The following is a 115,343-nucleotide window of genomic DNA, read 5'->3' as shown; positions in this document are numbered from 1 at the left end:
ATCACCATCGGGCAATTTGAAAAATATGTGAAGCGGGCCGGACTTAAAGTAATACACAAGCAGCATTACCTGATCAACCCGATCTATAAGTTCAAATTCGGACTGCAACCACGCAAACAGGCCGCCTTTGTAGGATATATACCTTTTCTGCGCAATTTCATTACTACCTGCGTTTATTACACAGTGGCACCTTTATAGAAAAAAGCCGGAGGATTTCCCTCCGGCTTTATTATGCATTTTCAAGATCAGCAATAATCAGTTTTTTCATTTTCATCAGTCGCTCTATAACCCGTACTGATTGCTCCGGACTGCTCATCAGCGATCCGAGACCGTCAAAAACAATCTGCCAGGATACCCCGAATTTATCTTTCAGCCAACCGCACATGCTTTCTGATCCACCGTTGTCCGTAAGCTTTTCCCAGTAATGATCTATCTCCTCCTGGTTGCGGCAGGAAACAACAAGCGAGATACCTTCGTTGAAGGAGAACGGATGCGGATGTCCGCTGTCGATCCCCATCATCACAAAACCATTGATCCTGAACTGCTCGTGCTTTACATGCCCGGGCGTATCTCCCTCTCCTTCCTGGTAGCGTGCGATTCCCATGGAGATGGAATCAGGGAAAATATCCGTGTACAGATTCAGCGCTTCTTCGGCTTTCCCGTTTTGTGCACCGGAGAAAAGCAATAAAGGCGCAAATTTCTGTCCGACATCGCTCATTTTTCCAAATGCTAATTGCCACGAAACGCCGTATTTATCCTGTATCCATCCATAGTGGCTGCTCCAGGGATAAGTTCCGAGCGGCATAAGCACCTGCCCGCCCTGCTCCAGTTTTTTCCAGGCTGCGTCCACTTCTTCTACAGTTTCACAAACCACGTAAAAAGATATGGACGGATTAGGCCGGAACATTGGCCCCCCGTTCAGCAGCATAAAAGGCTCGCCGGATAAGGTAATACTTGTGACTACAGGATTGTGGGCGGTAACTGCCCCTTTTCCGAATGTTTCTATATAAAAATCAGCGGCCTCGGCTGCATTGCCGTCAAACCAGATGCAGGGATAAACAGGATGGCTCATAGTAGGATTTGTTATGATGTCAGACGAAGATAAGTAATATGGAATGCCTTTCCGCTTAACCATTAATTGATCTATCCTTTTTGCGATAGCTTTAGTAGTTTTGCACCTTAAACAAAAACTTAAACACCCACGAAATGGAAAATCAGGATCAGCAACAATTGAACATAGAACTTACAGAAGAAGTTGCAGACGGGCAGTATGCGAACCTCGCGGTGATCACGCACTCCTTCGCAGAGTTTATTATCGACTTTGTGAATGTAATGCCCAACACACCCAAATCTAAAGTGAAATCCCGTATCGTGATGACACCGCAGCACGCCAAACGCCTGATGCTCGCGCTGATCGATAATGTTAAACAATTTGAAGCCGCTAACGGCCTCATTAAAGAGCAGGCACAGACACAGGTTCCGTTCACTCCGATCGGAAACCCCGGCCAAGCTTAATATTTACTTCTTTTATCAGCCTACAAGGTTCTTTTTAGATGCATAACAAAATCCTCATTCTCGATTTCGGATCTCAATACACCCAGCTCATTGCCCGTTGTGTGCGCGAGCTGAATGTTTACTGTGAGATACAGCCCTGTACCAAACCCGTAGCATACGATGCATCCCTGAAAGGGATCATTCTTTCCGGATCTCCGTTCTCCGTGAACGATCCGGCTGCACCGAAGCCTGACATTCACGAAATGGCGCAAAAGGTTCCGGTACTCGCAGTGTGCTATGGTGCCCAGTTGCTGGCACAGCAGACCGGCGGTGAAGTAGGGAAATCCGCACATCGCGAATACGGACGTGCGCATCTGAAAGGGATTATCGCAAATGCACTGATGAAAGGAGTTTCCGACGGTTCACAGGTATGGATGAGTCACAGTGACTCTATCAAACGCCTGGCCGACGGATTTGAAATAATTGCCACTACAGACAGCATTCCGGTTGCAGCCTTCCGTTCTAAAGAAGCATATGCCCCGAATCCTGTTTATGCAATCCAGTTCCATCCTGAAGTAACCCATAGCCTCGATGGCCGCAAAATGCTGCTCAATTTCCTCACCGATATCTGCGGTTGCGCGCAGGACTGGACACCGGCTGCGTTTGTTGCGGAAACAGTAGCGCAACTTAAAGAGCAGATCGGAGATCAGAAAGTAGTAATGGCTTTAAGCGGCGGCGTGGATTCCACAGTGGCTGCCATGCTCATCAATAAAGCCATCGGCGACCGCCTGTATTGCATTTTTGTAGACAACGGATTGCTGCGCAAAGATGAGTTCACACAGGTATTGGATGGTTATAAAACTTTAGGTCTGAATGTAAAAGGTGTAGACGCAAGCCATACCTTCTATAAAGAGATGGAAGGCGTCAGCGATCCGGAACAGAAGCGTAAGATCATCGGCAGGCTTTTCATCGATGTATTCGTTGAAGAGGCCAGGCTGCTCGACGGCGTCAGTTTCCTGGGTCAGGGAACCATCTACCCCGATGTGATTGAATCCATGTCGGTGCACGGACCATCCCAGACCATCAAATCGCACCACAATGTGGGCGGTCTGCCCGAAAAAATGCACATGAAGCTTGTAGAGCCTTTGCGTGCGTTGTTCAAAGATGAGGTACGCCGTATCGGAACCGAAATGGGTATCGCGCCTATCTTCATCGGCCGTCATCCGTTCCCGGGACCCGGTTTGGGTATCCGTGTGCTGGGTGCAGTGTCTGAAGAAAAAGTAAAAATGCTGCAGGAAGCAGATGCGATCTATATCAATCTGCTGCGCGAAAAAGGATTGTACGACCAGGTGTGGCAGGCCGGCGCTATGCTGCTGCCGGTGCAGAGTGTGGGCGTAATGGGCGATGAGCGTACTTACGAATACACGGTTGCGCTGAGAGCGGTTACTTCCGTTGACGGTATGACCGCAGACTGGGCGCAATTGCCCTACGATTTCCTGGCTCAGGTGTCTAATGATATTATCAATCGGGTAAGAGGAGTGAATCGTGTCGTATACGACATCAGCTCCAAGCCTCCTGCCACGATCGAATGGGAGTAATCCCCATTTCCATAAACCTAAAATGTAACGCAAAACTCGTGTACCGCAAAGTATTAGGGTGTTTTCTGAGCTTATCGCTGGTTGCTGCAACCGGCGTTCAGGCACAATCCCGGAAGTCTGTAAGAAAGACCGAGAAGGAAAGTGCGGCCGCTAAAAGAAACGCATCCGCCGAGCCCGCGAAAACAGAAAAAAAACGCCGTAAAAAGCGTTTAGACCTTCCCGATAGCCGGCAAAGGGACCGTTACCGGATCGATGTACTTGTTCCGCTTTACCTGGATGAACTGGTGAAAGAAAATAAAGTGCAGAAATCCCATATTCCCGAAAAAGCGATGGCCGGTCTTTATTTTTATGAAGGTGTGCGACTGGCGGTCGATACACTCGCAAGTATGGGTTACAGTACCGATATCTTCGTTCATGATATTGCTGAAGGGTCTGCTGCATTGCTGAACGAAGATAGTCTGGGTAAGACAGATCTCATCATCGGCTTTGTGCCAACAAATGAAGTGGCCCCTGTAGCAAAGTTTGCGCAGGAACATACCGTCAATTTCGTTTCCGCATTTTCCCCTTCAGATGCAGGTATCAGCAACAATCCTTATTTCTTTCTGATCAACCCGACCCTGGAGCACAATTGCGAAGCGCTCGCTAAAGCGATTGCAAAACGGCGCAGTAAAGAGTTTATGGTTGTGTATAAACGTCAGTCTCAGAACCTGGACAGCGCTGCTTTCTCTTTTTTGCTGGATAGCGGGCACCTGAAAAACTTCGCGGAACTTTCTGCTACAACACCACCCGACTCTGCAGCTATTGCTTCAGCAATAGATCTTTCCGGAAGCAACATGATCGTAATGCCGGTTATGGACCCTGGTTATGCGTTGAGCCTGCTGTCAGATCTGCATCATTATTTCCCGGAAGCACGCTTTGAAGTATTCGGGATGCCTACCTGGAAGTCTATCGTGAACGATCGCAGAGTACTTGCATTCGGAGATCATATTGCTATCAACATTACCCAGCCTTACTATTTCGATCCTACGGTGTCGGCAGGATCAATGCTTTCCGAACGATACCGGCAAACATATTCCGGAAAGGCCGGGGAACTTACCTACCGCGGATTTGAACTCAGCTACTGGATGGTAGACCTGCTGAATAAATACGGTACCCTGTTTAATGAAAAAACCGGTGATAACGGCATGGCCATTTTCACCAAATTTGATATCAAACCCAAGTGGGACGCCGACAACAATTTCTATTATTTTGAAAATACCAATCTCTATCTGTATCGCTACGTATCCGGCAGTGTATTGGTAGAATAGTACATAACACGAAACAAAAAACAATTATCCATATGAAAAATACCATAAGCAGATTGCTTACCGTGTCTTGCCTGGCACTGAGCATTGCAACCAGCACACAGGCCCAATCCCTGAAAATTCCAGCCGCAAGCCCTTCGCAAACGGTGAAGCAAAGTTTTGGTCTCGGAGATATTACAATTGAGTACTCAAGACCGCTCGTGCGTAACCGCGTTATTTTCGGCGAACTGGTGCCTTACGGCAAAGTATGGCGTACCGGAGCCAACAGCGCTACCAAACTGACTTTCTCCGAGGATGTCACTTTCGGAGGACAACCCGTAAAAGCTGGTACGTATGCATTATACACGATTCCCGGTAAGTCTTCCTGGAAAGTAATGCTGTACAGCGATCTTACACTCGCAGGAAACGTTGCGGATTATAATAAAGAGAAAGAAGTGTTGCGTATTGAAGTTGCTCCTAAAATGACCGATCATAAAGTAGAGTCTTTTACGATCAACCTTGACAAAGTGAAAGCCACAACGGCAACGCTGGAATTAAGCTGGGATGACGTACGCGTACCGGTGAAAATCGCAACGGAAATCGACGGCAAAGTAATGAAGAGCATTGATGCGGCGCTGGCTATGGATACACGTCCTTATTACCAGGCTGCTACCTACTATTACGATAACAACAAAGATCTGGATAAAGCTTCTGAGTGGATCGGTAAAGCGGTAGAGCAGAATCCGAAAGCATTCTGGGTACGCATGCAACAGGCGAAAATCCAGTTGAAAAAAGGAGAACGTAAAGCAGCACTGAACACCGCTGAAGAAGTGATCCGCCTGGCTACTGAAGCTAAGAACGACGATTACGTAAAAATGGCAAAAAAATTCATTGCTGAGAATAAGTAAACAACAGTCACGATAATTACACGATCGCCCTCTTTTCAGGAGGGCGATCGTTTTTTCAGGATGCTGCGATAAGCTCCAGCCGCCCGATCAGCTCTTTAAAGTTTTCGCTATCCCCTGCATCAGAATCAATACCAACCGAACGACGGTTAAATTCAGCAATAGTCATCATACACTGCTCCACTTTATATAAAGGCCAGCGTTTTGTTTTTGCCACCACATTTTTGGCAAACCAGGGACTGCCACCGATAGCTGTTGCCCAGTCTTTTTCCGGGAGCTGCGCAGCATAATTGGCACGGTACAAAGCCTGAAATTTATTCTGCAGAGATGCGGTGACCAGCACCATCGGACTGGATTTCATATTGCTGAGAAAATAGGAGAGCATACGGTAATATTTATCCTTATTGCCGTCGATAAATTCATCCACAAAATCGAACAGATTGTATTCGCGGCTGATCCCGATATATTTTTGAATCAGCGCACCTGTAAGCATTTTCTGTTCAGGTACGTTAATGCGTATCTTCTCTATTTCATTCACGATACGCTGCAGATGGCTGCCCAGGTATAATGTCAGCATCTCGGCCTCTTTTTCGGGAATCTCAAAGCCGATTTCTTTCCCCCATTGCATCAACCAGGCCGGCATTGCATCTTCCTTCACCTTTTCTGCGGTAAAATAGGCAGCTTTATCTTTAATAGCTTTTGCAATCCGTGTTTTTCCATCCACCTTTTTGTTGCGGTATTCAATTACCAGAATGGTAGTCGTACACGGTTGTTCAATATATTTTTCAAGCTCATTGAACTTGTCCATCGCTGCCGCGTCTTTCAGCAGCACCAATTGCTTATCTGCAAACATCGGAAAACGCATGCATGCATTCAGCAGATCCTGTTTGTTCGTCTCCCTGCCATACAATACACTGAGATTGAATTCCTTCTCGGATGGACTCAGCACATTTGCCTCAAACAAGTCCATCAGCTGGTCGAGAAAATAAGCTTCCTCTCCATCCAGCACATATACCGGTGCAAATTCTTTTTTGCGGATACTATCGGCAATTTGTTTGAAAGTCATTACAGCCATGACGCAAAGTTAAGCGTAATCAACGCGGAAATGGAAATCATTCATGCCTGTAAGATGCAGGTATACACGGGCTGCTGTGATTACGTCCTGCATACAGTAATCAGCGATCCGGCTGATATTTTTTTCTTCCCAGAATACCTTCCCAACCATGCTTCCGTCCATATCCTGCTTGGGCGACGGAATGCCCAGCACTTCTGCCAGCAAGGCCAGCGATGTAAAGTGTTTGATATCGCCGAAACGCCATAGCTCCATCGTGTCTGTATGCGGATGATCCCAGGGTTTCCGGTTTTGCAGTTGTAAAGATTCCGGCAGCGGAATTCCATTGATTATGCTGCGGCGGCAGATAAACGGGAGGTCGAACTCTTTTATATTATGTCCGCAGAAAAGGAGCTTTTTTTGTCGTTGCGCGTACCTCGAAATGATGGAAAAAAAGTTATTTAACAAAGTTTTCTCGGGCTCATCCGTGAATGATTTCAGACGTAAAACCCACTCATTTTCCAGCGCGTTCAGGCTACCGATACTGATGCAGATGATTTTCGAAAACTCGGAAAAAATGCCTGCTTTTTCGTCAAAAACCCTTGCTGGAGCTGCATTTTCCGTTTCCTTCATGCGAAACCATTGTGATTTTGCAATCCACAGTTTTTTCATGTTTTCGGAAAGAGATTCAAAGTCCGGTACCACCGGTGCTGTTTCGATGTCGATAAACAGGATCGACGAAAGTTGTTCTTTTGTCATAGTTTGGATTTTACATTTGCAAAAACCAGTCCAAAAACGATAATTATGAATCAGGAAATGAATCAAAGCACGGGAACCCCGTCTGCACAGGCGGCGCCGAAGAAGAATTACACAACGCTTTTGGTTGTGTTGCTGGCTATATCCGTTATTGCAAACATCTGGCTTATGTACAACAGAAAGCAGGTAGTGGAGCAGAACACTTTTCTCATTACTGAGAATACGGATCTGAATGCGGCAAAAGATACCCTCCAGGGACAATATGACGCGGCGCTCGCCCGTCTCGACGAACTGACCGGCAAAAATGCAGAGCTGGATCAGATGGTAAAGGATAAAGATGGTGAGATCACCAAGCTGAAAAGCGACATCAAATCTTTGCTTACTAAACGCAACGCAACCGTATCCGATCTGAAAAAAGCTCAGTCGCTCATTGCAACCCTGAATACGAAAGTAAAAACGTATGAAGAGCGTATTGCAGAACTGGAAAAAGAGAACACAGTACTTACGGAGGGAAACAACAGACTGAATCAGCAAAACGATTCCTTATCCGGAGAAGCCGAAAATCTCCGCAAATTAGGTTCCGTGCTTCATATTTCGAATATTCGTATGGAACCCATCAATCTTAAAAAGAACGGCGAGAAAGAAGTGGCTACCACGAAAGCCAAAAAAGTTGATATCCTGCGCGTTGTATTCGATATCGATGAAAACCGCGTAGTGAACGATGGCCCTGCGGAAATTTACGTGATCATCCAGGGTGTGGAAGGCAAGCTGCTCAGTAACGCGGCATACGGCTCCGGTGTTACTACCGATGCAGACGGAAATGCACTGAACTATACCGTTGTTAAACGCATCAACCTGGAAAAAGGCCAGCGTATGACCAATGTTACGGTTGACTGGAAACAGGAAAGCGCCTACCAGAAAGGCGATTACAACATCTCCTTCTACAATAACGGTTACAAGATCGGATCGGGAAGCGTTCAGTTGAAATAAATCGAATATATCTATATTTAAAGCACCCATTGCCCAACGCAATGGGTGCTTTTTTACGTCTGAGTGTAGGCGGCATTATAATTTGCATTTCCAAAAAAAAATTTTATCTTGCTGCTCCAAAGTCATGTTATAGTTTTCCTAAAGCAGGATTTGTGGATAAACTGTGATTAACCTTCAAGGAGGAAGCTGAAAATCCTACACAAGAGTAAGCGTCAAAACTGTTACCATAAGATAGTGGTTATGAAAAAACTTTTTACCCTATTCACTTTGTTCACTGCATTTACGATGTTCCAGGTGCAGAACAAAGTATCGGCACAAACGTTGGGCTGTAAGTCTAACCTGACGGCGTTTTCAAGAACATTTGAATACTTGTCTTCAGGTACTGAGGTTACTGATATCGAATCCGATTGTGCTTCTAAAACAGGTATTCCGCTTGGATTCAACTTCAAATTCGGTCCCTGTGGCAGTCAATCAACTCATAATACGGTTCAGGTAAGCTCTAACGGATGGATTAACCTCGGTGCGGCAGTTTCAGGTTGTCAGCCGGTTGCCGGATCCGGAGTTGCTCCGCAAACGATCTTCCCGGGTTTATGGCCGTTTTATGGCCAAAGTGCCCAGGTTTCCGGTGCTTATGGTGGCGTAGCGACTTACTCCACAGATGTATTATCCAGTGGTAACAAAGTATTTACCATGGAGTGGAAAAACTGGCGCATTACTGCGAACTCATCCACGAGCGGGGTTGGGTACTATGTTATCAGTTTCCAGGTAAAACTTTATGAAGGAAGTAACCTGATCGAATATTGTTACAAGATAGAAAGTACATCAAGTGGTTCAGGACCTGTCAATCTGTATCTGGTAGGAATGGGAAAACAAAAACCTAGTTCCTATACCTCACCTTATCCTGCAACACCATGTCCGGGCTACGATTATTTCATGATGAATAACCCTATTTCCACACCGACCATTAACAGAGGTGGATCCTGGGGTGCGGCTCAGGCAGGTTTGCCTAACGATAACCAGGTGCTGCAGTTTTATCAGGCCTGTTGTGGTAAGCCAGCTGCCGGTGTGATCAGTCAGCCGGATAGCGTATGTGCCTGTCAGCCTTTTGTTGCAAAGCTTTCGGGTGCAACACCTAATCCGTTTACAACCTACGGTGTTCACTACCAATGGCAAACGGCTTCGTCCTCTTCAGGACCATGGTCAGATATCACCGGCGGAACAGCCACATCACAATATTTCGCCGGAATATGTGCTTCTGCAGATACATTCGTACGCGTGATTGTAACCTGTGACTCTTCCGGATTAAGCGATACAACTCCGGTGAAACACATTACACTGATCACACAACCATACAACTGTTATTGTTATTCTGCTGCTTCCATTGATGACAACCTGAGCGGCGTGAATATCGGTAATGTAAAAATCATCAATAAAGGAAACGATACTTTGCTGAATAACGGTTCAGGAACACCCGGTTATCTGAACAAGCAATTTTTCCACAGCTATACACTGAATACCGGGGTTCGTCCTATTCCTGCATTAAACCGCGATTCGGTTTACAAATATTCGGTAATGGGTATCACACGGGATACATTCGCCTTTGCCGGCTCGGGTGTTGCTACTTATATCGACTGGAATAAAGACGGCGTTTATAACACCTCCACAGAGCTTGCCAACTTCAATATCATCAGCGGAACTTCTGCACAATTTATCTCCAGCATCTCAGTGCCATCATGGGCGATGAAAGACACACTTGGCATGCGTGTGGTAATGAAAAAAGGTGCTGCCACCGCTTCGGATGTACCTCCTTGTGGTGCTTACACAGAAGGGGAAACAGAAGATTACCTGGTAGTGGTACAGGATCCTATCTGTCCTGGTCCGCTTTATGCCGGAAAAGCTTACATCACCGATACATCCATGTGCGATGGCTACACCACCACCGTTTGGGATACGGCACATGCAAGAAGCATGTCTCAGATGCATTGGGAGTGGGAATATTCACTCGACAATACAAACTGGGCGAATGTAACTCCGTCTTCACGCATGAAAGATACGATCACTCCGGTAGTGCGCCAGAACACCTATTACCGTTTACGTATCGTGTGTGAAGCAACGCGCGACACTATTTACTCCAATAAATTATTCATTAAGCGTAAAGAACCATACAAATGTTACTGCCATAGCATTGCAAACGGAACAGGTGGTGCCGACAGTTCAGATATCGGTACGTTCAAGATCGGTACTTATACATTTAATACAGGTGGTGCACACGTTCGCAATCCGGAAGCAATCCGTTTGCGTACCGACCGTACCGACCTTACTCCAATGGATCTCTGGGCCGATACCAAGTATGACATTGCAGTGTACCATACGCTCGTAACACCAACACACGGTGACGCCAGAATTTCTGTATTCATCGACTATAACCACAACCTGATTTATGATGTGCCGGCGGAACTGGTATGGACCGCAACTTCCACATACGCTAACTTCTATCCGCACGATACAATCCGAATTCCTGCAGCTGTAATTCCAAATGTTGCAACGGGTCTGCGTGTGGTGCTGAACAACAATATGGGCGGAAGCAATCCTAACGACTTCGGTTGTGACGAGTTCACTTCAGGAGAGATCGAAGATTACCTGGTAATCCTGCATCGCCGTACCACAGGCATCGCTGATGTGACAAATGTGGACAATCTGCAGATTTATCCTAACCCTAATAACGGACAGTTCACAGTATCCTTCAACGCGCCGAATGCAATAGCTGACGTTTCTGTTTCTGTTACCTCTATTACAGGTCAGCAGATAATGCTGGAACAATATCAAAGCATTGGTTCTTCATTTAACCATAGCTACGATCTCAGTGGTAAAGTAGCCGGTGGAGTATACTTCATCACACTTACTACAGACGGTCAGAAATCAGTTCAGAAGCTCATTATCAAATAGCTGAATTTTTTTACAGCAAAGCCGCCTGCAACATTATAGTTGCAGGCGGCTTTGTTTTTAGGCAGACGGATAACAAATGCTTATAACGACATTTAAAATCACGTTTAGGTTTTAAAACCGTAGCGGGTACTTTTGTTTTACTAAAACGTCATCCATATGAGTACAGAAAAACTAACTACGGCAAGCGGTATTCCGTATACTCATCACGAAGATTCCATGAGTGCCGGCGCAAGGGGACCATTATTACTGCAAGACTATATCCTGCACGAAAAGCTTGCGCATTTCAACCGTGAGCGTATCCCCGAAAGAGTGGTGCACGCCAAGGGTACCGGTGCCTATGGTACATTTACCGTGACGCACGACGTAAGTAAATTTACCCGCGCAAAGATCTTCAATGCTGTGGGTAAACAAACGCGTGTTTTTCTGCGATTTTCTACTGTGGGTGGCGAAAAAGGAAGCGCCGATACCGAACGTGATCCGCGTGGTTTTGCTATCAAGTTTTATACAGAAGACGGGAATTGGGACCTGGTAGGGAACAATACGCCGATATTTTTCATTAAAGATCCCAAGAAGTTTCCCGATTTTATTCACACGCAGAAAAGAGATCCGCGCACCAACACGAAAAGTCCGACTATGATGTGGGATTTCTGGAGCCTGAACCCGGAAAGCCTGCACCAGGTGATGTTCCTGATGAGCGATCGCGGAACACCATACGGCTACCGGCATATGCACGGATTCGGAAGTCATACCTTCAGTATGATTAATGCGTCCAATGAAAGAGTGTATGTGAAATTTCATTTCCGCACAGCTCAGGGTATAAAAAACTTTACCAATGATGAAGCGGTAAAAATGAAAGGCGAAGATCCCGATTTCGCACAGAGAGATCTTGTACGCGCAATTGACGCAGGAAATTTTCCCAAATGGACCATGTACATCCAGGTAATGGATGAGCAGCAATCGAAAACATACCGTTTCAATCCGTTTGATCTTACAAAAACATGGAGTCAGAAAGAGTTTCCGTTGATCGAGGTGGGTACAATGGAACTGAACGAGATACCAGCCAATTATTTTGCCGATGTGGAACAAGCGGCATTTGCTCCCGCACACGTAGTGGACGGGATCGGATATTCGCCCGACAGGATGTTGCAGGGACGTATTCTCTCCTACCCGGATGCACATCGTCACCGTATCGGTGCGAATTTTGAGCAGCTTCCGGTGAACCGTTGTCCCTATATGGTCAATAACTATCAGCGTGACGGGGCAATGGCGCTCAACGGTAACGGAGGCAGTGCTCCCAACTATTTCCCTAACAGTTTTGATAATATCCGTCCGGACCTTTCATACAAAGAACCCGCATTGGAAATGGACAGCAATATAGCTGACTGGTACGACAGAAACGGTCCCGGAGAAGACGATCATTATTCCCAGCCCGGAATTTTTTACAGGGAAGTGCTCAGTGCTGAAGATAAGAAACACCTTGTCAGCAATATTGTGGGAGCAATGAGCGGAATTGAAGGACCGAAGCGCATGGAAATTATCAACCGGCAATTATGTCATTTCTTCAGAGCAGACATAGGATTGGGAATGGCAATAGCACAGGGATTAGGTGTAACCATTGATGAAAATGCAATGAAGCATTCATAATAAAGTTTAGTTTTTGTTTAAAGGGTAGGCGCGGTGCTCAGAGGCGGGCATCGCGTTTTTTTATGCTTTCCGGCGGATGAGTGAAGCAAACATATTATCTGCCTTGCGTGAAATGCCGTTCAGAATACCCGATTGCAACAGCTCATACCGGTTGTTATTTTCCAGGAAGGAGGCGAGCACCGACTCGTTTTCATCGCGGAAAACGGAACAGGTGATATAGGTGATATGACCACCCGGCTTCACATAGCGGCTGATATTATTCAGTATTTGCTTTTGCCGTTCGCTGAAAGCCCGTATCTGAGCGGTATCAAAGAAATAGAATTGCTCCGGCGTCCTAGCCCAGGTACCCGACCCGGTACAGGGTACATCGGCGATAATCTGATCGAATGTTCTGTTGCCGAGCGTTGTTTCCAACGCAGCAGCATCGGCCGCAGAAAGCAGCAATTGTTCCGGAAGCGTTTTTTTATAAAGTCTGAACCGCTCTTTAAGGTTGTGCAGTATGCTGCTTCTGATGTCGCTTACCGTAAGCCGGATGGAAGGTTCTGAATCGCTTGCCAGAAGCGATTTCCCTCCTGCACCGCTGCAACAGTCCCAAACGCTGCAGCCGGGGCTCAGCGCAAAGTATGCTGCAGTGTTCTGCGACGAAAAGTCCTGTACGCGATAATCTCCCGGAGCTAATATCTTTTCTATGGCAGTGTTTGCATTGCAGGAAAAGCAGTTGTTGCCTTCTTCCAGGAAAACGATCTCAGCCTGCTTCAGTAAGGTGATCACCTTTTGTTCTTTTCCTTTGGTTACGGAAAAGAACACCCTGGGTTTCTGCCACAGGGATCGATGCCATTCGCTTGCGGTAATGCCGTCTGACAACGATGGCGAAGCTTCAAGCCGTTTTATATTTCCGGCGCTCAGATAGCCCATCTGAAGCAGCGCTTCCGTTTTATTATCTGTGTCGGCAGATTGAAGTTGTTGCAGCGCTTCCGGCAACAGTTTCAGCGTATGCGGATTTCCGTTTTCGGCAAGTGTAAGCGAGACGAGTACTTGCTCCCAAAGCGTCAACGTATCATCCAGAAATAAAGCACAGCGGTAGTAGCTATAGACGGCATCCGCGATAATTTTCCTGTCCCGGCTGCCGAGAACAGGGTGGGCTTTGAAATAAGCTTTCAGAAAATGCGTCAGCGGAACATCGCCTTTGTACTGTTCCGCGATGAATTCTATATTTTTCTGAAGCGCACGCATTTGCCTGCGAAGGTACTGGCTTGCTGCATCAAAATACATTTTGTTTTTATCCGATGTTGTTTATTTTGCTGCTTTCATTGCATATATGAACCATAACAGAAAGATTGCCATGCTGATCCTGATCGCAGCATTGGGCTACTTCGTGGACGTCTACGATCTGATACTATTTATCATTGTGCGGCAACCGAGCCTTACGGCGCTTGGCTACACCGGAACAGATCTTACGCGTGAAGGTATTCTCCTGCTGAACCTGCAGATGATCGGGATGCTGAGCGGCGGCATTGTATGGGGCATTCTCGGAGATAAGAAAGGCAGGTTGTCGGTTTTGTTCGGCACGATCCTGCTCTATTCTCTCGCCAATATTCTCAATGGTATGATCCAGAATATCCAGCAGTATTACGTGCTGCGCTTTGTTGCAGGCTTTGGCCTGGCGGGAGAGCTGGGAGCAGGGGTTACGCTTGTTTCCGAAGTGATGAGCAAAGAAAAAAGAGGCCTGGGTACAACCATCGTTTCCGGTATAGGGATCGCGGGCGCAGTGGCCGGTTTCCTGGTAGCTGATAAGTTCGACTGGCGTACTGCTTACTATGTAGGTGGCGGAATGGGCCTGTTTCTTTTACTGTTGCGCGTGTCGGTTGCGGAATCCGGTATGTTTGCCAGGATACGAGAAGACAAAGTAGTACGCGGCGGATTTCTTCGTTTCCTCCTCGTTCGTAAAAATTTTGTGGCGTATGTCCGCTGCATTTTTATCGGTATCCCTATATGGTTCACGATCGGAATCATCGTGACGATGGCCACTGAGCTCGCCTCGGCGCTGCACATTTCAGGTGTTGTAAAAGGAAGCACGGCTGTTATGTATCACTATATTGGTGCCTCTGCCGGCGCATTTCTGTGCGGTATATTGAGCCAGACATTACGCTCGCGTAAGAAAGCATTGCTCATTGCATTGCTTGCGCTTGCAGCCACCATCGGAGTTCTGTTTGCCGCCACAGGAGCCAGCAGTTCCTTTTTTTACTGGATGCTGCTGATCATCGGCATTCCCAACGGCTACTGGTCCGTGTTTATGTCTACCGCATCGGAACAATTCGGTACGAATATCCGCGCAACAGTCACCACAACTATTCCGAATTTCGTGAGAGGTACTATTGTGGGTGTATCAGCCATTTTCGTTTACCTGAGCCAGGAACAATCCTGGGGCTTTGTGAAGGCAGCGATGGTTATTGGTTCTGTGCTGATCTCAACGGCACTTATAGCAACCATGAGATCGGAAGATACGTTTGGTAAAAACCTTGATTTTATTGAAGGATAAAAAAAACGCCGGAATAATCTTCGGGCGTTTTTTACATGATTTTTGAAGTATTATGCGATTGTGCCAACAAAAGCTTTGATAGCCTGTTCCGTTGCGTCGCTCACATTTACGAGCGGCAAACGCAGGGTATCGCCGCATACACCAAGCTGTTTCAGTGCGCACTTTACACCGGCAGGGTTTCCTTCTGCAAACAGCAGATCCATCCCTTTCAGCAATTGATAGTGTTTGGTACGTGCGTTACCGAGGTCGCCATCCAGAGCGGCATTCACCATTTCCGTAAATAGTTTCGGATAACTGTTTGCGGCAACAGAAATCACCCCGTGAAATCCGATCGCAATTTGCGGCAATACGAGGTTATCGTCTCCCGAAAGCAGTTGAAAGCCGTCCGGCATCACAGATACGTACTCCATGAACTGAACGATATTTCCGCTTGCTTCTTTTATGGCAACAATATTGCTGCAATCTTTAGCGAGGCGCAAAGCAGTGGCAGGGAGAATGTTTCCAGCGGTACGGCCGGGAACATTGTACAGGATAATCGGCAGCGGGGTTGCTTGCGCAATGGCCTTATAATGCTGATAAATGCCTTCCTGCGTAGGTTTATTATAATACGGCGAAACACTCAGCAGGGCAGATACACCAGTCAGATCATAGTCCTTCAGTTGTTCAAGGATTTCGGCAGTATTGTTACCACCCATTCCGCACACAACGGGCACACGGCCCGCATTATGCTGTACAACAAACTTCAGCACCTGTTTCTTCTCATCGGAAGAAAGCGTAGGTGTTTCGCCGGTGGTGCCCAATGCAACGAGGTAGTCTACACCATTGTTCACCACATGGTCAATCAGTTTGCCCAATGCATCATAGTCAATGCTATGATCATTGCGGAAAGGAGTTACCAATGCTACTCCCGTACCGCGGAATGAAATGTTCATTTTTTTATTTTAGTAGTTAAGAATGTCCACACTTAGCGCTCTTCGTAGAATCCCATATGCGAGAACTTCTCGATACGGTCGTCGATTCTTTTTTCAGCATCAATTTTTTGCAGTTCTGCAACGGCCTGAATGAGGTACTGCTTCATCGTGGCGGCCATTTCTTCAGGTTGTGTTTGTGCACCGCCCAGTGGCTCTTTTAATACATCATCCACGAGGTTAAAACCTTTCATGTCTTCCGAAGTAAGCTTAAGCTGCTCGGCAGCCTTCACTTTATAATCCCAGCTTCTCCAGAGGATGGTCGAGCAGTTTTCAGGAGAGATCACGGTGTACCATGTGTTTTCGAGCATAGCTACTTTATCGCCGATACCGATACCCAAAGCCCCGCCGGATGCGCCTTCGCCGATGATGATGCAGATAACCGGCACTTTCAGGTTGGTCATCTCAAACAGGTTGCGTGCAATAGCCTCGCCCTGGCCTCTTTCCTCTGCCTCCAGACCCGGGTAAGCGCCGGGAGTGTCGATAAAGGTGATGATGGGATGATTGAATTTTTCGGCCATTTTCATCAGGCGCAACGCTTTGCGGTAGCCTTCAGGGTTCGCCATACCGAAGTTGCGCAGCTGACGCATCTTGGTGTTTGTACCTTTCTGCTGTCCGATAACCATTACCGGAGTTCCGTCCAGCCTGGCCATTCCGCCTACCATGGCTTTGTCATCCTTTACCTGGCGGTCGCCGTATAATTCAATAAAGTCGGTAAAGATCTTATCGATATAATATAAGGTGTAAGGACGTTCCGGGTGGCGGCTCAGTTGTACACGTTGCCAGGGAGTAAGATTTGCGTATATTTTTTCGCGTGTTTGTCTAATAGAATTTTCGAGCTCGCCCAGGGTTGCACTCACATCCAAATGATTCTTCTCGGCGGTTTCCCTGAGCTTATCCATTTGGTGGTACAGTTCTTCAAGGGGTTTTTCGAAGTCCAGAAACTGCATAGTTTGCTTGTTTTGAGATTGGACACAAATGTAGGCTAAAAAATAATTTCGCTGAATTTTGGAATTTTGAAAGAAAAGGTTCTATATTTGCAACCCCAACGCAAACGGATTGGTAGTTCAGTTGGTTAGAATGCCGCCCTGTCACGGCGGAGGTCGCGGGTTCGAGTCCCGTCCAGTCCGCAAAAAGCTTCACAATCTGTGAAGCTTTTTTTGCTTTATGGCACATTATGTCTACATCATTGAAAGCCTTTCGGATGGTACCTTATACAAAGGGTATACAACCGATTATGCAAGACGGCTGGAAGAACATAATTCTGGTCTTTCAAAATACACAAGCACTAAACTTCCGTGGGCACTGCGCTATGTTGAAGCGCATGATGATAAAACAACAGCGCTCAAACGAGAGTTGATGTTTAAGAAGCAAAAGAGGAAATACTTTGAATGGCTATTTGACCAACCTTCCAATATTTTAAAGAAATAACGGAATGCCGCCCCGTCACGGTCCCGGCTGAGCCGGGACGGGTTCGAGTCCCGTCCAGTCCGCAAAAGGCTTCACAATCTGTGAAGCTTTTTTGCTTTATGGCACATTATGTTTACATCATTGAAAGCCTTTCGGATGGTACCTTATACAAGGGTATACAACCGACTATGCAAGACGGTTGGAAGAGCATAATTCTGGTCTTTCAAAATACACAAGCACTAAACTTCCATGGGTACTGCGCTATGTTGAAGCGCATGATGATAAAACAACAGCGCTCAAACGAGAGTTGATGTTTAAGAAGCAAAAGAGGAAATACTTTGAATGGCTATTTGACCAACCTTCCAATATTTTAAAGAAATAACGGAATGCCGCCCCGTCACGGTCCCGGCTGAGCCTGGACGGGTTCGAGTCCCGTCCAGTCCGCAAAAAGCTTCACAATCTGTGAAGCTTTTTTGCTTTATGGCACATTATGTCTACATCATTGAAAGCCTTTTGGATGGTACCTTATACAAAGGGTATACAACCGACTATGCAAGACGGTTGGAAGAACATAATTCTGGTCTTTCAAAGTACACAAGCACCAAACTTCCGTGGGTACTGCGCTATGTCGAAGTGCATGATGATAAAACAACAGCACTCAAACGAGAGTTGATGTTTAAGAAGCAAAAGAGGATATACTTTGAATGGCTATTTGAACAACCTTCCAATATTTTAAAGAAATAACGGCATGCCGCCCTGTCGCGGTCCCGGCTGAGCCTGGACGGGTTCGAGTCCCGTCCAGTCCGCAAAAAGCTTCACAATCTGTGAAGCTTTTTTGCTTTATGGCACATTATGTTTACATCATTGAAAGCCTTTTGGATGGTACCTTATACAAAGGGTATACAACCGACTATGCAAGACGGCTGGAAGAACATAATTCTGGTCTTTCAAAATACACAAGCACTAAACTTCCGTGGGCACTGCGCTATGTGGAAGCGCATGATGATAAAACAGCAGCGCTCAAACGAGAGTTGATGTTTAAGCAAAACAGGAAATACTTTGAATGGCTATTTGAACAACCTTCCAATATTTTAAAGAAATAACGGAATGCCGCCCCGTCACGGTCCCATCCAGTCCGCAAAAAGCTTCACTTCAAGTGAGACTTTTCTTGTTTTTAGCGTATCCCATGAAAATAAGTACTTAAATCCAAGAAAAATCTCCGCATCACATAGAGATTTTTTGCCATAAAAAGCATCCACATTTTTTATATATAGCCCTTTGAATATAAGATGGTAACCCACCTCGATCATTTGCAGATATTTTGTAATAATTTACGAAAATGCAAAGTTTTATCATTGATTTTCAGTAATATATAATTATATTATTTTCTTGGTTAATAGTTGAAGTATTAGGTTTGCCACATTATAGTTTTTTAAAGGCGAAGAAGGCTAACCAACTAATGACGAACAATAATAAAAACAGAATCATATGAAACATCACACGCCTGTTGACAGGCACTGTTCTTGGGGTAGCGGCGGTTTTATGTTGGTGCTGCTGTGGTTATTGAGCCTGCAGCCGCAGGCGGTGCATGCCCAGCAGACAGGTCTGGGCGTGGACCTGTCGCTGATCGACGGGGTGGAACTCACACCGGCAAATATCTTCAATTACCGGCTGGAGAACCGGGGTCAGCAGAGCCAGAACGTATTGGTCCGGGGCCGGGTGTACTACCGGCAGTCGGCACTGAACTTCACGTATGAGTACCATATCAGCCTGCAACCAGGGGTGACACAAGTCAGCCGCGATATGATCAGTGCTCCGACCTGGAACTTCTCCGGCCCGGCGTTAAAGGAATTGTTCCAGCAGTACAACAAGCTGCCTCAGGGTACGTATGAGTATTGCGTGAGCGTGTATCCTCCCGGTACAAGTCCTGAGTATACACCCGGAGACGAGCCACAGTCCTGCGTATACCAGACGGTAGACGACCTGTTCCTGATCAACCTGCTGAGTCCGGACAATGATGCGAAGATCTACGAGTACAACCCGATGCTGAGCTGGGTGGTGAATTACCCTTTTGCGAGCGAGCTCACGTACCGGCTGAGGGTGGCGGAGCTGAAGACAGGACAGAATCCGCAGAACGCGATCACGCGCAATAATGCGATGTACCAGGACAACAACGTGATGAGCACCTCGGCGGTGTACCCGGTTACGGCGCGTCCTTTACAGAAATGGCAACCCTATGTGTGGACAGTGGATGCTTATTACAAAGGCATCCTGCTGGGCGGAGCCGAAGTATGGAAGTTCACCATTATTGATGATAGTGTAATGCAGGCTTTACCGAAGGAAAGCTATTATGTGGATATACGCAATGAGGTACGCAATATTCAATATGATGCCGTAGGGAAAATCCGCATCAAATATCAGCAGGACGAAAAAGAAACCGATGTAATGTCTTTCCTGCTACGCGATGCTGACGGGAAGCAGATAAGCTTAAAGACCAAAAGCTATCCTGCAATACTGGGAGACAACCGTATTGATCTGGATCTTGAAACAGAAGTGCGCTTGAAACATTTGGGTAAATACGAATTACAGGTGACCAATAGTCTGGGAGAGCACTTTATGGTTCCGTTCCGCTACATCAATCCGGATTTTGTGAAATAGGTAAGCGAGGATGGCTATTCAGTATTTATTCAGAGTTGGGGTACAGGTAACGTTGGTTATACTGTCCGTTGTTTTACTGTCGTGCGGCGAAAGCAAAAACCTGCTGAAATCTCCCGCGCAGAACAGAAGGGTGAGCGGCTACGCAACCGATAGCTTTCGCTATGAAGTATATCAATTGCCGTCGGGTAAGGAGACGCTGGCTTTGAGTCTGCGGATAGTGAATGTAGCGGGAACGCAGAGTCCCCTGCGCATGTTATCGGGCAACATAGAGCAGTACAGCACGTATTACGAATACCTGCTCAATAGAGCTGCTGCGGATTTCAGGCTGGTGTGCGATAAGGAAGAGTTAGCGCCTGCGGCTTATTCGGTGGAAAACAACTATAACGCATTTCCTTTTGAGACAATCAATATTTCTTTCTATACAGGCCGGAAAGCCCGGAGCCGGAAACGTAAAGTGTTGCTTTTTGCAGACAACGTGTTTTCGCACCAGGTGATCTGGATGAAAATGATCAATGACTTTAAATAGCTTTTTATGCGAGTAACAAAAGTGCTGTCAATCAGATTTAAAAAGCCCATAGCGCTGAGCCTGTTGTTGATAATGGCAGGCCAGCTGCTGCTGCCGGTTTACGGTTATGCGCTCAGTTCCGGACCTGTGCAGCCGGAAATACAGAGTTTTGAGCCGGTTGGTACCACCGACATGGTAGACCTGTTCACCGGCGACTTTGTCTACAACATTCCGCTGATGGATGTGGAAGGGTATCCCGTGAATATATCTTATCATGGTGGCGTTACGATGGACCAGGAAGCGAGCTGGGTGGGACTGGGCTGGAATATCAATCCCGGTGCGGTGAACCGATCCGTACGAGGCCTTCCGGATGACTTTGCAGGAGAGCAGATCGAAAAGGAACTGAACGTAAAGCCCGAAGTAACATTAAAAGCAGGAACCGGGCTTTCGGCCGAAGTAGGTGGCCTTGGTCAGCCGGAGGTTAATCTATCGGCATCTCTGGGAGGGTATTTAAATATTAATAACTATCGCGGTATCAGCGTGGACCTGGTGTCTAAAGCAGGAGTCAATGCGAAACTGGGGCCGATTTCGGCAGGTATGAATATAGGTGCTTCTTTCGGCTCTCAGGCAGGTGCCAGCTTCGATTACAGTAAGACCTTCGGCATCGGGGTATCCGGTATTGTAGGTAAAGATATCGGTGTGTCGGGCGGCTTCAATATCAATAAGAGCGGCGTATACAGCCCCCGTTCCGGCTTAAGGCAGCAGGTGGGCATGGGATTCAGTGCGAGCGTAAGCAAAGGTGGCGCTTCCATGTCTATGTCATCTGGAACGAGTGTGCCGATCGGCTTGAATAATTATACGGCGGCATTATCCAATTCTTCTTACATGACCACCACTGCGGGTCAACTGAAGGCAGGAACAGAGGCCTTTTGGGTATTCGGTTCAGGTAAAATATCAGGCTCCCTGAATAAGATTACGTATGATCCGGATGGAACCCGTTCCGGATACGGATACTTCAATCTGCAGAATGCGACAGAGAATGATCAGCTGGATTTTTCCCGCGATAAAGACGTGATGTTTAATACTACCATGCAGTTGTTGCCACAGACAGCGTTGACCTATGATGTCTTCAACGTGAGCGGTCAGGGGACAGGAGGTTCTTTCCGTCCTTTCCGCAACGACTTTGGTTCTGTATACGATCCGGCAACGCAGTCGGAGCAGAAAAGCAACGAGTTTTTCGAGGAGGCAGGGTTTGGTGCCGGATGGGAAGCAGGTAGTGAAATCTCCACGGCCAAAACCATTTCCAGCTCAGGTCCCTGGAAAGAATCGGACCTGCATCGTCGGTTCCGCCCTTTGCGTAGCGGAACATATGAAGATATATACTTTAAAGAAGCCGGGGAATTAACACCGGGAAACGAAACTTTCCTGCGTCGGTTTGCAAATAATGAGCCCCTGTCTCCTAAAGATGTTATTGATCTGCCTGCCTATAAGCCGGGTTCCGACTGGCGTGTGCCGCGTGCCAATCATATTGTGGCGCTGACCGGTAAGGATAAAGACTCCGTTTTCCTGCTTGGTCAAAAGCAGATAGAATCCTATTCGGATACGACAGGTTTTAAAAATTACCCTTCAATCAACAAACAGACCATAGCGCGTGTAAGTACGGGAGGCAATCGTTTACGTCGCCTGCCCAACCAGGTAACCGAAGTTATTCAGACACAGAAAGAAGGTCGTAAATACGTGTACGGACTTCCTGTGCTTAACAATGTACAGCGGGAATCGGTGTTTTCGGTGGATGCCGGCGTGAATAATGTGGACGCGTACAGGAACCTGGCAGACTATACACCCGGACTGGAGGATTCAAAAAATAATCCACGCGGTGTGGATCATTACTACAATGGTACGGTTACGCCAACCTATGTAACAGCGCATTTGCTGACTGCCGTATTGTCTTCAGATTATATTGATGTAAGCGGAAACGGCCTGTCTGAAGACGATCTGGGAACATACACGAAATTCAACTATACCCGTAAGAGCGCCGATTATCGCTGGCGGGCTCCGATACAATCCGGAAAGGCACAGTACCAGGCGGGTTACGTAACGGATCCCCAGGACGACAAAGCCAGTTATATGATTGGCTCGCGTGAGCAATGGATGCTGCATTCAATAGAGACAAAAAACTATGTAGCTGAATTCTACGTTTCTCAGCGCAAAGATGCAATGGGCGTGCTGGATCGTATCCTGAACGGCGGACTTCCGAACGCATACAATGAAGCTCCGTATAACGCACAGTTATCTTCTTCCACCACAGATAACCGTTCCTACAAGCTGGATTCCATCGTGCTGTACAATAAGCATACCCGGTTTACTCAGGGCGCGGCAGCCGTTCCTGTGAAGACCGTTGTTTTTGACTATGATTACAGCCTTTGTAAAAATGTTCCTAATTCGGAAGCAGGCTCCGGCAAACTCACTTTGCGCAAAATATCATTCCGTTACGGTCGTTCGGCACTCAGCGCGCAATCTCCGTACAGCTTTAATTACAGCTCCGTAAATCCCGATTACGACGACGGCGCCAAAGATCGCTGGGGTAATTACAAGCCGAGACCGGCCCAGGACTTTACCAATTTTGAATTTCCATTTACAGACCAGAGTTCCTCGACCGACTCGTGGGCGAGCGCCTGGTCGCTTACGGAAATCAAACTGCCTTCCGGCGGGGTGATCAAAGTGGACTATGAGTCAGATGACTATGCATACGTGCAGACAGCACAGGCGATGGAAATGTTCCAGGTGGAAGGTTTTGGTGTGGATAACCATTACCGGCCTTTTGATCAGCTCTATAAGAATGAGTTTCTGCCGAACCTGTATGTTTATTTCAAACGCAGAAAGGACAAAGAAAATGCGCAGTTGAGTCCCAAAGAAAATTACCTGAACGAAACGAACCAGCTATATTATAACGTCAGTACAGAACTAAAACCCGGATTTTATGAGCCGGTAAAGGGATACGCAGAGGTGACGGAGGTGGGCTATTGCCCGGGTTCGAATGATGACTACGGTTATGTAAAGCTGGCACCGCGTGTGATGAAAGGTACGATTGCGATAGCCAACCCGATCACGTATACCGCGTTGAATATGGGTCGCTATTCACTGCCGCAGGTAATGTTCCCGGGCCGCGATCCGGAGAGTTCAGACCTGGACAATATTCTGGCCGGGTTGAAAACAGCGATCCAGGAAGCGTTCAAGGCAGCTGAAAATCCGCTGGAAACCTGGATGGACCAAAGTAAAGCGAAGCGTGCGAATTTTGTAAAATCCTTTATCCGGCTGGGTAGTCCGGGCCTGCGCAAACAGGGTGGCGGACACCGTGTCAAGTCCATACAGTATTACGACAGCTGGGATAAGATGGCGCAGGGCGCACAATCAGTATATGGTCGTGTATATGATTACACTGTAAAACGTGATGACAAGAAGGGCTCTATCAGCAGTGGTGTGGCCAGTTACGAACCAATGGTAGGCGGTGATGAGCTGCCGCAGCGTACTCCTGTAAATTACATTGCGCAGAAGGCGAACGACTTTCCTCCCAATGATCCGGTGGAACTATACCAGGAGCTGCCTATCGGGGAAAGTTTCTATCCTGCTCCCGTGGTAGGATACAGTCAGATTACTGTCAGCAGTATTCATAAAGACGTGGGACGGTCCTCCCAGACCGAAGATATTTACGGCTTTTACACGGCAAGGGATTTCCCGATACAGGCGAATGCCAGTCCGATCATGGCTCCCAAAGCAGCTCAAAGTATCAGTACCACGAACGCATTCAGCTTTCAGTTGGCTGCGCAGGGGTTTGCGCTGGTATTTAACGACATGCATGGCAAACAACGCAGCGCAGAGCACTGGATCCTGAAGCCTGTGGATACGGCACGGGGCCGCGAACTGGTCAGTTCGCAGAGCTACCAGTATTTTATGGAGTCCGGAAAGATCAGCAACGCAGTTCCGGTATTTGACTACAGCGGCAACCGGGGTATGTTATCCGTAGCCAATCATCCGATGGGAATTGAGGCTGAGCTGAACATGGATACCCGTTCGTTCCACGAGGAAATGAACTATCAGAGTATGAGTCTCAACCTGAATACCGCATACTTGATTCTGGCTTTCGTTTCGATACCGCTCGGTTATCCGTTTAAATTCAAGAACCAGACAGATTACCGTTCCGCTTCGACAATGAAGATCGTGCAGCAGCATGGAATTCTTTCCAAAGTGATCAGCACCAGCAATGGGGCCGTAACCGAGACCCGTAATGAGGTTTTCGATAAAGAGACCGGTAATGTTCTGGTTACTTCGGTGAATAATGAATATGGCGACCGTGAGTATTCCGTTTCATACCCGGCACACTGGGCGTACAAGGAGCTGGGGCCGATTTATGGCCGTTTCGGTGTCACCGGTAAGTTCGATAACGACCTCGTGATCGACACGATGGGTGCAGACTATGGTTCGCGCTTTATCAATTACAATCCCTATTACAGTTACCGGTATAGCCTGCCGAATAAAATGCCGGTAGGTAAGATACTGATAGATGAAGACATGGGTAAGTTTACGCTGGGGGATGAACTGATCCTGCAGCAAAGTCAGCTCGGGGCCCCCATAAGGGTTTGGGTAATGGGCTTCACTTCGGATCTGATGCACTGCTATATGATCGTAGCACCGAGGGAACCGTACAAAACATCTTCCACCTGGACGCTGAAGTCCTCTTACTCAAATGTAAACTACACTGTAGCTAAACCAGGCCTGAAGAACCGGCTGGGAGAGACTGTGCAGACTTATGTGACTACAGACAGAAGTAATATTTTTCCTTACCTGAAAGACTCTTTGGGTAGTCTTGTCTCACTGAATGCGCAGACCTACAAATACAATCTTAACGAGGTATTTGCCGCGAACAAAACATCTGATTCGCTCAATCCGTTTGTGACCGGAAAAGTAGGAGAGTACCGGCCTGAGCTGCAGGTGTTCAACCTGAAGAACCGCAATTATGCAGGCGGACTAGGCCGTACCGCGGGGCTCTTTGCCTCGAATGCTTACTGGAAAACAGAGACTGATCGTTATGCGCAGTACTGTCCGGATTCCAGCATTTGTGGCGATTGTCCGGTTTCTAAGGATTATAGCTGTCCGAATCCTCTGGATAGTTTACAAATTAAATTTCTCGGCGTCTCGGACAGAATATACTATAACGGATTGGATACCACTCACCCTCACTTCACCAATAAATTCCGTGTCATAGTATGGCCCAATAAAAGAAATGTCAATTGTAATACGCCTTATATCCAGGTGTTGGAGGATATTTCCCGGTCCAGAACCCTACTTGGAGCGACTGACAAATATCTTTCTACAACAGCAGTTAAGGACTCTATAGATTTTGAGTGGGATGACTATGTTACTAAATCCATAGGATATTCTAACGGTTGTTGCACAATTTATTTTTCCGTGAAATGCAATTACTCAGACTCTACGTTTACCATCATCAACCTGTATTATAAGAAGCCTGGTGCCAGCACACTCTACAGTTGCAAGAATATATACAGGGATACTACGCTCGTTTATTCTCCTCCCACACCACCCACCCCACGCACGTACCTGCCTTTCCGGATCAACAAAAAAGTGTTGTTGTCTAAAGTGGGTCATTACGAAGGTACCGATAATGAGAACTGGGTGAATGCTTCCCAGGTGACGCGTTATAACTGGTACGGGCAGGAGATAGAGAATAAGGAAGAAGGGCTGGGCTATAACGCTGCTATCTACGGATATAACCAGCAGCTGCCGATATGCGTTGCAAAAAATGCACGTCATTCAGAGGTACTGTATGAAGGTTTTGAGGATTATAAGATACTCAAACCGGTACCGGAGCAGTACCAATCGTACATGCCGCTCATCTATTCTCCTTTCGAGGAATTCTTTAAGACAAAAAATGCACTGGATGCTTTCTATGCCGTGACGAATACTGCTCCCGCAGGAGCCTCAGCTTCCGTTGTCAATGCAGATGCCCATACCGGATTTTATGCGCTGAATGCGAATGCCACTACCACCATTCCTTTAAATGGCGCGGGTACCGGCGCCAGCGACGGTTATACCTTCCTGATGAAAGGCAACCGCCGTTATTACGCCTCTGTATGGCTCAAGCCGAATACACCGGTTACGGATTCCCGTACCACTTATAATCCCAACGGGTTGACGATTACGATGGATACCACAATGTCTGCAACAGCATCTGCTGCACTTAAGACCAATACCTTCTTTGCGAAGACCAATCTGATAGAAGGCTGGCAGAAGTATGAAATCGAATTCAGTGCACCTGCCGGCTACCGCAACTTCAGGCTGAATCTTCCCGGTGGCTACCTGTATGATGACCTGCGCATCCACCCGTTTGAGTCCAATACCAAAGCGTTTGTGTACGATGAGAACACCCGCCGCCTGATGGCCACGCTGGATGAAAACAATTTCGCCAGTTTCTATGAATACGATGCAGAAGGGTCGCTGATCCGTACCAAAAAGGAAACAGAGAAAGGAGTGCTCACCATCACGGAGTCCCGCAGTAATCACCAAAAGAAGAATTAGAAGATGAGAAAGATATTATTGCTTCTGCTCACCGCACTTATGGGTTGCACCCTGCAATCAACGGCCGCCACGGACAAAGTCTTTACCGACCTGATAGCCCGGATGCGTCTGCTGGAAAGCTACAGCTATGACATGGAGCTGACCACATTTGTGGAGGATACAGCCGTAAGACCCGAAATCAGACATATGCGTGCCTATACGAGCGTGCAGGATTTTGTCAGGTGGATCAGCGGAGATTCCATGCTACAGTTTACCTGTGCCTATGGCAATTTCAGTGTCGATTCGTCCGCACGCAGGGTGTATTACCATGAATTTTCCGGAGCTAAGATGTCCGGGCAACAATTGCAGACCTACCGCGAACAGACACGCGCCTATGCCGACAGCCTGTTTTCCGACAAGCTCATCATAACGAAGAAGCAGCAACAAAAAGGAATAACCACCTATTACTGCAAGTATCCGCCGGGCGGACAGATGCTTTCCCTGGAGCTGAGCGTCAGCAGCAACTCCGCAATGGCCGAGCGTCTGAGCTGCGTCTTACGGGTACCGATAAACCCCGGCTTCTCGGTTTCCGATATGCTGCAGAGAATCACGCTCTCCCATTATTCCAGAAAGGTACCGGCTGAAGTAACAGCATTGCTGAATGAATGCGTGCATCTGGAACAATACCTGAAAAATGCCTATTCCTCTTTTGAGCTGATCAAAAACTGATCATAAACATATCCGAATATGAACAAGTTATTTACGCGCATTTTGCATTCCATCGTATGCAGCACCTTGTTGCTGATGACAGGATACGGTGATACCAAAGCTCAATCAGCCTCATTTCCGCTACGGGAGATGAGTAATAAGATTTATGCGACCGACCTGACAAGTACGCCGCTCAGTACCATTTCTGTTGCCAACGACCAGCGCAGCAATATGCTCGCGTCGCCGTCCTCATTTGCAGCAGCGGTAAAATATAAAAGCAACTTCACCACGGTGACCTTTGCGATAGATCACGGCGCCACGCTGGTACCCACCACCGAGTACCTGTATAAGCTGGTCTACAAACTGGAAGGTGATCCGACCATGTCCGCGGGTACCTATTCCTATACTGCCTATGATACGCTGGTTATCGGGTTCAACCCGGACTCCAGCTCCGCTTACCAGGATGTGCAGTTAAAGACCTACCCGAACCTGTATGCCGCAAAGCTCACGGTGCTGGGTGTGTATAATATGAGCTCCGGAGCACCCGTATCCATGACCCTGCCTCCGCCTAATGTGAACTTCTACGTGGAGCTGTCTATGAAGTACCAGCCTTACCTGAAGACGCATTACCTGCCTGCGGATATGGCGCTCAACACCACTCAATCCTATAATGCGACCAATAAAACACTTACCGTCAGCTGGTCTCCGTCAGTCTCCGTCCCCTTTCTGGGTAAAGTAACCCCGGCGCAGTATGAGCTGGAATGGACGTATGTAGACAACTACAGTTCTTCGGGAGGCCGCCTGGACCCCTCCCAGGTGGCTTATGATTTCCGTAACAACGCCACCCGTATTCTCACCGATACGCTGGCATATTCCATTCCGCTGGCGTATCCCAAAGGCTATATCGTGTACCGCGTACGCATGGTGCGTGTAGACCAGGATTTTTACAACAAACCTGTTTACGGTGTCTGGTCGCTACCGGCTGCCACGGCTAAGCTGAATACACTGGCCTATACCAGCTATTTTGAAAATACGCAGCCGCATACGGGCGACTCCGTCAACTGGAATTATACCATTCATTTTGCGGAAGGCGGCAAAACAAAGCATGTGGTGAACTATGCAGATGGTTTGCTGAAGCTGCGCCAGTCGCTGACCCGCTTCAACTCTTCACCGAACCTGATGCTCACTACCGAGCCTATCTACGATTTTGAAGGACGACAGTCTATTTTCACTATTCCGACCGTGATCAGCGCGCCTTATTTTTCTTACCAGAAAGGCGTCAGTGTGTCCAGCGTTACGGGGCAACCTTACGGTCCGCAGGATTTTGACCTCAAACCTGCACTCTGCCCGGACGAGGTGGTGATCCCGCCTTTTACAACCAGCTCACTGGCCAATCGTTATTATTCCACGCTGAACACCGATACCGCGGGTGCGCAGAAGTTTGTGCCTCAGGCAGAAGGTTATCCGTTTGTGTACACGCAACTGGCTACAGGTTACCAGGACCGCGCCGAGGCGATCGGCGGAGCCGGACCGGCGCTGCAGGTGAATGCAGGCCACGACATAAAGATACAGTACATGCAGGCCGATCAACCCGACCTGAATAACCTGTTCGGGGTGAATGCAGGCCGTGCGAGCTATTATACGAAGACCATGTCTAAAGACCAGAACGGCCAGCTGTCACTTTCAGTGAAGGATTCCAAAGGACGTCAGATCGTGAGCTCCCTGGTGGGCGCATCGGTGGATACGAGCCAGATCGCGATGATCTTCAACGACGAAGTGCCGCCGATTGGTAATTTCAGGGAAAACAAACTGGCCGATCCGACTACGAACGTAACGATCGGCAACCAGAAAAAATACTCAGGCAGCTTCTTTATGGATTTTGCCGCCATGAGCAATATCAAATATGAATATGATTTCAAACCCTATACCGTGTGCCCTGCACCCAATTACCTGGGCCTGTCGGTAAAATGCACCTATGAGTATGACGTACACGATGCCTGCGGGGTAGAGATATTGCATAAATACGGGGAGCTCGGTAAGACCGGCGTAAGCACCGTGGCCACTCCCCCTCCTTTCAGCGAAGACACCACGCTGGCCCTGGAAAAAGGAAAGTACACCGTCAACAAAACGCTTACGATTGCTAAAGAAGATATCGTTGCTGCGGTGGATTCCTTCTTTGTGCGCAGCCCCAAGCCCGACTGCCTGAAGACAGAAGACGACTTTATTCGTGAAGAGATCGAGAAGACGCAATATCCATGCCCTTATGAAGACGCGTGCTCGAAGCTGAAGAAGGAGCTGATGGATGAGCTGCATACGGATGCCAAATACGGTAAGTGGCGCCCGGGAGGAAGTATCTCCGTACTGGGAGGCAGCACCGACCCGAACATCAATTCTATCTACGACATCCCCCAGTTTATCCCGGGTGGTGAAATCCCGATCTACCGCTTCCAGAAACCCTGTGTGGTAAGCGCACTGAATGCCCTGGTGATCAACCGGGGAGGGAAGACCTACCGCAATATCGGCGGTCCGGTACTCTCCGTAACCGACAATGCTACCGGTGCGGTAACAGAATACACCGAGTCTAACGATATCGTAAACTTCTTTAAAGACGAGATCTATAAAGGCTCCGACATGGATAAGATTGCAGAGGCCTTGCTGCCGCTGCACCCGGAATACTGTAAACTGCAATTGTGCTTTGACGATACACTGGAAACGCGCCTGAAGAACCTGCCCAATGCAGCAGCAGCGGTTAAGTACGGCATGTTTGCGCTCGAAGACCTGATCAGTAAAGACCAGCAGCTGGTGCTGCGCATGAAAGCATCTCCCTTTTTCTTCGCCCATATCGAAGACTCACTGCGTACGATGTATAAAGGCACGGTACGGATCGATACCATGTGTGCGGCCTATGCATTTTGCATGATCGATGACGGTATGGCTTACAAGTATGCAAGTCAGTTCTTCCGTCCGCAGATACTGGCGCTGAACTTTCCCGAAGCCAGCGTGAAAGATTATTATTTTGATAAGCTGCGTACCGTGTACCTGTTCAACCGTAAGAAATATGTGTCTATGGCAAAGACCAGCGCTACACGCGATTGTCCTCCCTGTGATACCAATGTGCGGATGAAGCTGATACCGGATGCACGCATTAAAGTAGACTATGCAGCCGACGGCAGCCTTGCCGATGGTCCGGACGGGTTCCTTTCCGGATTTACCGACACTGCTGCACTGGGTGCCATCAGACGTTTTATGGAAGATGCGGCACGCTATGCTGCCGGGGATACTACAGGACTCGCAGCGAAAGGTGACAGTGCAAAGCGACTGGTAAAAAGAGTCGACAGCCTGCTGTGCAGCAATGCCGTAGACTCTATTATGAAACGGATGATCAACTGCTACCCGAACCCCACAGCAGGAGCACGGCTTAAAGACTCCCTGCTGTCGCTTGTGAGCCGCGGCATCGTGCACAACGGGATCTTCCTGCCCGAGCAGGTGCGTGCGTGTATCGTGGGTGCGGGACTGAGCCTGAACGACCTCTGTCATCCTTACCTCGCTTCTTACGATTATTACGATGAAGGCGCCGGCAACAAAGGGCACTGCCTGTCCTCCGGATTCTATAAAGCGATGACCGAGTTCTTCAACCAGTACGACATAGCCGTGATGTTTAATAATGCCAACAAGATCTTTAATCCGTTTACGCCCAGCTGGCCTTCCACCAACTTCTTTGCAATGAAGCTGGCATCTGCCATCACTGGCGGAAGCGGTCCGGTAAAGGCAGCGGTACAGTATTTTAATACGGATTCGCTGTATGTGTACTCCTTCTACCGTACGGGCAGCGACACCGTAACCTTCTCTTTCCGCTCACCCAACAAGATGCGTATCACCGGCGACACCACCGGCTATCCGTTCCTGGGCGTAGGCGTGAGCGATTCCGTATTCTTTAAAGAGGCCCGCTGTTTCTTTGACGGCTCGGCAGCTACGGTAGACGGGTATATCGGCCGCTTTATGTTCACGGCAGTAATGGAACGTTCGGTGCTGAGCGGCGGCGTGTATAAGCGCACCAGCGGTGGCTTTGTGAGCTGGACCAATGGTAAGCTGGCCATGAACGACAATGGTGCGAGCGATATTGCGGCCTGCATACCCTGCACCGAATTCCGCAGGAAGTACAACCAGTTTAAAGACTCCATGACGCTCTATGGCGGTTATGCCAAAGACCATCCGTACTTCTCGCGTGCAATGCGCAACTATATGAACTATACCCTGCGCCGGGTATATGCCGAGAACCAGTACAACCGTTTCCTGGTGAGTTGTGCGCTGGCCGACTCGCTGAATATCCCCGCTTACGGAGCTATGGCAGTGATGACCTTCCCGAGCACCGGAACACCTTCTTACCCCAACTTCGCCGCATGGAACGCCGCCATGGCTGCCAGTGCAGGCGTGGTAGGGGCAGCGCTGGTGGAATACTGGACCGGCACCACGCAGACCGTGTATCTGGATTACGACATTATAGACCCAAAAGACTATAAGAAATTCAACGGTCTGGTAACAGCAGCAGGCGGCACCATCAAACCTGTTGCTGCTTCCGGAGTGGCAGGTAAGCTGTTCGTCCCCTGGGGTACGCCACGCAGCCAGTTCCTGGCCAATACGCCGTTTATCGTGTCTGACAGCCTTTCGGTGAAACTGCGCCCGAATCCCTATCGTCCGGACCTGTTCGATTTTAAACTATACACGATCACCGATACCAGCGGTAAGGCCTGGAAGGTATCGCGCGGTACGGACAGCCTGGTGAAAAACCTGTATTACAACTATGTGACCAATTACTGGGTGCCGTTCCGTTTTGCCACTATCGGGGCAGACTACTACAAGGCCAAAAAACGCGCCTACCTGTCTTATGTGTACCGGTTCCAGGACTCCACGATGGGCAAAGTACTGGACACTCTACAGGACTACCTGATACCGACAAACGTAAGTCCCTTCGGCAGCACGCAGGTAACGTATAAAAACCCGCAGAACACCTACCGCTTCACCGACCTGTTCTATACCGACAGCAGCAGCCGTTTCCCGGGTTATGATACCGTGAAATATATACTGAATGTAACGCAGTCGGTACTGGGTTCCGGAAAGATATTCCTGCCCGTTGGCATGAACACACGTATAGCAATGGGTACTACCGGTTCCGGCGCGAGCCTGAACCTGTACCGCTGTGCCGACGACCTGTACTGGTACCGCTACTTCGGCCCGGCCAACAAATTGTTCAGCATGTTTATCCGTGTGCCGCAGTATATCTACAAGAGCACGCACCCGAGCTTTAAGCTGGTGGGCATACGCCCGGCCACGGGCGATACCGCAGCCTCTTCTTTCGATGCACTGATCACCATCCCGGGATCCAACGATACGATCACCGCGCACGGAACTACCAACTTTGATGTGGCATGGACCCTGCGCCTGCGCGATGTGCTGCTGGGCAATGAGACCAATTTCTCCAATGAGAAAGACCCGCCGCCATCCGGTGAAGAAGGCGCCGAGCTCAACTGTGAGCAGCAACTGCTGCGCGACAATATCTACCAGGCACGCATCAACTACTACAACTATATCAGAAAATACCGCGAAGACCTGCTGGCCGCCTTCACAGACCATGTGATGAGCCAGGTGTACGAGAAGCTGTGGATACAGTACATCAATATGCGCTTTGGTACGACGCTGTACAGCTACGACCGCAGCGGCAACCTCATACAGACCGTGCCTCCGGAAGGCGTGCACAAAGTAGACTCGCTGGTGTTCCCGAAAATAGATTCATTGCGCGAAGCCAATGCGTTTATACCCGGAGCATTGCCCGCACATACCAAGCGCACGCAGTATGAGTACAGCACGGCCAACCTGTGCTGGAAGGAAAGTACACCCGATGCCGGAGTACGCATCCGCTACTACGACAAGAAAGGCAATGTGCTGCTGAGCCAGACGGCCAGACAACGCCGGACATCGAGCTACACCTACTTCCTGTACGATCAGCAGAACCGCCTTACCGAAACGGGAGAGACCGTTTGGAGTATGAACTGCCCCTATTTTGACCCGATCCGGTCCTGGAACTATCAGCAGGGCAGCTGGATCCATGTGGCAAAACCATCGCCCTGCGCCTGCGAAAACCTCAGAGACAGTACCTGGGAGTACTGCGGCAGCTTTGAGCTGGATTTCTACGACGATGCCAGCTTCAATGCACAGATACGTACCAGGAGCCGTATCCAGGTAGTGTATACCGTGTACGACTCTGCCTACCGGGATATGTCCCTGCTGCCCAATATGGACAGGCAGGAGAACCTGCGCAGCCGTATTGCCGCCAGCATGTATTACGTGACGGTGAACCCCGGACTGCCGGGCAGCAACTACGACCATGCGATGCACTACAGCTACGATGCGGCAGGAAACGTGAAGACGCTGATGCGTGAATTTCCGCAGCTGGAAAGCTACGGGCACCGCTACAAACGCATCGACTATGATTACGACCTGTGGAGCGGCAAGGTGAACATGATCTCCTACAACCGCGGTAAGGCCGACCAGTTCTACCAGAAATATGACTACGATGCCGACAACCGCATCACAGCAGTATATACCGGCAAGGACGGACTGATCTGGACCCGCGATGCCGCGTACACCTATTACCAGCACGGACCGCTGGCACGTATCGACCTGGGTGCACAGAAAGTGCAGGGCGTGGACTATGCATACACGCTGCAGGGCTGGCTCAAATCCATCAACGGCGACCTGGCAGATACCCTCTCCGATATGGGCGGCGATGGTAAGCGCAGCACCATTACCCCTAAAGATGTATATGCTTCGGTGATCGATTACTTCAACGGGGATTATAAACCCATTGGCCGCACGGCAGTGTCGCGGCAGGCGCTGCCCAACAAGAGCCTGTACAACGGCAACATCGCACGGCAGAGCACCGACATCACACCGTTTGGCGGGCTCACCACAGCCTATACCTACGACCAGATGAACCGCATCAAACGCGCTGCGTATGCCAATACCAAACGCGACAGTGCGCTGGCTTACCTGAATAAATACGCGAGCTCGTATAAGTATGATATGGACGGCAACCTGAAGCTGCTGGTACGCCGTGACGGCGCAGGCGATCTGATGGACAGCATGAAGTACAGCTATACTTCCAATACGAACCGTATGACGGGACTGAACGACTATGCGGTATTTTCAAAGAAGGGCATAGAAGACATCCCGGCTTCTGCGGGCACACCGCTGGCCACGGGCCACGACGAAGACGGCTTTGTGATCAACGACGTATCAGGCAACCTGGAGTCTTCTTACTGGACGATCTACGGGAAGCCGTGGCGCTTTACGCGCAGGTTCCCGACCACGGGAGGCCGTGCGTTCGACATGGATTATGGTTATGACGCGGCAGGACAGCGGACGTATAAGACCGAATCGGTGCCCAACGATACGGGTCGCCGTGTGTACAGCACGTTCTATGTACGGGAAGCGTCCGGCAACATCCTTGCCGAGTACAATACGGAACGGCAGTATGACAAGGGAGCGGTGATCCGCGTGCTGCGGGATATACGCGATGTGTACCCGTTCCCCGCCACGGGCCTGAAGCACCTGTACCTGACTGCGCTGGACAGCCTGGGTATGTTGCAGAGCGCTCCTGTGAAAGCATTTATCACCGGGCGCTACAGCGATACGACGCTGGGCCTTCCGGCAAGCGGCTACCTGCGAGCCGATCCTGTGCTGCATTTCAACTTCTTCAGCAGCAGTACGGGCGCGCTCAGAAGACTTCCTGCCTATGCTGCAGCCACGGGCAAATACCCGCTTGGAGCAGCGCTGAGCCGCAGCCTGCAGGAAAATCCCTCACCGCAGGATGTGCTTACCGGCATGGTTCCGGAGCTGTTCTCGCAACCGGATATAGACCTGCGGAACCACTCGCTGGCGCAGCTGGCAGAGCAGGTGCCGGACCTGTGGGCCGACCTGTGTGCGGAGAACCAGATAACGGTAAGCAGCGCCGAAGACTCGGCGATGGTGATGAGCATGGCCGACCGCCTGGCGGGTAACCCGGTAGACCTGGGCCAACGCCTGAATAACTATTACATGCAGGACCCGACGATACTGGACGGCTGGCTGAATGCGGTGAGTGCGGACAGCGTGTATACCGACCCCTGGTACCGGCAGAGTGGCCTGGAGCAACGCTTCTATGATGCGCTGACCCAATACGGCCCGCGTAACGCAATGGACTCGGCAATGAACAAAGGCACTGATGTAGCCGATGAGGGCTTCTATGCGTATGCCGACTGGTGGAGCGGTTCTACGGGCGTGCTGCGCGAGCTGTTTGCCAACAGTCAGACCAATGTGGCGCTGGTGACCTATGCCGCCGACCCGGTTAAGTTCCTGGAAGGGATCAGCGGTTATGATGCGATCGACAGCGCAGTGGCCGACCTGGACTTCCTGGATATAGGCCGGCTGACGTCAGTGCTGGGTGATAAGGCGCATGGCTTCGATCCTACGGTATCGGTAACGCTCGAAGAGCGTGGTCCGGTGCAGACCAACCAGCAGATAAGCCTTTCGAGCCATCATATCTACGGCAGCAGCCGTGTGGGCCTGCACCACTACTGGCCGGCTCAGAGCCGCAGCTACTGGGACTTTGCGCACGGCCGTTACGATACGCTGCTGAACCGCCGTGCTGCCTGGTACAGCTACGCGGCCAACGAGGTAGTGGATACGAACTTCAGGGACCCCTGGGGCCACAGCCTGTCCCGCACGGTGAGTGCAGACCATGTGCTGGGCCTGCGGGAGTATGAGCTGACCAATCACCTGGGCAATGTGCAGAGCGTGGTGCTGGATAAGCGCTACATCAAGACTACGGGCAACGGGGTGAGAGACCGCTTTGTGGCCTCGCTGTCGGCAGTGTACGATTATTATCCATACGGGATGCTGATGCCGGGCCGCACCACGGCCGATACGAGTACGCACTGCATGACGGTGATGAAGGAATACAAGAGCACGGCAGCGTTCCCTGTAGCAGCCGACCTGAGCAAAGCAGTACCGATCATGGGTGGCAGTTTTACGTCCACGAGCGGAGCGGTATGGCCGGTGCTGGGAGTGTACGGAAAGAGCGGCGGAATGACACTGGACATCAATGTGGTGCCGGGAGATGCGATAGATGTACGGGTGGATGTGCAGTATGTGCATGGCTATGCGGTGATGATCCTTGTGGAGGAAACCACGTCATCCGGCGTGAAGAGATCGCTGGGAGGAATGAATGTGAACCGTCCGACGCTGGCAACGATATCTGTTCGTCCGTCGACGAAGAAGATCACGCTTTCGCTGCGCAATATGTCATCGTTCCTCACGCCACCTGCGAACGGCCTGTTTGCGATAGCAGGCATCAGCTACGACAGCCTGGGCACCTGGAGCCAGTGGGCACCGGTGCAGGTGTGCAACAAGAACACGGACAAGTACGAATTTGGCTTCAACGGGCAAATGAAATCCAATGACATTGCCGGTATCGGTAACTTTAATACGGCTGAATTCTGGGAGTATAATACGAGGACGGGAAGGAGGCAGAATCTGGATCCGGTGGTGCAAATTTCCATGAGTGACTATTCTGTATTTCGTGGAAACCCAATTTTAAATAGTGATATCAAGGGTAATACACCTGACCCATCTACTCACACTGCAAGTGATGGTAGTGTAATAGCTGTTTACAATGATGGAGATAAGGGTGTTTATAAGCATTCAAATAACAAAGACGGTTCAGTTCCAAATAAATCGCAAATAGATCGGAGACATGAAAGTTCGACCGATGCTGGTGGAAAAAAAATGGGCGAAACCGAGTACTGGGATGAATTTGCTGATCTTAAAACAAAAGACCCTGTGGGTGTTATTAATTATTCTGATAATCCAAAAGCTAGCTGGAATTATTTGATAGATTGGATGCATAAAGATGCGATGAAATATGAATTAGACGACATAGCCAAAATGTCTAAATTGCATCAAAAGTATGATATAAAAAATAACCAATCTTGGGCTGATGCAGGTGTTATGACTGGACGATTGCTTAATGGAAAATTTGCGACAGCCAGATCAGCGGGAAACTATCTTGCAGGCCTGAATGGTAGTACTGGAACATTATTTGGCGCAAAAATTAGCAATACCACCTACCTAAAACTTGCCGGTGCCTTGAACGTTGGTAAATATACTAAGATAAATGCCGTTAAAATCGTAACTCTTGGAACTGCATTTGGCCCCCCTCCTTATTATGGAGAAGATGAATATTCCGGGAGAAGAATTGTCGAAGGTTTAAAAGCTGGTAATGCAGAGAATGAACTAAATACTAAATAAATGTCTTTAAATGAATAATATTAATAGGTTTATCTTTTTTGTATTGGGCTTTGTATTTTCATCATGCAATGACGATAATGGTAGTTTTAAGTGTAAAGAGTTGATTTTCAAATCAGGCCGACTCTATATTCTCACTACAAATTGGGGTATTACAGGCGATAGACAAATGACAATAATTTCAACAAAAAAAAATGATAAAATAATTTCATACAATGATAGTGCTACATCTTATTTTTTCGAGGGGCTAGAGCCATTTGTTTACGAAGTTAGAGACGACTCATTGACTATATTTACTAGGCATAAAGCTACTGAACCGCTTACTTTTAGCACCAAAATTACCGTTGTACAGAAGTTGGTTGATAATTCAACATTCACGAAAATGATTAAGTCAATAAATCATGGAAATGCACGGTATAGCATTCCTTAATTGACAAGTATATGTTTGGCTTCAACGGACAGATGAATCCAATGATATTGCCGGGATCGGCAACTTTAATACGGCTGAGTTTTGGGAGTACAATACGAGGACGGGTAGGAGGTTGAATCCTGATCCGAAACCTCAAATTGGCATAAGTGATTATTCCTCTTTTAATGGAAATCCGATTTTCTTCAGTGATGTTTTAGGTGACTTAGTGCATGTTCATGTTGGTAATAGAGCAGTAGGTTACACAATGATTAATTTATATTCTGCACCGGAAGTAAAGCAAGGACATGAGCAAGTAAATATAAGAGTTCCAGTGTATCGAGTTACGGTATCAAACGAAAGCGGAAAATCAACTACTTTTTTATACGCTCGCTATAATGAAAGGGCTAACATTTATAAGCAAAACCAAATTGAGGATAGAACTTTTGATGTAAGTAAAGATGGTGATCATTTTCCTGCAGTTGTCAAACCGAGATGGGGCATTACTGTATTAGAATTGCGTAACCCTTCCAATGTTAACGATCAGCGTGGTGTTATTGGTATGAGAGGTGAAAAAGATAAAGAAGAAAGAGTTGCGATACAGTTTCACCCATTAGGTGCCTCTGATGGTTGTTTATTAGCTGTTGGAAACCAAAATTTGTTAAAGGGATCTCCCGCACGCTCCCGTCACTCAACTTCAGGAACTGCACATGCAGCATTTATGAACACAATTAAGGAATATCAGGCTGAGGATAAGGGTAATGGGTATTCTGACGGAATCGATGTGAATTTCGAACGTTTGCATAGTAATGCGTATTACGAAAAAGAGAAAAAAGGAAATGTGTACAATACCCCAACAACAACTCCAATACCTTTGGATTTCGAAATCAAAGGTGCTCCAAACAAATCCTGTGGTACAAAATAAATAATTATGAATAAAATAAAATTTATATCCATTTTAATTTTAGCAGGCTGTGGCTCGCTTCAGGATGATCCGAATATAGTTTCTAACGTAAAAGTTTCTGTTAAGCAAGATGCGTATCAAACAGATTCAACAATTAATTCCGAAGGTCTGTTTAGAATTAATGTAGCAGAACAAGATAAAATAGATAGTAAAACGGATAAAGAATATGGGATCGGGGATGATAACTTATTTGACGCTGACGAATTTAATGTTTACAAATTGACTAATGGATTCTACAAAAATGTTTCGAATGTATTAAACGATTATAATTTATCGACAGCGTTTTCTGGTAATCTATCTGCAGGTTATAATGACACATTATTAGCCATTATAGATTTTCCGGGATTACACGTGAAATATAATAATAATGTAGACACTAGTGTTGTAATAAATCAGATTGATTTTTTTAATGGCAATAGGAAAAGTGCAAAAGATTGGAAGAAGGGTGGGGCCTTAAAGAGTGTTCTGTTATATCGTAATTCTATTTTTTTAGGTAAAATAATACTGTATGATACATACAAAATGCAATCTGTACTTCTCCCTAAACCGATAGTTTGTTTAACGAATAGTGTGGATACATTAAAAATAATAGTTGAAGAAATTTATTCAAAAAATGGGAGTTTAAATTGTTATTATTTAAGTGAGCTAAAATTTGAAGGAACAAAAAAGTATTAGGTAGAAGGAAGACGGTAGTGTTCAAACGTGGGGCGTATATCCTTTATTTGTATTCATAAATTTGACTTTCATCAGATTGGTTAAGGTAACCGGGCGCTTGGCTTGTACGGAAAAGCGGTAGTATGACACTGGACATCAATGTGGATTCTACAAATGGGATACTAAGCCTGATGCACCATGTATTAAAATCCTAAAAGCGCCAGAATTAGGATTAGATCAAACTATTCAATCTGCATATTACAGTGCACCAAAGTGGGCGAAAAATCTGTTCTAGGTGCGCATATCTATTTTATCCTTACTGGGCGTGACCCTGGATTAATTAATAAAATAAAAAAATGATTATAAACTGTTATCCCAAAGTCTGTATTGTGGGTTTCTTTCTGCTTATTTCTCTGAGCTGGGTGAATACTAATAATGCTAAAATACAAATTGGTTACATAACTTATGAAGCAGATACCTCTGCTGAAAATGCAACTTTGGCAGGAGCCATATATGAAAATTGCGGTGTTTTCCTAAATGATTATTCAGGTTCTCTCAAATTTGATAGTACTATTAAGTTTAACACCAAAGTTTTTCAAATAAAGCTGAGTGTAGATAAAACAGATTCTTTTACGATACCCGATACTCTTCTGTTTGGCTGTAAAAAGCAGTTAGTATTTGGCACATTAATAAGCATATTTCAAAAAGATACACTCAATAAATCCATTGTTTTAGATCGCCATTCATTGGCGAAATATGTATCTGTCGACAGTCGAAATTTAACGGAATTAGGGGTACCCATAGAGGTGTCTATTGCAAAAATAAATTCTCAAATGGGCTTATTATATCTACACCTCAGTTACTCTATCCCTTATACAGATCTCGGCGAAGGTTTATTGATCAAAGTGGATTTAAAGAATATGTCTATTGCCGAGAGTAACGGCGATATTTTAAACTAATAACTCAGCATATACATCAGGAATAATTGTTTCCAAGCGGTGTAATATAAATATAAAAGAGCATAGAGATGATTTTATAGGACTTTAATTATAGTAAATAAGTAAATGAAAAATTACAGAAAATATCTCGCCGCAATATTACCTTTTCTCATTTTCCCCTGGTCTTGCCAAAAAGTAGTTGACCAGTCGAGAAGGCCCAACATTGACAATCGAATAGTAACAGCTATAAATAGAATGAATTGCGATAGTTTCGAACTACGGTCGTTTATTAGCAACTCATGTAAAGATCAGCACAGCTATGAATGCCTTTTAACTTTCATGAAAAATAATAGGAACAGTGAAACCGCGGAAAATGTAGAAGGTTATCTTGAAACTATTTTGGACTCAAATAAAAGTGAGCTTCAGATTTTGCTTCGGGCTGCAGAAGCTAAAAATGATCCTGTATATGTTACATTATTAACCGACTATTTCTGCAATATTTATTTTATGAGGAACGAGGACCTAAGTGAGTCTGAGATCCGACGTTCAATAATGACTGATTTTAGATTCCATAGCGTGACTGATTCATCGTTTAATGTATTTATTGATAACTTCGAGAATCGAATTGCGAAATGTTATTTGAAATAATATTGTCGCAATACCAAGAAGTATCTCTGGGCTTATGACCCTATTTATCCTAAATAGGTACAATCTCAGGTGGCCACATTGTATCAATGATATCGAACGCAAAAATCTTAAGGAGCGAACACATCTCAGGCGACTGAACAGGCGACGATTTGCAACAGCAAAAGTGCTGCGGTACTCGCAGCATGCGTGAAGGTTTATTTCTGCGTTTGAAGGCAATCCGTTTAAATTGGTATAATATTTGCGAGGTAGAACGGTCATAAGACTGAATCCCACTGCAACGAAGTCATGAAACTTCGCCAGGCAAATAAACGGGTATACTACTGCACGATAGAAAGTTAAAGAAGTGCAAGTCATTGGCGCATTCGGCGAAGTGCAAATGGTTCGGAGAATGGAAGACAATTACATCTAAACCAAGGCCGCCAAGGAGTAGACCCAGAAAATAGGTGATTGGATTCAACGGAACACTATTGAAGGGTCAGGTGGAAATGATATTGGTAAATGGTTGTCAAAATAATACATAATGAAAAGGTTAATCATTATATTAGTGGTATTAGTGGGTAATACTAGTTGTGCAGATAAAGCTCAAAACTTGGAACAGAAATTTTTCAAGGAAACAGATTTTATCGGTACTAAAGAGTTGGAAGACTTTGATAGTTTCTTAAATAGATTTAGTTCGGATTCAATTTTTCAAACGAGCAGAATTCTATTTCCTATTACTTCAAGTCTCTATGATATTGACAATGGACAGACAGATACAGAACGAATAACTCGAAATGAATGGACTTTTTCGAATCTTAAATCTACTGGTTTTGTATTGAAGGTCTACAAGTCTGAGAAAGTTGACACATTAAACATTCAAGGTAAAGAGACTGGTATATCGGTGAACTATATTTTTGAACTAATAGATGGGAAATGGATGCTTGTGAAATAGTTGATGAAAGTACCTAGTGGGATAGTGTTTCAGACTAGATGAATGTGCTCAAATCGATAGGGCGATGGAGAAAAGCTAAAAGTACCAGACCTTATTTTGGTGTCGGCAATAAGGAAACCGGAAAGCCGACCGGAGACAAAAGCACCACCTGCGTGCACCGCGCGAGGGATAGAACGGAAAGCCCGCACGGCAAAGTATGCAGCCGGAGGACTTGCAGTGATAGCCCGGCCCGCTCCCAACCATAACCAAATCCGAAGCAACCATACTGCCTTATATAAAATGTTCCGCATAGCGGATAAAGCGGGCGCGCCTCTTATAAAGCATTTTTGGTATGATGCATTGCAACAAAGGTTTACACCGGAAGTACAGCTATACAGCGTACACTACCAGGCAGCGGCTAAGCGCAACGATAAATTAATTATATTATTTAATTTTAATCTGGCTGTCGCTCCGGACAGCTGCAAATCCGATTACACCTAAAAACACCAACATGAAGAATCTATTACGGTTGCTGCTGTTGACGATACACTTGTCCGGCGTACTTTCCGCTTACGGTCAATCCGATACTTTACGGCCCCCGGTAAAATGCGATTGTGCAGAAGCTGTTACAATTGCAGTGAAAGGAAAGGCATCTTACGGCATCACGGATACACCAAGAGGATCTGGTGCGATACAGGAAATACGCGCATCCGCCTTTAAAGGCAGTAAGGTATTCAGTGAAGAGCACAACAGCGCCTGGTACCTGCTGGATATCTCACAGGGAGGCGAAATGGTCCTGGATATCATTCCGGCTCAGTTACAGGATGATTACGATTTTCTGGTCTTTCCCTACAGAGATTCCGCCACCTGCCGCGAAATCGCCGCCGGAAAATGCAAGCCTCTGCGTGGAAACCTGAGTAGAAATGATACCAGCAGCAAAGGCGTCACCGGGCTTTCCGGTAATGTTTCCCACGACTTTACAGCGGAAGGACCGGGAGCTCAGTTTTCGAGATCCATTGATGTAAAAAGCGGTGAACGATACCTGCTGGTGCTGGATAACGTTTACCCGGACGGAGGCGGTCACCGGATCGATATCAAAATGGTTCGTGGGGTAAATATCGAGGGTAAGATTGTGGATGAAGAGGGTAAACCGAAAGCCGGATCCGTGACCCTCTTTGATAACAAAGGAAGGGAACAACTGAGCACTACCAGTAACGCGCAGGGCTTTTACAGGATGTTTGCCAAAATAGAAGAAAACGTCAGCTATAACCTGGTGTTTGACGCAGACAATTCCTTTTTCGCCGTGCAGACGATCAATACCCGCGATCTGAAGAACGGGGACAGCGGTTTTGCCAATATCAGAACAATTTTGCCAGCTTTAAAGAAAGGCGCAAAATACCAGGTGGGCAACCTCAATTTCTATGGCGATGAAGCCCGGCTGATCCCCCGTTCGCTACCGTCTTTGAATGCATTGTATCATCTGATGAAGAAGAACAAGGATATGGTGATCCAGATAGAAGGACATGTAAATGGCGGTATGGGCCCGGGTGGTACTGTCCATTTCCAGGATCTGTCTGAAAGCAGGGCAAAGACCGTATATAATTTTCTCCTTCGTAAAGGCATCGGCGAAGAACGCATGAAGACAATCGGATATGGAGACCAGTATATGTTGTTCCCCAAGCCGGCAAATGAATTTGAACAACAGGCCAATCGCCGTGTGGAAATAAAAGTGGTATCAATAGACTGATGTTCACCTCTTCTGTTGTAATCACACTGTCAGGGCACGAATTCGTTTTTCTTTCAAACGCGACGTTAAACCGTCGGGAATAAATAAACCCCCATAGTTGATATGAAAAAAGTAAAACATGTACTAATGCTGTCTTCCTTGTTTTTTACTGTGCAATCCACTGCGCAGGTGCTGAAAACCGCAGACAGCCTGATGATGGAAGGGCTGGTTGAAGAAGCAAAGATGGCTTATAAAGAAGAATATCAGTCAGATACACTGAATCAAACATGCCTGTATAATCTCGCTTGCGTTATGGCTATATCCGGACAGTCAGACAGCGCTTTTCAGTATCTGTACCGGTTAATGAAAATAAACCCTACAGAAGCCCCTCTGGCGGACGCAGATCTCGCAAATCTCCGGAGTAAAAAGGAATGGCAGGTTTATGAGGATAAGCTTGTCAATACAATACAAACGAAGTATGATCACCCTATTGCCGATGAAGTATATGCGCGCAAACTATGGGAATTAAACGCGCGTGATCAGCGTTATTACAGAGAGATCGGCCTCATAGAGCGTAAAAAAGATCCGTCTGATACCTCAGCAAATCAACTCTGGAACATGAAGCGGCAGATCAACAGCGAAAACCTGCAGCAACTGGAACAGCTGGTGCGCAAAAAAGGATGGCCGATGAAAACAATGGTGGGAAGCACTGCCGCCAACGCTGCGTTCCTGGTGGTGCAGCATTCCGATCTCAAGACACAGAAAAAGTATTTGCCCACCATAAAAAAGCTTTGCGAAGAGAGAGAAGCAGAGTGGCAATCCTATGCACTTATGTACGACCGGATACAGGTAAGTGAAAATAAACCTCAGCGGTACGGCAGCCAGGTAAACTACAATTCCAAAACACAGCAATACGAATTGTTTCCGCTCGAAGATGATAAAAAGGTGGACGCCTGGCGAAAGGAAGCCGGAATGATACCCCTTGCCGACTACCTTGCCCACTGGGATATTCAATGGCCGGAAAAGAAGTAAAAGATGTCTGCAATAATCCCTGCCGGCGATAAGCGGGAATGATGAGTCGTTTCCTGCGGCTTCGTGGTAAACCGCAGCATTGCTCATTTACGAAACAGGTTTGCGGTGATGCAACCGTAGGTTTCTGTATATGTCAGGATAACAAAGGGTGCCGTTCCTGCCGGCACCCTTTGTTTCTTAAATGGCGTCCTCCACCGGAACAATAAATGCCCGTATGGGGAAATCCTTATTTGGCGAGTTGTTTAGTTCGCGCAATGCAATCAGCACTTTTTGCGCAGTCTGTTCGTCTGTAAAACTGAAAGACAATAGAGAGTCGCCAGCGATCTTTCCTTCCTTCCCAAACCAGTTGTCGGCAGAACTGATTTGTTTACCGGTGTTTTTAAAACCTGTAATGTCCGCCTTACTATACGCCAATATCCCGGACGACTCAAAAATATCGTCGATTTGCTCTGAATACTCCTGCAATGCAGTAACGATTAATAGTTGCATGATTCTTTATTTTCAGTGGTTGAATATTTTTTACGCAGCATTTTAAAGTAGAGTAGCGGCACCACAATCAGCGTAAGAAATGTTGAGGTAAGGGTGCCCCCGATAAGCGAGATGGCTAATCCCTGGAATACGGGATCGAAGAGGATGATCACCGCACCCAGTACCACTGCGCCCGCAGTAAGTAAGATAGGAGTGGTTCTCACTGCTCCGGCTTCTACGATTGCATGCTGCAGAGATGCCCCTTCCTTCAGGCGGATATCGATGAAGTCGATCAGTAATATGGAGTTGCGTACCATTACACCCGCAAGTGCTATAAACCCGATCATCGAGGTGGCGGTAAAGTAGGCATGCATCACCCAATGGCCGCCAATAATGCCGATCAGTGAAAGCGGGATCGCAGCAAGCATTACCAGCGGTACCCTGAAGTCCTGGAACCAGCCCACAATCAGCATGTAGATGATGAGCAGCACTGCGGCAAATGCCATACCCAGGTCGCGGAAAACTTCATAGGTAATCTGCCACTCGCCATCCCATTTAACGGTATAGTCGTCTTCTGTTTTGGGCGCCTGCGTGTACTCTTCGTTTAACCGGTAGCCCGTGGGCAGTTTTATTTCTTTCAATTGTTGTGAAGCCGCTGTAATGGCATATACCGGGCTTTCCAGTTCTCCGGCCATATCGGCAAGCACATACACCACCCGCTTCTGATCTTTATGCGAAATGCTTGCCTCCCGTACCTGTTTTTCCCAGTGGCCCAGTGTGCCGAGCTGCACCATTTCGCTGCGCTGGTTTTTAACCGGTATATTGTCCAGGGCGGCAAGGCGGTCTTTATCCGCATCGGCTAATTGCAGCATGATCGCCGGTGCATCGTGTGCCTCAGGCTGATGTAACACACCTGCGCTCATACCGGATAGCATACCATAGATCGTCGCGGGTATCTGGGCGGGCGCCACACCGAAGCGCATCGCTTTTTCTTTATCTACCACAAAAGTGTATTCCGTCTGTGCGTCTTCGATATTCCAGTCCATGTCCACCACATCTTTGTTACGGTTCAGTATTCGCTGCACCTCAGATGCTATATGCAGCTGCTCTTTATATTCCGGGCCATAAACCTCTGCCACCAGCGTCGACATTACCGGAGGGCCGGGTGATAATTCCACCAGCTTGATTTTAGCATGATACTTCCTGGCGATGGCATTGAGTGATGCGCGCATACGGGAAGTGATTTCATGGCTTTGCATGCTGCGCTCTTTTTTGTCCAGGATGTTCACCTGTATATCCGCTACATTGTCGCCGGTGCGGAGATCATAATGTCTCACGAGTCCGCTGAACGTGATGGGGGACGCAGTACCTGCATACGTCTGATAATTGACCACCATAGACTGGCCCGACAGGTAGGCGGCCATTTCCATAACGGCAGCCTGCGTTCTTTCCAGTGTGGACCCTTCCGGCAGATCGATCACTATCTGAAATTCATTCTTGTTATCAAACGGCAACATTTTCACACGTACCGATTTTGTATAGAACAGAATGAACGACAGCAACAGGATGAAGGTGGTTCCCAGCATGAAGGTCCATCTCTTCCTGCGCTGTGTCAGCATCGGATGGATCAGCCTGTAGTACAGTTTATAAATGCGGGACGATTCAAGTGCAGGAGCTGCATGCGCGTTGCCTTGTTTTCCTTTTTCTTTCTCACGAAGAAATACGTAACCGAGATAAGGTGTGAGCGTAAGCGCCACTACCAGCGAAAGCAACATGGCCACCGCCGCGCCTACCGGCATCGGACTCATATAAGGCCCCATCATTCCGCTTACAAATGCCATCGGCAGCACTGCCGCCATTACGGTAAATGTGGCAAGGATGGTTGGGTTCCCTACTTCGTTGATAGCGTAAATGGCTGCCTGCAAAAAGGGCAGCTTTTTCATCTTGAAGTGCCGGTGCATATTTTCTGCAATGATGATCGAGTCATCAACCACAATACCGACGATAAATACAAGTGCAAACAAAGTAATCCGGTTCAGGGTGTAGTGGAGGAAATAATATGCTACCAGCGTAAGCGCAAAGGTTACCGGCACGGAAAGAAACACGACAAGTCCGCCGCGCCAGCCCATAGCCATCATCACGAACAAGGTAACGGCAATGATAGCGATAGCCAGGTGCATCAGGAGTTCCGATACTTTTTCGGAAGCAGAGTCCCCTGTGTTCCGCGTAATGGTCAGCTGCATATCCGCCGGAACAATCGTTTGTTTCAGCGTCTCCATACGGGCATCTATTTCCCGGGTAAGCGCCATGGCATCCGTACCGCTCTTCTTGGCCACGGCAAGTGTGACGGCGGGGAAGTTGCCGGGAAAATTCCGGGCTGCGGTACCTGAAGCTTTTCCGTATCCGAAGTTTACGTATTGCGAAGGGCTCGATGCTGTTTCCTCTACCTTTGCTATCTGATGCAAATACACTGGTTGCTGTCCATTCACCCCTACGATCAGATTGCTTACATCTTCAGCGGTATTCAGAAAATTGCCCGTTGTTACGGATAAGGCACTGTCTGACGTTCGTAAGACGGCTCCCGGCATTTGTACATTCTGCGCCTGTATGTTTTGCACCAGCGAAAGGAGGTCCACATGCAGGCCGTTCATTCTTTCTTTGTCCAGCGTTACTTTCAGCTCCTTGCTGCGTCCGCCGATAATTCTGACGTCCGCCACACCCGGTATTTTCTTAAGCGCATCTGCGAGGTAATTGCCTGTCTGTTTCAGCTGCAGATCATCATAGTGATCGCTCCACAAAGACATCGAATACACAGGTACGTCATCGATACCGCGCGATTTGATAAGCGGCATGCTTGTACCTGCAGGCATCCTGTCCATATTTTTCAGGAGCTCGCTGTATAATTTCACCTGCGAAACTTCCACGTCTTCCCCCACAATAAACTGTACGATAAGCATCGCCTGACCGTTCATAGCGGTACTGTACACATGTTCCACACCTTTTATGTTGGTGATGATCTTCTCCAGGGGGACTACCAGTTTTGATTCAACTTCCGCCGGTTTGGCGCCGGGGTATCCCACAAATACATCGATCATCGGCACCTTGATCTGCGGTTCTTCTTCACGGGGTATCATGAGCACGCTGTACACACCGAGCAGCAACCCCGCGACCATCAATAATATTGTAAGCTTAGACCGGATAAAAGCCTGCGCGACTTTCCCGGCAAATCCGTTTTCCATAGTTTAAATTTTTTGGCGATAGATAATAATCAAAGCGCTTTTACCGATACTCCGTTATACAGCCTTCCGTGTGCTTCGCTGATGTATTGTTCCCCAGCCTGCAGACCACTCAGGATTTCGATCTGTGCTCCGGAAACTTTACCGGTACGCACCCATCTCAATACGGCTGTTTTTTTGTTGTCGATTGTATAGAGACCTGTAAGCTCGTGCTGATGTACCAGGGAACTCTGGGGGATCAGGATGTGCTCCTGCACACCGGTGAGATTACGGTTGCTGAATGCAACTGTGGCATACATTCCGGACCGTATGTCTTTATCTTCGGGAATGGCCACCTTCACAATATACCGGCCGCCGGTGGCGCTGGCGGACTGGCTGATACGGGCCACTTTACCGCTGATTTGTTTTCCAAGAGCGGAAATGTTCACGGATACCTGATCTCCCTCGTGTATACTTGTTACCGAAGCCTCGGTTACCGAAGCAGTAATCTGCAGTGCGCCGGGCTGTTCCATCATAAGCACCGGCATGCCCGGTGTTGCCATAGATCCTGCATCCATCATCTTCTGGGTGATCACTGCATCAAAGGGTGCTGTTACCACAGCGTAGCTCATATTTGCCTTCACTTCGTTATGCATCTGGCGGGCAGCTTCCAGCTGAGCCTGGGCGGCTTTGTACTGAAATGTTATGTTGTCCATTTCTTTCGCCGTGGCGCTGTTCTGCTGGTACAGAACGGTAAATCTTTCATAGTCTTTTTTTGCGTTTGCCAGGGCCGCTTCCGCCTGTGCAACGGATGCATTGGCCTGGCCGCTCTTGGCCCGGATGTCTGCGGCGTTAATGCTGAACAGTACCTGTCCCTGTTTCACCTTGTCTCCTATATCGACATATATTTTCTGAATGTAGCCCATCATACGGGTGCTGATCATCGCGGAGCGAACGGCCTCCACCTGTCCGGAAGCTTCCGTTTGCCCGTTTACAGAACCCGTACCGGCGGTAGATACAGTCACTTCTACAGGCGTGGTTTGGGATGTTTCTTCTTTTTCTCCGGAGTTGCCGCAGGCGGACAGCATGCTCAATGCAGCCAGGGAGTATAGCGTTGCTTGTGTATATTTTTTCATTACTTATTTTTTAGTTTGCTGTTAGGAAAGTGCAGTAGGCAATACTCATATTGAGCATCATGATCGCCTGCCGGTAACTGAGTTGCTGCTGGAAGAGCTGTGTTTGCGCCATCAGTACATCTGTACTTCCGGCAAGGCCCTGTTTGTACCTGTTGTGTATAATCTGCAGTGCCTCTGTAGCCTGCTCCACGGCAGTTTTTGTTTGTGCTATCTGGAAAGCGGCATCTGCAATCCTGCGTTTTGTCGTCTGAAGCTCTTTTTCAGATTCCTCTTTCATCTGTTGCAGTTGCAACTCTATAAGGGCCTTTTGCAACTGTTGCTTATTTACCTGGCTGTGCACAGCGTTGCCCTGGAAGAAATTCCAGCTTAGCTGCAATCCTAAAAGGTATGAGCCGTTTGAAAATCCGGTTGCTGTCCGGTCATTGAGTTGCATGTTCCCGAATCCGTTCAGCCGGGGTACTAATCCCAGGCCGGTACTTTTCACGATTAGTTCCTGTGCTTTTATTGCCTGGTGCATGGCCCTGAAATCCGGGCGGCTTTCCGGGATGTTTTCTTCCGTAACGATGCTTTCCGGAGTCAGCGTGTCTACTTCGTACACTTTGCCCGGTGCCGTGCGCATCAGTAAACTCAGATTATCGCTTTGGTCCTGTATTGCGCTTTGCGCATTGGCCAACTGACTTTGTACACTCCTGAGGTGCACTTCCGCGTTCAGCAGATCTGATTTTTGCAGGAATCCCTGTTGATACCTGGCTTTTGTGAACGCATACACAGAGTCTGATGTCCGGAAGGCCTGCTGGAGCACCTTCACCACCTCATAGGCAAGTTGCAGCTGCAGGTAAGCTCCCGCCGTGCGGAACCTGATATAATCCCGAAGGCGTTCCTGCTGCAACTCTGCTATTTCGATTGCTGTTCTGGCCGCTTTTCGCTGGTAAAATGCATCGAGGTTCAGAATGGGCTGCTGTATCGTGGCCTGCGTAGTAAAATTCGAGGTTCTGTCCGGACTGTTCAGCAGGGCAGGATTAAAATCATTCTGTGTGATGTTTTGCTGCTGCAGCTTAAACGCAAATGCATTGAGCGGGTTGTTGCTTGTGTACGCAGTGTAGGTAACTCCGAGCTGCGGGAGAAACGCCGCATCTGTCTGGTGGTATTGCGCTGCAGCCTGTAATGTGGTATTTCTGGCAATGGCCAGGTCGCTGTTGTTCTGAAGTGCCGTCGCCAGTGCTTCCGAACGATGGAGTGTCTGTGCGCCGGATCTGATACCTGCGGAAAGTATCAGTATGCTCAGGGTGAATTGCCGTAAAATCATTGTATCATCATTTTCGCCGGCAAAGCTATTTCCGCGCTCAGGCTTTTATTGTAACTATAGTTACATTGGACATCGGATTTTAATAAAGGAGTATTTTGTCTTTTATTAAGGCAGATTTGTTTACCTTTGTAAAAATCAAAGCAGCTTAATGTTTTCCAGAACATGCGAACATGCCATCCGGGCAGTGATATATGTGAGTTGCCAGTCGGCAAAGGGTAAACGTTGCGGCATTGCGGAAATTTCCGTGGCTGTGGATGCCCCCGAATCTTTTACTGCAAAAATCCTGCAGGACCTTGTAAAGAAAGGATTGATGGGTTCGGCCAAAGGACCGAAAGGCGGTTTTTATCTTACTCAGGAGATGAGCGAATGCAGCATGGCGGATGTGGTACGCGCTATTGACGGAGAACATCTTTTTGAAGGGTGCGCATTGGGGCTGCGTCAGTGTTCGGAGAAACGCCCCTGTCCCCTGCATCACGAATTTAAAAAGATACGCTCCGAGATCCGCACGATGCTGGAGCATTCCAGGCTGGGTGCTTTCAGCGATAATCTTACAAACAAAATTGCTTTTCTGAAACGCTAAACCGATTATTTATGCTGACGGACGCACCGAAAAATGACATACATTCCATAGAAGACATCCAATTACTGGTAAACACGTTCTATGAAAAGATCCGGACAGATGTTTTACTGGGTGGCATATTCAACGGGGTGATTGGAGACAGGTGGCCACAACACCTGGAAAAAATGTACCGCTTCTGGCAAACAGTGTTACTCGAAGAACATACCTATAACGGCAGACCTTTCCCGCCGCATGCAGAACTGCCCGTACGGGCAGAACACTTCGAAAGATGGCTTCAATTGTGGCATGAGACTGTTGACCGTTTTTTCACCGGCCCTCTTGCGCTGGACGCGAAAGAACGCGGCAATAAAATGGCTGCCCTTTTCTTCTCTAAAATTGAATACTACAGGAACAGCAACGCAAAGCCATTATTCTGAAAGCTGTTGCATCAGAATTTATTGATACGGTGGTTCTCAACACCGCTATTGTCCAGCGCAATCAGGTTCATAAAATACAGTCCGGTAGGCTGGGCGCTCAGATCAAGGGTGTATTTACCTTGTTGTAATTTCTGATGCATTACGAGCAATCCGTTGGCATTATAAATGAATACTTCTGATGGCTTTTGCAGATCAAGGTGAAGTGCACCGGTTGTAGGATTCGGATAAGGGAGCGATCCGCTTATAATATCCACAGCGTCTATAAATCCACCGCTGGAAGAATTGCTGTATTGAATCAGGTTTTGATCCTGGGCTTTTGCGAAAGTCGATAGATACAGGCTTGCAGCAAACAATATTATCTTTTTCATAGCCATGAAATTTTGTTCAATTCAAAGGTAGCACGGCTTCCGATCAGAGGACATCTGAGACTCTTAAGGAAAATAAAAATTGCATAAATATGTAAGACCTGCCCCTTTTGGTATAAATTATGTCTAGAGTCGCTGAAACTGCCATTCGGGTGCACCCTTTAATCCATTCTTATAAAATCCCGTGAAGCGCATTTTATAATAAGCGCCTGACTGAACCTTAATGAGGTAGTATTTCTTTGAATCGACGGTGTATAAACCAGCGTTTATATCGTACGATTTCCATTCGAACCCTATCGTGTTGATAAGCGATGAGAAGCTGACGTTTTCCGCCGATTGCAGGGTGATGGACGAAAAATCTGTGTGCATGGTATCAACTGCAGCGAAGGTGCTGTACCGGTTGAGCAGACAGCCGACTACGGCATAAGGCATATTCAGATCGGTATAAAAATGCGTGTATTTTGTAAACACGATATCCCAATCCTTTGCAGGCGGCTCGGCATGCAATACAGCGGCGCCGTTGCCGAGAGACACCTGGGTAAAAGTATAACGATCGTTTTTCTCCACAGTGAGCAGGGTATCATTACTGTTATCCAGTCCGGATACACGAACGGTGTAGGATGCCGCATCGCTTTCCAACACCTGTATCTTGCACGTACCGGTATTTTTACCGTCGGCATCGACACCGCGGTTTACAATGAATACAGGTTTATCGCTCCTCCAGTCTCCGATAGCCGTACTGTCGAGTAAGCCGGTGTACAGATCGGTACGCAATTTTATGCCACTGGAATCTTTGGCGGATACGGCGGAAAAGTCTTTGCCATAAACCGGGTATACACCCATGCGGAATTTTGCACTGTTCAGTGTGATGCGATATCCTGCCGTTCCGCATTCAAAAGCCAGGTCCCAATCCGTGATCAGGTTGCGGGCTATTTCCTTGTTGTTTTCAAGGCTGTAGTATACCTGCCATTTATAGTCTTCACCGAGCTCTACAGATGCGATCTGTTCCGCTCCCTGCGGCTTCACGGGAACAAGCTGCTCTTTCGACAGGCACGCTGCGTTGCTCCACAACAGCGCCAGTAACGCAACGCGGCTAATATTGCTGCTGGTCATGATTTTTAGTGTTAGCATGTGTAAACGTGTACCCCAATCCTACGAATAATGACCGGCCCGTTGCAATGGACAGCGGCCCGGAACTGCTGTGTGCGGTTCCGGAGGATACATTTGCATTGAGCCGGTTTACGTTACCGGTATTAAAGAGGTTTTTGCAGCCGAAGCTGATGCTGATCTTGTCCTGCGCCCATGTCTTCGTAAGGGATAGATCCGCAATAGTGTAAGCAGCAATAGTGGTCATCACAGCATTGCCGGCCGTGTCAAGTGCATAACCGGGATTTTTACTGGTGTATTTGCCGAACAGAGAAGCTGTGAAATGCCAGACAGGCACCTGGTAACTCAGATTCAGACGCGCTTCGGGCGTATAGCTGAACTTCGGTATACTAGTTTCCTCACCGCCGGAAAGTTGGTTGAATCTGCCAATATATGAAGCTCCGAAAGTCGCCACGAGATGTTTATAGCCGAGCGAAACGTTTGTCTGTACGCCTTTTGCCTTGTAGTGATCGATATTGATATAGCTGTACTGATTGCGTGCGCTGTCTGTCAGTGCAAGACTGATCATGTCTGATATGCTGTTGTAAAAGCTCGCGACTTCAACACTGAGCTGTACCTGCCGTATTTCCTTCCTGAAAGAAACGGAAGCATTCAGGTTGTTGGATTGTTCAGGCTTGAGTTTGTCGTTACCTATGATATCGTGGTTGCTGTCATTGAATTCAAAAAATAATTCCTTGACACCTGGTGCTCTGAACCCACGGCTGTAAGCTGCGCGGATGTCCAGGCCTTTATGCGGTGTGTACTTAATATTCAGAGAAGGGATAAGCGGAGCGCGGAATGCGGTATTACAGGCATAACGCAATCCTCCGTGGAGGATCAGCGAGTCGGTGGGGCGATACTCGGCGCTGCCATATGCCGCGTAATCACCTATGTTTTTTACACCACCGGCAATCCTTTTACCTGTACCTTTTTCCACATTAATATCGTAGCCAGCTTCATAAGCGAGTTTTTTCCCGGAAGCAGATTTCCCGAGGGTCGCCCGGGAATTGAATAATGCGTAATCCGAAGTGTCCTGGTCAGACGGACTTCCCGGCTGATCCGAGCCGGTGGTAAGATCGCGGCTGTACCGGTTCATTTTTCGTTGATAGCTGTTGTAAGCAGCAAGGAAGGAAATATTGTATCCTTTGCCCGCCGTGCCATTTACGAGTATCGCATTGTTGAGCCGGCAGGTACGGTAATAATCATCAAAGGCGGTGTAGCCGTAAAAGCCTTCCGGATTTCCCCTGTTGGTAATCAGGTCCTGAAAATAGTCGCCTTTATACCTGAGCTGAATGCGTTTCAGCCGGTAGCAATAATTAAAATTCAAATTGTATTCTTCTTTCGGATCCCATTGACGGGCACGGTTGCTGTCGGGCATTTTCGCTTTGAAGTCGGCATAGTCCCATCCTTCCTTCGGGTCCCATCCGTCGAAGAAGTTACGTGCGCCGGATAGAACAAAGCTGTGCCTGCCCCGGTTTACACCCACTCTGCCATTGATGTTATACTTTCCGATGCTTTCCGTGTAGGTGTTCACTCCCGCTTCGATTCCGCGGGAAAGACTGCTTTTCGTAATGATGTTTATTGTACCCGCTAATGCATCGGTTCCGTAGTTCACAGACATAGGGCCTTCGATGATCTCGATCCTTTCCACGTTGTATACGTTCAACTGCGAGATGTCGATATTGCCGTTCTGCCTTCCGATCACCGGAACGCCATCCACGAGTATTTTTACATTTTGTCCGGATATACCCTGCATCTGCACACTGCTTCCGAGCACGTTATCCTGGGCTATTGTAACATTCATTTCATTCGTGAGCACATCCCGCAGGTTCTGCGCACCCATTGCGGCAATTTTCTGCTGGTCGATCACACGAATGCGCTGCACAGCATTTTCCGCCTGCACAGGTTTATACTGGCCTGTCACCACCACGCTGTTCAAATGGTGGTAAGTACGGATGCTGTCCGTACTTACTTCCCCCTGAATGTGCTGCGCATAGCTTTGCTGCATATTTGCTGCAAGCATGGCGGATACTGCTACCGGCAGGTATTTCCTTTTCATTGCTTTTAGTATCTACGGTAAACACTCATTACAGCGCAGCTGCAATAGAACGCCAGCTTTCCAGTTCCGGAATACCTGGCTTGCGCGCGCCAAAAAACTGAACGACCATTTCCCCGTTTTCGTCAAACACTTCCAGGGAGGTGATCATGCCATCAGTACTTGGCTTTTGTACCACATATGTTCCGGCAATTGACTGTTCGTTCAGATGCAGGTTAAACATCGGGTCCAGTACATTAAACCAGGGCCCGGTTTCCAAGAGCTTGCTTACGGTACCGGAATGTATCTGGATGCATCCGCGGTTTCCCACAAACACCATGATCGGAACCTGCTGTTCGGCTGCCAGCTGCAGCAATTTGCGTGCTGCACCATTATCTGTACTGCGCACATATCCTTCAGGAGCGAGTCGCAGAGCTTGTGTACGGGTAAGCTTGTGGGTGCGTGTAAGTGCAAAGAACTCATGGGTATCTTTCAGCGCTTTCCAGCTTTCCTGAAATGCAGCAATGTCAATATCCGCATCCGGAAGTTCCGCCGGAGCATCAGGATACGCTTCAGTGATCAGTTCGCTACTTTGTTCGGCTGCAGCATATCTGTCAACCAGCGCATGATAGGCAGCTGCATCGCTCTCGGTGGTAAGGTATATCTTATGCACCGCTGTTCCGCTCTTATCAAAGAACTGGATGCTGTGGCGTTCTCCTTCAGTAACGGCAAATGCAAATTTCCAATGCATCAGGAATATGCGGAGATCTATGTCCGGATTAACAGCGAGTCCTACCGGTCCCTGGAACGAAACATTATCGTACACACCTTTGCGTTCATGCACGACGCTATCGTTGCGTGTAAGGGCCATCAGCTCACCAAGCGGAAGCAGTTCTTTGAGTATTTCCTGAAATTCCGGGCGCAGTACGGTTGTTGTGGATCCTGCGTTTAATGCTACGAGGTCAGCTTCGCTTACATGCAGCATTTCAGCTGCGTTGCGGATTCTGACAGAAGGCTGTTCCGCCTTAAGTTGTTCATACCGGCTTTTCAGGTCGGTTACGATAGTATGGGACATTGTTCCTGATTTTTAAAATGATTACATGAAAGTTGTTTCTGATGTTCCGTGTTTAAGCCTGCCAGTATTATGGGGTGCCTGCAGTGCGGCGTCCTGATAATGGAAAGCGGGAACCCGTATACTTCGCTCAGCAGATCATCACTGAGTATCGTTTCAGGATGCCCGGAGGCTTTGATGCTGCCCGATTGCAGCAACAGAATGTTATCTGCATATTGCAGCGCAAGATTCAGATCGTGCAATACAACGAGTACACAATTACCTTTCCTGGCGAAGCTTCCCGCTATATGCAGCAATGTATGCTGGTGTACTATATCCAGGTTGTTGCTCGGTTCATCCATAAAGAGAAACTTCGGTTCACCCGAAGATGGCCCGGATACCTGAGCGAGCACGCGTGCCAGATGAACTCTCTGTTGTTCGCCGCCGGATAACGTAAGGACGTTGCGCGCAGACAGATGATGTACACCTAATTGCTGCATTACTTCCTCCACGATCCGGTGATCTTTTTCCGTTTCCCTGGTTTTGAAATGCGGGTATCTTCCCATCATCACGATTTCCTTTACCGTAAAAGGCAGCTGTAGTGTATGCTGCTGATGGAGCACCGCGGCGATTTGGGCTAATCCATCGGTATTACGCCAGTAAGTCAAAGGCAAGTGATTCAGAAAGATATTGCCATCGTCAGCCTGCAACACACCCGTGATGAGTTTGATAAGCGTTGACTTGCCTGCGCCGTTGGGACCCAGTATTGCAGTGATCCCGCCCGGCCGGATATCAAAGCTGAGCCGCTTCAGGTTGAGTGCGGCAGAGACACGGTAAGAAAGATCTTTGACGGTGATCATCAGAAAGGAATACGGCTTTTAATTTCTTTAGTGACGATATACAGTAATACAGGAGCGCCTATGAGCGCGGTAACCACACCTATCGGCAGTTCCGCGGGACTGAATGCGGTTCTCGCAAAAAGGTCTGCGAATACCAGCAGGGCAGATCCGATAATCGGAGAAAGAATCAGGAGCGTTCTGTGATCGGGACCGGCGCTCATGCGGATGATGTGCGGCACTACCAGTCCGACGAAACTGATCACACCGCTTACGGAAACAGACGCGCCGACACAGCAGGCACTCAGAAGAATGATCTGACGCTTTACCCGCTCCACCGGCACTCCCAGATGTGCGGCGTTCGCTTCGTCCAGGGAAAGCGCGTTCAATTGCTTTGCCATCAGCGGAAAAGCGAATACAGGGATCAGCGTAAAAGGCAGGATGCCCGCGACCTGAGTCCAGGTGGCACCACCGAGGCTTCCCAGCATCCAGAATGTGATGCTTCTCAGCTGTGCGTCGTTTGCTGCGTAGGTGAACATGCCTGTTCCGGCGCCGGTGAGCGCATTGATGGCTACTCCTGCAAGCAACAGGGTGGATACGACCGTCTTACCTTTTACACGTGATATGCGATATACGATGACCGCGGTGATCAGTGCACCGGTAAAAGTGATGAGCGACAATGCAGACATACCGGCCACATTTGCAAAATGGGCACCGGACATGATTGCAACAACCGCCGCTAAAGAAGCGCCGGAAGAAACACCGATCAATCCCGGATCGGCCAGCGGATTGCGGAACAGACCCTGCATTGCGGCTCCGGCACTTGCCAGAGAGGCACCCACCAATACACCCAGTAATACCCTGGGCATACGTATAGCGAGCAGTACCGACTCCTGAACATCGCTATGTGCGGAGGCAACGCCGGCACCTGCATACTTGGCGAGAATGGAGAAGAGTGCACGCGGCGGTATGCGCACCGCACCAATTCCCATACCGCATGCAATGAGGAGCAGCAATAACAGCAGGGCAACTGCTATAAGGCGTTTGTTATTTTTGTGCGTCATTCAGTTCTTTGGATAGCGTAGCAACAGCCAGACCTAAACGAGGCCCGAATCCCGTGAGTAATTGGCCATCCATTTCAATTACCTTCCTGCGTTTACCGGCATTCGTTTGGGCAATACCGGGAATTTTCAGCAATCCTTCGATACCACCGAGGCTCTCCAGTCCGCTGTCGAACATCAGGATCACATCAGGATTGCTTTCCAATAAAGCTTCGGGAGTAAGCGGCTTGAAGTCTTCGAAGCTATTGGCAGCATTCGTTGCGCCGGCAAGCTCAATAATCGCAGATGCAGGAGTGTTTCTTCCGGCTACCATTAATGTTCCGGCTCCGCGCGCATAGATAAACAGCACTTTGGGATGTGACTTAAGTACTACACGCGTTGCAAGATCTTTGTCAATGCCATCTTTCACCTGTTGCGCTTTCGGCGAAACATTCAGACTGTCGGCAATGCTTTGCACCAGCGTTTTTGTTCCGGCCACGGAATACACAAGCGGTAAGGAAATCACCCTGATGTTGGCCGCCGCAAGTTGCTGCTGCAGATCAGGATTCAGACTTTGTTGTAAGCCTATCAGGAGGTCGGGGTGCAGCGCAATAATAGCTTCTGCAGATATATTACGGTTGTGGCCGATTTTCGGGAGTCCGGAGATCGCTTCCGGGTAAGTGCTCGTGACATCTGTACCCACAATATTTTTCTGAAATCCGAGTGCACAAAGGGTTTCGGTGATGCTTCCGTTGGCGGACACGATTTTTGCCGAATCGAAATTTTTTGTCGTGCTGTTTACAGCTCTCTGCCCCGAACCGCCGCAAGCCGCAACAGCGATTGCAGACAGCACATAAATAGAGAATTTGATACGTCTCATTTTCACTGCGTTTAAATTACCGTGCACGAACTGCAATGCAGACCGTGCACGGTTCATCGTTTATAGGAATTATTGAATTACGAGTTTCTGAACGGATTTTTCTGATCCTGTGTGTATCTGAACGAAATACGTTCCTGCTGAAAGCGGAGCATTGCAGCCATACACATGCAGCCCTGCCGTTTTTTCCAATGGAGTCTGATGAACGATACGACCGGTGATGTCGCTGATCAACAGTTGGGCGTTGTCGACGCCCGTTTCAAAATGATAAACTACCTGCACCATCTGACCACTTTGAGAAGGGTTCGGTGAAAGTGCGAGCGCGGTATTTGATTTTACCTGTTCGCTGATGGAAGTGCCGCTCAGCCGCTCTTTTGTGAAGATGATACTGCCGTTTCCGGACACACCGCTGATCCATCCTGTGAAATACAACTTCCAGATATCACCGTTATTTCTTCTGATAAAATAAACATTCGAATCTTTAACCACTCCGGAGGTTGATTTCCAGTTGTAGCCCAGACCATTGATATTTCCCGAAAAGGTAAGCGAAGAAAATGCGGTATAACTGCTGCGTGTTGCGGGGTCCACAACTGCTTTGGCGATTTTGAGTGTATCATTTGCGAGCACTCCCGTAACGGTATATCCTGCAATGCCCATCGATGAATAATCACCTGTTGCATATTGTCCGAAAACCAGATCCCAGTCGGTATTCAAAGGTTCGCGATCCAGGGCCGTTTTTGTATCGAGAGAAAAGTACCCGTACTTTTTACCTGTGTAGGACGATTTTGCGATAATGGATGTTGTTTCATCGGAGCCATTGAGGTTTGCATAGGTAAACGTATAGGTGCTGCTGGCAAGCTTTTCGATGATCAGCTTTTTAAAGTTTCCAGCCTGCGTTTTTATAATGTAGATAGAATCACCTACTACATTATGCGTTCCCATATCATAAATACCCCAACCCAGATCGTATGGATTGGAAGCATCTGTATAGCGGCCCATCGCACCCAGCCAGCTTGTTTCATTATTGTACAGACCGCTCCATGTACTCAGACCAGTCGTATCTACACTGCTCCATCCGCTGGTGCCGGATTTCGGGTATACCCAGAGTGCGCCGGAACCGCTGTTATTCACCATGATGTCGGAACTCATAGATCCGCTGATGCGAAAGGCGAGATCCCAGTTGTTTTTGGGTTGCGTGCCTGCTTCATCAGCAGGAAGGCGGTACCACACCTGGTTTGCGTAGCCGGAGCCAAGGATCACGGTATCGGAAACACTGGTCTGTGCCTGAGCGGAAAAAGTGGCCAGAAGGGCGGAAACAAGTATTGAAGGTTTCATAAACTGTTGCATTGTGGTTTTAAATATCTTTCAGTTAGATGGTGGCCACTCTGACAACAGTCGGAACCTTTCTTGCTCCCCGGCCCCTCCCGGTCAGAAGTGGCGCACCAGTAACGTTATGCGAAAGGCCTCCCAGGGGAAACCTATTACAAATTATTTTACAGTAAGGAGCAAGAAATCAGGTTGCAAAGAAAGGAAGGGAAAAGGCAAGTGGCTTATACAATCAGGAAAACTGCTTTACAGAATCCGGAAAAACTAATGCATATCCCTGCCGGGAATGAGTGCCGGACCGGCCTCTGTTGTCACATTTTTTTTGCAGATAAAAAAAGTGATTCCTGATATGCAATCCTTATTTTTGCAACCGTGCATCCGTGTACATTTTTTTGACTTCAAAACAGCCGACACGCGCTCAGGGCAACAACATATTTTATGGGTTTATTCAATTTTTTGACGCAGGAAATCGCGATAGATTTAGGTACTGCCAATACGCTCATCATTCATAATGATCAGGTTATAGTAGACGAACCATCCATTGTAGCTAAAGACAGAACTACAAATAAGGTGGTCGCAGTGGGGAAAAAGGCAATGATGATGCATGAAAAGACCCATGAAAATCTCAAAACCATCCGTCCGCTGAAAGACGGTGTGATCGCGGATTTCGACGCTGCAGAAAGCATGCTGCGCGAATTCATCAAAATGGTGTATCCGAAGAAACCGCTTTTCCCGCCAAGCTGGAGAATGGTGATCTGTATCCCTTCCAGCATTACGGAGGTGGAGAAGCGTGCGGTGCATGACTCTGCCGAGCGTGCAGGTGCAAAAGAGGTATATATGATCCACGAACCGATGGCTGCGGCACTTGGTATCGGAATCGATGTGGAAGAGCCTACCGGTAATATGATCATCGATATCGGCGGTGGCACTACCGGTATTTCCGTAATTGCGCTGGGCGGTATCGTATGTGACCAGTCCGTGCGTATTGCCGGAGACGAATTCACCAACGATATTATGGAAGCAATGCGCCGCTACCACTCGCTGCTGATCGGTGAACGCACTGCCGAGCAGATCAAAATCCACGTTGGTTCCGCATTGAAAGATCTCGATACTCCTCCGGAAGATATCGCAGTGAATGGACGTGACCTCGTAACCGGTATTCCGAAGCAAATCATGGTAAGCTACCAGGAAGTAGCGGAAGCACTGGACAAATCATTATTCAAAATCGAAGAGGCTATCCTGAAAGCACTGGAAAGCACGCCGCCGGAACTGGCTGCAGATATTTACCGCCGCGGCCTGTACCTCACAGGTGGAGGAGCCTTGCTGCGCGGCCTTGACCGCCGTATCTCGCATAAGATCAAATTGCCGGTACAGGTAGCGGAAGATCCGCTGCGCGCGGTTGTTCGCGGTACAGGTATCGCTTTGAAAAACATCTCCAAGATGTCTTTCCTGATGAAATAAGCGGTCGCCGCGGATTGATTTTCCTGATTGATGAACCCTTCCCGTCCGGCCAGTATATAATTGAATTTCTTTGCGCGTCCTCATTTCTTTCATACAGCGTTTCTTCAATCTCATACTTTTTCTGGGATTGGAGATTCTGTGTGTGATCATGATCGCAAGAACCAATAACCTGCAGGGTAATGATATCATGAACTCTGCAAATATTACAGTGGCTTACTGGTATCAGAAGCAAAGCGGGGTAAGTAATTATTTCGCACTGCGCCAGGTAAATGACAGCCTGCTCAGCGAAAACGCCCGTCTCCGCCAGGAGCTTGCGCGCATGGGTGAGGTGGACACACTGAAAGACAGCGCCGTGGTACACCCTGTAGTCGAGATAAAAGACTCGGTGAAACTGGTACAATACGCGCACTATTATTATTACAAAGCAAGAGTGGTTAATAATTCCATCGGGGCCGCATCCAACTTTATCACCATCAACCGCGGCTACAAGGATGGGATCGCACCTAATATGGCTCTGGTATCCGGAACCGGCGTGGTGGGACGGGTGGTCAATACCTCCGCACACTTTGCCACTGCTCTTTCCATACTCAATACCAAACAGAGGCTGAGCGCAAAGCTCAAAGATGGTACCACTTCCTTTGTCTACTGGGAACAGGCTTCCGGACCGGATGAGATGCTGATGAAAGTGGTACAGCCGGAAATCAAAATCCACAAGGGAGACAGTATCCTCACCACCAGCTATTCAACCGTTTTCCCGGCTGATATGCTGATCGGGACGGTAAAGCAGGTGTATATTCTCAAAAAGGATAATTCGCGCATACTGCATATCAGACCTGCGACAAACTTCCGCAACATACAATACGTATACGCGATCAAAAACGAATTCATTGAAGAGCGGCGCAGGCTGGAAGACAGTACCGTCAAAGCAGATAACAGGCAGAAGAAATGATCTACTATTTCAAATATGTATTGCAGTTTTTCCTGCTGCTGTTGTTCCAGGTGCTCATTCTGAACAATGTGCTGCTACATTGGTGGTCGCAGCCATCCGGCTTCCCCGTGTTCACGCCGTATATCTATCCGTTGTTCCTGCTGTTGCTTCCTTTCGAAACTCCAGTCTGGGCATTGTTGGTAATCGGCTTTCTGGCAGGCTGCGTTGTGGACTCTTTCATGAATACACCCGGGATGCATGCATGCAGTATGGTGCTGATCGCTTACCTGCGTACCAATGTGCTGCTGGCGCTGCTGCCCAAGCATCTGAAAGAATACAAACAATTGTCGCCTTCCGTAAAGACAATGGGCTGGCCTCCGTTTATCACGTACGCATCTTTCCTCATTCTCATCCATCACACCGTTTTCTTTATCATCGAACTGTGGAACCTGAGCAACATAGGATACCTGCTGCTGAAGATTCTTACCTCAACACTCACTACGATGATGCTGATCGCGGTTTACCTGCTTCTATTTTCACGCAGAGCACCGATGCAGCGCTGATGCATTCCTTTTTATTTAAAAAAACAGAGTTTCTTTAGCGGTAATTTTTTAGCTTTGATACTTTAATACATTTCGGAAGAACAGAAGAATGGCAACCACAAACAAATCCAAAGCATCGTATACTTTCTCGGTAATCGGCGTTTCGCTGGTTTTGTTTCTACTCGGAACTATGGGCTGGATCTTCATCAATGGTAAAAGCCTTACCAATGTGGTGAAGGAAAATATGGCGGTGCAGATAGATTTCCACGACAACACGCGCGAGGAAAATGTTGCTGCGATGAAGGCTATTCTCGATAAACAGCCGTTTACAAAGAAAACCCGCGTGATTACGAAAGAGGAGGCCCTGAAAATGCAGAGCGAACTGGAAGGAGAAGACATCCGTAATTTCCTGGGCTACAATCCGCTTTTTGCCAGCATCGAATTAAACCTGCACAACGAATACGTAAGTAAAGACAGCATTGAAAAGATCACGCTGTTTATTGAACAGAGTAACGTGGTTGCGCGTGTTACCTATCCGAAAACTATTGTGAGCCAGATGACCGCAAACCTGCGTAAAATCAGCATTGTACTTGCAATCATGTCTGTCATCCTCATCCTGGTGGTGATCGTTCTGATTGATAATACGGTGCGCCTGGCGATGTTCTCCAACCGTTTTCTGATCAAAACCATGCAAATGGTGGGTGCAACGCGCTGGTTTATCTCCAAACCTTTTGATCAGCGCGCTGTGGTTAACGGACTGATCAGCGGTATGGTAGCTTCTGCGGGTTTGCTGTTTATAAAATATGTTGCCGAATTAAGTGTGCCTGAGCTGAAAGCGCTCAGCAGCACTGCTTCTTTGTTTATACTGATTTTTAGTATGATCATCGGCGGTATCCTGATCTCGGTGATCAGCACGCACCGTTCTGTGGTCAAATACCTCAAACTCCCTATTGACGACCTTTATTAAAAAACATTTCAAAAATTTTAAAGAGATATTTATGAGCAGTACTTCCAACAAACAACCCGACTTCCTGTTCGACAAAAGCAATTATAAGTGGATGCTGATAGGCGTTGCTGTGATTCTTGTGGGACTTTTCCTGATGGCGGGTGGTAAAAGCCCCGATCCGCACACGTTTAATTACGATGAAATTTACAGCTTCCGCAGGATTACCCTCGCACCGATCCTCATTCTTGCAGGACTTGGTATAGAAGTTTTTGCAATTATTAAAAAGGATAAGCCTCAGGCATAAAGATATTTCTCCTTTTCAGAAAGAGCTGTTCGCATCCGACGGACAGCTCTTTTTTTGTGCCGGCATGGAAACAAATAAATTTTCTTCACTTGTTTCTCCTTATTAACGTAATAATTCTCGCTTATTTGCGTTAGTTTAGCTCAAATTTATCTCTTCTATGCGTTCACTAAAACAATTCGTGGCACTTCTGTGCCTCATGCTGCCGTTTCTTGCGTCGGCGCAAAATGAAAAAATCCCCCTGGACAGTAAAATAAAGACCGGGCAATTGCCAAACGGTCTTAAATATTACATCATCCAGAACAAAAAGCCGGAGAATAAGATCGAGCTGAGGATGGTTACCAATGCCGGTGCTATCCTGGAAGATAACGATCAGCTGGGTCTCGCTCACCTTATGGAGCACATGAACTTTAACGGTCTGAAACATTTCCCTAAAAATGAAGTGGTACACTACCTGCAAAGTATCGGAGTGGATTTCGGTGCCGACCTGAATGCTTACACCAGCTTCGACGAGACAGTTTATATCCTGCCTATTCCTGCAGACGATAAAAAGAAAATCGATCAGGGCTTTCAGGTAATTGCTGACTGGGCGGGCGGAGCATTGCTCGAGAATGAGGAGATCGACAAAGAACGTGGCGTTGTACTCGAGGAAAGCCGCCTCGGTAAAGGTGCCGACGACCGCATGATGAAAAAATGGTTGCCGGAATACCTGAATGGTTCTCTTTATGCAAAACGTTTGCCTATCGGTGACGACGAACTGCTGAAAACATTCAAATATGATGTGCTGAAACGTTTCCACAACGACTGGTACCGTCCGAATCTGCAGGCAGTAATGGTAGTGGGCGACATCGAGCCTTCTGAAGCTGAGCGTATCATCAAAGAAAAATTCAGTGGATTTAAAAATCCCGTAGGTCCGCGTCCGCGTCCTGAAATTATCGACGTTCCTGCACGTACCAGCAGCAAAGCTATGGTGCTGAGCGATAACGAAGCGCCTTATACCACTGTTCAGATCATCGGAAATTCTCATCGCAAATCTTCTGCCACTACTACGAAAGAATATGTGGATGATATGAAACAAAACCTGTTCAACTCCATGATCGGCGATCGCCTGGATGAACTGAAAAACTCTTCAAATCCTCCTTTCGTATTTGGCTTCGCCGGCATCTCCGGCGGATGGGCCCGCGGCTGGGAAAGCTTCCAGATGTTTGCTATTGCCGGTACAGACAAGATCAAAGATGCCACTACGGCACTCGTAAGCGAAGCACTCAAGATCAAAAAATTCGGATTTACGCAGGCAGAACTGGATCGTGCAAAAGCTTCTGTTCTCGCTTCCTATGAAAAATCTTACAACGAGCGTGACAAAACAGAATCCCGTACACGTGTGGATGAACTGGTACGTCATTTCCTGACTAACGAACCGGTTCCGGGTATCGCGTGGGAATATGAGATCGCAAAAGCAAATTTGCCCAAGATCACACTGGACGAAGTAAACAGCCTGAAAAGCCTGGTAGATATTGATCAGACTTACTTTGCACTGGTAACTACGAAAACAGCAGACAAACTTCCTTCGGATGCAGATCTGAAATCTTATGTGGATGCAGCGCTGAACAGCCAGGTAACTGCTTACGAAGAAAAAGAATTGCCTAAAACACTGCTCACTAAAGAACCTGTTGCCGGAAAAATCGTGAAAGAGGAAAAAGACTCTAAAATCGGTACTACTACCTGGACGCTGAGCAACGGTGCCAAAGTAACTTACAAGACAACTGACTTCAAAAACGACGAGATCCTCTTCTCTGCCTACCGTTTCGGTGGTTCCTCTATTTACAGCGGAGCCGACTACCAGAGTGCTGATTACAGCAATAACGTAGTGGATGAAATGGGTTACGGAGCATTCTCTAACACAGATCTGCAGAAATTCCTGAAAGGGAAAACGGTGACAGTAAATACCGTGGTTGATCTGAATTCAGAAATGGTACAGGGTCGCTCCACAGTAAAAGATTTTGAAACAGCTATGCAATTGCTGTACCTGAAATCCACAGCTCCGCGCATCGATGAGACTGCGTTCCAGTCTTTCAAAAACCGTCAGGTGCAAATGATCGCTCAGATGAAATCTGATCCGCAAAGCTTTTTTGCCGACAGTCTGAACAATTACATGTATCATAATAATCCCCGCAACAAGCAAATTCCTGATCCTGCCGATTATGAAGCGATCAATATGAATAACGCAGTTAATTTCTATTCACAGCGTTTCGGCTCTGCGAACGGATTTAACTACTTCTTCGTGGGAAGCCTCCCTGAAGCGCAATTCAAGGCGATGATCGAAAAATACATCGGTGGCCTGGGCGGCAATGCAGTAGAGGCGAAATATAAAGATCTGGGCATAGAGCCGATCTCCGGAGAAAATTCATTTACATTCCGCGTGGGTACAGAACCTAAAGCAATGGTAAATGAAATGAAATATTCCAACGCCGGTTATAATTCAAAAGATGAATTGCTGCTGAACCTGTTGTCTGAAGTGATCAACAACCGTATCACGGATATTATCCGCGAAAAAATGAGCGCTATCTACGGTGGTGGTGTTGGCATGCGTTTGCAACGTTTCCCTAAAGAGCGTTTCATGATGCAGAGCTACCTGCCTTGCGGTCCTGAGAATGCTGAAAAAGTAAAAGTTGCTTTCTGGGAGATCGTGAACGAATGTAAAAAGCCGGGAAACATTACTGCTGAAGAGTTGACAAAGGCAACAGAAACTTCGTTCCAGAAATATAAAGTGGGTATCAAAACCAACAATTACTGGTTGAGCATTCTGAGCAAATACCAGCAATACGGATTGCCTACCGAGAATATCATGAATTTTGAAGCACGCGTTAAAGCCGTTACTCCCGGCGACCTTACCGCTACCGCTAATAAATACCTCACGGGTGGCAACACGCTGCATGCGATGATGCTGCCTGAGCAAGCCAAATAAGGAACTGCTCTTAACAGAAACAGCCTCCGGATATCCGGAGGCTGTTTTTTTATGTAGTTACCCGTTGTTTACCGGGATAATGCGTTATCGATCGTATCGCTTATTTGCTGAATCATATCAGTTACGCCCACAGGAGCTTTAGGAGCAGGTTCGTCCATGCTGTTGGATGCGTACATCAGCAGGCACATAGCAAGAAAGTCCTGGTCGTCGCGGCCGGAATACTTCTGCTTCAACTCGAAAATTTTTTCATCTGCCAGCTTCACGGATTTCCGGATATTCTCCGCCTCGCTTCTTTTAACCTTGATGCGATAACTCCTTCCGGAAAGCCAAAGATTTACTGGTATCAGATCTTCATCCTGCATAGTGCGTTTGCAAATAGGTGAATGACTAGTATAAAATTAAGCGTTTGCCGAAGAGGAAACGCTCCCTGCTGTTTCGTGTTTCAGAATTTTCTTTTGGAATAGCAGCAAAGCAATCACACCGATACTGATGGCTGCGTCAGCAATATTGAATACCGGGTCGAAGAAGCTGAAGACCTTTCCGCCGACAACCGGCATCCAGTCGGGCAGCTTCGTTTCGATAATCGGGAAATACAGCATATCCACCACCTGACCATGCAGGAATCTTCCGTACCCTTTTCCGAAAGGGACAAATTGCGCAATATGGAAAGAGCTTTCGCTGAAAATAAGACCATAGAACATACTGTCGATGAGGTTGCCCATAGCGCCGGCCAATATCAGCGCTCCGCAGATCATAGCGCCGCGGCTGTATTTTTTGCGTTCCAGTTGTTTCAGAAAATAAAATCCAAAACCTACGGCGATGAGACGGAAGCTGGTCAGGATCAGTTTGCCGGCATCTCCCTGGCTGAACTTCATGCCAAACGCCATACCGTTATTTTCAATGAAATGAAGACGGAACCATTGTCCGAGCACCATTTCTTCCTGACCGTAATAAAAATGAGTCTTTATATAGATTTTCGAGAACTGATCTGCTATCAATACCAGAAAGATGATCAGCAATGCGTAACGATACTTCACTTGGTTTGCTTTTGTGTCGGTAAAATGCAAATATAACTCATAGCATTTAGGGTTGTGAATTACCTTTGCCCTCATTTCAATATTTAAAGGAAAACATTCCATATGGCAAGCAAACAGCATAAACTCGCTACGCGGCTCATCCACGCCGGCGTTGCACCGGATCCGTCTACCGGCGCAATCATGACTCCGATCTTTCAGACTTCCACATACGTACAGGCAGCTCCGGGCGATCATAAAGGTTATGAATATGCGCGCACCCAGAATCCTACGCGTCATGCGCTGCAGGCCGCACTGGCCAGTATCGAGAATGGCCGTTTCGGATTGTGTTTCGGAAGCGGAATGGCTGCCACAGACGCTGTTGCCAAACTCTTGTCTCCCGGTGACGAGGTGATCGTATCCAATGATCTTTACGGAGGTACTTACCGCATCTTTACCAAGGTATTTGCTCAATACGGCATCGTGTTCCATTTCGTGGATATGTCTGATGCAGCGAATATTGAAAAATATGTCAACAAGCAAACGAAAATGGTCTGGATAGAAACACCAACCAATCCCTTGCTGAACATCATCGATATAGAAAAAGCTGCCTCCATAACCAAAGCTCATAACCTGATATTGGTTGTGGACAATACTTTTGCTTCTCCCTATTTGCAGAATCCGTTGGACTGGGGGGCCGACATCGTGCTGCACTCAGCAACCAAATATCTGGGAGGTCACTCGGATGTGGTTCATGGTGCACTGATCATGAACAGCGAAGCGCTGGAAGAAAAGCTGCGTTTCATACAGAACAGCTGCGGTGCCGTTCCCGGGCCACAGGATTGCTTCCTGGTACTCCGGGGAATCAAAACACTGCATGTACGGATGCAGCGTCATTGCGAAAACGGTCGCAAAATAGCTGAATATCTGCGCAACCACCCTAAGGTAGGCCGCGTATTGTGGTGCGGATTTGAAGATCATCCCAACCATGATATCGCACGTCGCCAGATGCGCGATTTCGGAGGAATGATCTCCTTCACTCTCAAAGACGACAATATTGACGCAGCATTGGCTGTGCTGAAAAAGACGGAATTATTCTCACTCGCCGAATCCCTGGGCGGAGTGGAGTCGCTGATCGGTCACCCGGCTACGATGACACATGCTTCCATTCCGCAGGAAGATCGTATTGCGCGCGGGCTCAGCGATTCGCTGATACGCCTCAGCGTGGGCATAGAAGATGCCGATGATCTTATCGCAGATCTGGAACAGGCGATCGGCTGATCCTCCTGATAATATCGATTTTTCAAGGCACATCTGTAAAGCAGATGTGCCTTTTTAGTTTCCGTGGCGGCGCAGATGTTCCCAGAAAAGAGGATAGGACTTTGCCACCGCATCCGCGTTATGGTGCAGGCGGAAGTCCCCGCTGTGATACATCGCTGCAAGCGCCGTGGCCATTACCATCCTGTGATCGGCGGGAGGAACGAATTGAAACGATGCCGTAGTTTTGCCACCGGCAATGCGTAGCGTGTCTTTCTCTGCCGCGCAATCGATATGCATATCCGACAGCAACTTCTGAATCTCAAGCGCACGGTCGCTTTCCTTATGCTTAAGCCGGTGCACTCCCGACAAATAGCTTACACCATTGCACCCCGCCGCAAAAACCGAAAGCACAGGGAACAGATCCGGCGCGTCTGTCAGGTCTATCGTAAACGGTCGCCGTTCTCCGCTGCGCACAATGAGATTGCCCTGTTCAAAATGAAAGGGCGTTCCTGACTGTTGCAATGCCTTCAGGATAGCGATATCTGCCTGCAGGCTATCTGCGGAGAGGCCTTCCAACTGCATGGAGCCATTTATGGCAGCAGCGCAGATCCAGAAAGCAGCGGAACTCCAGTCTGCTTCTATCTCAACACGCAGTTGCGGTTTTATTTCATTTTTTCGGGGATCGAAAAGATAGCTTCCTGTTTCCGGGTGCCCGATGTATTTTCCAAACAGCTGCAATACCTGCCGGCTCAGGTTCAGATAAGGGATACTTACCGGATTTTTTATTGTTATAGCAACTGCATTCCCCGCAGCAAAAGCGAACGCAAACATCAGACCGGAAATGAACTGAGAACTTATACTTCCGTCCACCGTTATATCCGCCGGACAAAGTGGTCCTTTGATGCGGACGGGTAAACAATCATTGCCCTCCACATGCACACCCAATTGAGGCAATACCTCATTAAAGAAATGCATCGGTCGTGTGAGTAAAGACCCCGTGCCCGTAACAGAAATCTGATTCTGGCTCAACGCAGCAACAGGGGTGAGCAGCCGAGCGGCCAGGCCACTTTCGCCGCAGAAGAAGTCTTTTGTGAAAGAATGATTACCCGAAGCATGCACCCGCCAGCCATTGGCAATCTCTTCAAACAGGTCACAGTGATCCCGGACGATCCCGCACACAGCCAACTCATCCTCAGAATTTCCGGGCCGGATTATATCTGTTGTTCCCCGGTGCAGCATTGCCGCGGCCAATACCCTCTGCGTATGGCTTTTGGATGAGGGAATACGTAAGGTTCCCGAAACGCTTGTGAAGTTAATTACCATAATCGGAAGCAAATACCTTCAGGCATTCACGTATAAAGTCAAAAGAGAGAGCCGTCACCTCGGCAGAGCCGGTTTCACGAAGCAGGATAAAGTCAATTTGGTCATTTTGCCTTTTCTTATCACGGCGCAGCACAGTCATTACTTTATCAACATCAATATGGAGTTTTGTGGGCAACCCATAGCGATGCAGCATCTGTACAAGCCGGATGCGTACTTCAGGGTTCAGAGCAAGGTGTTTTTCAGATGCGATGAGCGCTACAATCATTCCAAGTCCCACGGCATAACCATGCTTCAGGTGATAGACCGTCTCAAAGGCATGTCCGGCAGTATGCCCGAAATTGAGCGTTTTGCGCAAATGGCGTTCCTGCTCATCCTGCAATACCACTTCATTTTTGTGTGCGACGCACCGGACAATGAGTTCATTTAGTTCCGACGGAACGGAGCGGTAGCGGGCAAGCGATTTCTGAAACAGTTCTTCAAACAATTCCCGGTCCCGGATACAGGCATATTTGATGACTTCGGCAAATCCGTTGGACCATTCCTCCTGAGGCAGGGAATCGAGAAAGCTGTTATCGAAAAGAATAAATGAAGGTTGCCGGATCAGGCCAAGCATGTTTTTATAGAGCCCTACATTCACACCATTTTTTCCGCCTATTGCGGCGTCCACCATTCCCAGCAGTGTGGTAGGAACAAAGCCGAATGCAATGCCCCTCATATAAATGCCTGCAAGAAAGCCGGTAATGTCTGTGATCATACCCCCGCCGATCCCGATCAGGCAGGTATGCTTATGCGCTTCAAAAGAGGCAAGCCTGGCAGTAAGTTGTGCAATAGTCTGAAGATCCTTGGCTTCTTCTCCGGCAGGTACGATGAGTACCCTGTATTCAGAAAACAAATGACCATATTGCTTGTGCACCTGCTCGTCGGTAATGATCACTACTTTCGATACGGGTGCCAGTTGCAACAGCTGCGAGTAATTTGAATTCAGAAAATACTCCGTATGGCCGCCGGGAAACTGATGTGTATAATGCATGAATGCGATAACCTATTTCTGGGCCTGTAACAATGATTTTACCTGATCGGGTCTGGAGATCACTTCAACAGCTTTACTCACCACTTCATCATTACGCAGACTTTGATTGATACGTCCTTTTTGAAAATAATAACGTGATACGATTTCGTTTTCCAGGATACGCATCACTTCTTCTTTGTTTTTTAGCAGATCCTGTTTTTTATCATGCATCACCTTCGTTTTGAGCGCCGCCAGTTCCGTTTTGCTTGCATCATAAAGCTTGTCCTGCTGAGCTGCAGCGGTAAGCGAATCGAGCAGTATTTCCGTTTTGGTTTTATAGGAATAGTCTTTTGAAGACAGCCAGTTACTGAAGTCGGCGAACTCCGCCGCTGTCAGACTGAAATTTTCTCCGCCATTCAGGGTTTTATGTGATCTGGCATACTGGGTTGCGTAATCAAAAAAGTAATTTTTAGAGTATAGTGCTCCTGATAAAGCGCTTATTTTTTCAGTGCCCGCAGTTACGTCGGGAGTTACTCCACCGCCGCTTTTCACGAGACGGCCGTTTTTTGTCTTAAATGTGCCTATCAGGGAATCTGCGATCTTATCAGGATTACCGTTTTCATCGCGGTGGCTGTAGTCGATCGCCTGAATACACCGCCCGCTTGGTGTGTAATATTTTGCTGTGGTAAGTTTCAGGCGTGCGTTAAAGCCAAGAGGCCTGGTTGCCTGTACCAGTCCCTTTCCGTAAGATTTAGTGCCGATCACCACACCGCGGTCCAGGTCCTGTATCGTACCCGCTACGATCTCAGAAGCTGAAGCCGATGATCCGTTTACCAGTACGGCTACAGGGATTTGCGTGTCCCAGGGCGATCCTTCCGTATTGAAATTCTTATCCCATTCTTTGTTTTTACCTTTTGTGCTGACTACGAGCTGACCCCGGTCGATAAAGATATTGCATACCTCAACAGCCTCGTCCAGCAGACCGCCGGGGTTCCCGCGCAGATCAAGTACCACCGATTTCATGCCGGCATTATTTTTTTTCAGGCTGTCTAAAGACTGACGTAACAACTTACTGCAATTCATTGTGAATTGCGTCAGTTTTACATAAGCGATATCTTTTGATGCTCCGATCATGCCGGCGTAGGGCACACTGGAGATTTCAATTTCCCCGCGTGTGACTACCTTGTCCGATTCCACATCGGAAAATGCATCTTTCACCTTTATCACGAGTTTGGTTCCGGAACTGCCCTTCAGGAGAAGACTCACATCGTCAATCGTTTTGTCGTAAACATTTTTCCCGTCAATGCTGATGATCTTGTCTCCCGAGTGGAGGCCTGCTTTCTGTGCAGGGCTGTTTTCATAGATCTCGCCTACATACACATCTTTTTCTTTTTTCTGCAGCGCCGCACCGATACCCCCGTATTTACCGGTGGTCATAAATTCGTAGTCTTCGATATCCGACTCCGTAATGTAATTGGTGTACGGGTCGAGGTCGTTGAGCATTGCGTCGATACCGGTTTTTGTAAGTTTTCCGGGCTCAATGGGATCAACGTAATATGTATTTAATTCTTTGAATATATTTGCAAATACCTCCAGGTTTTTCGACATTTCGAAATAGGAGTCTGTGGTTTTTGCCTGTATGAATAAGCCAAAGCAGCAAATTGTAAAGGTGCCCCAGATGAATTGTCGCGTATGGGATTTAAATTCAGTCATTGAACATTCTGGTTTATGAAGATTACGTCTCAAAGGGAAGTTAGCAAAAAAACCACACAACGGCATTCAAAATTGCTTTAACAAAAGAAAAACCAGACAATTTTGTTTAGTTGCTATTTTTTAGTAATTTGCGGATACAATCAGAATCTATGAAAAGAATTTTTTACGCTGCTTCGGTGATCTGTTCACTTTTTGCCGTTAACGCAAACGCTCAATATACGCTTGATAAAGATACTTCGAAAGGAAATTGGGGTGCAGTTGGTTATATGGTTGAGACCAAAATCAAAGTAACGCCAACCGGCTCCGGCGACGTTAGTCTTTCCTGGAGTGTAAACTCTTACAGCGATGCAGGTGGTGCATGGAAGATTCCAAGCGTCTGCGAACCATTCGGTAGCTGTTATTCAAACACAACACCTGGTCTTTTATCCGGTTCCACTTCTTTCAATTGTACAGTACCGGGCGGTGCTTCAGGATATTACGACATTTCCTTCGACGGTGATGCTGCTCCTGTAAACTCTTATGCTTATCTGGTGCTGAATGTTTCAGACGGATCAACATCTAGCAAGCCTGTTTTCATCGCTTACAAAACGGCAGCAGGTGTTTCAACGGTAATGCTGAAAGACGCGGATGTTAACATCTTCCCTAACCCGGCATCTAACTATATTGATGTGATTTATAATCCGGCTGCTGATGTGAAAACAATTACCTTGTACAACCTGATCGGTAAAGCGGTTAACGTTTACAAAGTAACGGATAAAAGCAGCGCACGTTGTGAGTTCCCTGCTGATATGCCTTCCGGAATTTATATTGTTCGTATCGCAGACAGTAAAGGAAGCATCATCGCTACCAGAAAAATCACCCATCAGTAATATCCCTGATAAATTTTTTAAAGCCGCTCTTTCAGGGCGGCTTTTTTATTGCTTTTCTGTATTTTGCTGCAGACAATTAACCTGCTCATGAAGCGTCTGATATTTTCTTTAGTTATTGCTACGGGGTATTCCCTGCATGCCTTCGCACAACAATCGTTTGTGGAAGGAGAAATCACGTATAAAGTACATATTGAACAAGGAGATCCCGCAGCTCCGGTTCAGAAATCCGAAGACGGGACATTGGTCATCCGGCTGAAAGGAAATCGCGTGGTGAAAGAGCTGAAGCTGAATTCAGGGTTTAATAATACAATGCTGCTGGACGGCGACAAGTCTGCCTACTCCCTGCGGAAAATCGGAAATGCGCGTTATGCAATACAACTTGCTCCCTCCCAGATTGCAGAGCGCAGAAGTAAGTGCAGCCAGATGGAGCTGACCAATCTGCCCGTAGAAGCCAATACCATAGCAGGGTTCAGGACACTATGTGCGAAACTCGTCTGCAACGACGTCGGTACACACACTGTATATTATACAAAGGACTGGACCATCTCTTCCAACCTCCTGTTTGAGCAGTTTCCCCGCTTTGGTTATCTGCCGCTTAAATATGAAATAAAAAATGAGAAGGGTGCGACGATGCGCTTCACCTTATCCAGAATTGAATCCAAGCCCCTGGACAATGCGCTGTTCTCATTGCCTGACGGATATAAGGTAATCAGTTCGGAAGAATATCGTTCCTGGAATCACTGATGCGCGATGGCTATTGTGGCGAGGCTGATACGAATGCCCGGCACGTCTTTTAAAACCAATGCACATGATTCAAGTGTGGCACCGGTGGTAAGCACGTCATCCACGATCAGCACATGCTGATGCTCCAGCTCCGGTTTGCGCGTCAGCTCAAAAGCCAGCTCCAGGTTTTTCAATCGCTCAAAACGGGTTTTCAACGTCTGGGTTTGTGTTTTTCGGATTCTTTTCAAATTGTTCTCTGAAAAGATTTTTCCGCTTTGTTCCGCCAGTGTGCGTGCAATTACTGCGCTTTGGTTGAATCCTCTTGTTTTTTGTTTGGAGCTGTGTAACGGAACGGGGATGATCACGTCTACCGAAGTGAACCAATCTGTTTTTTGGAGTTCGGCCGCAAACAGCTTTGATAAATACGCCGCGGTCCGCCGCTGTTGCCCGTATTTTACCTGGTGCAGCAGATGTTGGGTGATACCATCTTTGGAGAAGTAAAGGAAACTGCTTGCATGAACAAAGCGGAATCTTCCGGCCAGCCTCATTACCGTTTCATTCTCAGGCAGACTGTGAAATTGTGTACGCGGAAGCGCGGCAAGGCAATGCAGGCACAATACTTCTTCGTTGTCGAGCAGCGGATGGGCGCAAAAGCTGCATAAGGGGGGATAAAACACATCTGTCAGGGAGCGGAGCAGTAACTTGATCATAAGTGGTAAGCACTGCTTTCTGCACAATGCCTATTGCTCTCTGTACAGCAAATCTTTAGCCAGACTGTGCAGATTCGCTTTTTTATCTTCGGGAATACTCACCTCACTCAGTTTTTCGAAAGCTTTACCGGAATAATAAGCTACCGCTTCACGGCATTTTTCATCTGCCTGTGTGTCCCTGAAAATGTCCAGCATAGCCGTTACTTTCTGCTCAGGTGCGTCATGCCTGTCCTGCCATGCTTCAATGGAAGCCAGTTGCGTAGACGCTGCATGGTCCACTGCCTGTATGTGCAGATATGTTTTTTTATTGGCGAGGATATCACCGCCTACTTGTTTGCCGATTTTTGAGGTGCCAAAAGCGTCCAGGTAATCGTCCTGCAGCTGGAAAGCGATGCCCAGGTGCTTGCCGAATGCATACAAAGCTTCCGCCGCCTGTGTGTCTGCGCCCGCTACCAATGCGCCTATTTTAAGGCTTGCTGCGAGCAACACGGAAGTTTTAAGCGAGATCATCTCAATATATTCTTCGCTGCTTACATCATTCCTGGATTCGAAATCCATATCCATCTGCTGACCATCGCATACCTGGATGGCAGTGGTATTGAATACATCCAGCACTTCTCGGAAATTGGTCGTTACCCGGGAAAGAGCCTGATAGGCATAGATACTCATTGCATCCCCGCCGAGGATCCCGGCTGTGAGCCCGTATTTTGCATGAATGGTGGGAAAACCCCTGCGCAGCGGAGCCTTATCCATAATATCATCATGGATCAGCGTGAAATTGTGAAACAACTCTATTGCCAGCGCCGCGTTCCAGGCTTCTTCTTTGATCGGTGCAAACAGTTCATGCGCCATCAGGCACACAACCGGACGTATACGCTTACCTCCCAGGGAGAGCAGGTAACGGCAAGGGTCATAAAGATTCTGAGGATGTACCGGGAACAGGTCAGGGGCAGATACTCGTTGCTCAAATTGCTGAACAAGACTACGGAAAGACTGCATAGAAGCGGAAAGTTGGGGGATTTAACAGAAATACCCGGACGATTATTGTCGTCCGGGTATCCCAAAATATTACAAACGCTCGATAACGACAGCGCTCGCACCACCGCCACCATTACAGATGCCGGCCGCTCCGTATTGCGCATTATTCTGATTGAGTACATTGAGTAGCGTAACAATGATGCGGGAACCACTGTTGCCCAGCGGATGCCCCAGTGAAACCGCGCCGCCCAGCACATTTACCTGCTCCGGTTTCAAATTCATCAGTTGACAGTTCGCCAGTCCGACTACGCTGAATGCTTCGTTCAGTTCGAAGAAACTGATATCTTCCATTTTCAGCCCTGCTTTGGCAACCGCTTTAGGTACAGCTGCAGAAGGTGCTGTGGTAAACCACTCCGGAGCCTGCTCCGCATCGGCATATCCTTTAATACGCGCCAATGGTTTCAGTCCGAGTGCGGCAGCTTTTTCACTGCTCATCAGTATCAGTGCAGAAGCCCCGTCGTTCATCGTGGAAGCATTGGCAGCGGTAACACTACCGTCTTTAATGAATGCAGATTTTAGAGCCGGGATCTTGTCGAATTTTACGTTGAATGGCTCTTCGTCTTTAGCAAATGGCTTCGGATCGCCGCCGCGTTGCGGAATCATCACCGGAACGATCTCCGTATCAAATTTCCCTTCGTTTACGGAAGCCTGACTACGCTGATAGCTGCGGATCGCAAATTCATCCTGAGCTTCGCGACTGATGTTCATTTCTTTAGCGGTGTTCTCAGCACAGTTGCCCATCGGGTAATTGCCGTAAACATCGGTAAGACCATCTTTCGCCAATCCGTCAATCATGTTTACGTTGCCATATTTGTTGCCCCAGCGCATATTTGGACTGTAGAAAGGTACATTGCTCATGCTTTCCATTCCACCGGCAATCACCACTTCGGCGTCACCCAGCATAATGTTCTGTGCAGCCATCATAACGGCTTTCATACCGGAAGCGCAAACTTTATTCACAGTGGTAGCAATCACATCATCGGGTAAACCTGCAAACTTGGAAGCCTGACGCGCAGGAGCCTGGCCAAGGTTTGCCTGCATCACACAGCCCATGATCACTTCATCCACCACATTCACATCAAGACCAATACGGTCCAATGCACCTTTGATAGCGAAGCCACCTAACTGTGTAGCGGAGAAATCTTTTAACGAACCGCCCCAGCTACCTATAGGGGTGCGGACAGCGGACACTATTACTACTTCTTTCATTTGTAGAATGTTTATTTGAATTTCGTAAAACGATGCCAAAGTTAAGGGAAATGCAGCTATATAAGGGCGGCCGCTATACTTCAGGAGATTCCCGGCGACCGCGTTGCGACGATTCCCGATTTACCTTCGGGTGATAGCCGGACTTTTAAAAATGACGTACATTTACGCATCGTTTTCTGAGGCTTTACGACCATTCAGGCCGTAGCCCGCAAAATTTGGTGAAGTGAAACTAAAATCCTTTCTGGCAAAGCCGTATGCCTATGCGGTGCAAAAGAAAATCCGCAGGAATATGGCCAATGCCGTCGAAGATCAGTCGGCCATTTTACAGCAACTGCTGAAGAATGGCAAACTGACCCTGTTTGGTAAGGATCACCATATGGAAGACGTAAAGGAATACGAAGAATTCAGACAGGCGATTCCGGTCCGCGATTACGAAGGAATCAGGCATTATATAGATCAGATCAAAAGTGGCACTGAAAATGTGCTCTGGCGCGGCAAGCCGATGTATTTCGCGAAAACTTCCGGCACCACGAGCGGTGTAAAATATATCCCCATCAGCAAAGATTCCATCAGCAACCATATTGATACAGCCAAGTATGCATTGCTGAACTATATGGCCGAAACCGGCCGGCCTGAGTTTGCCGACGGTAAAATGATCTTCCTGTCGGGCTCTCCCACGCTGGAGCGTGTAGGTGGTATTCCCACGGGCCGTTTATCCGGTATCGTTAACCATTTTGTACCGGGATATCTTCGTCGGAACCAGATGCCGAGTTTTGAAACCAACTGCATTGAAGACTGGGAAACAAAACTCCATAAGATCGTTACCGAAACCAGTAAGCAGGATATGCGTCTGATCAGCGGCATCCCGCCATGGATGCAGATGTATTTCGACTGGCTCAGTGAGGCAAATGAAGGAAAAAAAATAAAGGAGCTTTTCCCGAACCTTCAGGTGATTGTACACGGAGGCGTGAATTTTCAACCGTATCGGGCCAAGCTTATGGAAAGCCTCGGCGGCAATGTGGATACAATCGAGACATTCCCCGCTTCCGAAGGCTTCTTTGCATTTCAGGATTCGCAAAAGGATGAAGGCCTGCTGCTGAATACGAATTCAGGAATTTTCTTCGAATTTATTCCGGCTGCAGAAATCTTTTCGGAAAATCCGCGCCGGCTCACACTGAAAGACGTTCAGTTGGGCGAAAATTATGCATTGATCGTTAACAGCAATGCAGGGCTTTGGGGGTATAATATCGGTGATACCGTGAAATTTTTGAGCCTGGATCCGTATCGTATTGTTGTCACCGGAAGGATCAAGCACTTTATATCGGCTTTTGGCGAGCATGTGATTGCTGAAGAAGTGGAATATGCTATGAGAATAGCTGCCGAAAAGCATGGAGCCCATATTATTGAATTTACCGTGGCCCCTATGATACAAACTACAGATGGCAGCCTTCCTTACCATGAATGGCTCGTTTCCTTTGAGCAGGCTCCGGATGATCTGACTGCGTTTGCCACAACACTGGACGAAACGCTGCGACAGAAAAACGTTTATTATGATGACCTGTTGCGCGGAGCCATTTTACAGACGCTGAAAGTAACCCCCATGCATCCGCATGCGTTTATAGAATACATGAAAAGCATCGGAAAACTGGGAGGACAGAATAAAGTGCCGCGATTGAGCAACGACCGGGTGATTGCAGATGCAATGGCTCCGTTTAAAGCGTAATTCAGACAGGCAGATAAATGTCGAAGCGGGCGCCTTTTTGCATCGCACCGGTTGCCCTGATGACACCTCCGTGATTGTCGACGATCTTCTTCACAATAGCCAGCCCGATACCTGTACCGCTGAACTCTTCTTTTTCATGCAGTCTCTGGAATACTTCAAAGATCCGCTCGCTGAATTCCTGGTTGAAACCGATGCCGTTGTCTTCAACAGCAATATGCGCATACTTTTTATCGGCCTTCAGCGGCACTGAAGACACTTCGATTGCCTCAACTTCTCTGTAGGAAATATGGATGCGGCCATCGGCACCGTTGCGCATAAACTTGATCGCATTGCCCGTGAGATTATGTAAGAGCTGGTAAATCTGGAACGGAATAGCGTGCAGGGTACCCATCGGGTCGGAACTGAAACGGATGTTTTTTTCTGTTATGGTCTCCTGGAACTCTTTCAGGACATCCTGCAGGATCAGGTTCAGGTCGCAATCCGTAAAAGCCTGCTCATTATTGTTCGCACGTGAATAGATCAGCAGATCCTGTATCAGCTTTTGCATTCTGGCTGCAGAGAGTTGCATGCGCTCAAAATAGCTTCTGCCTTTATCAGACAGGTTATTCAATTCTTTCTCTATAATACGGCCCGCAAAAATCTGGATTTTCCGCAGCGGTTCCTGCAGGTCGTGGCTGGATACATAAGCAAACGACTGCAGTTCCGTATTCATTTTTTCCAGTTCTTCATTTTTCTGAAGCAGCAGTTCTGCCTGTATCCTGATCTGATCATCCGCCTCCTTTCGTTTGGTAAGATCATGCGTTACTTTTGAAAAGCCGATTATATTCCTGTCCTGATCCCGTATTGCGGTGATCAGAACATCAGCCCAGAAAAGAGAACCGTCTTTTTTTACCCTTACCCCTTCGTGTTTGGCTTTCCCCGACTCGGCTGCCTGTGCAAGCAGTTGCTGCGGTAGTTGCCTGGCCCTGTCCTGATCGGTATAAAACAGGGAAAAATTTTTACCGATGATTTCTTCGGCAGTGTACCCTTTAATTTTTTCAGCGCCTTTATTCCAGTTCTCTATAATGCCGTCTTTATTCATGTAGATGATGGCATACTCCTGCACCTCGTTCACCATCAGGTGATAGCGCGCTTCACTTTTTTGCAGCGCCATATTGAGTGTATGAAGTTCGTTGGTTCTTTCCTGCACCTGGTGCTTCAACTCCTGCTCAAACATCTTGTGTTCCTGGATATCTGAGCTGGTACCTACCCAGAGGTAGATATTCTTATCACTGTCGCGTTGGGGAATAGCCCTGCTCAGCATCCAGCGGTATTGACCCGCTTTATTCAGAAACCGGTGCTCGGAGACAAATTCCATTCCACTTTCGAGGGATCGCTGCCATTTCTGAAGATGTACTTCGCGGTCTTCCGGGTGCGTTTGCAAATGCAGAAAAGAACGGCGGATCAGTTCTGCTTCACTAAGGCCAGTTTCCTCTATGGTCGCTTTATTAAAATAATTGAAAATACCCTCGGCATCTGTCGTCCATACAAACTGGGGAATCGCGTCTGCCAGCATGCGGAATTTACGTTCGCTTTCTTTCAGAATATGCTCATAATTGCGCGCATCCGTTATATCTCTAACGGTGCCGATCAGTTTCGCCGGTTCCTGTTTTTCATTGTTTACAAGCACCCCTTTCACTTCGATCCAGCGAATATTTCCGGAGGGAGTAATGATGCGGGAGTTATACTCGAGACGGCCTTTTTCAAATGCTCTTTTGAATGCTTCTTTCCGTATTTCCGCATCTTCAGGATGAATACAGTCAGTCAGCTCCCTGTGGGTATAAGACCGTGTTTCTTCCAATTGGAAAATGCTGAAAAATCTCGGAGAGGAAGTGATAGTGTTGGTAAGCAGGTCTAGTTCCCATGTGCCGAGTTCACTGGCTTCAAGCATTACTTTTCTGCGTGCCTCTTCTTCATGAAGCGCGAGGTTGAAAGAAACACGTTCATGGATGTCGGTTCCGGCATGAATAAAGCCCAGGAAATCACCATGTTTATCTACCCGCGCCACTGAGCGCGAGGAGATCCAGCGGTACGTGTTCTGGTAGTCGCGCAAACGCATTTCTATTGAAAAACTGTGTCTGTTGGCCAGCGCTTTTTTATAAGCATCTTCATATACTGCACGCTCGTCCGGATGAATGAACGACAGCCAGTGTTCAAAGCTGACGGAGCCTGTTTTATTGCCAAGAAAGTCGAGGGCTGCCGTATTAAAATATTCGAAGCGGCCGGAAGGTTCGGAAATCCAGATCATCACCGGCGCAGTGTCGGCAACGGAACGGAAATGCTGTTCACTTTCCAGTATGGCTTCGCGCGCTTTTACTTTATCTGTCACATCGTTTACGGTGACCATGATGCCATAAACATTGTCTTCATGATCCTTAAGCGCTGCATACTCAAAGTCGAGGTAAAACCGCTGCATGCCGTTGCTTCCTTCAACAAAAGCCACGGACTCTTTTTCTGTATGTACGATACCCTGCTGATACACCTGGTCCAGAAGTTCCATGTACTTCTGATTGCGTAGTTCCGGGAATGCATCATCTATGCGCTTTCCCAATACCTCGGATTCTTCCCGCCTCCAGATGTTTTCAAACATTTTCCGGTTGGCCATTTCCACTATATGCTCCGGCCCGCGGAAAATGGTCATCGGGATCGGGGAATCCATCACCATTTTTTTAAACCTTGCCTCACTTTCCTTTAGCTGATGACGCGCCAGGAAAGAGTCGGTCACTTCCGTCACCACCACCATAAAACCATCAATTTCCTGACGGCTGTTGGATACGGGCTGGTAAATAAAATTAAAGTACGCACTTTGGATCTGCCCGTTCCTCATGAGCGGAACATGGAAATCCGAAGCCTTAAAAGGTTCTCCGGTTTGTAATAAATTATCCAGGATGCCCTCAATACTCGTCCGCACTTCAGGAAGGGATTCAAACAAAGGTTTATCGACAAACTCTTCTTTTTTACGTTTGATCAACGCCAGGTATTGTTCATTGGCCAGTTCTGCAATTAATAAAGGTCCGCGGAAAACAGCAATTCCTACCGGAGCCTGTTCTACCATGCGCATAAATTCCGGACTGCTTCCGCCGCTGTTTTCAGACTGTCCGTCTGCCGTGACAACCGAACCGAAAACCGCCGGCCGGGAGGTATCCGTATGCCCCATCCATTGCAGATTGCAGTAAAGCAGTTGATGCCGCCATTGCCACAGACAGTTTTTTTGCGGTGCTGCGGGCGATAGCTTTTCCGCTGCAGTCAATATCTCTGTCAGTCCGAGTTGCGCCAGCGGACAACCGATAAAACTGATGTCGGCCTGTGTGAGCGACTGAAAACTATCATTGAAGAAAAGTCTGCGTTGTGCACCCAGCAGCAAAAATGATGGAGTGGTACATAAATGCAGGAACGGCAGGAGTGAATCCGGGTCGATATCATCTTCTCCCGATTGATCGAGTATCGTATGTGCATAAGCTCCCGTAACGCCAGCGAGTAAATAGCGGCGATGGTTATTCCGGGTCGCAGAAGAGCTTATATGCATTACAGACTTATGTAACTATAGTGAGTAAAAATAACCGATTTGCGGTAAATGTGCGGCTTCATTGTTTTTATCAATATCCTAAAAGCATGTTTCAGAAATAATTATCGGAAAGAAGCATAAAAACGGAGAAATTTGCCCCGCTTCAACAAAGCATAGTATATATGAACAGTCATCTAAACCAGCTAAAGCAACAGATAGAACCGCTCAGACAGGAGATCATACACCATCCCTTATACAGCCATATTCATACAATCGAAGATTTGAAAATTTTCATGGAATACCATGTGTATGCTGTATGGGATTTTATGTCGCTGTTGAAATCGTTGCAGAATCAGCTTACCTGTACATCTGTTCCCTGGGTGCCTTCAGGAAATCCTGAAACCCGTTTCCTGATCAATGAAATTGTTTGCGGCGAAGAATCGGATGTAGATCAGAACGGCGTACGTAAAAGCCATTTCGAATTATACAGAGATGCAATGGCGCAATGCGGAGCTGATTACGCTGCGATCGATTCATTTATTGCATCTGTTATCAGCACGCAGAATATAGAAAGCGCTTTTATCAGTGCAGGTACACCGGAAGCGGCGCGTACCTTTGTAAACGGCACCTTCAATGTGATTGCCAGCAAAAATGCAGCGCTGCAGGCAGCCGTATTCACTTTCGGACGGGAGGATCTGATCCCTGATATGTTCCTTTCCATGGTTAACGATATTTATCAGCGGGTGCCGGAATCAATAGCTGTTTTCAAATATTATCTTGAACGTCATATCGAAGTGGACGGCGATCATCACAGTCATCTGGCCTTACAGATGACGGAAGAGTTGTGCGGGTCGGATGAGCAACTGTGGCAACAGGCATCGATTGCGGTGAAACAGTCGCTGCAAAATCGTATAACCCTTTGGAACGGAGCGATGAACGCGATTATAGCAGCGAAGGCTTAGGTAGTTTTTCCACATCAGGATACAGGCGGGGCGCGGCGCTCCGCCTTTTTGTTAGTATCGTGTGCCGATTTACCCACAGTTGTGTATTTCTTTCGGAAGTGTTCTGCAAAACGGATTTTATTTTCGGGGTTCTAATGACATCAGCTATGGAACTGGAACAATTGATATTACATGTGGAAGCATTGATCTTTGCAAGTGAGCGCCCGATCACTCCTGCGGAAATCGCGGACCACGTAAGTCAGGCGCTGGAGGAAGAAATTGATGCGGTAAGAGTAGAGGCAGCTGTAGACGCTATCCGTGAAAAATATGAAGCAGGTTTTTATCCCTTCCATATCCGGGAAATCGGCGGCGGATACCAATTCCTTACCAAGAAAGATTACCATAAAACAGTACTCCAGCTTAATGGAGACAAACATATAAAAAAGTTGTCCGCGGCGGCTATGGAGACTTTAGCGATTATTGCCTATAAGCAGCCGATCACCAAAGGTGATATTGAATTTATCAGGGGGGTCAGCGCTGATTATTCTATTCAGAAATTGTTGGAGAAAGAACTGATCGCCATTGTAGGCCGCAATGAAGAGGCTGTTGGAAAACCACTGCTGTACAGTGTTTCACGCAATTTTATGGACTATCTGGGCATCAACTCACCTGCACAGTTGCCGCAATTGAAAGATATTAATATCGATATGGTATTACCATCCAGTGCCGCGGAAGCGCAACCAGCGGATGCTGTAACGGCAGCTTTGACGGTGGATGGCGAAGGTAATCTGAATGAGCATCAGGCATAATTACCTGATAAATAAACAATTATATTTATACATAGGGAAAGGAAATGCGAAAAAAATTTGCATTTCCTTTTGTTTTCTACTTTTTCGCATTATCTTACGCCAACAAACTTCAAAAAAAATCTGTTTTGAAAAGATATTTACTTTCTCTTGCGTTGTTTTTGCCTACTCTGGTAGAGGCGCAAAAGCACCATGAAGCGGGGATTTCTTTCGGAGTGGCCAACTATTATGGTGATTTACAAACCAAAATGTTGCCTTCAACGGACTATCATCCGATGATCGGAGTTTCCTATAAACTATTCATGACACCTCAGGTCGGTTTGCGGTTTGGCGCGTCATATACCACAATATCAGGGGCAGACAGCCTTTCAGACATTAAAGCTCATTACCTGCGCAATCTCAGTTTTGCATCCCGTATCATTGAAGCACATGCAGGTGTTGAATATAATTTCTGGCCGGTAGATCGCGTTCGTTCGCGTATCAGTCCTTATGTATTTGCCGGTGTAGGCGTTTTCTACAGCAATCCTTACACGAACAATCAGAATGGTGATAAGGTTTACCTCCGTCCGCTGAGTACAGAAGGACAGGGATTACCTGCCTACCCTGATCGCAAGGTTTACTCGAATATAAATGTATCTTTTCCGTTCGGAGCAGGTATGAAATTCCTGGTGAACAAAACGCTCGTCGTAAGCGGAGAAGTGGGTCTGAGACCTACTACCACCGACTATCTGGATGATGTGAGCAAATCTTACGTAAACCTCGATACGCTCGTAAAATACAAGGGTATGCAGGCTGCTAAACTTTCCTACAGAGGCAATACCGCTTCCGGATGGGATGGCAACTATGTTACTTATACCGATAAGCGTGGAGACAGCCGTTCAAACGACTGGATGTGGTTTGCAAATATTACCATTTCTATTTACTTCAATTCAGGCGGCAACAGTCGTACCTACTGGCAGACAACCTGTCCGCGCGGACGCAGAAGCAGCAGTCGCTGATAACTTTTACTTCATTCAGAAACTCCGGTACTTTATACCGGAGTTTTTTTATGTGCCTGCGCTAATTGAGAGCGCATCTTTTATTTTTGTCACTCAAATGTTTATTATGACTTTTCTGAAATCGTCCCGGAATATAGCTTCCATAGTGTTATTGTCTCTCAGCGCAGCAATTACCGGTTGCGGTGAAGACAAACCTGCGGCAGAGAAAGCACCTGTTGCGGAGACTACACCAGCGTCCAAACCGGTACAGATCATTCCGCATCAGGTAGTGGCCACATACACCCATGATACGTCACTGTTCACGGAAGGTTTTTTGTTCCACGAAGGAAAGTTATATGAAAGCACCGGGTCTCCGGAAGAAGATCCGGAACTGAGATCGGTAATCGGCACGATAGCGCTTCCCTCCGGTGTATTTACCCGCAAGGTGGAAATAGATAAGACGAAATATTTCGGTGAAGGCATCAGCTTTCTGAATGGAAAGATGTATCAGCTTACCTATAAAAATAAAATGGGCTTCATATATGATGCAAAAACATTTGCTCAGACGGGTACCTTCAACTACGACAACGCTGAAGGCTGGGGCCTGACCACAGACGGTACACAACTGATCATGAGCGATGGTACCGATGCGCTTACCTTTATCGATCCTGCAACGATGAAGCCTTCCCGCCAGATCAAAGTAATGGAAGCAGGTGTGCCGCTGCCTTATCTGAATGAGCTGGAGTATATCAACGGTTATATTTATGCGAATGTCTGGATGACGAACTATATCGTGAAGATCAATCCGAAAGACGGTCAGGTGGAAGGGCGCCTGGATCTGAATCCTGTTGCCTATGATGCCCGCAGTAAATCGCAACGTGCCGAAGTAATGAATGGCATAGCGTTTGATCCTGCGTCGCAGAAGGTATACGTAACAGGAAAGATGTGGCCTAAGATCTACGAGATAAAATTTGCATTCTAGCTCAGAAGCGCATACGCTCCGAAAGCAAACAGGTAAGCCAGTACACCCATATACAGGAATTGAATTACCGGGTATTTCCATGATCCGGTTTCACGCTTTGTGATTGCGAGCGTGCTCATACATTGCAGCGCAAAAACATAGAACAACAACAGGGAAACACCTGTTCCCAGTGTGTACATGGGACTTCCGTCAGCTTTTTTTGCTGCGCGCATCTTGTCCCGCAGAGAAGCGTCAGGATTGTCTGTATCGCCAACACTATAGAGTGTGGCCATAGTGCCTACAAAGACTTCTCTTGCGGCAAATGATGTGATCAGTGCAATACCGATGCGCCAGTCATATCCCAGCGGACGGATAACGGGTTCGATGCTGTGACCCAATTTTCCCGCGTAGGAATTTGCCAGTTTCTCAGTAGCCATATCTGCATTCAGTCGAGCAACCTCGGTAGGGCGCAGGCGTTTCAGCGTTTCGTATTTCTGATCGATTGCCTTCATCTGTTCGGAAGGTCCGAAGGTGCTCAGGCCCCATAAGATAATAGAAATGATCAGAATTACTTTCCCGGCATCCCTTACAAAAATCTGCGCTTTTTCCAGCATGGTCACTCCCACATTCTTCCAGCGCGGCGCGCGGTAAACCGGTAATTCCATCAGGAAAAAGGTCTTTTCTTTAACCCGGATAAACAGATTGGATATTTTCGCTACAATGAGTGCAACGACAAACCCCAGCATATACAAGCCCATCAGTACCAGACCCTGAAGGTTGAAAATGCCCAGTATCTTTTGTTCCGGTATCACGAGCCCGATTAATATCGTATAAACAGGCAGTCGCGCCGAACAGCTCATCAGCGGCGTAATGAGAATGGTTATCAGGCGTTCCTTTTTATTCTGGATCGTACGTGCAGCCATGATAGCCGGTACGGCACAGGCCATCCCGCTGATCAGCGGCATTACGGAACGCCCGTTCAGCCCCACGCTGCGCATCAGCCGGTCGCTCAGGAAGGAGATACGCGCCATATATCCGGAATCTTCCAGTATGGTGATCAGTCCGAACAGGATCATGATCTGGGGGATGAATACAGCGACACCGCTGATACCAGCCAGTACCCCATTGATCAGCAGGTCCGATAAAAGTCCCTGAGGTAAGATGTCTGACAACCATCCGCCCAGATGCCCGAATGCCCCCTCTACCCAGTCCATCGGATACGCCGATAGCGAGAAGATGCTTTGAAACAGTAAAAACAATACGGTAAGCAATACCAGGTTGCCCCAGAGCGGATGCAGCAATATCCGGTCGATACGTTCGCTGCGCAGACTTTTCTGCCGAGGAGTATCTTCATGCAGGGATTTTTTCAGTATCTCGCTGATATTGCGGTAGCGAAGCAATACTTCTTCAGCCTGTATGCGGGATTTATGAAATTTGGATTCGCCCATCAGTGCTGCCAGCTGAATGCGTTGCGCAGCATTCAGGAAAGATACTTCGGGCAATTGACAGCAGATCTGCATGGCACCGTACAGCGTGGCACATCCGGCAATTTCGGAGGCCGTGATGATCCACGATCCGCAAAGCTGCTCAATATCAATAAAATCTTTCCGGAGAGAAGGATATTTACCGGAATGCACGTCTTCCAGTGCTTTCTTCAGTTGACCGATACCCTTGTTTTTGCGGGGATTCAGTGCAATAACGGGAATACCGAGTTGTCGCTGCAATTCCGGCACATCAATTGTGATCCCTTTATTTGCGGCAATATCAATCATCGTCAGGCCCAGTACCACGGGGATACCCAGGTCCATGATCTGCGTACAGAGAAGCAGATTGCGTTTGAGTGCGGCCGCATCTGCGATCACAACAGCCATATCCGGTCGGTCGGGATTCGCGCAATCCAGCAGCACGTCAAATACTACCTGTTCATCATTACTTTTAGGATACAGACTGTAGGTGCCGGGAAGATCTATAATCTGCACCTCTTCTCCGGATGGGAGCTGGGTACGGCCGGTTTTCTTATCTACGGTGACCCCGGCAAAATTCCCTACCCGTTGATTCAGACCGGTTAAGGCATTAAACAGAGAGGTTTTTCCGCAATTGGGATTACCGACCAGTGCTATTGAATAGGAACGACGCATTCGTTTACGGCTGCAAAGATATTCTAAAGAATGCAGCAAATCAGGACCGATGCGCAGGCAGGTATCGTTTATTTCACCAAAATTGTCACTAAAAAGCCATTTATCTGATTGTATATTTGCCGCTTAGGGTTATTTTTGCTTGTATTTACGCGCTCAACGATCAGTTATCATATGAATTTATTTTTTTTAAATGTGGCAACGGACTCTTTGTCAGACTATTTGCCAATCGTACTCCAGGTTTTTCTGGCTTTGGGAATAGTGGCCATTATGATGGGAGGATCGCATCTGTTGGGTCCTAAAAGGAAAACAAAAGATAAGCTCGCCAACTTTGAGAGTGGTATCAAGGCTATCGGTAATGCGCGCCAGCCAATGGCGATCAAATATTTCCTGGTAGCTATCCTGTTTGTATTATTTGATGTGGAGGTAATATTCTTTTACCCGTATGCGGTGAATTTCAGAGACCTGGGTCAGGAAGGATTTTTTGCTGTAATTATGTTTGTGGCCTTTTTCCTGTTAGGTTTTATCTACATTATCAAGAAGGGAGCCCTGAAGTGGGAGGATTAATTAATCAGTAAACAAAAAGTGGTTTCTGCTTTACAGAAAGAATTATGGGTCGTCCGGTACAGTACAATACGAATTTAGACAATAAGAAGCCTGTTATTCCGGAAGGATATTCGGGAGAAGGCTTTCACGCCACCACGCTGGATCATCTGATCGGGCTGGGGCGTTCACACTCTTTATGGCCATTGCCTTTTGCGACATCCTGCTGTGGAATTGAATTTATGGCTACGATGGGTTCCAACTACGACCTCGGTCGCTTCGGTGCCGAGCGTATGGGATTCACACCGCGCCAGTGCGATGTGTTGCTGGTGGCCGGAACTATTTCCAAAAAACTTGCTCCCGTATTGCGTCAGGTTTACCTGCAGATGGCCGAGCCCCGCTGGGTGGTGGCGATCGGCGCCTGTGCTTCAAGCGGTGGTATATTCGACAGCTACTCGGTGTTGCAGGGAATCGACCAGGTGATACCTGTAGATGTTTACGTGCCGGGTTGTCCTCCGCGTCCGGAAGGGATCCTGGACGGCATTATGCGTATCCAGGACCTGGTGAAAAATGAAAGTATTCGCAGACGTACACATCCGCGTTACAAACAATTGATGGAAAGCTACGGCATCGAATAATATTACAGCAAACAATGACCAACGAACAAATACAACAAGCACTCAGCAGCCGTTTCGGCGATGGTGTGTGGGGGTTTGAAGAAACATTCGGCATTTTCTCCTGTTATATCAAAGCGGATCTGAACATGGACATTCTTCGTTTTCTGAATGAAGAACCGTCTATGGGTTTTCAGTTTCTGACAGATATTACGGCCGTTCATTTCCCGGATAAAAAAGACGAAGAGTTGTGTATTGTATACCACCTGCACAATCTTGTCGCAAATAAGCGTTTGCGTTTGCGGGCTTCCGTTCCGATTTCCAGACCGGATATCGAGACAGCAGTGCCGTTGTACTCCGGTGCAAACTGGATGGAGCGCGAAACGTATGATTTTTTTGGTGTGAATTTCGTGGGACATCCGAATCTGGTCCGCATTCTGAATGCAGATGAGATGAACTATTTCCCGATGCGAAAGGAATATCCGATGGAAGATCCAACCCGTACGGATAAAGATGATGAAATGTTTGGAAGAGGCTGATAATACATCCGTTTAAAAAATCAGAACAATGTCAGATCAACACATACAACATATACAGCTTGCCGAGGAATCTATCCAGAAGCAAACGACCACGCTGAACCTGGGACCCACGCACCCTGCAACGCACGGTATCTTCGAGAATGTACTCGAGATCGACGGCGAAAAAGTGCTGAGTGCCACACAGCGTCTGGGTTATATCCACCGTGCTTTCGAAAAGATTGCCGAGCGTCGTCCCTTCGGGCAGATTCAACCGCTCACAGACCGGCTGAATTATTGCTCGGCACCTATCAATAACATAGGATGGCAGCTGACCGTTGAAAAATTACTGGGTCTCACAATGCCTAAACGCGTGGATTACCTGCGCGTTATTATGATGGAGCTTGCCCGTATCGCAGATCACCTGATCTGTAATTCAGTGGTAGCGGTGGATACCGGGGCACTTACCCCTTTCACCTACGTGTTCCAGGTGCGTGAGCGCATTTATGAGATTTATGAGTCGATCTGCGGCGCCCGGCTTACCACCAATATCGGTCGTATCGGCGGGTTCGAGCGCAACTTCAACGAAGATACCTGGAATAAGCTGTCCAAGCTGATGGAGCTCCTGCCTAAGGCGCTTACCGAATTCGAAACATTACTGAACCGCAACCGCATTTTTATGGATCGCTGTATTGATGCCGGTCCTATCAGTGCTGAACGCGCATTGAATTATGGCTTTACCGGTCCGAATCTTCGTGCGACGGGTGTAGACTATGATGTGCGCGTGCATACCCCATACTGCTCTTACGAAGATTTTCAATTTGACATCCCCGTAGGTTCCAGGGGTGACGTATATGACAGGTACATGGTGCGCAACGGTGAAATGTGGCAGAGTATCAGCATCATCAACCAGGCAATCGATAAGCTCAAAGACCTTGATCCTTCCGTTTATCATGCAGATGTTCCTGCATACTATCTTCCTGAAAAGAAAGATGTATACACAAAGATGGAAGCGTTGATCTATCACTTCAAAATTGTAATGGGAGAGATAGACATTCAAGCCGGAGAAGTATACCAGGCAGTTGAAGGCGGAAACGGCGAACTGGGTTATTACCTGATCAGTGATGGCGGCCGCGCCCCGTTCCGGCTCCATTTCCGCAGACCCTGCTTTATTTATTATCAGGCTTACCCGGAAATGATTAAGGATGGATTGCTCAGTGATGCGGTAATCACACTCAGCAGCCTGAATGTAATCGCAGGAGAATTGGATGCCTAAAGGCGACTATTAATTATTTTAATTCAGCAGAAGTAAACAATGAATATTCAGTTTTCTCCCGAAAAGATGATCAAAGTGCAAGAGATCATTGCCCGCTATCCGGAAGGAAAGCAAAAAAGTGCACTGATCCCTTTGCTGCATCTGGCACAGGAAGAATTTGGCGGATGGCTGGACGTGCCGGTCATGGATTATGTAGCCGGAATTCTGAACATCAAGCCGATAGAAGTATATGAGGTGGCTACCTTTTACACGATGTTCAACATGAAGCCGGTGGGCCGTTATGTGCTGGAAGTGTGTCAGACGGGTCCCTGTATGCTTTGCGGCAGCGACCAGATCATCTCGCATATCAAAAACAAGCTGGGTATCAAAGAAGGAGAGACCACACCTGATGGCCTGTTCACACTGAAGCCTGCTGAATGCCTGGGAGCATGCGGTTATGCACCGATGATGCAACTCGGCAAGTTCTTTAAAGAACACCTGACAATTGAAAAAGTAGATGCATTGCTGGACGAACTGCGCGCTGCAGCCGGCAATTAGTAATAAACATCACCTTTTGTAATGACATTCACAGAAGTAATGGATGCCCTCCGGTCGTTCAGCGATGAGCAAACCCGAAAGACGTGGATCAACCACGGCGCAAAGGGCGAAGTTTGGGGTGTGAAGGTGGGTGATATGAAAGTCATACAAAAGAAAATCAAGCGGGATCATGAGCTGGCTTTGCAGCTGTTTGATTCGGGTGTGCCGGATGCCATGTATTTCGGCGGGCTTATCTCAGAGCCTTTAAAAATGAGTAAAGATGAATTGCGCCAATGGGCTACATCGGCTAACTGGTATATGCTCAGTGAATATACGGTTGCCTGGGCGGCTTCAGAAAGCCATTTCGGACATGAGCTGGCGTTGGAGTGGATAGATGCAAAGGAGGAACACGTGATATCTGCCGGTTGGACTACCTACAGCTGTCTGCTCGCTTTGAAGAAAGATGAAGAGCTGGATCTGAAAGAGATCCGTTCGCTGATGAAGCGCATTGAGCAGACGATACACGGGCAACCCAACAGGGTTCGCTATACGATGAACGGATTTCTGATCTCTGCAGGAGGGTATGTGGCCGCACTGACGGAAGAAGCTAAAGCGATCGCGGGAAGGATCGGAAAAGTGCAGGTAGATCAGGGAGGAACGGCTTGTAAAGTTCCCGACCCGGTGGCTTATATCGGCAAGATGGAGCAGGCCGGAAAGATCGGTAAGAAACGTAAAACAGTATTTTGTTAAAACAGCAGTAATTGAACCATCATATCCATATAGAGATCGCATTACCCGCATTGCCCAAACAGGTGATGCATATGCTGACACAGCACAAGGAAGTGGCTCTGTGGACTGGTGAAAATTGTGTTTTTGAAGCGAAGGAAGGCGGAATCATCGAAATGTTTGACGGTTGGATGAGCGGAAAGGTGCTGCATCTTTCGGAATCGGAGCTGCATTATACCTGGAGAACAAATGAATGGGATTCCTCCGTTGCGGATTCGGAAGTGAAAATAGTGCTGAAAAAAGACGGGGATCATACGCATCTTGTACTGGATCAGACCGGGTTGCCGGATGAAAAAGAACGGGATAGTCAGCATTCCTTCTGGATAGAGCTCTTTTTCACGCCGCTGGAAGATTATTTGATGGTCCGTTTTCACCGGGATTGATTTGAAGAAGTCAGGTATTGGTTATAGTTCTTTATTCATTGCATTAAGCGTGCTGTCATTTGCTTCGTTTGCACAAGACACAGCAGCGTTGAAAACAACAGTGATGCGGCTGAACGGAGCATTGACCACCAGGGACGTGCACGCGCTGAAAAAGATGCTGGCTCCACGCATACGGTACGCCCACTCCAATGGCTGGACGGAATCGAGGAAGGAACTGATACACCACCTTTACGACGGAACCTTGTCTTACCGACGTATTGAAAGTGAGATCAGTTCGCTGGCATTGAACGGCAATATCGCGCTGGTGAAAAGCAAAGGCAGCTATGAAGTGCAGATGAAAGGACAGAATGCGGTGTATCATCTGAACGTGCTGCAGATATGGAAATATAAACGGCACCGCTGGCAGCTGATGAGCCGGCAGAGTGAGTTAAGTATAAATCAGTAAAACAAGCGAAGGCATAGCCTTTTGAAATATAGTTATGAAATTACTTTTAGAAAACGCGCATATCGAAGGAATACGGTATTACGACGCCTATCGTAAAAATGGCGGGTATCGTGCCGTGGAGAAGGCTCTGAAGATGGCTCCGGATGATATTGTGGAAGAAGTAAAGAAAAGCGGACTGAGAGGCCGCGGAGGCGCCGGATTTCCTACGGGAATGAAGTGGAGCTTCCTCGCCAAGCCCGAAGGTGTTCCGCGTCACCTTGTGTGCAATGCGGATGAGTCGGAGCCGGGAACGTTTAAAGACCGGTACCTGATGGAGTTCCTGCCGCATTTGTTCGTGGAAGGTCTTATCATCTCCAGTTTCGCGCTCGGTTCCAATGCCACCTATATCTATATCCGCGGCGAGTATGCGTGGATTCCGGATATCCTGGAACAGGCTATTGCTGAAGCAAAGGCAAATGGCTGGCTGGGTAAGAATATCATGGGCAGCGGATTTGATTGTGAAATTTATGTGCAGCGCGGCGCCGGAGCCTATATCTGCGGCGAAGAAACAGCACTTATTGAGAGTCTGGAAGGCAAGCGCGGCAATCCCCGCATCAAACCACCGTTCCCGGCCGTTCAGGGTCTCTGGATGCGCCCAACAGTGGTCAACAATGTGGAGACGATCGCAGCGGTTGTTCCGATTATCAATATGGGCGGCGAGGAATACGGAAAGATCGGCGTGGGACGTTCCACCGGTACGAAACTGATTTCTGCCTGCGGCAATCTGAAACGTCCGGGTGTCTATGAGATACCTTTCGACCTTTCTGTTGAAGAATTTATTTTCGGCGACGAATGGTGTCAGGGTATGGCCAACGGCAAACGTCTGAAAGCCTGTATTCCCGGCGGATCATCCGTTCCGATCCTGCCGGCCAATCTGCTGCTGAAAACCGCTAAGGGAGAAACACGTTATATGAACTATGAAAGCCTTTCCGACGGAGGATTTCAGACAGGTTCGATGCTGGGCTCCGGAGGCTTTATCGTATTGGATGAAGATCAGTGCGTAGTGCGTCATACGATGAGCCTTGCACGTTTTTATAAGCATGAAAGTTGCGGACAATGCAGTCCCTGCCGTGAAGGAACGGGCTGGATGTACCGCATTCTGAAAAAGCTGGAATATGGTCAGGGCACTTCTGCCGATATAGACCTGCTCTGGGATATTCAGAGAAGAATTGAAGGAAATACCATTTGTCCGCTCGGGGATGCGGCTGCATGGCCGGTGGCTGCGGCAATCCGCCATTTCCGCGACGAATTTGAGTGGCACGTACAACATCCGGAAGAAAGTCAGCAACGCAATTTTGGTCTGGCGCATTATGCGGACCCGATTGCAGTAGTGGCTTAAACAGAAGTCTTAGACTTCCTAAAAATTAAACAGTATGTCTGAAGTACCTAATATTAAAGTAACGATCGACAATATAACCGTGGAAGTTCCTGCCGGAACATCCATTCTTGAAGCAGCGCGTAAAATAGGCGGTCAGGTTGCTCCGCCCACGATGTGCTATTACAGCCATCTGAAAGGCAGTGGCGGGAAATGCCGTACCTGCCTGGTAGAGGTGAGCAAGGGTTCGGAAAAAGACCCGCGCCCAATGCCCAAGCTGGTTGCGAGCTGCCGTACAGGTGTGATGGACGGAATGGAAGTGAAAAGCATGACCAGCGAAAAGGTGACCGACGCACGCAAGGGCGTCACAGAATTCCTGCTGCTGAATCATCCGCTCGATTGCCCTGTTTGCGATCAGGCCGGAGAATGCCACCTGCAGGATCTGGGCTATGAACATGGAAAAGAAGGCACCCGTACAGAGTTCGAGCGCCGTACGTTCGAACCCGAAGACCTGGGGCCATATATACAGTTGAACATGAACCGCTGTATCATGTGCTTCCGCTGCGTATTTACTGCAGAGCAGCTCACTGATTACCGTGAGCATGGTATCCTGGACCGTGGAGAGCATGCGCGTATCAGTACCTGTATCAGCAAATCACTGGAGCACGATTTTATCGGCAACGTTATCGACGTTTGTCCGGTAGGCGCGCTTACCGACAAAACATTCCGATTCAAAAACCGTGTATGGTTTACGAAACCTGTGGATGCACACCGCAACTGCTCCAACCCGAAATGTTGCGGAGAAGTGCGTCTGTGGATGCGTGGTGATGAGGTATTCCGCGTTACCGCACGCAAGGACGAATGGGGCGAAGTTGCTGTGGCCAGCAATGGAAAGCCGGGATGGATCTGTAATGAATGCCGCTTCGAAAAGAAAAGCACTAAAGACTGGGTGATCGAAGGGCCAACTAATATCAATCGCCATAGCGTGATCTCCCAGGGTCATTACGACAGAACTGTTCACGAAGCCCAGGTGGAATTACTGGCTGAAGTGATCGGAAAAGAACCGGTGATGAAGATGGATATTCACGATGTGAGCGATGTAAACAAACCGAATGTACACCTGAGTATGATTGACGGTCCGGCACATTCTGAAGACTTCAAATAGGTGTTCCGGTTATTGCAACTGATTCTCAAAATAAAAATTTTAAAGAGTGCACATGATATTACTAGATATTGATTGGTTCCTGCTGCTGAGTAAAGGCGGACTGATCATTACGATCATTCTTATTTCCTTCGGCGTGGCTGCGTATGCTACCTGGGGAGAACGTAAAGTGGCCGCCGTGATGCAGGATCGTTATGGTCCCAACCGTGCCGGTCCCTTCGGTTTGCTGCAACCGCTGGCAGATGGTGTGAAGTTGTTTATGAAGGAAGAGATCATTCCGACAAATTCGACGAAGTTCCTGTTCCTGCTGGCGCCATTCCTGTTTATGCTGACAGCATTGATGACCAGCGCCGTGATACCATGGGGACCGGATATTCCGCTCGCCGACGGACATGTGCTTTCTTTGCAGGTAGCTGACGTAAATATTGGTATCCTGTTTGTTTTTGGTGTGGTGAGCCTTGGTGTATATGGTGTAATGATCGGAGGGTGGGCTTCCAACAATAAATTTTCCCTGCTGAGCAGTATCCGTTCCGCTTCCCAGTCCATCTCCTATGAACTGGCTATGGGATTGAGCCTGATTGCACTGCTGATGCTCAGCGGTTCCCTGAGCCTGCGTGACATTGCATCCCAGCAACACGGTTTCTGGCACGACGGATATTTTACCTGGAACTTTTTCAAGCAGCCTGTCGGTTTTATCATCTTTTTCACCTGTTCTATGGCGGAGATGAACCGTGCTCCTTTTGATCTGGCTGAGTGTGACTCTGAACTGAACATGGGATATCACCTGGAATATTCTTCCATGAAGCTGGGTCTGTTCCTGTTCGCCGAGTATATCAATATGTTTATCGGCTCCGCAGTAATGGTGACCTTATACTTCGGAAGCTATAACTTCCCCGGTATGGATGCTGTTGCAGCTTCCGTATCCCCTGTATTGTTCGCGCTGATCTGTATCGGTGTATTCTTTGCAAAGATCACGGGCATGATCCTGTTGATCATGTTCATCCGCTGGACCCTGCCCCGCTTCCGCTACGATCAGCTGATGAAATTGGGCTGGCAATCGTTGATTCCGCTGGCTTTGGTAAATATGCTGCTTACCGGCGCTGCTATTTTGTGGCTTTTTAAATAACTGGAAAAAGAAGAGGAAATGGAAAAATTAACCAAACGCTCTGCACCTGTAGACCGCAGTCCGATGACGCTGAAAGAGCGTATTTACCTCCCTGCGCTGCTCAAAGGTATGAGCATTACCGTAGGGCATATCTTCAAGAAAAAAGCTACGGTACAATATCCTGAAGAAAAAAGATCCTTCAGCCCGGTTTTCCGTGGTCTGCATATCCTCAACCGGGACGAGCAGGGTCGCGAACGCTGCACCGCCTGCGGATTGTGTGCGGTTGCATGTCCGGCAGAAGCCATTACCATGGAGGCTGCGGAGCGCAAGGCCGGCGAACAGCATTTATACCGTGAAGAAAAATATGCTGCACGTTACGAGATCAACATGTTGCGCTGCATATTCTGCGGAGCCTGTGAAGAAGCTTGTCCGAAAGATGCTATTTATCTTTCCGAGACCGTAATGCCACCGAACTATACAAGAGAGAGCTTCATCTATAAGAAAGAAGATCTGCTCATTGCAAAACCTAAAAACGATACACAAGCTTAATTACTGCAATGGATATTTTACAAGTAGTCTTCTGGTTGCTCACCATCATGGCCATTGGCTGTGCGCTCGGCGTAGTGCTGAGCCGAAACCCGGTGAACAGCGTTATTTTCCTGATCCTTACGTTCTTCGCTATCTCAGGACATTACCTGTTGCTGAATGCGCAATTCCTGGCGATCGTCAATATTATCGTCTACGCAGGCGCCATTATGGTATTGTTCCTGTTCGTGATCATGCTGATGAACCTGAATGCAGATACCGAACCGCAAAAAAGCTGGCTGGTGCAGCTGGCCGGTGTATTATCGGGGGGAACCCTCTTCCTGGTCATCATCGCCGCAATCAGCAAAGCACATCTGATGGGTGTGATCAGTGAAGAAAGTTCTAAGATCGGCCTGATCAAAGTATTGGGTCAGGTACTGTTCAAACAATACGTACTGCCATTCGAGATCAGCAGTGTGCTGTTCTTAAGTGCGATGATCGGAGCGATCGTTATCGGTAAAAAAGAAGCTGAGTAACCTTTAAAATTATTTAGAATGCCCATTCAATATTATTTGTTCCTGAGTCTTGCCCTTTTCTGTATCGGAATTATGGGAGCGCTCATGCGTCGTAATGCGATCATCATCTTCATGAGTATCGAACTGATGCTGAATGCCGTGAACCTGCTGCTGGCTGCATTTTCCAAAATGTATAACGACAGTGCCGCGCAGATATTTGTATTCTTCATTATGGTTGTGGCCGCTGCGGAAGTGGCAGTGGGTCTCGCCATTATCGTGATGGTTTACCGTAAAGTCCATTCAGTGGATGTGAATATTCTGAATCGTCTCAAGCATTAATCAAATTATTATTCCGGCTGCTGCAGCCAATATATAAAGACAGTATGGTACAACTTGCTTACTTAATTCCTCTTTTCCCGCTTATCGGTTTCCTGATCAACGGCCTGGGATGGAGGACCGTTCCGAAACAGGCTGCCGGTTTCCTGGCCAGCCTGATGATGCTGATCTCTTTCGGATTGTCTCTCGGCGTATTCTTTGAAGTGAAAAATGCAACGGCTGCAATCGCTCCGATACATTTGTTCGACTTTATTCATGCAGGAAAGCTGGTAATCCCTTTTGCGTTTAAAATTGATGCGCTGTCTTCCCTGTTCCTGCTCATCATCACGGGCGTCGGTTTTCTGATACATGTGTATTCCACGTCTTATATGCATGATGATGAAGGTGTGGTGAAGTACTTTGCCTACCTGAACCTTTTCGTGTTTTCCATGCTGCTGCTGGTGATGGGCGCCAACTACCTCATCATGTTTATCGGATGGGAAGGTGTGGGCCTTTGCTCTTACCTGCTGATCGGTTTCTGGTTTAAAAACCGCGATTATACAAATGCTGCCAAGAAGGCATTTGTTATGAACCGTATAGGTGACCTCGGTTTCCTGATCGGTATGATGCTGGTGCTGCTCAACTTCGGAACACTGAGTTACGACAGCCTTTTCGCCGAGACCGGCGGAATGGTTATGAGCAACGGTCTGGCTACTGCGATCGCAATTTGCTTCTTTGTCGGCGCAATGGGTAAAAGTGCACAGCTGCCTTTGTACACCTGGCTGCCTGATGCGATGGCCGGTCCTACTCCGGTTTCTGCACTGATCCATGCCGCAACGATGGTTACTGCAGGTATTTATATGATCGCCCGCAGCTCCGCCATATATAACGCTTCAGAAGTTGCATTGCAGTTCATTGCAGTTATCGGACTCGTTACTGCTATCCTTGCAGCGTCTATTGCTATCAAACAATATGATATAAAGAAAGTGCTTGCGTATTCAACCGTGAGTCAGCTCGGATTCATGTTCCTGGCTATCGGCTGCGGCGCCTATACCACCGCGGTATTCCACGTGATGACGCACGCATTCTTTAAAGCACTGCTGTTCCTGGGTTCAGGATCTGTTATCCATGCTATGGGTGGCGAGCAGGATATCCGTTCTATGGGCGGGCTCGGCAAAAAAATGCCGATCACCAAATGGACTTTCCTGATCGGCTGTATTGCTATTGCCGGCTTACCGCCGTTTGCGGGATTTTTCTCAAAAGATGAAATTCTGGCCGCTGCATTCGCGCACAATACGGTATTGTATGTGCTGGCATTAGGAGCAGCGCTGATGACCGCTTTTTACATGTTCCGTTTATACTTCCTTACGTTCACCGGAAGTTTCCGCGGAACACACGATCAGGAACATCATTTGCATGAGAGCCCGATCGCAATGACCTTCCCGCTGATGGTGCTGGCTATACTGGCTGCTGTTGCCGGATTTTTCGGTATGCCCGAAGTGTTCGGAGAACATCACCTGTTAAACGAATTTCTGAGTCCGGTAGTGCACAACCATGGCGTACATCATATGGAGCACAGTACGGAATATATGCTGATGGGCATATCTGTTTCCCTAGTTGCAGTGATGATCTTTTTCGCCTACAGCCGTACCAGGAAGCCTGACTTCGCTCCGAATACCGGGCTGGCAAAAGTGCTTGAGCACAAATGGTATGTGGATGAGTTGTATGACGCGGTTATTGTGCGTCCGCTGGTTCAGTTCAGTGGATTTCTCGATCGTATTGCAGAGCGCAAAGGAATAGACGGCGCGGTAAATGGCGTTGGCCGATTGGTACGCTGGGGTGCTGACAGGATGCGCCTGCTGCAAAACGGACAGGTGGGAGCTTACCTGTTTACCATGGTGGTGGGCATTGTGCTGTTGTTCGTACTCGGACTTTTCTGTTTCAATTTTTAATTAAGCTATTTTAAGGAAGATATGATTTTAGTACTGCTTATACTGATTCCCCTGCTTGTCGGAGCTGTTTCCTTTTTTGCCAAGGGAGGCGCGCGGAATCTTTCCCTGCTGGGTGCTTTGTGTACGCTGGCTTTATCTGCATTTGTCGCATCCAACTGCGGCGGAGCACGCATCGAGTCGTTTTCAATGAACTGGATGCCTGCTTTAGGTGCGAAATTCAGTTTATCTGCCGATGGTATGGCGGCTATGTTGTGCCTGCTCACCGGGATTATCCTTCCTGTGGTGCTGGTGCTGGATCGCCAGAAGGAGCGTGAAGCCTCTTATTACGGTCTGATCATGCTGAGTCAGGCAGGCCTTATGGGCGTATTCCTCGCTTCCGACGCGCTGTTGTTTTATTTCTTCTGGGAACTTGCATTGATCCCTGTTTATTTTCTTTGCTCCCGCTGGGGTGGCGAGAAGCGCATTGCCGTTACATTCAAATTCTTTGTGTACACATTCCTGGGCTCATTGATGATGCTGGCAGCGCTTATCTACCTGTCGCTGCAGACAAGCGGAGTCGACGCGTTCAGTCGCGACAATATTATTGCAGCCGGTAAAGCACTGCCAGCCATGCAGCAGAACATCGTTTTTGTATTGTTGTTCCTGGCCTTCGCCATTAAAATGCCGATCTTCCCGTTCCATACCTGGCAGCCTGATGCTTATGAGCAGGCGCCGACTCCGGTTACGATTATCCTGAGTGCACTGATGGTGAAAATGGGATTGTATGCTGTGGTTCGCTGGTTGTTACCCGTTGTTCCTCAGGCAGTGTCCTATTGGTCTGAAACGGTAATGATTCTTTCGATCATCGGCATTGTTTATGCTTCATTGATTGCAATGGTGCAGACGAATGTAAAAAGACTGGTCGCTTATTCCTCCATTGCGCATATGGGACTGATGTGTGCTGCTGCGTTCGCGCAAAGCCAGACAGCTATGGACGGATTGATGGTTCAGATGTTCAATCACGGTATCAATATCGCGGCTATGTGGGTGATCGTGAATCTCGTAGAAAACCGCTACGGTACACAGGATATGCGCCAGATGGGCGGCCTCGCAACGACCGCTCCGGTGATCGCCATCTCGCTTGTGATTATTTCCTTCGCGAACATCGCTCTGCCGCTGACTAATGGATTTGTAGGAGAGTTTATGCTGTTCACGGGAATATTCCAGGGTGTGTCCGGCTACAGTGCAGTTTTTATGGCAGTAACAGGATTGGGTATTATTCTCGGCGCAGTGTATACTTTATCTATGGTTCAGAAAGTGGCATACGGTGAAAATAATTCCGGTGTGGCATCTGTCAGCGGCTTGAGTGCTGCAGAGCTTACGTCCGTAATTGTTTTACTGGCCTTTATTATAGTGCTCGGTGTTTATCCCCAACCATTGATCAACCTGGTGACGCTCTGAGCGATTCCCTGAACAGAATTTCAATAAGCTTAATTTTTACGAAAAAGATATTATGAACGCAATTATAGCAGCTACAGTCTTAGGCATTATCATGATGTACGCAGGATTTATGGCCAAAGAGAAAAAGGCACTGCTTTCCGTTGCCACTTTAGCCCTCGTTGTATTGCTGGGCGTGAACGTCTGGGAACTATTCCAGGCAAAAGAAGGCAACACCATATCATTGTTCAATTTCCAGCTGACGATCACCCGCTTCAGCCTTTGGTTCAATACGCTGATGACGGCTGCCACATTGTTGTATGTACTGCTGATGGGTAACGATATACTCAAGGTGGGTAAATACACCGGTGAATACTTTGCGCTGTTTTTCTTCATCCTTACCGGTACGTATCTGCTGTCTTCCTTTAATAACCTGCTGATCATGTTCATCGGTATTGAGATCATTTCCATCCCGCAATATATTCTTGCAGGTGCAGACAAAAAGAATCTGAAAAGCAGTGAAGCATCTCTGAAGTATTTCCTGATGGGCTCATTTTCCACCGGTATCCTGCTGATGGGGATCACTCTTATTTACGGAGCAACCGGCGACTTCAATATCAGCAAATTTTCATTTCTGCAAATGGAGCACCTGAATCCAATGGTGCTAAGTGGTGTGCTCTTCCTGATCGTCGCATTTGCATTTAAAGTTTCGGCCGCTCCCATGCACTTCTGGACTCCGGACGTTTACGATGGTTCTCCCACACCTTTCACTGCCTTCATGGCCACCATCGGTAAAGCTGCTGCGTTCATCGGCTTCATCCGTTTGTTCCATACATCTTTTGCTTCTATCAGCGATGCCTGGATGACTGTGCTGGCAATTGTTACGGCAGCAACGCTTTTCATCGGAAATATCACAGCGGTATTCCAGCAAAGTGTTAAGCGCATGCTGGCATATTCGTCCATTGCCCAGGCTGGATTTATGCTGTTCTCTGTAGTATCAGTGAGCGCACTCGCCTGGCAGGGATTGCTTGTGTATGCCGTTGCTTATACAGTGGCTACACTCGGTATGTTTGCAGTGCTGCTCAAATTGAAGGATTACACTTTTGATGGTTTTAACGGGCTCGCAAAGAAGGAGCCGGTATTGGCTTTTACCGCTACGATATTTACATTTTCTCTTGCCGGTATCCCGCTTACAGCCGGATTTATGGCTAAGTTCTATATGCTGCAGGCCGCAGTGCGTCAGGGAAACCTGATGTGGCTCGTGATATTCTCGCTCATTATGGCGGCCGTGAGTGCTTATTACTATTTCCGCGTGGTGATAGCTATGTACTTTAAAACAGGTGAGCCCCAATTGCACGCTGAAGTAAGCAGCACAGATAAATTTTTGCTTGTGCTCACAGCGGCGCTGGTGATACTGCTCGGTGTTGCACCGCAGTTGCTCCTGCCCTCCGGTATCTGAAGCCCGGCTGCAAAGTGAATTTATAAAAAAAGGAATGCGCTTTTTTGGTTAAAAAAAGCGCATTCTTATCTTTGATAAAAATCAATAGATATGCAAATAAATTCTACGATAGCCGGTTATGGAATGGGAACGAGTCTTAGCAGGGCCTGGGACGATATAAAAAGCAATGTATTCCTGTACGCAGGATTCTCCGTAGTATTCCTGATTGTATATGCTATCCTGTCGCTTATTCCTTTTCTCGGAATGCTCACAGGCTTCGTAAGCTTTATCTTCAACGTAAGTATTTTTGCAGCATGCCACCATTACCGGCAGACCGGACAGTTGGAGTTTGGAAATTTTTTTTCCTGGAGTCCCAAATTCGGTCGTCTGTTTCTGGGTAACCTGATTTATGTCGGGCTCGCTATACTGGTGATGATTCCACTCGTTATCATTTCCATTGCTATGCTTGGATTGTCTGCATTTTCTGTGCTTGTGGAAGATCCGCAAACCTTCATTATCACTTACGGATCCACGCTTGCCGGCATCGCCTTGATGTTCGTGGTGGTTTCCATTATTTTCGGGATCTGGTTTTTTGCCTATTTTTTCCTGCTCCAGTTTACGGAGATGTCGTATTCGGAAGCATTGAAGGCGAGCTGGAAGATAGGCCGGAACAACATTGTACAGTTGATCGCATTCGTGTTGCTGAGCATTGGTCTTTCCCTTCTCGGTGTGCTTGTGCTTATTATTGGTCTTGCCGTTACTTTCCCGCTGCTGATTGCCACACAATATCACTTCATGCGCAATTTCGTTCCGGAATCTTCAGGGGAAGATGATTGGGATATCATGAAAGAAGCCAATACCAGCTTCTAAAAAAGTCACGTAGAATTAAAGGCCCGCACAAAACAAGTGCGGGCCTTATCTTTATAACAAATCATTTGCCCGGGAATGGCGTTGTACAAAACTCTAAGGATCACAAGCATCTCAATGAAGACACCTGGTGTGAAAACATTCACGCTTGAACCATTGACCCCGGATGACAATTTCCACTTTCAGGCAGGTCAGTTTCTGACCTTTGTTTTTGATACACCGTACGGAACGGAAGAACGTCGCAGCTATTCTATTTCGTCTGCTTGTCCGCTGTCGATAACCGTAAAACGTGTGGACAACGGCACTTACTCCCGCATGCTTCATGATCACGCGCAGGAAGGCGATCTGCTCAGGACAATAGGAGCATCTGGCTTTTTTGTGATACAGGAAGAAGCGGTCAGGTGGAAGCAACTGTTTTTCTTTGCCGCAGGCGTCGGCATCACGCCCATATTTGCGTTGTTGCCGGAAGTGCTGCAGCGATTTCCGGAACTTAATGTGGTACTTATTTACAGCAACAGGGACGAACCATCGACTCTCTTCAGAGAAGAACTGAAGAGCATCCAACAGATTCACCCGGACAGACTCAAGATTGAATTCTTATACAGCAGCTCAAAAAATCTGGCACGCGCACGCCTGAGCAAATGGCTTTTAGGAAACCTGTTAGCGGAATACCGGACTGTTGCACCTCAGGAGGCAGCTTATTATTTATGCGGTCCTTTTGAGTACATGCGTATGATAAGGATTACACTGCTTTCGGGAGGTGCTCCGGAAGACCGGATCCGTACGGAAGATTTCGTTCCGCTGAAACTTATTCCCAAAGAATTACCTCCGGATACGCAAACCCATAATGTAACGATCGTACAGGGTGCCACAACAATAAGCATTCCGGTCACTTACCCGGATACCATCCTTTCTGCGGCAAAAAAAGCAGGTATTCCTATGCCCTACAGTTGTGAATCGGGACGATGCGGAACCTGTGTCGCACGGTGTATTGAGGGCCTGGTATGGATGGCTTACAACGAAGTATTGCCAGACAAAGAGATTGCGGAAGGCCGCGTGCTTACCTGCACCGGATACGCTGTGGGCGGAGATGTGCGGATACTCATCTAAGCTTTTCCTTGCGGAGGTTACCAGCCTCCGATATTTTTACTAATTTTACCGACTAATTACAATCCTTCAATGAAGTTATTGGAAAATAAAACGGCATTAATCACAGGTGCCAGTCGTGGTATCGGCGAAGCCATTGCGATCAAATTCGCTGAACAGGGAGCCAACATTGCGTTTACCTATCTTTCTTCTGATGAACGTGCCCGTGCACTGGAGCAAAAGCTCACTGCACTCGGTGTTAAAGCAAAAGCCTATAAATCTGATGCAGCCGACTATGCCGCATCAGAAGCGCTGGCAAATGATGTGATCAAAGAATTCGGTGGTATCGATATCTGTGTCAACAATGCCGGAATTTCCCGCGACAATCTTTTATTGCGTGTAACGCCCGAACAATGGGATGAAACCATGCAGGCCAATCTCAAAAGTGTATACAATCTTACCCGTCAGGTAATCCGTCCGATGATGAAAAACCGCGCAGGAAGCATCATCAACCTGAGCTCGGTGGTAGGTGTCAAAGGCAACCCCGGTCAGAGTGCCTATGCGGCATCCAAAGCGGGAATCATCGGCTTTACGAAGTCTATCGCGCAGGAAATAGGAAGCCGCAACATCCGTGTAAACGCAATTGCGCCGGGATTTATCGAAACCGATATGACGCACTACCTGAACGATGGAGACGGAGGAGGAAAATGGTTTGAGAAAATCCCGATGCAACGTTTCGGAAAGCCGGAAGAAATCGCAAATGTAGCACTGTTCCTTGCTTCGGATATGAGCAGCTATGTTACAGGACAGGTGATCAGCACCTGCGGAGGAATGAACTGATACTATTTAGATCAACATAATTAAACATAAATGCAGAAAATACACGCAGCCATTACAGCAGTAGGAGGATATGTTCCGGAATACAGACTGACCAACGCAGAGTTGGAAACAATGGTTGATACAAACGATGAGTGGATTATCACCCGTACAGGAATCAAGGAAAGACGCATTCTGAAAGGAGAAGGTCTCGGTACTTCTACGATGGCTTCAAAAGCCGTGGAGCAATTGCTCGAAAAAAGAGGCATAGACCCTATGGAAATTGATCTGGTTATTTGTGCGACCACTACCCCGGATATGCAATTTCCCGCTACCGCCAATGTGGTGTGCGATATGGTGGGTATGCGCAATGCTTTTGGTTATGACGTCAATGCAGCATGTTCCAGTTTCCTTTATTCACTTACCACAGGTGCACAGTTTATAGAAACGGGAAAGTATAAAAAAGTGGTGGTGATCGGAGCAGATAAGATGTCTTCTATCATCAACTACGAAGACCGCGCCACCTGTATCATTTTCGGAGACGGTGCCGCAGCGGTATTGCTCGAACCTAATACAGAAGGATTCGGTATTATAGATTCTATCCTGCGCAGCGATGGCGCCGGAAGAGCCTATCTCCACCAGAAAGCCGGCGGATCTGTAAAACCTGCGTCTATGGAAACCGTAATGAATAAAGAACATTACGTGTACCAGGAAGGACAGACGGTGTTCAAATTTGCGGTTAAGAACATGGCGGATGTTTCTGCTGAGATCATGGAGCGCAACAACCTTACCGCTGAAGATGTAGCATGGCTCGTTCCGCATCAGGCCAATCTGCGTATTATTTCCGCCACACGTGAGCGCATGGGACTTGACGAAGAGAAGGTAATGGTGAATATTCAGAAATACGGAAATACCACCAACGGCACGCTGCCCCTCTGTTTATGGGAATGGGAAAAACAACTGAAGAAAGGAGATAATATCATCCTTGCTGCCTTTGGCGGAGGATTCACCTGGGGCGCCACATACCTGAAGTGGGCATACGACACGAAGTAATCCGGGAAAGATTTTAAAAGGGGCATCGTTATAACAATAGCGATGCTCTTTTTGTTTCAGGGCTTCTACCGCCGATTCGTTCCACTTCATGCTCATAACTCAGACATCCGAATGGTGAGTGCGGATATGTTTTGCAGGAATTGCTTTTGTCCCCTATGTCATATTCTCAAAATATTAGGTGTATATTTGCAGCCTTAAGCTATTGTATTATTCTTTAAATACAATTTATCATGACTTGGCTCCTCACATATCGTTCCGTTTCCGGCGCTGCCTGAGTTGAGGCAGGCAAGCCCTGTGTTTCTCTGAAGTTTACTGCTTTTAGATAATCCGGATAGATGCTATCCCTTCGCTTCGTCTGCCTTTTCTTCCGGTTGCCCCGGAATCATTCTGTGCGTTCTGCACCTAATCTTATTCTTAAATAATTATTCCGGTACGCAGCTACTGTTGAAAAGCATGGCTTTTTGCGACATTCCGTTTGCCGGAAATCAGCAACAAATATTCCTGTGGGAAATAATTTTAAAACGAAAGACTTAGATAGGCTGGGTTACTCCGATAATAAAGTCAGGAGCCTGGTCATTACTATTATTAACAGGCATTACAAGCATGCCGATAAAGAAAAAATAAATGAACTGCTTACTAAGGTCAGGACACAGCCGGAATCATACATGTCCGATCCTTTGTGGTCGCTGGTTGCGGTTGAACTGACCGACCAACCGAAGCAGGCAAATTTCGAGTCATTTGAATTGCGACAAGAGCCGCAACCATTCCAGGTGTACGGAAAACAGCATATTGATGAACACGCAAGCAGACAAATGGATTGGGCAATGCGATTGCCGGTAAGTATACGTGGTGCGCTAATGCCTGATGCACATGCTGGTTTCGGATTACCAATTGGTGGTGTGCTGGCAACCGCAAACCAAGTCATTCCATTTGCGGTGGGTGTGGATATCGGCTGCCGTATGGCGCTGACCATTTTCGAAGATCCGGCCAGTTTCTTTAAAAGCCATAATCATGAAGCCGAAAAGGCTATCCGGAATTTTACGCATTTTGGTATGGAGGGAAATCCGGGATTTCCCGCAGAGCACGATGTTTTGGATCACCCTTCGTTCAGGACAACCGAATTGCTCAGGCGTCTTCAGGGTAAGGCTGCAAAGCAACTGGGCAGTTCCGGCGGTGGCAATCACTTTGTTGAATTTGGTACTATAGAAATGCATGAGGCTAATGTGCTGGGGTTACCGTCTGGAAGAGCATACGTCGCGCTTTTGTCACACTCCGGAAGCCGCGGACTGGGTGCAGGTGTAGCACGTCATTATACGGATATTGCAATGGACAAGTGTCGTCTGCCCGATATGATAAAGCATATGGCCTGGCTGGACATGCATACAGAGGAGGGGCAGGAATACTGGATCTCCATGCAGTTGGCCGGCGCGTACGCAAGCGCCTGCCATGAAGTGATTCATGCCAATTTATCCCGTGAGCTGGGATTAACACCGTTGATCCAGGTGTCGAACCATCACAATTTTGCGTGGAAGGAAAAATTTTCAGATGGTAATGAGTATGTGGTACATCGTAAAGGAGCAACGCCGGCAGGCAAAGGTGTTATGGGTATTATACCCGGTAGCATGTGTGCCCCTGCGTACCTCGTTTCCGGAAAGGGAAATGAATCGACACTGTTGTCTGCTTCGCATGGTGCGGGACGCGCTATGAGTCGCCAGCGTGCGAAGGAACGCATTACTGTATCGGGCCTCAGAAAAACGCTTTCCTCATCGGGTGTACAACTGATCGGCGGTAACGTCGAAGAAGCGCCGGAAGCGTACAAAGACATTGCTTCCGTTATGAAGTCGCAGCGCGCATTGGTAAATATAGAGGGAGTATTTTATCCCAAAATTGTAAGAATGAATAAAGATTGATTGTATGCAAACAATGATAGTATTAGTCAGCGCGGGAAGAGGGCCAGACGAATGCGCCCTTGCTGCCGCGCGTATTGCAGAAAAATTCGAAGCCGATGCAACACGCCATAACATCATGGCGAAAACCGTGGAAATTTTGAAACAAGGCCATGGCGTCCGTTCTCAGGTTTTTAAAGTACAGGGTGAAGGTGCAGAAGACTTTGTTCAGCAGTGGACGGGAACTCTGCAATGGATCGCTTCCAGTCCGCTGCGCCCCTACCATAAACGTAAAAACTGGTTTGTGCATATTGCTGCATTCCGGGAGGTTGAATTGAGAGAGTGGGACGAGCGGAGGGTGCGTATCGAAACCTGCCGCTCATCTGGTCCGGGAGGACAGAATGTAAATAAGGTGGAAACAGCCGTAAGAGCAACTTATTTGCCTACCGGATTGCAGGTAATGGTTATGGACAGTCGCTCCCAGTTGCAGAATAAAAAAGCTGCGCTGGAGCGTTTGCGTGCAAAGCTTCTGTTGGCGGAGACACAGCGTGAATCCGAAAGCCGTTACGGAAGATGGCAGGAACACGATGCCTTACAGCGCGGAGGTGCTACACGTATTTTTCGTGAACCTTTGTAAAAGGCAGAAAGCGGATTTGGAGGATTGCTATTCATAGAAGCCTGTAGCCTGGCTATAGGCTTCTATTCTTCCTGAAGCTGAAAGGCCTTAATCCATGAGTAACGGTTTGGAAAGTGATCCGTCAATCATCCCGGTATGTTCAAAGAACCATTAAACGCTTGCGGCAACAGCTTAGTATTTGCGCAGCGCAGAAATCAAACCTGTTGGTTCATGTGCGCTTTTGGGGATCGATTCATCAGGGAGAACAACGACTTTAAAAGATAAATGATACAACCTGCAACCGGCAGCAGAAATATGCCGGTAATCCATAGGGCAAATGGCCAACGGTCCTTTTCGTTCCGGATAATCAGCCATATCGTAATACAATAGAGCAATACGGGAAGAACTATAAGTAGTTTCAGAGTGAACGGGTCTACAATCAGGTCCATAGATCAAAAGTACTGATTTTCAGTGTCGGATAAATTGTTTTGATATAGTGATCCGGCTTTATCGCGAATCGAGCTATGCCTTAACTTTGCGCCATGCCTAAAATTGCACACCGCGGTGAAATGATGCCGCCTTCCCCGATCCGTAAGCTCGTACCCTTTGCCGAAGCTGCAAAGAAGAGAGGTACAAAAGTATATCATCTGAATATCGGGCAACCCGATATCGAAACGCCAAAAGCGATCATGGATGCTGTACGACACGCTGATATGAAAGTATTGGAATACAGTCACAGCGCAGGTTTCGAAAGCTATCGCAAAAAGCTGGTGGAATACTACAAAAGAAACAATATTGACGTTAATCATAACCAGATCATCGTTACTACGGGCGGTTCAGAAGCAATTCTGTTCGGTGTAATGTCGTGTATGGATCCGGGAGACGAGATCATTATTCCGGAGCCGTTTTATGCAAATTACAATGGTTTCGCAATCAGCGCCGGTGTAAAAGTGGTACCGATTCCGTCGGCTATCGAAACGGGCTTCGCATTGCCCCCGATCGAAGCTTTTGAAAAGGCGATCACACCGCGTACCAAAGCGATCATGATCTGCAACCCTAACAATCCTACAGGATATCTGTATAGCATGCAGGAACTGGAAGTATTGCGCGACATCTGCCTGAAACATGACCTGTTCCTGTTCTCTGATGAAGCTTACCGCGAATTCTGCTACGACGGCAACAAACACATTTCTGCACTCAGCATTCCCGGCCTCGAACAGCACGCTATTCTGATGGATACGATCAGCAAGCGGTACAGCGCCTGCGGCGGCCGTATCGGAGCATTTGTTACCAAAAATGAATCCGTACTCACGACGGCGATGAAATTCGCACAGGCTCGCCTTAGCCCTCCTTCGTTCGCACAGATACTCGGAGAAGCAGCCGTGGATCTGCCCCTGAATTACTTTGATGAAGTGCATGCAGAGTATAACAAACGCCGCGATCTGCTCGTATCCCGGTTGAACGCGATGGACGGCGTATTCTGTCCGAATCCGGGGGGTGCATTTTATGCAATGGCCAAATTACCGGTAAAAGATACAGAACGCTTCTGCCAGTGGTTGCTGGAAGAGTTCTCTTACGAAGGCGCAACAGTAATGATGGCTCCTGCTGCAGGATTCTATGCTACTCCCGGCTGCGGCAAAGATGAAGTCCGCCTCGCGTATGTACTGAACCTGGAAGATATCAATCACGCAATGGATTGCCTCGAGCAAGCCTTAAAAGCCTATCCGAACAACTAGACGTCATATGACAGACCACAATGCGGAATCTCTTACCGTAAGACAAGAGAAACAGCGCCGAGCAGTAGCCCGTTGGCTATTACTCGGCGTTGCCATTTTATTGATACAGATATTACTGGGCGGCATCACCCGGCTTACAGGCTCAGGACTTTCCATTGCAGAATGGAAGCCGATACTGGGCGCGGTACCGCCAATGAATCAGGAAGATTGGAACCAGGCTTTTGAATTATACAAGCAAAAGGCGTCGGGACAATTTCTCACCCAAAATGCAGATTATACGCTTTCCGATTTCAAGGCAATCTATTTCTGGGAATGGATGCACCGGGAATGGGCCCGTATCGCATTAAGCGGCGCATTCCTTATAGGCTTTGTGTATTTTCTCGTAAAGAAGTATTTCGGGAAAGGCATGGTAACACCGCTGATTGTGCTCTTCCTGCTGGGCGCTTTACAGGGAGCTGTGGGATGGATTATGGTGGCAAGCGGACTCAACCCCGACGACACGCATGTAAGCCATATCAAACTGGCAATGCATTTTATGTTTGCGCTGGTACTGTTGTGCTATACGCTTTGGTTCGCGCTGAAATTGCGTGTAAAGCCGGAAGCTATTACGTACAATACGGGATTAAAGGGTTTTGCCGGGACAATACTCGTGTTATTTGCATTGCAGCTTTGTTACGGAGCATTTATGGCAGGACTGAAAGCAGCTCCCGCAGCTGCTACCTGGCCGGATATTAACGGTTCCTTCTTCCCGGCTGATATACATCAGTTCGGATCAGCCAGGTATTCAGGTGTACATATACTCACGGATCATCCGTTGATGGTGCATTTCATACACCGCAGCCTGGCATACCTTATTACAGCATTACTGTTGGTTTTCTTTTTTCGCGTGCGTTCCGCAGGTGCAACGCCGGAAATGCGTCGTGCCGCGGGTATTTCAGCAGGACTGGTCTTGCTGCAGGTGCTATTGGGAGTGTGTACGATTCTCAATGCACCGCTTATGACGCAAAGCAAATTCCAACGCTTCGAATGGCTGGCAGAACTGCATCAGATGGTGGCCATACTGTTACTGGTCGGTCTCGTGTACAATTACTTTCTGTTGCGAAAACAGCGATAAGCAGTATTAATACAATCATTCGGCACCGCGGTACAGGAACATTTGTATCGCGGTGTCTTCATTTTAGCCCTACTTGAACACCGCAATAAGTGCTGATTGCAAAGGATACTGCGTTGTTTTAACGCGCCGTTCCGCTATTGATCCCGGAAAAAGCTTAGAGCGGTTAAAAATCTTTTGCACAATGAAAGCCTTTACTGTAGCGGCTTACAACTGGAATATGTAGTCAGGCTCCGATCTTTTTTAAGATACTTTTGAAATAAAATTTGGTGGGAATGAAAATGCTCTTATCTTTGCGCTCCCAAAACGGAAAAACGAATAGGGAAACAGTTCTTAAAGCAGGGTTTAATAAATTGATTGTCAATTTAATAGCCCGTCGGTTTTCAAAAAGAAAAGTTCAAAAATTTTTCAAGAAAAATTTGGTGGTTTGAAAAAAGGTTTTACCTTTGCAACCCCAACGAAAAAAGAAAAGTAGTTGAGCGGTTCTTTCGAAAAGTTTTTTAAAAATAAATTTGGTGGTTTGAAAATAAGGTTTTACCTTTGCAACCCCAAACGAAAGAGAGTGAGGGAGTTAGTTCTTAAGAGAGTCGATAAATGAGAGGCAGGCAGCGGGGTTCGAGTTCCCCGGATCGATCACGGTTTAACGGAAAGGTTGCTGACAGAGGTTGGTAATTGTTAAACAAAGTTCTTTGAAACAGATGGAAGCAAAATAAATAAAGCAGCGGGTTATGATGAATTTCATAACCGCAGGTAAGAACGGCTACTTAGGTA

93 protein-coding genes and 1 tRNA gene (1 of these 94 running past the window's edge) are annotated in these 115,343 nt (G+C 47.6%); 66 read left to right on the top strand and 28 right to left on the bottom strand.

The window, feature by feature from the left end:
* Window positions 1-198, top strand: partial view of a class I SAM-dependent methyltransferase gene (locus tag ABD846_RS03325; RefSeq protein ID WP_344822656.1) — the final stretch only. 600 nt of this gene lie to the left of the window's left edge; the window shows 198 of its 798 coding nt (coding positions 601-798); its start codon lies off the left edge, out of view; its stop codon occupies window positions 196-198.
* 31 nt (window positions 199-229) lie between these two features.
* Here ABD846_RS03325 and ABD846_RS03320 read toward each other — a convergent pair whose 3' ends face one another.
* The gene (locus ABD846_RS03320) at window positions 230-1,072 is read right to left on the bottom strand and encodes a VOC family protein (RefSeq protein WP_344822655.1); all 843 of its coding nucleotides are present in this window, start codon (window positions 1,070-1,072) and stop codon (window positions 230-232) included.
* A gap of 134 nt (window positions 1,073-1,206) precedes the next feature.
* Here ABD846_RS03320 and ABD846_RS03315 point away from each other — a divergent pair, with 134 nt between their 5' ends.
* From ABD846_RS03315 to ABD846_RS03300, 4 genes are read left to right on the top strand one after another with little or no spacing between them, the layout of a single operon-like run.
* On the top strand, window positions 1,207-1,515 hold the full coding sequence (locus tag ABD846_RS03315) for a DUF3467 domain-containing protein (RefSeq protein ID WP_344822653.1): 309 nt from the start codon (window positions 1,207-1,209) through the stop codon (window positions 1,513-1,515).
* A gap of 38 nt (window positions 1,516-1,553) precedes the next feature.
* Complete coding sequence (gene guaA / locus ABD846_RS03310; RefSeq protein ID WP_344822651.1) at window positions 1,554-3,092, top strand: glutamine-hydrolyzing GMP synthase; 1,539 nt, start codon at window positions 1,554-1,556, stop codon at window positions 3,090-3,092.
* 38 nt (window positions 3,093-3,130) lie between these two features.
* Complete coding sequence (locus ABD846_RS03305) at window positions 3,131-4,399, top strand: ABC transporter substrate-binding protein (RefSeq protein WP_344822650.1); 1,269 nt, start codon at window positions 3,131-3,133, stop codon at window positions 4,397-4,399.
* A 32-nt stretch (window positions 4,400-4,431) separates the two neighbouring features.
* Window positions 4,432-5,283 (top strand): DUF2911 domain-containing protein, encoded by an 852-nt coding sequence (locus ABD846_RS03300; RefSeq protein ID WP_344822648.1) that lies wholly within the window; start codon window positions 4,432-4,434, stop codon window positions 5,281-5,283.
* Between the two features lie 55 nt (window positions 5,284-5,338).
* Here ABD846_RS03300 and holA read toward each other — a convergent pair whose 3' ends face one another.
* Window positions 5,339-6,355: a DNA polymerase III subunit delta gene (gene holA, locus ABD846_RS03295; RefSeq protein WP_344822647.1), complete on the bottom strand. Its 1,017-nt coding sequence runs from the start codon at window positions 6,353-6,355 to the stop codon at window positions 5,339-5,341.
* Between the two features lie 9 nt (window positions 6,356-6,364).
* Window positions 6,365-7,090, bottom strand: a complete 726-nt coding sequence (locus tag ABD846_RS03290; protein ID WP_344822645.1) for a 3'-5' exonuclease — start codon at window positions 7,088-7,090, stop codon at window positions 6,365-6,367.
* 45 nt (window positions 7,091-7,135) lie between these two features.
* Here ABD846_RS03290 and ABD846_RS03285 point away from each other — a divergent pair, with 45 nt between their 5' ends.
* The 3 genes from ABD846_RS03285 (at window position 7,136) to ABD846_RS03275 (ending at window position 12,667) form a co-directional block, all read left to right on the top strand.
* Window positions 7,136-8,077: a hypothetical protein gene (locus ABD846_RS03285; RefSeq protein ID WP_344822643.1), complete on the top strand. Its 942-nt coding sequence runs from the start codon at window positions 7,136-7,138 to the stop codon at window positions 8,075-8,077.
* A gap of 240 nt (window positions 8,078-8,317) precedes the next feature.
* Window positions 8,318-11,023 carry a T9SS type A sorting domain-containing protein gene (locus ABD846_RS03280; protein ID WP_344822641.1) on the top strand — a complete coding sequence of 902 codons (2,706 nt, stop codon included), beginning with the start codon at window positions 8,318-8,320 and terminating at the stop codon, window positions 11,021-11,023.
* Window positions 11,024-11,179: 156 nt separating this feature from the next.
* A complete protein-coding gene (locus tag ABD846_RS03275; RefSeq protein WP_344822639.1) occupies window positions 11,180-12,667 on the top strand; it encodes a catalase in 1,488 nt (495 codons plus the stop codon).
* A gap of 60 nt (window positions 12,668-12,727) precedes the next feature.
* Here the strand turns inward: ABD846_RS03275 and ABD846_RS03270 are convergent, their stop codons facing one another.
* On the bottom strand, window positions 12,728-13,939 hold the full coding sequence (locus ABD846_RS03270; protein ID WP_344822637.1) for an RsmB/NOP family class I SAM-dependent RNA methyltransferase: 1,212 nt from the start codon (window positions 13,937-13,939) through the stop codon (window positions 12,728-12,730).
* A gap of 46 nt (window positions 13,940-13,985) precedes the next feature.
* On the opposite strand from ABD846_RS03270, the gene ABD846_RS03265 reads away from it, so the two are divergent.
* Window positions 13,986-15,206, top strand: a complete 1,221-nt coding sequence (locus tag ABD846_RS03265) for an MFS transporter (RefSeq protein ID WP_344822635.1) — start codon at window positions 13,986-13,988, stop codon at window positions 15,204-15,206.
* Between the two features lie 50 nt (window positions 15,207-15,256).
* Here ABD846_RS03265 and dapA read toward each other — a convergent pair whose 3' ends face one another.
* Together dapA and ABD846_RS03255 are read right to left on the bottom strand one after the other, a co-directional pair.
* Complete coding sequence (gene dapA, locus ABD846_RS03260; RefSeq protein ID WP_344822633.1) at window positions 15,257-16,138, bottom strand: 4-hydroxy-tetrahydrodipicolinate synthase; 882 nt, start codon at window positions 16,136-16,138, stop codon at window positions 15,257-15,259.
* Window positions 16,139-16,170: 32 nt separating this feature from the next.
* Window positions 16,171-17,124 carry an acetyl-CoA carboxylase carboxyltransferase subunit alpha gene (locus ABD846_RS03255; RefSeq protein ID WP_344822631.1) on the bottom strand — a complete coding sequence of 318 codons (954 nt, stop codon included), beginning with the start codon at window positions 17,122-17,124 and terminating at the stop codon, window positions 16,171-16,173.
* A gap of 106 nt (window positions 17,125-17,230) precedes the next feature.
* Between ABD846_RS03255 and ABD846_RS03250 the strand changes: the two genes are divergently transcribed.
* From ABD846_RS03250 to ABD846_RS03180, 16 genes are all read left to right on the top strand, one after another.
* Window positions 17,231-17,304, top strand: a tRNA-Asp gene (locus ABD846_RS03250).
* A gap of 37 nt (window positions 17,305-17,341) precedes the next feature.
* Window positions 17,342-17,605: a GIY-YIG nuclease family protein gene (locus ABD846_RS03245; protein WP_344822629.1), complete on the top strand. Its 264-nt coding sequence runs from the start codon at window positions 17,342-17,344 to the stop codon at window positions 17,603-17,605.
* Window positions 17,606-17,750: 145 nt separating this feature from the next.
* The gene (locus tag ABD846_RS14745) at window positions 17,751-17,966 is read left to right on the top strand and encodes a GIY-YIG nuclease family protein (RefSeq protein ID WP_425568016.1); all 216 of its coding nucleotides are present in this window, start codon (window positions 17,751-17,753) and stop codon (window positions 17,964-17,966) included.
* 98 nt (window positions 17,967-18,064) lie between these two features.
* A complete protein-coding gene (locus ABD846_RS03240; protein ID WP_344822627.1) occupies window positions 18,065-18,328 on the top strand; it encodes a GIY-YIG nuclease family protein in 264 nt (87 codons plus the stop codon).
* A 98-nt stretch (window positions 18,329-18,426) separates the two neighbouring features.
* Window positions 18,427-18,687 carry a GIY-YIG nuclease family protein gene (locus ABD846_RS03235; RefSeq protein ID WP_344822625.1) on the top strand — a complete coding sequence of 87 codons (261 nt, stop codon included), beginning with the start codon at window positions 18,427-18,429 and terminating at the stop codon, window positions 18,685-18,687.
* Window positions 18,688-19,072: 385 nt separating this feature from the next.
* The gene (locus ABD846_RS03230; protein WP_344822623.1) at window positions 19,073-20,242 is read left to right on the top strand and encodes a hypothetical protein; all 1,170 of its coding nucleotides are present in this window, start codon (window positions 19,073-19,075) and stop codon (window positions 20,240-20,242) included.
* A 10-nt stretch (window positions 20,243-20,252) separates the two neighbouring features.
* Entirely contained in the window at window positions 20,253-20,768 is a 516-nt protein-coding gene (locus ABD846_RS03225; protein WP_344822621.1) for a hypothetical protein, read from the top strand.
* Window positions 20,769-20,774: 6 nt separating this feature from the next.
* The gene (locus ABD846_RS03220) at window positions 20,775-27,341 is read left to right on the top strand and encodes a hypothetical protein (protein WP_344822619.1); all 6,567 of its coding nucleotides are present in this window, start codon (window positions 20,775-20,777) and stop codon (window positions 27,339-27,341) included.
* A gap of 3 nt (window positions 27,342-27,344) precedes the next feature.
* Window positions 27,345-28,049 carry a hypothetical protein gene (locus ABD846_RS03215; protein ID WP_344822617.1) on the top strand — a complete coding sequence of 235 codons (705 nt, stop codon included), beginning with the start codon at window positions 27,345-27,347 and terminating at the stop codon, window positions 28,047-28,049.
* An 18-nt stretch (window positions 28,050-28,067) separates the two neighbouring features.
* Window positions 28,068-38,372, top strand: coding sequence for an RHS repeat domain-containing protein (locus tag ABD846_RS03210; RefSeq protein ID WP_344822615.1), 10,305 nt, complete (start codon window positions 28,068-28,070; stop codon window positions 38,370-38,372).
* A 539-nt stretch (window positions 38,373-38,911) separates the two neighbouring features.
* Complete coding sequence (locus ABD846_RS03205; protein ID WP_344822614.1) at window positions 38,912-39,700, top strand: hypothetical protein; 789 nt, start codon at window positions 38,912-38,914, stop codon at window positions 39,698-39,700.
* A gap of 6 nt (window positions 39,701-39,706) precedes the next feature.
* Window positions 39,707-40,414 carry a hypothetical protein gene (locus ABD846_RS03200; RefSeq protein ID WP_344822612.1) on the top strand — a complete coding sequence of 236 codons (708 nt, stop codon included), beginning with the start codon at window positions 39,707-39,709 and terminating at the stop codon, window positions 40,412-40,414.
* A gap of 368 nt (window positions 40,415-40,782) precedes the next feature.
* On the top strand, window positions 40,783-41,352 hold the full coding sequence (locus ABD846_RS03195; RefSeq protein ID WP_344822610.1) for a hypothetical protein: 570 nt from the start codon (window positions 40,783-40,785) through the stop codon (window positions 41,350-41,352).
* Window positions 41,353-42,499: 1,147 nt separating this feature from the next.
* Window positions 42,500-42,910: a DUF4348 domain-containing protein gene (locus tag ABD846_RS03190; RefSeq protein ID WP_344822609.1), complete on the top strand. Its 411-nt coding sequence runs from the start codon at window positions 42,500-42,502 to the stop codon at window positions 42,908-42,910.
* A 490-nt stretch (window positions 42,911-43,400) separates the two neighbouring features.
* The gene (locus ABD846_RS03185; RefSeq protein ID WP_344822607.1) at window positions 43,401-44,636 is read left to right on the top strand and encodes an OmpA family protein; all 1,236 of its coding nucleotides are present in this window, start codon (window positions 43,401-43,403) and stop codon (window positions 44,634-44,636) included.
* Window positions 44,637-44,738: 102 nt separating this feature from the next.
* Window positions 44,739-45,647, top strand: a complete 909-nt coding sequence (locus ABD846_RS03180) for a DUF6624 domain-containing protein (protein ID WP_344822605.1) — start codon at window positions 44,739-44,741, stop codon at window positions 45,645-45,647.
* A 177-nt stretch (window positions 45,648-45,824) separates the two neighbouring features.
* On the opposite strand, the gene ABD846_RS03175 is transcribed toward ABD846_RS03180, so the two are convergent.
* From ABD846_RS03175 to ABD846_RS03160, 4 genes are read right to left on the bottom strand one after another with little or no spacing between them, the layout of a single operon-like run.
* On the bottom strand, window positions 45,825-46,136 hold the full coding sequence (locus ABD846_RS03175) for a hypothetical protein (protein ID WP_344822604.1): 312 nt from the start codon (window positions 46,134-46,136) through the stop codon (window positions 45,825-45,827).
* Window positions 46,124-49,354: an efflux RND transporter permease subunit gene (locus ABD846_RS03170; RefSeq protein WP_344822602.1), complete on the bottom strand. Its 3,231-nt coding sequence runs from the start codon at window positions 49,352-49,354 to the stop codon at window positions 46,124-46,126. The genes ABD846_RS03175 and ABD846_RS03170 overlap by 13 nt, the downstream gene beginning before the upstream one ends.
* 29 nt (window positions 49,355-49,383) lie before the next feature.
* On the bottom strand, window positions 49,384-50,466 hold the full coding sequence (locus ABD846_RS03165) for an efflux RND transporter periplasmic adaptor subunit (RefSeq protein ID WP_344822600.1): 1,083 nt from the start codon (window positions 50,464-50,466) through the stop codon (window positions 49,384-49,386).
* 10 nt (window positions 50,467-50,476) lie between these two features.
* Complete coding sequence (locus ABD846_RS03160) at window positions 50,477-51,772, bottom strand: TolC family protein (protein ID WP_344822599.1); 1,296 nt, start codon at window positions 51,770-51,772, stop codon at window positions 50,477-50,479.
* A 148-nt stretch (window positions 51,773-51,920) separates the two neighbouring features.
* Between ABD846_RS03160 and ABD846_RS03155 the strand changes: the two genes are divergently transcribed.
* Window positions 51,921-52,352 carry an RrF2 family transcriptional regulator gene (locus ABD846_RS03155; RefSeq protein WP_344822597.1) on the top strand — a complete coding sequence of 144 codons (432 nt, stop codon included), beginning with the start codon at window positions 51,921-51,923 and terminating at the stop codon, window positions 52,350-52,352.
* Window positions 52,353-52,363: 11 nt separating this feature from the next.
* Window positions 52,364-52,768, top strand: coding sequence for a group III truncated hemoglobin (locus ABD846_RS03150; protein ID WP_344822595.1), 405 nt, complete (start codon window positions 52,364-52,366; stop codon window positions 52,766-52,768).
* A gap of 11 nt (window positions 52,769-52,779) precedes the next feature.
* On the opposite strand, the gene ABD846_RS03145 is transcribed toward ABD846_RS03150, so the two are convergent.
* From ABD846_RS03145 to ABD846_RS03110, 8 genes are all read right to left on the bottom strand, one after another.
* Entirely contained in the window at window positions 52,780-53,136 is a 357-nt protein-coding gene (locus ABD846_RS03145; protein WP_344822594.1) for a T9SS type A sorting domain-containing protein, read from the bottom strand.
* Window positions 53,137-53,259: 123 nt separating this feature from the next.
* A complete protein-coding gene (locus tag ABD846_RS03140; protein WP_344822592.1) occupies window positions 53,260-54,264 on the bottom strand; it encodes an HmuY family protein in 1,005 nt (334 codons plus the stop codon).
* A complete protein-coding gene (locus ABD846_RS03135) occupies window positions 54,227-56,338 on the bottom strand; it encodes a TonB-dependent receptor plug domain-containing protein (protein ID WP_344822591.1) in 2,112 nt (703 codons plus the stop codon). Before ABD846_RS03135 ends, ABD846_RS03140 begins: the two co-directional genes overlap by 38 nt.
* Before the next feature lie 28 nt (window positions 56,339-56,366).
* Entirely contained in the window at window positions 56,367-57,389 is a 1,023-nt protein-coding gene (locus ABD846_RS03130) for a hemin-degrading factor (RefSeq protein WP_344822589.1), read from the bottom strand.
* A complete protein-coding gene (locus ABD846_RS03125) occupies window positions 57,371-58,225 on the bottom strand; it encodes a heme ABC transporter ATP-binding protein (protein WP_344822587.1) in 855 nt (284 codons plus the stop codon). The genes ABD846_RS03130 and ABD846_RS03125 overlap by 19 nt, the downstream gene beginning before the upstream one ends.
* Window positions 58,225-59,265, bottom strand: a complete 1,041-nt coding sequence (locus tag ABD846_RS03120; RefSeq protein WP_344822586.1) for a FecCD family ABC transporter permease — start codon at window positions 59,263-59,265, stop codon at window positions 58,225-58,227. The genes ABD846_RS03125 and ABD846_RS03120 overlap by 1 nt, the downstream gene beginning before the upstream one ends.
* Entirely contained in the window at window positions 59,249-60,121 is an 873-nt protein-coding gene (locus ABD846_RS03115; protein WP_344822585.1) for a heme/hemin ABC transporter substrate-binding protein, read from the bottom strand. Before ABD846_RS03115 ends, ABD846_RS03120 begins: the two co-directional genes overlap by 17 nt.
* Before the next feature lie 69 nt (window positions 60,122-60,190).
* Window positions 60,191-61,453, bottom strand: a complete 1,263-nt coding sequence (locus tag ABD846_RS03110) for a T9SS type A sorting domain-containing protein (protein ID WP_344822583.1) — start codon at window positions 61,451-61,453, stop codon at window positions 60,191-60,193.
* 429 nt (window positions 61,454-61,882) lie between these two features.
* On the opposite strand from ABD846_RS03110, the gene ABD846_RS03105 reads away from it, so the two are divergent.
* The 6 genes from ABD846_RS03105 to ABD846_RS03080 all read left to right on the top strand — a co-directional run bounded on the left by ABD846_RS03105 (window position 61,883) and on the right by ABD846_RS03080 (window position 68,587).
* A complete protein-coding gene (locus ABD846_RS03105; RefSeq protein WP_344822581.1) occupies window positions 61,883-62,905 on the top strand; it encodes a rod shape-determining protein in 1,023 nt (340 codons plus the stop codon).
* Between the two features lie 70 nt (window positions 62,906-62,975).
* On the top strand, window positions 62,976-63,854 hold the full coding sequence (gene mreC, locus ABD846_RS03100) for a rod shape-determining protein MreC (RefSeq protein ID WP_344822579.1): 879 nt from the start codon (window positions 62,976-62,978) through the stop codon (window positions 63,852-63,854).
* Window positions 63,851-64,396, top strand: a complete 546-nt coding sequence (gene mreD / locus ABD846_RS03095) for a rod shape-determining protein MreD (protein ID WP_344822577.1) — start codon at window positions 63,851-63,853, stop codon at window positions 64,394-64,396. The genes mreC and mreD overlap by 4 nt, the downstream gene beginning before the upstream one ends.
* A gap of 88 nt (window positions 64,397-64,484) precedes the next feature.
* Window positions 64,485-65,342 carry a cell division protein FtsX gene (locus tag ABD846_RS03090; protein WP_344822575.1) on the top strand — a complete coding sequence of 286 codons (858 nt, stop codon included), beginning with the start codon at window positions 64,485-64,487 and terminating at the stop codon, window positions 65,340-65,342.
* A 31-nt stretch (window positions 65,343-65,373) separates the two neighbouring features.
* On the top strand, window positions 65,374-65,625 hold the full coding sequence (locus ABD846_RS03085; protein ID WP_344822573.1) for a DUF3098 domain-containing protein: 252 nt from the start codon (window positions 65,374-65,376) through the stop codon (window positions 65,623-65,625).
* Between the two features lie 157 nt (window positions 65,626-65,782).
* Window positions 65,783-68,587, top strand: coding sequence for a M16 family metallopeptidase (locus ABD846_RS03080; RefSeq protein ID WP_344822571.1), 2,805 nt, complete (start codon window positions 65,783-65,785; stop codon window positions 68,585-68,587).
* Between the two features lie 68 nt (window positions 68,588-68,655).
* Here the strand turns inward: ABD846_RS03080 and ABD846_RS03075 are convergent, their stop codons facing one another.
* Window positions 68,656-68,949 carry a cell division protein ZapA gene (locus ABD846_RS03075; protein ID WP_344822569.1) on the bottom strand — a complete coding sequence of 98 codons (294 nt, stop codon included), beginning with the start codon at window positions 68,947-68,949 and terminating at the stop codon, window positions 68,656-68,658.
* 36 nt (window positions 68,950-68,985) lie between these two features.
* On the bottom strand, window positions 68,986-69,624 hold the full coding sequence (locus ABD846_RS03070; RefSeq protein ID WP_344822567.1) for a lipoprotein signal peptidase: 639 nt from the start codon (window positions 69,622-69,624) through the stop codon (window positions 68,986-68,988).
* 102 nt (window positions 69,625-69,726) lie between these two features.
* On the opposite strand from ABD846_RS03070, the gene ABD846_RS03065 reads away from it, so the two are divergent.
* Window positions 69,727-70,881: a cystathionine gamma-synthase gene (locus ABD846_RS03065; protein ID WP_344822565.1), complete on the top strand. Its 1,155-nt coding sequence runs from the start codon at window positions 69,727-69,729 to the stop codon at window positions 70,879-70,881.
* 54 nt (window positions 70,882-70,935) lie between these two features.
* Here ABD846_RS03065 and ABD846_RS03060 read toward each other — a convergent pair whose 3' ends face one another.
* The 3 genes from ABD846_RS03060 to ABD846_RS03050 are packed head-to-tail and all read right to left on the bottom strand — an operon-like array spanning window position 70,936 to window position 74,905.
* The gene (locus tag ABD846_RS03060; RefSeq protein ID WP_344822563.1) at window positions 70,936-72,183 is read right to left on the bottom strand and encodes a 3-phosphoshikimate 1-carboxyvinyltransferase; all 1,248 of its coding nucleotides are present in this window, start codon (window positions 72,181-72,183) and stop codon (window positions 70,936-70,938) included.
* Window positions 72,173-73,213 (bottom strand): 3-dehydroquinate synthase, encoded by a 1,041-nt coding sequence (gene aroB, locus ABD846_RS03055; protein ID WP_344822561.1) that lies wholly within the window; start codon window positions 73,211-73,213, stop codon window positions 72,173-72,175. The genes ABD846_RS03060 and aroB overlap by 11 nt, the downstream gene beginning before the upstream one ends.
* Before the next feature lie 12 nt (window positions 73,214-73,225).
* Window positions 73,226-74,905, bottom strand: coding sequence for a S41 family peptidase (locus tag ABD846_RS03050; RefSeq protein ID WP_344822559.1), 1,680 nt, complete (start codon window positions 74,903-74,905; stop codon window positions 73,226-73,228).
* Window positions 74,906-75,054: 149 nt separating this feature from the next.
* Between ABD846_RS03050 and ABD846_RS03045 the strand changes: the two genes are divergently transcribed.
* Together ABD846_RS03045 and ABD846_RS03040 are read left to right on the top strand one after the other, a co-directional pair.
* The gene (locus tag ABD846_RS03045) at window positions 75,055-75,774 is read left to right on the top strand and encodes a T9SS type A sorting domain-containing protein (RefSeq protein WP_344822557.1); all 720 of its coding nucleotides are present in this window, start codon (window positions 75,055-75,057) and stop codon (window positions 75,772-75,774) included.
* 87 nt (window positions 75,775-75,861) lie between these two features.
* The gene (locus ABD846_RS03040; RefSeq protein ID WP_344822555.1) at window positions 75,862-76,518 is read left to right on the top strand and encodes a hypothetical protein; all 657 of its coding nucleotides are present in this window, start codon (window positions 75,862-75,864) and stop codon (window positions 76,516-76,518) included.
* Here the strand turns inward: ABD846_RS03040 and ABD846_RS03035 are convergent.
* The 3 genes from ABD846_RS03035 to ABD846_RS03025 all read right to left on the bottom strand — a co-directional run bounded on the left by ABD846_RS03035 (window position 76,512) and on the right by ABD846_RS03025 (window position 79,454).
* Window positions 76,512-77,207, bottom strand: coding sequence for a ComF family protein (locus tag ABD846_RS03035; protein WP_344822553.1), 696 nt, complete (start codon window positions 77,205-77,207; stop codon window positions 76,512-76,514). The genes ABD846_RS03040 and ABD846_RS03035 overlap by 7 nt on opposite strands.
* A gap of 30 nt (window positions 77,208-77,237) precedes the next feature.
* Window positions 77,238-78,206: a polyprenyl synthetase family protein gene (locus ABD846_RS03030; protein WP_344822551.1), complete on the bottom strand. Its 969-nt coding sequence runs from the start codon at window positions 78,204-78,206 to the stop codon at window positions 77,238-77,240.
* A gap of 69 nt (window positions 78,207-78,275) precedes the next feature.
* On the bottom strand, window positions 78,276-79,454 hold the full coding sequence (locus tag ABD846_RS03025; RefSeq protein WP_344822549.1) for an acetyl-CoA C-acyltransferase: 1,179 nt from the start codon (window positions 79,452-79,454) through the stop codon (window positions 78,276-78,278).
* A gap of 223 nt (window positions 79,455-79,677) precedes the next feature.
* Between ABD846_RS03025 and ABD846_RS03020 the strand changes: the two genes are divergently transcribed.
* A complete protein-coding gene (locus tag ABD846_RS03020) occupies window positions 79,678-81,177 on the top strand; it encodes a GH3 auxin-responsive promoter family protein (protein ID WP_344822547.1) in 1,500 nt (499 codons plus the stop codon).
* Window position 81,178: 1 nt separating this feature from the next.
* On the opposite strand, the gene ABD846_RS03015 is transcribed toward ABD846_RS03020, so the two are convergent.
* Window positions 81,179-84,742 (bottom strand): PAS domain S-box protein, encoded by a 3,564-nt coding sequence (locus ABD846_RS03015; RefSeq protein ID WP_344822545.1) that lies wholly within the window; start codon window positions 84,740-84,742, stop codon window positions 81,179-81,181.
* A gap of 161 nt (window positions 84,743-84,903) precedes the next feature.
* Between ABD846_RS03015 and ABD846_RS03010 the strand changes: the two genes are divergently transcribed.
* The 4 genes from ABD846_RS03010 (at window position 84,904) to ABD846_RS02995 (ending at window position 88,427) form a co-directional block, all read left to right on the top strand.
* On the top strand, window positions 84,904-85,683 hold the full coding sequence (locus ABD846_RS03010) for a DUF3050 domain-containing protein (protein WP_344822543.1): 780 nt from the start codon (window positions 84,904-84,906) through the stop codon (window positions 85,681-85,683).
* Between the two features lie 134 nt (window positions 85,684-85,817).
* Complete coding sequence (gene scpB / locus ABD846_RS03005) at window positions 85,818-86,471, top strand: SMC-Scp complex subunit ScpB (RefSeq protein WP_344822541.1); 654 nt, start codon at window positions 85,818-85,820, stop codon at window positions 86,469-86,471.
* Window positions 86,472-86,596: 125 nt separating this feature from the next.
* Window positions 86,597-87,466 carry a type IX secretion system protein PorG gene (gene porG / locus ABD846_RS03000; protein ID WP_344822539.1) on the top strand — a complete coding sequence of 290 codons (870 nt, stop codon included), beginning with the start codon at window positions 86,597-86,599 and terminating at the stop codon, window positions 87,464-87,466.
* A 106-nt stretch (window positions 87,467-87,572) separates the two neighbouring features.
* Complete coding sequence (locus tag ABD846_RS02995) at window positions 87,573-88,427, top strand: glutaminyl-peptide cyclotransferase (protein ID WP_344822537.1); 855 nt, start codon at window positions 87,573-87,575, stop codon at window positions 88,425-88,427.
* Here ABD846_RS02995 and feoB read toward each other — a convergent pair.
* Window positions 88,424-90,544, bottom strand: coding sequence for a ferrous iron transport protein B (feoB, locus tag ABD846_RS02990; RefSeq protein WP_344822535.1), 2,121 nt, complete (start codon window positions 90,542-90,544; stop codon window positions 88,424-88,426). The two genes, ABD846_RS02995 and feoB, sit on opposite strands and share 4 nt — an antisense overlap.
* Window positions 90,545-90,715: 171 nt before the next feature.
* Here feoB and ABD846_RS02985 point away from each other — a divergent pair, with 171 nt between their 5' ends.
* The 25 genes from ABD846_RS02985 to ABD846_RS02865 all read left to right on the top strand — a co-directional run bounded on the left by ABD846_RS02985 (window position 90,716) and on the right by ABD846_RS02865 (window position 114,575).
* Window positions 90,716-91,108 (top strand): NADH-quinone oxidoreductase subunit A, encoded by a 393-nt coding sequence (locus ABD846_RS02985; RefSeq protein WP_344822533.1) that lies wholly within the window; start codon window positions 90,716-90,718, stop codon window positions 91,106-91,108.
* A gap of 44 nt (window positions 91,109-91,152) precedes the next feature.
* A complete protein-coding gene (locus tag ABD846_RS02980; protein ID WP_344822531.1) occupies window positions 91,153-91,722 on the top strand; it encodes an NADH-quinone oxidoreductase subunit B in 570 nt (189 codons plus the stop codon).
* A gap of 14 nt (window positions 91,723-91,736) precedes the next feature.
* Window positions 91,737-92,237: an NADH-quinone oxidoreductase subunit C gene (locus tag ABD846_RS02975; RefSeq protein ID WP_344822529.1), complete on the top strand. Its 501-nt coding sequence runs from the start codon at window positions 91,737-91,739 to the stop codon at window positions 92,235-92,237.
* A gap of 28 nt (window positions 92,238-92,265) precedes the next feature.
* The gene (locus tag ABD846_RS02970; protein WP_344822526.1) at window positions 92,266-93,489 is read left to right on the top strand and encodes an NADH-quinone oxidoreductase subunit D; all 1,224 of its coding nucleotides are present in this window, start codon (window positions 92,266-92,268) and stop codon (window positions 93,487-93,489) included.
* Window positions 93,490-93,528: 39 nt separating this feature from the next.
* Complete coding sequence (locus tag ABD846_RS02965) at window positions 93,529-94,026, top strand: NADH-quinone oxidoreductase subunit NuoE family protein (protein ID WP_344822524.1); 498 nt, start codon at window positions 93,529-93,531, stop codon at window positions 94,024-94,026.
* A gap of 21 nt (window positions 94,027-94,047) precedes the next feature.
* Window positions 94,048-94,755: a DNA alkylation repair protein gene (locus ABD846_RS02960; RefSeq protein WP_344822521.1), complete on the top strand. Its 708-nt coding sequence runs from the start codon at window positions 94,048-94,050 to the stop codon at window positions 94,753-94,755.
* A gap of 11 nt (window positions 94,756-94,766) precedes the next feature.
* Entirely contained in the window at window positions 94,767-95,174 is a 408-nt protein-coding gene (locus ABD846_RS02955) for an SRPBCC domain-containing protein (protein ID WP_344822519.1), read from the top strand.
* 1 nt (window position 95,175) lies between these two features.
* Window positions 95,176-95,619, top strand: coding sequence for a nuclear transport factor 2 family protein (locus ABD846_RS02950; protein ID WP_344822517.1), 444 nt, complete (start codon window positions 95,176-95,178; stop codon window positions 95,617-95,619).
* A 34-nt stretch (window positions 95,620-95,653) separates the two neighbouring features.
* On the top strand, window positions 95,654-96,997 hold the full coding sequence (gene nuoF, locus ABD846_RS02945; protein ID WP_344822515.1) for an NADH-quinone oxidoreductase subunit NuoF: 1,344 nt from the start codon (window positions 95,654-95,656) through the stop codon (window positions 96,995-96,997).
* Window positions 96,998-97,031: 34 nt separating this feature from the next.
* Entirely contained in the window at window positions 97,032-98,138 is a 1,107-nt protein-coding gene (locus tag ABD846_RS02940; protein ID WP_344822513.1) for an NADH-quinone oxidoreductase subunit G, read from the top strand.
* A gap of 52 nt (window positions 98,139-98,190) precedes the next feature.
* The gene (nuoH, locus tag ABD846_RS02935; protein ID WP_344822511.1) at window positions 98,191-99,261 is read left to right on the top strand and encodes an NADH-quinone oxidoreductase subunit NuoH; all 1,071 of its coding nucleotides are present in this window, start codon (window positions 98,191-98,193) and stop codon (window positions 99,259-99,261) included.
* Window positions 99,262-99,279: 18 nt separating this feature from the next.
* Entirely contained in the window at window positions 99,280-99,789 is a 510-nt protein-coding gene (gene nuoI / locus ABD846_RS02930) for an NADH-quinone oxidoreductase subunit NuoI (protein WP_344822509.1), read from the top strand.
* An 8-nt stretch (window positions 99,790-99,797) separates the two neighbouring features.
* Window positions 99,798-100,301: an NADH-quinone oxidoreductase subunit J family protein gene (locus tag ABD846_RS02925; RefSeq protein WP_344822507.1), complete on the top strand. Its 504-nt coding sequence runs from the start codon at window positions 99,798-99,800 to the stop codon at window positions 100,299-100,301.
* Window positions 100,302-100,319: 18 nt separating this feature from the next.
* Window positions 100,320-100,619 carry an NADH-quinone oxidoreductase subunit NuoK gene (nuoK, locus tag ABD846_RS02920; protein WP_344822505.1) on the top strand — a complete coding sequence of 100 codons (300 nt, stop codon included), beginning with the start codon at window positions 100,320-100,322 and terminating at the stop codon, window positions 100,617-100,619.
* A gap of 44 nt (window positions 100,620-100,663) precedes the next feature.
* Complete coding sequence (gene nuoL, locus ABD846_RS02915; protein ID WP_344822503.1) at window positions 100,664-102,547, top strand: NADH-quinone oxidoreductase subunit L; 1,884 nt, start codon at window positions 100,664-100,666, stop codon at window positions 102,545-102,547.
* Window positions 102,548-102,568: 21 nt separating this feature from the next.
* Window positions 102,569-103,987: a complex I subunit 4 family protein gene (locus ABD846_RS02910; RefSeq protein ID WP_344822501.1), complete on the top strand. Its 1,419-nt coding sequence runs from the start codon at window positions 102,569-102,571 to the stop codon at window positions 103,985-103,987.
* Between the two features lie 52 nt (window positions 103,988-104,039).
* On the top strand, window positions 104,040-105,422 hold the full coding sequence (locus ABD846_RS02905; RefSeq protein ID WP_344822499.1) for an NADH-quinone oxidoreductase subunit N: 1,383 nt from the start codon (window positions 104,040-104,042) through the stop codon (window positions 105,420-105,422).
* A 90-nt stretch (window positions 105,423-105,512) separates the two neighbouring features.
* Window positions 105,513-106,271: a DUF2189 domain-containing protein gene (locus tag ABD846_RS02900; protein WP_344822497.1), complete on the top strand. Its 759-nt coding sequence runs from the start codon at window positions 105,513-105,515 to the stop codon at window positions 106,269-106,271.
* Between the two features lie 114 nt (window positions 106,272-106,385).
* Window positions 106,386-107,378, top strand: a complete 993-nt coding sequence (locus tag ABD846_RS02895) for a flavin reductase family protein (RefSeq protein WP_344822495.1) — start codon at window positions 106,386-106,388, stop codon at window positions 107,376-107,378.
* 69 nt (window positions 107,379-107,447) lie between these two features.
* Entirely contained in the window at window positions 107,448-108,194 is a 747-nt protein-coding gene (gene fabG, locus ABD846_RS02890; RefSeq protein ID WP_344822493.1) for a 3-oxoacyl-[acyl-carrier-protein] reductase, read from the top strand.
* A 30-nt stretch (window positions 108,195-108,224) separates the two neighbouring features.
* Window positions 108,225-109,223 (top strand): beta-ketoacyl-ACP synthase III, encoded by a 999-nt coding sequence (locus ABD846_RS02885; protein WP_344822491.1) that lies wholly within the window; start codon window positions 108,225-108,227, stop codon window positions 109,221-109,223.
* A 665-nt stretch (window positions 109,224-109,888) separates the two neighbouring features.
* The gene (locus ABD846_RS02880; protein WP_344822488.1) at window positions 109,889-111,133 is read left to right on the top strand and encodes an RtcB family protein; all 1,245 of its coding nucleotides are present in this window, start codon (window positions 109,889-109,891) and stop codon (window positions 111,131-111,133) included.
* 4 nt (window positions 111,134-111,137) lie between these two features.
* Entirely contained in the window at window positions 111,138-111,746 is a 609-nt protein-coding gene (gene prfH / locus ABD846_RS02875; RefSeq protein WP_344822486.1) for a peptide chain release factor H, read from the top strand.
* A 521-nt stretch (window positions 111,747-112,267) separates the two neighbouring features.
* Window positions 112,268-113,461 (top strand): pyridoxal phosphate-dependent aminotransferase, encoded by a 1,194-nt coding sequence (locus ABD846_RS02870; protein WP_344822484.1) that lies wholly within the window; start codon window positions 112,268-112,270, stop codon window positions 113,459-113,461.
* A 7-nt stretch (window positions 113,462-113,468) separates the two neighbouring features.
* Window positions 113,469-114,575: a COX15/CtaA family protein gene (locus tag ABD846_RS02865; protein WP_344822482.1), complete on the top strand. Its 1,107-nt coding sequence runs from the start codon at window positions 113,469-113,471 to the stop codon at window positions 114,573-114,575.
* Window positions 114,576-115,343: the final 768 nt, after the last annotated feature.

Source organism: Rurimicrobium arvi, assembly GCF_039540495.1.
In the GTDB taxonomy this organism is placed as follows: Bacteria; Bacteroidota; Bacteroidia; order Chitinophagales; family Chitinophagaceae; genus Rurimicrobium; species Rurimicrobium arvi.
This window is presented reverse-complemented; position numbering and strand designations above follow the sequence as displayed.

What these genes read in the sequence shown, in the direction of transcription:
- ABD846_RS03320 (WP_344822655.1), bottom strand. Translation starts at nt 1,072, where the DNA reads ATGAGCCATCCTGTTTATCCCTGCATCTGGTTTGACGGCAATGCAGCC.
- ABD846_RS03315 (WP_344822653.1), top strand. Translation starts at nt 1,207, where the DNA reads ATGGAAAATCAGGATCAGCAACAATTGAACATAGAACTTACAGAAGAA.
- guaA (WP_344822651.1), top strand. Translation starts at nt 1,554, where the DNA reads ATGCATAACAAAATCCTCATTCTCGATTTCGGATCTCAATACACCCAG.
- ABD846_RS03300 (WP_344822648.1), top strand. Translation starts at nt 4,432, where the DNA reads ATGAAAAATACCATAAGCAGATTGCTTACCGTGTCTTGCCTGGCACTG.
- holA (WP_344822647.1), bottom strand. Translation starts at nt 6,355, where the DNA reads ATGGCTGTAATGACTTTCAAACAAATTGCCGATAGTATCCGCAAAAAA.
- ABD846_RS03290 (WP_344822645.1), bottom strand. Translation starts at nt 7,090, where the DNA reads ATGACAAAAGAACAACTTTCGTCGATCCTGTTTATCGACATCGAAACA.
- ABD846_RS03285 (WP_344822643.1), top strand. Translation starts at nt 7,136, where the DNA reads ATGAATCAGGAAATGAATCAAAGCACGGGAACCCCGTCTGCACAGGCG.
- ABD846_RS03280 (WP_344822641.1), top strand. Translation starts at nt 8,318, where the DNA reads ATGAAAAAACTTTTTACCCTATTCACTTTGTTCACTGCATTTACGATG.
- ABD846_RS03275 (WP_344822639.1), top strand. Translation starts at nt 11,180, where the DNA reads ATGAGTACAGAAAAACTAACTACGGCAAGCGGTATTCCGTATACTCAT.
- ABD846_RS03270 (WP_344822637.1), bottom strand. Translation starts at nt 13,939, where the DNA reads ATGTATTTTGATGCAGCAAGCCAGTACCTTCGCAGGCAAATGCGTGCG.
- ABD846_RS03265 (WP_344822635.1), top strand. Translation starts at nt 13,986, where the DNA reads ATGAACCATAACAGAAAGATTGCCATGCTGATCCTGATCGCAGCATTG.
- dapA (WP_344822633.1), bottom strand. Translation starts at nt 16,138, where the DNA reads ATGAACATTTCATTCCGCGGTACGGGAGTAGCATTGGTAACTCCTTTC.
- ABD846_RS03255 (WP_344822631.1), bottom strand. Translation starts at nt 17,124, where the DNA reads ATGCAGTTTCTGGACTTCGAAAAACCCCTTGAAGAACTGTACCACCAA.
- ABD846_RS03245 (WP_344822629.1), top strand. Translation starts at nt 17,342, where the DNA reads ATGGCACATTATGTCTACATCATTGAAAGCCTTTCGGATGGTACCTTA.
- ABD846_RS03240 (WP_344822627.1), top strand. Translation starts at nt 18,065, where the DNA reads ATGGCACATTATGTCTACATCATTGAAAGCCTTTTGGATGGTACCTTA.
- ABD846_RS03235 (WP_344822625.1), top strand. Translation starts at nt 18,427, where the DNA reads ATGGCACATTATGTTTACATCATTGAAAGCCTTTTGGATGGTACCTTA.
- ABD846_RS03230 (WP_344822623.1), top strand. Translation starts at nt 19,073, where the DNA reads ATGAAACATCACACGCCTGTTGACAGGCACTGTTCTTGGGGTAGCGGC.
- ABD846_RS03225 (WP_344822621.1), top strand. Translation starts at nt 20,253, where the DNA reads ATGGCTATTCAGTATTTATTCAGAGTTGGGGTACAGGTAACGTTGGTT.
- ABD846_RS03220 (WP_344822619.1), top strand. Translation starts at nt 20,775, where the DNA reads ATGCGAGTAACAAAAGTGCTGTCAATCAGATTTAAAAAGCCCATAGCG.
- ABD846_RS03215 (WP_344822617.1), top strand. Translation starts at nt 27,345, where the DNA reads ATGAGAAAGATATTATTGCTTCTGCTCACCGCACTTATGGGTTGCACC.
- ABD846_RS03210 (WP_344822615.1), top strand. Translation starts at nt 28,068, where the DNA reads ATGAACAAGTTATTTACGCGCATTTTGCATTCCATCGTATGCAGCACC.
- ABD846_RS03200 (WP_344822612.1), top strand. Translation starts at nt 39,707, where the DNA reads ATGAATAAAATAAAATTTATATCCATTTTAATTTTAGCAGGCTGTGGC.
- ABD846_RS03190 (WP_344822609.1), top strand. Translation starts at nt 42,500, where the DNA reads ATGAAAAGGTTAATCATTATATTAGTGGTATTAGTGGGTAATACTAGT.
- ABD846_RS03185 (WP_344822607.1), top strand. Translation starts at nt 43,401, where the DNA reads ATGAAGAATCTATTACGGTTGCTGCTGTTGACGATACACTTGTCCGGC.
- ABD846_RS03180 (WP_344822605.1), top strand. Translation starts at nt 44,739, where the DNA reads ATGAAAAAAGTAAAACATGTACTAATGCTGTCTTCCTTGTTTTTTACT.
- ABD846_RS03175 (WP_344822604.1), bottom strand. Translation starts at nt 46,136, where the DNA reads ATGCAACTATTAATCGTTACTGCATTGCAGGAGTATTCAGAGCAAATC.
- ABD846_RS03170 (WP_344822602.1), bottom strand. Translation starts at nt 49,354, where the DNA reads ATGGAAAACGGATTTGCCGGGAAAGTCGCGCAGGCTTTTATCCGGTCT.
- ABD846_RS03165 (WP_344822600.1), bottom strand. Translation starts at nt 50,466, where the DNA reads ATGAAAAAATATACACAAGCAACGCTATACTCCCTGGCTGCATTGAGC.
- ABD846_RS03160 (WP_344822599.1), bottom strand. Translation starts at nt 51,772, where the DNA reads ATGATTTTACGGCAATTCACCCTGAGCATACTGATACTTTCCGCAGGT.
- ABD846_RS03155 (WP_344822597.1), top strand. Translation starts at nt 51,921, where the DNA reads ATGTTTTCCAGAACATGCGAACATGCCATCCGGGCAGTGATATATGTG.
- ABD846_RS03150 (WP_344822595.1), top strand. Translation starts at nt 52,364, where the DNA reads ATGCTGACGGACGCACCGAAAAATGACATACATTCCATAGAAGACATC.
- ABD846_RS03145 (WP_344822594.1), bottom strand. Translation starts at nt 53,136, where the DNA reads ATGAAAAAGATAATATTGTTTGCTGCAAGCCTGTATCTATCGACTTTC.
- ABD846_RS03140 (WP_344822592.1), bottom strand. Translation starts at nt 54,264, where the DNA reads ATGCTAACACTAAAAATCATGACCAGCAGCAATATTAGCCGCGTTGCG.
- ABD846_RS03135 (WP_344822591.1), bottom strand. Translation starts at nt 56,338, where the DNA reads ATGAAAAGGAAATACCTGCCGGTAGCAGTATCCGCCATGCTTGCAGCA.
- ABD846_RS03130 (WP_344822589.1), bottom strand. Translation starts at nt 57,389, where the DNA reads ATGTCCCATACTATCGTAACCGACCTGAAAAGCCGGTATGAACAACTT.
- ABD846_RS03125 (WP_344822587.1), bottom strand. Translation starts at nt 58,225, where the DNA reads ATGATCACCGTCAAAGATCTTTCTTACCGTGTCTCTGCCGCACTCAAC.
- ABD846_RS03120 (WP_344822586.1), bottom strand. Translation starts at nt 59,265, where the DNA reads ATGACGCACAAAAATAACAAACGCCTTATAGCAGTTGCCCTGCTGTTA.
- ABD846_RS03115 (WP_344822585.1), bottom strand. Translation starts at nt 60,121, where the DNA reads ATGAGACGTATCAAATTCTCTATTTATGTGCTGTCTGCAATCGCTGTT.
- ABD846_RS03110 (WP_344822583.1), bottom strand. Translation starts at nt 61,453, where the DNA reads ATGAAACCTTCAATACTTGTTTCCGCCCTTCTGGCCACTTTTTCCGCT.
- ABD846_RS03105 (WP_344822581.1), top strand. Translation starts at nt 61,883, where the DNA reads ATGGGTTTATTCAATTTTTTGACGCAGGAAATCGCGATAGATTTAGGT.
- mreD (WP_344822577.1), top strand. Translation starts at nt 63,851, where the DNA reads ATGATCTACTATTTCAAATATGTATTGCAGTTTTTCCTGCTGCTGTTG.
- ABD846_RS03090 (WP_344822575.1), top strand. Translation starts at nt 64,485, where the DNA reads ATGGCAACCACAAACAAATCCAAAGCATCGTATACTTTCTCGGTAATC.
- ABD846_RS03085 (WP_344822573.1), top strand. Translation starts at nt 65,374, where the DNA reads ATGAGCAGTACTTCCAACAAACAACCCGACTTCCTGTTCGACAAAAGC.
- ABD846_RS03080 (WP_344822571.1), top strand. Translation starts at nt 65,783, where the DNA reads ATGCGTTCACTAAAACAATTCGTGGCACTTCTGTGCCTCATGCTGCCG.
- ABD846_RS03075 (WP_344822569.1), bottom strand. Translation starts at nt 68,949, where the DNA reads ATGCAGGATGAAGATCTGATACCAGTAAATCTTTGGCTTTCCGGAAGG.
- ABD846_RS03065 (WP_344822565.1), top strand. Translation starts at nt 69,727, where the DNA reads ATGGCAAGCAAACAGCATAAACTCGCTACGCGGCTCATCCACGCCGGC.
- ABD846_RS03060 (WP_344822563.1), bottom strand. Translation starts at nt 72,183, where the DNA reads ATGGTAATTAACTTCACAAGCGTTTCGGGAACCTTACGTATTCCCTCA.
- aroB (WP_344822561.1), bottom strand. Translation starts at nt 73,213, where the DNA reads ATGCATTATACACATCAGTTTCCCGGCGGCCATACGGAGTATTTTCTG.
- ABD846_RS03050 (WP_344822559.1), bottom strand. Translation starts at nt 74,905, where the DNA reads ATGACTGAATTTAAATCCCATACGCGACAATTCATCTGGGGCACCTTT.
- ABD846_RS03045 (WP_344822557.1), top strand. Translation starts at nt 75,055, where the DNA reads ATGAAAAGAATTTTTTACGCTGCTTCGGTGATCTGTTCACTTTTTGCC.
- ABD846_RS03040 (WP_344822555.1), top strand. Translation starts at nt 75,862, where the DNA reads ATGAAGCGTCTGATATTTTCTTTAGTTATTGCTACGGGGTATTCCCTG.
- ABD846_RS03035 (WP_344822553.1), bottom strand. Translation starts at nt 77,207, where the DNA reads ATGATCAAGTTACTGCTCCGCTCCCTGACAGATGTGTTTTATCCCCCC.
- ABD846_RS03030 (WP_344822551.1), bottom strand. Translation starts at nt 78,206, where the DNA reads ATGCAGTCTTTCCGTAGTCTTGTTCAGCAATTTGAGCAACGAGTATCT.
- ABD846_RS03025 (WP_344822549.1), bottom strand. Translation starts at nt 79,454, where the DNA reads ATGAAAGAAGTAGTAATAGTGTCCGCTGTCCGCACCCCTATAGGTAGC.
- ABD846_RS03015 (WP_344822545.1), bottom strand. Translation starts at nt 84,742, where the DNA reads ATGCATATAAGCTCTTCTGCGACCCGGAATAACCATCGCCGCTATTTA.
- ABD846_RS03010 (WP_344822543.1), top strand. Translation starts at nt 84,904, where the DNA reads ATGAACAGTCATCTAAACCAGCTAAAGCAACAGATAGAACCGCTCAGA.
- scpB (WP_344822541.1), top strand. Translation starts at nt 85,818, where the DNA reads ATGACATCAGCTATGGAACTGGAACAATTGATATTACATGTGGAAGCA.
- ABD846_RS02995 (WP_344822537.1), top strand. Translation starts at nt 87,573, where the DNA reads ATGACTTTTCTGAAATCGTCCCGGAATATAGCTTCCATAGTGTTATTG.
- feoB (WP_344822535.1), bottom strand. Translation starts at nt 90,544, where the DNA reads ATGCGTCGTTCCTATTCAATAGCACTGGTCGGTAATCCCAATTGCGGA.
- ABD846_RS02985 (WP_344822533.1), top strand. Translation starts at nt 90,716, where the DNA reads ATGAATTTATTTTTTTTAAATGTGGCAACGGACTCTTTGTCAGACTAT.
- ABD846_RS02980 (WP_344822531.1), top strand. Translation starts at nt 91,153, where the DNA reads ATGGGTCGTCCGGTACAGTACAATACGAATTTAGACAATAAGAAGCCT.
- ABD846_RS02975 (WP_344822529.1), top strand. Translation starts at nt 91,737, where the DNA reads ATGACCAACGAACAAATACAACAAGCACTCAGCAGCCGTTTCGGCGAT.
- ABD846_RS02970 (WP_344822526.1), top strand. Translation starts at nt 92,266, where the DNA reads ATGTCAGATCAACACATACAACATATACAGCTTGCCGAGGAATCTATC.
- ABD846_RS02965 (WP_344822524.1), top strand. Translation starts at nt 93,529, where the DNA reads ATGAATATTCAGTTTTCTCCCGAAAAGATGATCAAAGTGCAAGAGATC.
- ABD846_RS02960 (WP_344822521.1), top strand. Translation starts at nt 94,048, where the DNA reads ATGACATTCACAGAAGTAATGGATGCCCTCCGGTCGTTCAGCGATGAG.
- nuoF (WP_344822515.1), top strand. Translation starts at nt 95,654, where the DNA reads ATGAAATTACTTTTAGAAAACGCGCATATCGAAGGAATACGGTATTAC.
- ABD846_RS02940 (WP_344822513.1), top strand. Translation starts at nt 97,032, where the DNA reads ATGTCTGAAGTACCTAATATTAAAGTAACGATCGACAATATAACCGTG.
- nuoH (WP_344822511.1), top strand. Translation starts at nt 98,191, where the DNA reads ATGATATTACTAGATATTGATTGGTTCCTGCTGCTGAGTAAAGGCGGA.
- nuoI (WP_344822509.1), top strand. Translation starts at nt 99,280, where the DNA reads ATGGAAAAATTAACCAAACGCTCTGCACCTGTAGACCGCAGTCCGATG.
- ABD846_RS02925 (WP_344822507.1), top strand. Translation starts at nt 99,798, where the DNA reads ATGGATATTTTACAAGTAGTCTTCTGGTTGCTCACCATCATGGCCATT.
- nuoK (WP_344822505.1), top strand. Translation starts at nt 100,320, where the DNA reads ATGCCCATTCAATATTATTTGTTCCTGAGTCTTGCCCTTTTCTGTATC.
- nuoL (WP_344822503.1), top strand. Translation starts at nt 100,664, where the DNA reads ATGGTACAACTTGCTTACTTAATTCCTCTTTTCCCGCTTATCGGTTTC.
- ABD846_RS02910 (WP_344822501.1), top strand. Translation starts at nt 102,569, where the DNA reads ATGATTTTAGTACTGCTTATACTGATTCCCCTGCTTGTCGGAGCTGTT.
- ABD846_RS02905 (WP_344822499.1), top strand. Translation starts at nt 104,040, where the DNA reads ATGAACGCAATTATAGCAGCTACAGTCTTAGGCATTATCATGATGTAC.
- ABD846_RS02900 (WP_344822497.1), top strand. Translation starts at nt 105,513, where the DNA reads ATGCAAATAAATTCTACGATAGCCGGTTATGGAATGGGAACGAGTCTT.
- ABD846_RS02895 (WP_344822495.1), top strand. Translation starts at nt 106,386, where the DNA reads ATGAAGACACCTGGTGTGAAAACATTCACGCTTGAACCATTGACCCCG.
- fabG (WP_344822493.1), top strand. Translation starts at nt 107,448, where the DNA reads ATGAAGTTATTGGAAAATAAAACGGCATTAATCACAGGTGCCAGTCGT.
- ABD846_RS02885 (WP_344822491.1), top strand. Translation starts at nt 108,225, where the DNA reads ATGCAGAAAATACACGCAGCCATTACAGCAGTAGGAGGATATGTTCCG.
- ABD846_RS02880 (WP_344822488.1), top strand. Translation starts at nt 109,889, where the DNA reads ATGTCCGATCCTTTGTGGTCGCTGGTTGCGGTTGAACTGACCGACCAA.
- prfH (WP_344822486.1), top strand. Translation starts at nt 111,138, where the DNA reads ATGCAAACAATGATAGTATTAGTCAGCGCGGGAAGAGGGCCAGACGAA.
- ABD846_RS02870 (WP_344822484.1), top strand. Translation starts at nt 112,268, where the DNA reads ATGCCTAAAATTGCACACCGCGGTGAAATGATGCCGCCTTCCCCGATC.
- ABD846_RS02865 (WP_344822482.1), top strand. Translation starts at nt 113,469, where the DNA reads ATGACAGACCACAATGCGGAATCTCTTACCGTAAGACAAGAGAAACAG.